Below are 115,343 nucleotides of genomic sequence, written 5' to 3'. Positions count from 1 at the left end.
AGGACCAGATCGACCTTGTAGGCTGCTTGTTCGAGTGGAGTGGTTGTGTAGTCAATGAAGTGATCGACACCGATGTCGCACAGAAACGTCTCATGGCGTCCCGAGGCCACTCCGATGACCCGCGCCCCCCCTGGCCTTTGCCAATTGCACTGCCAGATGACCGACCCCACCAGCAGCACCGTTAATCAGAACGCTCTGTCCAGCTTCCAGCTTCCCATATTCAAAGAGCGCTTGCCAGGCCGTGAGCGCTGCCGTTGGGACGGCTGCCGCATGGAGATGATCGATGGTTGCTGGTTTGGGGGCCAGATTCGTGGCAAAAGTCGTGGTATATTCTGCATATGCCCCAATGTAAGCGCCGGTCCCTCCCGCAAGAGCTTCTCCAAGGCGCGTTTGACCATACACGGCATCGCCTGGCTGGAACAATGGTGACACCTGGTCCCACGGCCTCGACGATCCCTGAGACGTCATGGCCCAGAATGAGCGGGAGGGGTGGGCGAGGAGGCCGACGACTCTCCGGGAAGTCTGCAAAGCCGCGGCGGGTTTTCCAATCACTGGGGTTGACCCCGGCAGCGGCAACACGAAGCAGCACCTCGCCCGATCCTGCTATGGGGCGCGGCACCTCCTCGTATATCAAGACCTCTGGGCCTCCATAGGCATGGATCTGTATCGCTTTCATCGTCGCATTGTTCATGATGCTGTCCATTCTTTTTTCCTGAGCGTCAACTGGCTTCTACGGCTGACACGAGCCTTTTTCTCAATCGTCTTTATCCGCTTGTCATTGTAGGATAAGCAGGATAAAATGTGAAGTAGGCACTCTTTTTTTACCTTGTTTCAAAAAAGAAACTTGCTCTCTCTTAAAGGGGGAAATGGGATGGAGACTCCATTGGAAGAAAAAACATGCGTGTTGCTGGCTCGCGAAGCGCTAGACATCCTGGGGGGAAATGGTCGTTTCTCGTTCTTGCAAAACTGTCTCTGGGTCCACGACGCTTCAATGCCTTGCGAAAAGCGTTAGAGCCCATCAGCACAAAAGCGTTAACGGATACCCTGCGTCACTTAGAGCACAGCCAGGTCATCCAGCGCCGGGCGTTCCCGACGGTGCCTGTCACCGTCGAGTACTCCTTAACCGAAAAGGGGAAAGATTTTCAAACCGTCCTCTTTGAGATGTACTCCTGGGCCCAGAAATGGGGAAGCTCTCATCCTGAGAGCCATCGAAGCAGTGAAGCTTCTCAAGAAGCCAACAGGATTTCGCTCCAGGAGCGGTCTCTCGAGTAAGACACGGGAAATTTCATGCCGCCAATCCCTCTCTTATTGTTCAGCTATGAACTCTCGTTGCGCATCTCGTAGGTCAAACTTATAGAAGAGTCTACCATTGTTCGTCGGATGGTAGACTCTTCTATAAGTTTGAGGCAACATCCGCTTGAAAGCTGATCAATATGTGAAGAGAGGTGGACGTGAGCCCTTCTTGGTTCTCAAACTCAATACTTGTACGCTATTCAATAAGAGCAGATCGATGGTACAGAAGCTTCTTATGGAAGAGCCTACCATCCGCTGAAAGGTCTACCAATTTCACAAAAGCCTCCCAATTGGAGAGAGGAAAAGTCTACCATCTGCCGAAACGATCTATCTCAGCAGCTTGAAAGCTGATCAAGGCACGATAGAGTTCGTGTTCTTGGCTCTTGAGTACCTCAAACTCAAATCCCGCGATGCTAATTTGGAGGAATGCTCTGCTCAAAGTGGAAGACATTCTCTGGGTCGTACATGCGCTTGACCTCCTGGAGCCTGGCAAGGTTGTTGCCGTAGTAGGTTCTGAGGTCGTTGATGCTGCGGTCGGGAACGTTAATGTAGGATCCATTGACATAAGGCTGCAGCGCTTCACGGAATTGCTCAACCCATGCGATAGCCTGTCCCTCCTCCGTATCATTCGTCCATGGGGAGTCCCACTCCATGTAGAACTGTGCCTTTCTATGGAAGAACGCCGTGGCTTCGGTCGGTATCCTGCCCACCGCGCCGCCCCAGCTCAAGCACCAGATATTGGCCTGCGGGGTGGGGGCATTCGCCAGGAAACTGTGTACCGTTTCAATTGCCTTAGGCGGCAAGGCACTATAGACCCAGACTGAGGAAAACTTGTCATTGTGCGGCGGATCGGGAGGGGCGGCGAAGTGAAGCCAGGCATCGAGATAGGACATGGTCTGGATCGTCACTTTGGGCGTGCCAATCCCAAGCAGAGGTTGGAGCAGCTGGCGCAACTGTGCCTCCTGTGATCCGATGAAGATACCATTGGATGCAATGCTGCCATTTTTCTTGGAATTCGAGTTGAAGGTCGAGCCCAGTCGATCGTCCGCAGAGGGGGTCAAGGACTGCCATACGCTCAAAAGCTCGCTCACATGCTGCCAATCGGCGGAACCCCATGTTGCGTCATAGATCGTAACAGTGGAGATGGGGCGAATTTTGAAGGTGAAGGAGGTAGCGATGCCGAAGTTGCCTCCTCCACCCCCACGGCAAGCCCACAGCAGGTCAGCATGGTTATGCTCGTCGACCTGGATTACCTCGGCGCCCTGCTTGCCGCTCGGGACCACCATTTCGAGGCCAATCAGGTGATCACAGGCCAGACCCATGGAGCGGGCGAGTGTGCCGATGCCTCCACCTAGCGTGACGCCACCTATACCGGGGGTCTTCTCTCCTCCGCTGGGAATAGCGTAACCTATCTTCCCCAGCGCGGTTACCACCGCCCCTTGCGTGGCCCCTGTCTGGACTGTAGCTACCTCCGCGCTTGTATCAACGTGAATCTGGTTCATATTACTCACGTCAATGACCACCCCACCATCTAGAGCTGACCAGCCTTCCAGGCAGTGCCGACCGCTTCGTGCCCGAAATGCGACATTGTGTTCTCGGCACCAACTGAGAGCATTCACGACATCCTGCGCGTTTTGACAAAAAACGATGACGAGGGGGAACTGAGAGAACTGTCGGGCCCAGCCCAAACGAGCGCTGTTATAATTCGGGCTATTGGGAAATACGAGACGCCCTGTCAACTTGGTCCCCCCGGTAGCCCACTCACCAGGTTCTCCATCGCGAAGAACAGCCAGGGCACTATCATCGAGACCAGCTATCTGCAGTCCTTCCAAACAGCTGGTTCCTGCGAGGACTGCCAGGGTCTGAAGAACCTTTCGCCGCGAGGTTGGGGCATTGGCTAATGCATCAAATCGAGTCGGTTTCATCTTCGTTTGCACCTTTTGGGGAGGTGAGCACGATGTTCTCACATCCGTAAGTTTACTAGAACAGTCATGCAGATAAGCGACTATTTACAGGTAACAACTAAGTAGAAGCCCTGCTTTCCTTTCTTAGTTGCCCAAGAGAATATCCACTGTCAGTCTAGCCTATGTGCAAAAAAGAGAGATCTACCTACACTTATTATATAGGAAGTTCCATGAAGAAGGTAAATTTACTGTCTTGCGAACAAGATTGCTCTATGGGCAGCACTTGCTCCGTCAGGTGACGACTCCCCACAGCTAAAGCCCTGTCTTTTACCCACATTTTACAATTGGGTTTTGTGGAACAGTACAGGAGGCCAACTCCCCCTGTTGAGTGTTTCACAAACACATATATAGTGATTGGCTTGTGAAGCCCCTCCAAAAAGATGTGGGTAAAAGACAGGCGGAAAAAAGCAAGGGCTTTTCTCCCAGTATGGATGGGCGAAAAAATCTTCCGGCACAAAGCAGCCAATTGTATGCCATATGTGTCAATTCCAATATCGAACAGCTTATACGCAGTTCGGTGATTAGCACATCAATAGAACAAAAGACGAGCACTGAGACACCGACTCAAGAACAGACTTGAAATTATGAGTCATCCCTGATTTTTCTGGTTCCTCATGAGAAGCAAGGAGCAGGAAAAAGAGGGCAGGCGAAACGGATCTCGTCGTTTAGACTGTTGAGTATGAAAGCAAGCAACATCTGAACGAGGAGATCCGTCAGCATTATGCCAGAACCTACAGAAACCTTCAAACACCTGAAAGAAGATCCCCAAGGAGGATCGCAGCATGTGCTCTCCCTTCTTGAAACATTTCTGCAGCCGTTGCTGTAGAGATTGGATGAAGTGCTGGATGAACAGTATGACGTCGTGTATCATGCTACTCATGGACAGTCTCTTCTGAAGCCCTTCCAATATGAGGAGAGAAATCGAGACAAAGCATCCCTGAAAAGCCAACCCTGGCTTCCTGTGAAATCGCCCATAATCTTACCCTGGTTTTTGTGGTGTGTGCGACAAGAAGCCTCCCATCATTTCTTCCCATAGAATTGAATAAAACAAAAAATCCTCTCCATCATGCTTGATGTGATGCGCAAGGGCATGCCTATCTGAGGACAATGGCGAACATAGGATTAGCCACCAGGAGCATCAGAATCACAAAGGAACACCATCGCCCTCTCTCTGTTTACAAGGTAATCGAGAGGTGATGACGTTCCTTTGTGTGCGCGAACATCCTACGCCCTTGGAAAGGTGCTGCTCGCGCTTCCTCTCTTATGCCTTTCACCTCTTTGAAGAACCCACAAAGTGCATTGCTTCAATATGATGGTTTGAAAAAAGGTTGAATGGCAACCTTTTTTAGTTCTCAATGTGTCTAAGTTTCGGCTTCTTCCCTTAGGAACACTAAAAAAGAGGTCCTGTACATACAGTTTTCTTGTGCATTTGATGGACCTAGAGAAGCTGGAGCGCGGAAAGACAGCAAGGCCTTACATAAGATTAGAGGAATATTCTTAGTATAAGACGCCCTGCATGGCAATAAAATAGAATGCCTCTTTCACAATTTCCAAGCACCGGCAAGACTTTTTCATGCGCAAAAACACTCACTAAGGGTATCGTTAAAGTAAAAAATGCAATGAACTCTAAATGAATCAGTATATTTATACTTATAACTATATGATTTGCCAGTGGTTCTGCCTTTATAGGGCGCTTTATGATTCGCAAGGATGCTTGGGCAATTTATGCGTCATCCCATAGGGCAGTAACTACGGTAAATCACAAACGAATAGCGGTGAATAAAATGGCACCCAACTTAATTGCCCCTAAAAAAGAGGAGGAGCCCGGTAATGAAGCGATCCCACTTTATCTTTGTAATCACGTTGGCCTTAGTAATCGCAGTAGTGACCAGCCTCACTAGTTCTCTCAGTCCTGCTCGTGCAAGCTCAGCCGATGTCCTTCACTCCCCCCACAGCATGCAGGTAAAAGGTGGCTGTCACACGAATTGTGCTGAGCCCAACGCTCAGACTGCTACCTCTAACCTTAGCTACCATGGTGGCACAGGTGGTGTGGGCGTCGAAACCGGAGCGGACAAGGTGTATCTGATCTACTGGGGATCACAGTGGAACAGCAACGATCCCTCCGGCGAAGCAGCCATTCAGCAGAATTTCTTCAAGGGTGTAGGTGGCTCAAAATGGAATAACTCGGTGACGCAATACTGTGAAGGCGTTCCCTCCGGAACTATTTCCTGTGGTTCCTCTGGCACTCATGCTACAAACCCCACTGGTGTACTCGCTGGCATCTGGTATGACAATGCATCCTCGGCTCCTTCCAAACCCAGTCAGTCACAACTCGCCAGCGAAGCTGTCAAGGCGGCGGCACACTTCGGCAACACGACTGCATCTTCGAATACAACGGTTCAGTATGTGATCAATACCGCGACGCACAATAACGCGAGTGGTTTCGGGACCCAATACTGCGCCTGGCACAGTTCGACAAGTTCGAGCTATGGCCACATTGCCTATACCAACATGCCCTACATTACTGATGCAGGCGCGAGTTGCGGCGCCAACTTCGTGAACTCGGGAAGCACGGGCTTGACCGACGGTATCACCATTGTCGGTGGTCATGAGTTCGCCGAGACTGAAACCGATATCTACCCCAGTTCTGGCTGGATCGACAGTAGCGGGAGTGAGAACGGGGATAAATGTGCCTGGATCAGTTCTGGGCAGGGCGCATCGGCCAACATCACACTGAGCACTGGCACTTTCCCTGTCCAATCTCTCTGGAGCAACGCGTTCAATAGTGGTGCCGGCGGGTGCGTCCTTTCCTACTAAAACTACCTTGAATTGTTCGAGGGGATCGCCAGGATTGGCGATCCCCTTTTCTTTACGCAATCCTAAAAGCTGCCCCATCAGCCACGGGCCTACATAGGCACAATTACATCTCCCTCATCGCCACACCCCGAAACGTGAAGCCCATCTGACTTGGGCGCTACTCCTGTACATAGATAGGTCTTGGCTGCTGAAAGCTTCGCTGGCACAATAGCATGCAGCATAACATCGGTAACAGAACAGGTCTGACCGTTGGTACGAATACTGAATGTATGAAGGGCCGCCATATCGACAGAGGTGCTAGCGAATCCAAGCGTTGCCAGTTGACACTTCTGATAGGCCTGCCAGAAACACGCTTCAGCCTGTTTAGCCATGGCCGCATTCAGAGGAAGACCCCGTGGGCTCGTTTGTACGCTGCCACACTTGCGCACTTGTAGGGCTGATGTTGATGTTGGATTCGGAGCCCCCTTGGTCGTAGGACCACACGCTGCTAAAGCGGAGCAGCCTGGAAAATTGTACGCTATGCTTGCCGAGCGTGTGGACTCTTCACGTTCTGATCCCAGACATAATCCCCAGTCAGATTGATATGCTCCCAATCCATCGGCGAGAGATGAGCCAGTTGCTCTGGGATGATGGTCATGCCTTCTTGCCGCAGTTCTTCCACCGCACGAGCCAGTTCCAATGTGTTCCAGAGAATAATAGCCGCGACCACCAGATTCAGTCCTTGCGCGCGTCGTTGTTGTTGCGCAAGCGCGCGGTCCTCCACTCGTCCGTACCGATAGAAGAACACCGCACGGGCAGGGCATTGCGTGCCTCCCCTTTATTCAGGCCGATTTGGACGCGCCAGCACAGTTCAACACTCTGCAACCATTCCAGGGTGAACAGGGTCTTCTCTAGCCGACCCATCTCCCGCAACCCCCAGGCCAGACTGTTCTGGCGAGGATAGGACGCGAGCTTGCGCAACAGCAGCGGCGAGAATGCCAGGATCACTTCCTGATCTTGCATGAGAAGCAACTCTCTCGGCTTCTCAATTTGAAAACACAGAGCGAGAGACAACTGTCAGAGGAGTCATCCCTCGTTCTGGAAATATATTCGTCGCACTCAGGGGTATTAGCCGCGACTGAGTATGCCACCAATAATGGCACACCAGGCATTCAGATCAACCTTGCCAGTTGGGGGAAGCAGGTGCAGCGACTGCACTTGCTTGACCGCCTTCATGGTCGCATGGTCGTACTGGCCATTGACGGTGACATCGTAGCCGTTGCGCTTAAGAATGACCTGCACGGCATTGACGTAGTCACCCTGGCTCTGGTTATCGAGGCGAATAGTACCCACCAGCGCCTCCCAGGTGTCATTGCGCGTGTACCCATCAGGCGTAATGCCCTTGGCACTCTGAAAGGCCGTCACAAGCTGATAGGTTGGATCATCATAGGTCCCGCTAATCACGACATCGCTGCCCTGGGCACGCAAGACATATTGCAACGCTCGAACGGTATCACCACGAACTCCCCAACGCAGATCGACCCAGGTGCGCTCGGGCATACTCTGCCCCAGTTTTGCCTCTACCTCACGACGCAACTGAGGGAATTTGCTATAGAACATGATACCTGGGCAATCAGTCTCCTGAAAGTTCCAATGTCCAAAGATGACGTTCGCACCAAACCCATACTGCTGACAGGTATACACACACAGATCGACGAGGGAGTTCCACAGCGCTTCGGGAGGCAGAACATCGATATAGGTGCCCTCGTTCTCAATACCGATGGCCTCCTGGTTGAGGTACGGACAGTGCGCACTTTGCACAAAGCGGTCCGCCGTCTGGAGTACTTCCAGGCTGCGATGGCGCCCCTCAGTGATATACCCACCGCGGCTCACAGTGAAGTGTTGGCCTGTATCAACCCAGCCATTCGTATCCATATGCAAATTCTGGATATCATGTGCCAACTTGATCGCCTGGTCGCGCGAGTAATCAGTCACATTCGGGAAAGCAGTATGATGCACCAGGATCTTCGTCGCCTTCTTATTCAGCACTGTTATGGATGACGAGGGTGGACGTGCCCCCCACTCGTCACAACTGATGATCTCGGGCGCGGCACCATCCAGGGTGTGAGCCAAGGCATGGGGAGCCAACGTCAAGCATTGCAGGCCTCCCAGTCCCACAGCAGTCACAACACCCAGACCCGTCTTCAAAATGGTTCGACGTCGTATTTCCTGCGGTAGAGGCTGTGTCCCTTCATCCTCACAATTGATACACATCGAGCATTCCTTTCTTCATGCAAATATATTGAGAAAAACCAATCTAGTGGGCATCAAATATACGCAGGATGTTCAAGTAATGTGACTTCTACTGAGCGCCATGCACTTCTCCCTCAATACTTCTTGCAAATAGGCCTTTTTGTTTGCTGGCTAGACAAAAATACGACAAGACAAGTAGTTGTCAAGACCAGCAAGGAGATCAAGACCAGCAAGGGCCTGAGAGTCAGCGAAAGCATGCATTGTATAGACAGTGGATGAGAGAGGGCATGTAAAACTACTCACTCGTACCCGGGAGGATCACTCGATACATGCATCCTTGCACTCTATCTCTGCAATGACGCGACACTGCGTCTGCACACTATTCATGCCAACGGGCAGAAACATGCGTTTGTATACTTTTTGCCTCAGCAACAGTATATCATATTTTGCTTGCTCAATTTATAGAGCAAGGAGCAAGCTATTCGCGCTGATAGTATACTGCGCCGGGGTTGAATCTGATGCACTCTGATGCAGCGCAGCGGCCTGGCGTGCAGCTTGACTGGCTCAAATCATAGACCAACCTCACGAACATACTCTACATCCTGGTTGGGAATTTTTCCCCGTACGATTTTTGTCACCTGAATGGGCAAGCCGCGAGACGTATGCGTGATGAGCATTTTACCCGCTATCATTTTACCCAGAAGGAAGAGTGCGAAAACTTTATTGGTGCATTAAAGGTGCTTCTCTTGCAGGTTCCTCTCCAGGTGGATATTCCTAAGATGCTCACACATTGGCGATGGTTTGGGGAATGGAGTATTGGCTGTGTTGGTATTTTGAGCGACTGGGTCGTTGAGACGGTGAGCAGCGTCATGCGTATAGGAAAAACTACTTTGACCATCGATGATCTCAAAAAGCATGCGCTCAAACCTGATCAGCATTTTCGCCTTGAGACGGAGGCTCGCACCGGAGAATTCAAAATTGAGCAAGCGAAAGCAAAAAGTGAGCAGGAGCGGCAAGAGTTAGTTGAGAAACCCCAGGCTTTACCGAACGGTTTATCTAACCATCTGCGAGAGACAAGTACCCCGCAACCACAGCCAGCCGCGCCACTCTCACGCTCAGGACAGCGCGTCGAACGAGCTGCCCATCGTGACCCTGTAGGAGATGGAGCCACGACGGCAATTCCAGCCGCTTCAGGCAAGTGCTCTTTTCTCAGTCCTATCGGCGTCACCAATCAGCAATTTCAGGAAAGCGGTGTCTGGCATGTCGAATGCCAAACTTGTGGAGCGCGACGCAGCATGAAAGAAGTCAAGGATCGGCGAAAGTTTCCCTCACATCCTTCACGAAAAACGCCTCCGCCAAAGGGGAACTCCGCTGGATCTTCCAGGGGTCCGAGTGGATTCTGGTCAAAAACTAATACAAGACGGCTGTATTTGTGTGATTTGCCATTGTCCCTGCCTCATTGGACAAGATAAGATTCAAAAAGTGTGTGGACTACGATACATTCTACTCAGGCTCTCATCTGAGCACTCCAAATGCTCAGGCATATTCATCGGGCAACGATGGCCAGCGCGAGGCCGCCCAGGCAGGCCAGGACGCATATCCTTGAGGGGCGTCTTCCAGGACGATGCCATGTAGCTCAGCTTCATCCGGCTCATGAAAGAACGCACGCCATTTCGTCAGTTCCTCTTCGCTCATTGGCCATGTCTGGTCCGGTGTCTCTGCAAAGCGGTTTTGGACGCGCTTTCGCTGCGTTTCTGGGTCAATGGGCAAGTAGATGACCTGGCTTTTCGCTCCTATCTGCCTGGCGAACCATTTCAGAGAGGACCGTTCGTCTTTGCTCCAAAATCCGAAATCTAGGATGACATTGGTATGAAGCTGAAGAGCGCGCAAAGCTATCCAGATCAGACGACCTTCCAGGGCATCTCGTTCTGCCTGATCGTTTCTTCCTGGCATAAAAGTGCCGGAGAGGTTGACTCCGAAGAGGTCGGCACCGCACTACAACCGCACTTCTTTTTGACGGGGATTACATCGGCTCATTGACACGTATTGAACGCATCCGTTAGAAAAAAATTGCCTCGCTTGTAATCTCTGAAGTGAACCCTTAAGGCCGGTTCATGCCCACTCTGCACATGGCTCGAAGCCGGGAAAGAGCAAGATAGGAGAAGTTTTTTTGCTTTGCAAGGCGGTAGAATGTCTTGCATGTAATGGGACCGGCAAAAACGTTCGGCTCTTTATGGATTGGAAAGGAAACCATCATGAAATTGCTTCTCACCTCGTCTGGCATCAGCAACGACAGCATTCGTAACGCCCTGGTTGATCTGCTGGGCAAACCGATCGCCGAGTCCAGCGCCCTCTACATTCCCACCGCGATCTACCCCTTCCCTGGCGGTGCTGCCATGGCCTGGCGGCTGATCCACGGAGTGGCCAAGAGTCCCTTGTGCGAATTGGGGTGGAAGTCGTTGGGCGTGCTGGAGCTCACCGCTCTGCCCAGTATCCAAGAAGACTGCTGGGTCCCAATGCTTAAGGAGACGGACACCCTGCTGGTTGGCGGCGGCGATCCCCTGTATCTGTGCCACTGGATGCGCCAGTCGGGACTGACAGACCTGTTGCCCTCTCTGCTGCGCGAGACGGTCTACGTGGGGGTGAGCGCCGGGAGCATGGCGGCGGCCGCCACCTTCGGCGAGACCTACCGTGATCCGCGCAGGGGCAGCGGTGAAGCACTCACGTCGGAAGACATCGTGTTCGCCACACCCCAGGGAGAAATCAGCAGGATCTTGGTCACGGCTCAGGGAGTGGGACTGGTTGACTTTGCGTTGATTCCGCACCTGGATCACGAGGATCACCCGGACGCTTCCCTGGCCAACGCAGAAAAGTGGGCCGCGAGGCTACCCATGCCAACGTACGCGATCGACGATCAGACCGCTATCAAAGTGATCGATGGCGTCGTCGAAGTGGTCTCCGAGGGCCATTGGAAACGGTTTACCCCCTAAGGAAATACTCGACAGTAGGATGGTGCGCCCAAGAGACGCCTTTCGATGCTTGTTTGTTGCGTCTTTCCCATGTGTCAGGTATGCTTTTCTTACATCGAGCTTTTTGTAGCGCCTTTACTCGCATACGAATGGCAAGGTGGCATGTGCAGGGAACAACATCTCGGTTTGGGGAAGCTCCAACAACCTTTCTTGATATCTGGCGGTGGGGGCAGGAACTCGAACGCCTGCATGCTCGTATCGCTCCTCATTTTGTTCGTCCCGAACCCCGTCGTCGGGCACTCGCCTACCTCAAGGGGATCGTCTGCCTCAAATTTCTGTTCTAGCAGATTAGGAGCTACTGGATCGCTGTGCTGACTATCTGTTGTTGCCATTCTTCGGCGGGGTCTTTTGACACACAACCCCTGTTCACGCATCAGACGCGCAACCCGCTTGCGAGAGCAGCCTAGCCCCCGGTCTCGGAGCTCAAACATGAATGCGTGGGCTTCCATACACCTGCCAGTTGTCGTGATAGATCTCCTGAATCTGCTCGACGAGGACGCGCATCCTGAAGCTGGTGTCTTGAAGGCAGGCGTTTGCGCCATTTGTAATACGAGCTTTCATCCACGCCAAACACCTGGCACATTCGGTTTACCGGATACTCTCTCGCGTTTTCTTGAATAAAACAAAATTTCATGGCTGATGTCGCGAAAACACAATGATGGCTTTTTTAAAAAATATCTCGTTCCTGCTTCACGACTTCCAGCTCGCGTTTCAAACGACGCAGCTCTTCCTCCTGGACTGTTTGATGTCCACTGCCTGGAAACGCTTGCTCGCCATGTTCCCCTAGTTGCTTACACCAATTATGGATCGTGCTATCTGATACTCTCAGCTCGCGGGCCAACTCGGTGATCGGCTTGCCGCTTGTCTCGGCTAACCGCACGGCTTCCATCTTAAATTCTTTCGTATTATTACTGATCACAATACCCCGTGTGGGATTCTCCCTTGCCATCTGGGCATCAAGCAGCACAGAGGTAAGAAACCGGCGCCTCCAGGGAGCAGATTCCTCAAGGAGAGTTTTTTTAAGCATAGCATCCTCCTCTAGATATCAAAGATAAAACGAGAGAAAAGATATGGAGCGAACCCATGCTGCCAGACAGCTGAGGAAGTCAACTCCTGAGGAGAGAGTGACCCACTCACTCTCTCCTTTCAATTTCGGACCCGCTTTTATCGGCCAGCCTCCTGCTCGACATAGTGGGCCAGTTTCTCCAGACTCGACTGAGTGCCAGCTTCGTTGTCCTCGGGTCGAACGCCCGACGGAATCCCTTTGAAGAAGAGCGTGACGATTGTTCCGCCATTTTCAGCCTCAAATGTGGCCTCCATGATCATCTCCCCTTTGAATGCTGGATTGACCGTATCAAAGGTGATCGCTTCAACAATTTTTCTCGGAGGCGTCAGCTCCACAAATCGCGCCGTATAGCGATCTTCCCGATCTTCCGTCTTGCCTGGAGAGGTCGTTTCGGTTGAAGGGTAGTACAGCGACATCTGATACCCTCCGCCCACTCGGTCGTCGAAACGATGGACCTTGCCAGTCATGTCTCCTGGTGCTTGCCAGACAGCCAGGGCTGCGGGATCAGTAAAGGCTCGATAGAGCACTTCAGGCGATGCTTTGATCCATTTGGAGTTGCACGTGCTGGCTCGCGAGGATGCATCAGTCATAGGTCTCTCCTTTCGCCACTTCGTTGGTAATGGTCTTCACCCAACATCTGGACACTTCCAGACCTTACCTGGCTACACGCCGGGCAAGCCATCTGGCTCACACCTCCCGACGAAGCATAGCTTGCCTCAAACTCAACAGGTGGAAGATATCCCTAGCTAGAGTACAATCGCTTGGTATTGTACTCCTGTTCGATGAAGACCTGCAAATTGGCCTCGGCGTCGGCAAAAGACTCGTATTCTTTACGATACTGTACTGACCGCTGCACTCATAGGTGAAGTACCCCACGCCTACAGGCGGGGCTTCGACAGCAGCCCGGTTGCTCAGAAGAGCCAACTGGGTGCTGTGGGGCGCTTCCCGCCCCGGCCACCCTGCGGGTGGACTTGCCTTTCTTGCTTGGGAGAAGCAGCCCCTGCTCTTCATAGCGACGTAGCAGGTTGTAGAGTAGACGGCCAGCGAGGTTCTGTTTCCAGACCTTTTCTGTCCGTCCCTCTCCGAACCTGGGCTTGCACCCTTTCGATGCACCCGGCTCTCCAGTTTCTTGTCGCTTCGTGGAGGTAGGCGTTGCGCATCTCGCGCACCGCTCCGTTCACGACAATACTCCCTGCTTCCCTTCCCCTTGTATCAAGCATTACCTTGATCATTTGAGTACTATGAAAGCTCCGTCGTCATAGGCTCGCACCCGTAGACGATCCCGCATTTGCGCATATCAAACGTTGAGTACGTGTAGGTGCCCCGTTCGTTTCCTTGAACCAGCTCATTGCTGGTCGTTCATCGGAGAGAGTCTTCCGCACTCGCCATCAATAAGTGCGTATTCCGATGACATCGCCACAGGTATGTTGCGATGAGCCAACGCTTAGACCACTGGAGACTAGGGTTCAGCCAATTCAGGTTTCACCATGCGTACAGGACTTGCGGTGCATCACAGTACATACCTTCCTGTTTAACCGCGTTCCCGACATGCTAATTTTCCCTTTGTGTTTCCACGCCAGGTAAGTTGGGCGCCCTTGAGGTTCTTACTCTCAACCTCATCTCCCTCTGGGAGAAATTTGATATGTACCGAAGCGGCGCACGCGGGCCGCGTTCTCGTCGCGGTCAAGCTCAGCCCCACATGGGGGACAAGAATGCCAGCGCACCGAGAGGTCTTTAGGCACGAACTCCCCACAGCCACTACAGGCCTGACTCGTCTGCTGGGGCGCCACCTTCACCAGCATGCCGCCAGCCTCTTCCGCTTTACAGGCACACAGCGTGATGAAACGGCCCCAGGCCGCGTCTAAGATACTTTTATTGAGCTCACTCTTGGCAGCCGCTCCATTGGGAAGGTACTGCGCAGCATCTCCTGCCGTGCTCCCCTGGGGTGTGCTCTCTTGGGCCTGATTGACAACAGGAGACGCCTGCGCCTTCTTGGGCTTGGGTCTTGCCGTCATGTTGAGGATCTGTAACTGCTCAAAGACCAGAATCACAAACTGGTTCACCAGCCAACGTGAGGTCTGATGCAAGAAGTCCTGCCGCCGATGGCGCACCTTGCGGTAGAGGCGGGTGAGCTCACGCTTGGCCCGACTGCGTCGATGACTGCCTCGCTTGCGTCGAGCAAGCGTGCGATGGGCCTCCTTGATCTGCGCTTAGGTTGAGCGATAGATGCGAGGAAAGGAACGCCTCTCTCATCAAACAAGTGCTGAGACCACAGCACTCAACTAGACATTACCACCTATTTCTGCTACCATACAATTGTAGAAGTAATAGTGAACTCTGGCGTTTAAAGGGAGATTCTTGAGATGGATGAACGAAGTTATATTATCAACTTTGAAAATGCTTCACCTACAGATGCTAGCCGATACGCAGAGGAGCTCAGAAACGTTCTTCTTGATCAGGTTGATGATATTAAGGTTCAGCGAAAACGCAGTAATACTCAAGCACAAGATTTTGGTACAACGTTAGTCCTTATCTTAGGAACTCCAGCGGTCGTAACAGCGGCAACAACTATTGGCAGTTGGCTTCAGCGTCGTAATGCTGCTACCTTAACATTGGAAACACCGAACAAAAAGATCATTGTTCAGAATGTAACAGGGAAAGATGCCGCTAGATTAGCTGAGCTTATGTTGGCTTCTCAGCCAGAAGATGAAAAGTAGCATGACTACAGATGGCCCACTACCAAGTCCCCAGACAACCCTGGCGGTCATTTTAGGCGCAAGCGAATGGCCTTTCGCACCAGATTTTCCCGCATCTGCAGCCTTCGAGAATGCCGCTAAGTCATGGAGGAAATATCTTCTCGATCTGTTGGGATTTGGCTTGCCACCTGAGAATCTCTTAGATCTCTTCAATTCAAACGCAAGTCCTCTCGAGATTGATGAAGAAATTAGCGCATTTATTGAGAAATGCAGCACTGCTATGAAAGCAGTAGGAAGCACTCCAAGGGACATCTTGCTTTATTTTGTGGGCCATGGAGGCTTTGTTGGAAGAGACTCGGACTTCTACCTCGCTTTACGTTGTACTCGTATAGAGAGACCTAGAACGTCTGGGGTTCAAATTGAAGCATTAGCAGACACGCTTTCGGAGAAAGGGAGACATCTCCGTCGCTTCATCATCCTGGATTGTTGTTTTGCAGCTGCAGCGTTCCGAGCATTTGAAGCGAGAACCTCCACAGTAGCTATTTCAAAGACGGTACATGCGTTTGAAGCGAAAGAAGATGTGAATCACATCCCGAGTAAAGGCGTTGCACTCCTTTGCTCCTCAGATCAAAAAACCACTTCTCTCCTATTGCCTGACGGCAGTTCTACGATGTTTTCCAAGTCGCTAATGCACGCTCTTTCTGTAGGGAACCCACATCAAAAAAATCTCCTCTCATTGTATGACATTAAAGACCTGGCTCAAGGTTTCCTTGATCGTACCTCAATAAAGAATACTCCTCAACCCGTGGTTTTTTCCCCTGACCGAAGTAGGGGTGATATAGCAACTGTGCCCCTTTTTCCCAATCCTGCTACGAACTTTATTGGCAACGAAGAGGTTGAAATGACACACGCATTTCAAAAACAATGGCAAAGCCAATCCCCACTTCATGCATTGCAAGTAAAAGAGTTTTTTACACAAAAAGATATTACTTCAAGTTTGAGCAATATCAAAGAGAAATATGTGTCCCTCCTCTCTACTGGAACAGATTTAGGAGAAGCAAAAAGCGACCCAATTATAATTAGTCCAGGCAATATCATTTACGTTCGATATGAGTTCGGTGTCATTGTAGACCATAGACAAAAGAGCACTTACGTAACACGAGGGCCAATTTATCAGAAATGGCTCCAGTTAGGATGGGATTCAAAAGAGATCTTTCCCGTCGATGATGACCATATAAATTCCGATGGGATAGGCGTATTTAACCACTTCAGAGGAATAGGGGCCAATGCACATTTCCAAGGTTCTATCTATTGGCACCCCACAGTGGGAGCTTATTCGATTCAGGGCGCGATACGTGAAAAGTGGCTTCTATTAGATTGGGAAGGTTATTACCCAACAACTGACGAAAAAATATGCTTTGATGGATTTGGACGATATAATGATTTTAGGAATATAGATCTAGATCCTACTTTCTATGAGCACAACGATCTTTCGCTCTATCACCATCCTATGACCGGCGTATGTGAAATACATGGAGCTATTCGTGCTTTTTGGAAAACACTAGGTGCAGAGCAATATGGTTATCCTATTACAGATGAAATGGTTTATTCGGATGGTATAGGCCATTTCAGCAAATTTTATAGGCACACCGATAATTTAGAGACGATTCTCTCCTGGTATCCATCCACAGGCGTAAAAGAGGAGATAGCTGAGTAAAGCTTTCTTGCGCTAAAAAAGAAGATACCCCCCGTTTTTATTCCAGAGTCCTTTTACGGTTATATTATTTGATATAACCCTATCAGTCCTATGAGCAACATAGCGCTTGTGCTCACAGGACCTTTCTACCACAAAGGAGAAAGGCATGTACTCAACTATCCTTTTAGCCAGTTGGAATCCTGGTCCTGCTCTCACCCCACTGCAACCGCCGCGCCCCATTCCTACAGTTCCGCCGCCACCGCGCCCTGCTCCTACAATTCCGCCGCCACCGCCGCCTCGGCCCAGGTAATGTAGCAACTGTTAGCGGAGGTATTAAGCTCTCTAATAAGACTTAACACCTCCGTAACTAGCGGAGGGAAAATGCTTTATGATGGGTCGGTCTATTTCTGGCTCAAAATTCTTTCCTAATGTCGTTCTCAATTAACGATCTCCCTGTCGGCTTCGGTCAGTTGATGCACTTCTAACGCTTGGCAATAAGCGCTATTATTAGGAACGACTCAGGACTCAAAAAACTTTTATGGGCACATTTCCAAACGATATTCCGTTATCCATAAGCAGAACTGAGCATTTAGAAGGAGCTAAATATGTCTGAATACGACCAGAATATCCCAACTGATCCTATCGAAGACGACAGCGCGCAATCCACCAAAGTAGGCGACGAAACTACACTCATAGCTTTCTGCTTACAAGACCTCCCTCCAATGGACCTGGTTCCTGCTCCTTCCAAACGCTCCTGGATGACTTCAACAGATAAAAACTTTGCAAGCAGATGTTTACCACTTCTAATTGCAAATCAAGCAGGGTGGTTTATTTTAAATAACCAAACGTTTTGTGCGACGTGGAATGGAAATGATGATGCCTCTGCTATTCACATTGAATACTTGAATACACCAGAAGCATACGTAGTGCAGAGCCATTTTGGATATGGAATTCTTACCTGGAATGTCCCTTACCTATTTCGTACATCACCTGGTTACAATCTTCTTGTTCGTGGTCCCGCAAACTGGCCGAAAGATGGAGTCTATCCTCTAGAAGGGATTGTAGAGACTGATTGGGCTAATGCTACATTTACGGTGAACTGGAAGATAACGAGACCTAATGCACCTATCATATTTGAAGCCAAAGAACCACTTTGCATGCTTGTGCCACAAAAGCGAGGAGAGTTAGAAAATTTTCAAACAGAAATGTCTGATATCACATCCAACTCTCCAGTAGAACAAGGTTACCTTCAATGGTATCAGAGCCGTGATGATTTCCTTAAAGATCTAACGAATGCTCCATCGGATACATTGAAGAGTGAATGGCAGAAAGACTATTTCAGAGGAATTGCTCCCGGTGGAGTTCGCGCCTTACAGCACCAACAAAAGTTGATATTACACGAATTCAAATCTCCTGATAGCAAAAGTTAAATTCTCCATGCCGTCCCCACATGCATTACAAAAAAGGCAAGCACGGCCATTGCAGATCATACCAAGCCATACCCACAACATAAGTCAACGTGACGACTCCCCACGGCTGATTCTCATGGGATGTCAAAATGATTTGGAAGCTGAATAATGCTCCTCGGCCGTGTATCAGGCTTTCCTGTCCGATACTTGCCCTGTCGATGTGCCCGATGGATCTCAGGATCGTACAAGGTCGGTGGCGGAGGTTCTTGCCCATATGGAACTTTTCGCAACAGCTCAGCATCTTTCTTGAGCAGGGCATAGATCATTTCGGTGATCTGGCCAGCCAGGCGACCCATCACGACAAGCTTTCCTTTGTAGGACCGGGTCCTTTCGTCCCAGCGGCACTTGACTGGAACCAAGCGCTCGTAGAGCTTGGCCCATTCGCAGTCCTTCTTCTGGATGGCATTAGCAACAATGAGGAAGAGCATTTGTTTCATGGTTCGCGTTCCCGCTCGTGTCAGCGTCGTGCTGTCAAGCGAGCTCCCCGATTGGGCGACGGTTGGAGCCCAGCCAAAGTAGGATTTGAGGCGTGCAGCACTCTCGAAGTTGCCAATATGTCCTATGCTGGCAATGATCGCGGCGGCCTGAATCGGGCCTATCGGTGGAATGGAGGTAAGAATTTGTCCTTCGCGTGAGTTCTCGACTGCCTGCATGATCTCATTATCTAGCTGATCCAGGTGCTCTTGCAATACCTTCAGTTCCCGAATGATTTGGGTCTGTTCGATCACCAGTCCTCGTAATCGTCCAACGTCGTTCGTGCCAATGCTTTGAGCAGCCAAACGTTGCAGCTCCACCAGCTTCTCATCAGGAGGATAACGACCCACTCGCGCCTTTTGAAGTTCGGTCATTCCTGCAATGGCAAGCTGTTGCGGGGTAGGAAAGTGCTCACGGAAGGAAAGTGCCGAAGGCAAGCAGGGGTCCTTACAGATACGGGTAAATTCTGGGAAGATCTCATCGCAGATGGCAATCAGCTTGTTCTTGCGTTGGGTCGCTTCCTGGCTCAGTTCGTAGCGATGGCGCATCAATCCACGTAACAGCGATGCCGCCTCTGTCGGAGAAACAGCACGCCGAATCAGTTGGGTCTTGTCTGCCACCTGCACCCCCAATTCAAGCTGATTGTACAAGGTGTTAGCCAAGCCGAGTGCATCGCGCGCTTATCAGTTTTCAGCATTCCTTTAGGCCGTTCCTGAACATGGATCACCTAGACAGAGACATCCAACTCTTGAAGATATTGGACCAGAGCCTTGTGGTAATGGCCAGTTTTTTCGACCATGACGTAGGCTTGAGCAAGGGGCACGTAAGTTTGGATACGGTCCACGAGGCAACGAAAGCCTTCCCGCGATTGGTCAAAAGCAAAAACGGGGCACCCCTCGAACCGTTCGTGTCGCTGGAGCAGCGTCTTAGAAACAAAGCCTGCGATATGCGAACGCTTCCCAATATCAACCCCGACGTACAGCGATTCGTTGGCAAGAGGGAACACGACACTCACCTGAGTGCGTTTCAATGCTCCTGTAGGCATTTTGCTGGACCTCCTCGCTTAAAAGAATATGGCTGGAGGCTTGGACCTTCAATACCTGTTTAGTGTGGCTCTCTTAGATTCTGGTTACACACATGTTTGAGAGAAGAAGTGATTATGTATCGCGAGCCAGAGACGCGGGCGATGCCGCCCTTGACGAGGCTGGGAAGCACGCTGTGCCGAGAGCGACTGGGGGTCCTGCATTGATGAGCGTGCCTGCGCCCGGTCGCGCTCGTTCCCCAGTTTGCCCGCCTCGTCAAGGGTCAGGCCTGGCGGCATCGCTTGACCCGCGTCCCTGGCATGGGCTACATGAGTACTATCTTGACGAAGCCTCAAGCTCTCAAGGGATGCTTGATGAGCCTGCGGCTCGCTTGTATTCTGCCTTCGAAGAAAGGCAATATATCTCTTCTCACTATCAAGTATGCGATCATCGCGTATCTCACCTCTTGGGTGAGAGAGGTCAAGACCCGTCGATACGTCACTCCCATTCACGGACAAGAAGTAGCACAAGCTCTTCATATTCTCATGAGGGTTCCAGACCGTATCGCCCAATCAGCCGTAAGGGGTCAAGCTCCACAAGCCGGGAAGGGGTCTCCGGGTCCTTGTCTCAAAGTAGCTAGCCTTGAGCAACCTCTCCCCGTTACTGACACGAAGGAAGATGACAGCAAGATAACATGAAATTTTGGACTCAAGATTCCGTCCGTCAAGCCGGGGGCTTCTCAGGAGGCTTGCGCGCCCTGAAGGCTCCGTCCGACATACGGAAACAAACCACTTGGCAATGCTTGATAGAGTAGGAAGTGGAGAAGCACTCGAAGAGTCGCTCTCTTTGAGAAGAGGTCGCAGACCCCTTTCCGTCCGATGGGAACAGATCCTTTTAGGCTCATTGGGGGATGTGGACAGACCCCTCATGAGTATGTGAGGACCCATTGCAGTGCCAACCTCTGGTATGTTGGTGGGTGAACCACATCCACGGCCCCTGGCTTTTCCGCTGGGTCTGCTTCGCTTCTCTCAAAAAACGAAGCGGACCCTGGCAAAACCTCGTGGTGCAAGCTTGGACGTTTACTCCTACCAGATCAGAGGAGGCTCTATCATGGGTTCCAATAAAAAGCCACGCCCTGATCTCATCCCTGGGCCCATGCTGTTGCATGAATCCATCTACGTGGGCATTGATGTTGGGAAGGCCAAGCACGTGGCTGGTTTTGTCTCGACCACTCTTTTAGAACGCTATCAACGCTTCGAGGCGTGTCCAGTGCTCGTCTTGGAAAACTCTCGTGAGGGATTTCGCTCGCTCATTGAACGCATGGGCTCCTACGTGCCGCTTGAGCAGGTCTATGTCTTGCTTGAGCACACTGGTCACTACCACCGAGTTTTGGTGGAATACCTGCAAGAATTTGAGATCTCGGTGTATGTCATGCCTGTGCAAAAACGGCCAGCCGGGATGCTCAAAACGGATAAGCGCGATGCCCTCGGCCTGGCCAACCACTTGTTCAATCAGCTTGAAAAAGGCATCCAATTATCTGACAAAACGCATCTCGTTCGGCACCTGCTTCCTCCAACAGAAGCAGCCCGGCCACTCAAAGGGTGGATGCGCCATCGCTACGAATTAAGTCAGGAGGGTACGCGGCGGAAAAACAAGCTGATCTCCATTTGCGACGAACTCTTCCCGGAGATGACCCTGGTGCTCAAGGACCCCACGCTGCAAACAGCACTCGCCATTCGTGAGCGGTTTCCGACACCTCATGCTATCGCTACCACAACACTCTCCTCTCTTGCCGAACTGAGGATCAAACCCAGTTATCCTTCCAATGCCCAACTGGCGCAGCTTCAGCAACTGGCAGCCCAGAGTATTGGCACGAAGGATCTCGTCCGACAGCGGGGCCTTGTCTTCGAACAAGGGCAATTAATTCGAGAACTGCGGCTCCTCCAGGAACATATCCAGCAATTGGATACTGAGATTAGTCAGATTGTGGCGCAATCCCGCGAGGGGCAAATTCTCACCTCCATTCCTGGAATCGGACCCATTCAAGCGGCAGCGATCCTGGCAGCAATCGGAAATATCCTGAACTTTGAGCGAGCTTGCGATCTCAAGTCCTACTTTGGGTGGGCACCGGTGAGCGAGTTCTCTGGGAAGACACTCGACCGAGTGCAATTGACCCCTGGTGGCACCAGGCCCATGAAGCAGATGCTCTTTCTCTGCGTTAGTCATGCTATTCAGATGGATTGTGAATGGGCCAGACTCTACGAGCGTTTAGTTCCGAAGAAATGCAGTTATGATGAAAGAAGACAAGCGTATCGCGGAAAACTCAAGGTTCTGGGGCGCATCGCTGGTCAGATGATTGAAATGATCTACGCCTTCCTCAAGCAAAACGCAGAGCTTCTGAGCCAGATCCCGCCAGGGCAAACTCCCCCACCTGCGACGCTCTACGATCCTGAGATCCACAAACGTCACCGCAATGGCGAGTACTGTCCAATGAAAAACGTGCCACGCCAACAGAAGGTGATTCATCTCCCAGAAAGGCTTCCTTGAGGGGAAACAAGTGAACAGATTTGGAAGGGGAGAAGGAGGAGAGCCGTCAGGCTCATCAAGCATCTCCGGGGAAGCTTGAGGCTTTGTCAAAGAGCTGAAGCGTTCGCTCTAGCCAGGAGCGTGGAGCAAGCGATGCCGCCCGGCCTGACCCTTGCGCTGGAGTGGAGAGAATCGAAGCGCGAAAGCGACCGGGATGGTGGAACGCTCGTCAACGCAGAGCCCCGGTCGCTTTCGGCATGGAGAGCTTCCCACTCCAGCGCAAGGGCGGCATCGCCTACGCGACTGGCGTACGACCATGTTGAATTATCTCTCCTGCTCTTCGATAGGGCAGAGTTTTTCTCAAGTTCCATGAGTATGAAGGGTGGAACTTGACGCTTTGATGCCTGAAAAAACCGCTCTATTTCTAGGGCAATATCAGAGAAAGTTGTAAATAACTCGGAGCTTCTGGCAGCTACCTGTAACTTTGGGGATTCCGTCATGAGCATCCCTTTCTTTTCGAGAGATCTCATCTCTGAGTCACTTGATCCTGCCTCTGGATCTTTTCCCATGGTGTGCCTCTCACTCAGCTAAATAGAGGATTTTTCAAGAAACACGTAAAGTGCCAGCCAGATGCTTGAAAACGAGCACGTCTGGTTCTGAGGGCGGGTGACGGGCGATCCCCACAAGGGACGACCGCTCCCGACCCTACTTGATGAACCGCTTCAGCTAGGCCCAGTCACTCTCGCACTGCGCGTCTACCCAACCTCGTCAAGGGTCGGACCTGGCGGCATCGCTTGCTCCGCGTCCCCTGGCATGAGCAAGCGTACTAGCAACCCGACCAAGCCTCAAGCTCCCAGGATGCTTGATGAGCCTAACGGCTCTCTTTTCCACGTCAGTATTGTTGTCATATCACTAAAGATTCCGCCTGTCATTTACCAGAAGCGGCCCCACGCAACGAAGGCGGCCAGGGCGAGATAGGTCAGGTTCAACAGCATGTGCTTGAACTCTTGACGGCGGAACGTCACGATCGCCGCACCGACCATGACCAACGCCAGACCGACAGCCGCCAGCGGCACCAGGATCGGTGCGATGTTGAGCAGGGCAGGCAGGATCAAGCCGACGGCACCCAGGATCTCGGCTGTTCCGAGGGCCTTGACGAAGCCGGCGCTGAAATCCAAGACCCATCCCCCGCCAGGAGCCTTGGCCAGTTTCTCCTGAGAGATGAACAGCTTGTTAGCGCCCGCAAGTAGGAAGACAGCGGCCAGCAGGCCAGCGATGATCCACAGAGTGAGGTTCATGAGTTCTCTCCTTGACGGTTACCTCGGTCCTTCCGGACCTGTCATTGTAAATTTTGGAATTCTGTGAGCGGAATTTTTGACAATCCACCCATTTAATTATCAACTTTACATGATGAGCTTATCTGGGGGCGCTTCTTTTTCTCCGCAGAGAATGAAGCGCCTTGCTTTTCTTGCTGATATGCTTTCACCAATACTGCCGCCAGTTTCCTATGGCTTGAGGTCAAGCACCGCTTTGCCATGCTGCAGATCGACAGGCACCGAGTTCTGATGATGCACGATCAGCCACATGCCCTTGATCTTCCGGAAGCACGCGGTCCAACGCAGCCAGAGATCGGTCTTCAGCTCATTGTTCATGGTTCCGCTTATGTGGTTGAGGCTGTGGGCGAATGCCACGTCATCGCCCACAGTAATGGTGAGGTCGTGCATTTCATAGCCGATCGGACCCTGGAACGACGAGAAGACTTCTTCCCAAACGTTTCGGAATGCATCTGCTCCCACGTAGCGCAATGGGGGCACGATGTCGAACGACACGACCTCCGGCGCGTAGAGAGACATGACGCCTTCGATATTCTTGGTACGAACCGCCTCGACCCCATCCTCTATGGCCCTTTTCATTGCGGCTTCATCGTTTTGCTTGTATTCTTCGACTGCCATCGCTTCCTCCTACTTGTTCTGCGCCTGTGCCATCAGATCCCAACCTATACGCGCATTGGGGACGGTGGGTTGCCAGCTACTGACTGCTTTGAACAACCGATTGGAGATGCGTAGACTGCGGCTGGTATCGGCATACTTGGCCCCCGTCACCAGACGCATTAGCAGATCTGGCAGGACCAGCAGACGTTTGCGACCGACAGCGTGAGCAAGGATAGTGTACATCTCAGCGCGCGTCACAGGCTCATCATCGACAATGTCATAGACGCCGGAAGGCACCGGTTCCGTCAACGCGAGCAGCAGAGCACTGATGGCATCCTGCAACCAGATTTGTGGGAGATAGCCAGCACGTGCACCAGGAAAAGCACCAATCCCTTTGCGCGCGTAGTCCAGCATTACCCAGCTTGAAGGCGCTTCCGGCCCGTAAAAACTGCCCAACCGCAGCGAGATCCCTCGGCGCTGCCTGGTCGGATCGCTTTCTGCGAAGCGTGTCACGGCCTCCTCCGCCTCGACGGTTGAGAGAAGGGTCGCCGTCTTGACAGGGGTCGTTTGGGCATCCAACCAGGTATCGCCACTGCTTGGGTAAAGAAAATCGAAGCTGGGATACATGATCGTCTGGACTGTGCCCACGGCCAGCGCGGCCTCGACAAGATTGCGTGCTCCGTCACGGCGCAGGCGATCATTCTCTAGCCAGGCCGAACTCCGCCCCATCTGCGCCGCGGAGGATGGGATTTTTGTCGCCAGATGGTAGATGGCTTCGTGACCAGCCAGCGCCTGCTTGAGTGCCTCAACATCAAAGAGGTCCACTCGCACCGGATGTGCCCCTGCACGTCGCAAGCGATCATCGTTCTCAACAGTGCGGCTCATCGCCGAAACCGTATGCCCTGCGGCGACTAATTTGGGGACAAGGGTTTTGCCTAACACACCAGTTGCTCCTGTTATAAAAATATTCATGTTTCGCTCCTCTTTATTATTTCTTTCGTTTTTTGCGTGATTGCTTTTTAAGTGCTTTCTGGAATGGAGACAAGTGAGTCCACAAAAACGTGACAACAAAGCGGCGCCTTTTTTCGTCACGGCAAAAATTGCGGAAGACGCTTGCGCTAACGTATGATAAAAGAGAAAAATCGACTATCTTAAGGAGCGCTTGCGGAAAAACTCTATGGATCAAATCCAAACCTATCAACCCCTCCTCTTCTCCATTGCCTATCGTATGACTGGCTATGCTAGCCAAGCTGAAGATATTGTTCAGGATGCCTACCTGCGCTACCAACAGACAGATCGGGCCGCCATTCAATCGCCCAAAGCGTATCTCACCACGATTGTCACTAATCTCAGCCTCAACTATCTGAAATCCGCCCACGCGCAGCGTGAAGAATATATTGGGGTTTGGCTCCCTGAGCCTATCCTCACTGATCTTCCTGAGGGTGAGTCGTTAGAGGAAAACTATGAGCAGCAAGAGACCATTTCACTGGCCTTTCTCGTGCTCCTAGAGGCGTTAACGCCCCCAGAACGCGCCGTCTTCCTTCTCCATGAGGTGTTTGATTACTCCTTCGCGGAAATCGCCGAGATCATTGAGAAAACTCCGGAAAATTGTCGTCAGCTCTTTCATCGCGCCAAAAGCCACGTCGCGGAGAAACACCACCGTGTCTCTGTCGATTCCGCCAATCAGCGCCAACTCACCGAGTCCTTTGTTGCGGCCTGCAAATCTGGCGACCTTGCGATCCTGACGAAACTGTTGGCCAGCGATGTCACGGCTTGGGCTGATGGTGGTGGCAAGGTTCGCGCGAGGCTGTACCCCATTTCTGGCCAGGAGTTGGTTGCCAAGCGCTTTATTTTCGCCTTGATGCACCGAGTGCCCGCAGACAACGTGCTTTTTATAGAAGAGATCAATGGCGCACCCGCGATTTTATCCTGGAGCGACGGGCATCTCAACTGGGTACAGACGCTCGATATCCGCGACCATGTCATCGTTGGACTACATACCCTGTTGAATCCCGACAAGCTGGCTTTTCTCCAACGCCAGTTGGAGAGCCGCCCGGAGCCGTTCCTTTCATCCTCACATGTACTTCCATAGGTGAGAGATGAGTCTGGCCCAATTGAGGTGAGAAGATCTTCAATAGACTCGACAATAGCGTAGGGATTGCTCATGAGATAAGACCTCACCGCATACGCGACCACAGGTCCTACATCCGAAAAATCATACAACGGTTAACACTATTTCCATATATCCTTTGTATGCAAAGAAGAGGAAAGTAAGCAAATCCATACAACGGAAAACGTTCTTTTTGATGTTCGTTGTATAGTCTTCGTACGAGATGAAGGGGGCAAAAAATACAATGAGCAGGCAGCAAAAGCCAACAATGGGGGCGAGGCTGGCCTCCCGTATCCAACAAAAGAAGGCGGCATTAGACAGATACCGGCCCCTTCCAGCGGGAACCGTGAAACGATTGAATGAAGACCTCAAAGTCATGCTGACCCTTCAATTGTAGGGCAAGAGCAGAAGTACCAAGTGCCCTCGTGCCCCTGTCGCAGTCTTCTTCGAGAGAGTCGCACAGAGGAGTATCCACTGGTTCTGTCAGAACTCAAACACAATCTTGGCACAGGGGTTCTCTTTCTGGTATGCTGATCTCAGCACTCTGACGGAACGAGGAACGTCACTCATGAACTGCCCTCATTGTACTGCCACGAGCACCAAGGAGCGAGCAAAGAAAACGAAACTTGGGTATACAACCTTCTTCTTTCTCAAATGCCAACCTGTTTCCAACAAGTGCATGGGAAGTGGTGCTATCTGTATCGGGCGATCGACCATGAGGAGAATCTCGTTGATTCCATGTTGAGCGGGAAGCGGAACATGGAGGCGGCGAAGCGGTTTTTCAAGCAGGCAGTTGCTGTGGTTGGTCATGCTCCCGACCACGTGACGACTGATGGGCAACCATGTCCAGCATCGAACGAATAAGGATCTTAATAACCGGTTGGAACAAGATCATCGTGATATCAAGCAACGATACTATCCCATGCGTGGCTTTGGAACATTTGAAGCGGCAGCACGTTTCGGTTATGCCTTTGGCGAATTACCACATTCTCTCCGTCCGCACCGCTTCATGGGAGAAACGATCTCACTTTCCGAACAGCGACGGGTTTTTCTCAATCGGTTTGTCGCCTTGCACGTTCTGCGACAAGCTGCCTCGTAGCAAGAGACAAGCAGGAGCCAGCATTTCATAGAACTTTGATACGTTTCTGTGTACTCAGTTCTGACAGAACCGGTGTTGTGCTCCAAAAAAAGTTCAGGATGCATATACTTCAGCTGAGTACGAAAGTTGCGGAAGACCCATTTTTTCGGGTCAATTCTACAGACAGAAAGGTAACAGACCAAAATGCCAAAGACTACTCTTCCCCCACGTAGCGCGCAACGCCAGGAGGATACCTGGGACGTTGCCAGTGTATTTCCCAATATCGCAGCCTGGGAAACTGAATATCAGCTGGTGCAAGCGGAATTGCCGGCCTTTGAAAAGTATCATGGTAAGCTGAATGGTCCCGCGATCTTGGCCGAGGCGCTCGATGCATTCTTTCAGGTCATCGTGCGTGTCCAGAAGTTATCTATGTATGCCGAGCTTTTGACGAGCGTCGATACCAGCAATGAAGAGGCGGCAGCTCTGATCAGCAGGGCAGCGACGCTCAATGGGCAGGTGAGCGCGGCACTGGCCTTTATCAAACCAGAGCTTCTGGCGAATGGCGCAGAAAAGCTCTCGCAGTGGGCCAGCTCAGACTCACGCCTGGCTGCGTATACTCATTATTTAGAGGATCTTTTGCGCTTGCAGGCCCATGTGCGCTCACCTGAAGTTGAAGAGCTATTGGGCGCGCTCAACGATCCCTTTGCGACGACACAGAGCGTTATGAGATCTCTGACCAGCGCCGAGATGCGCTTTCAGCCCGCAAAATCGAGTACTGGCGAGGAGTACCCGGTCGCTCAGGGCACAACTGTCGCACTTTGGTCCAGCGCTGACCGCGAGACGCGCCGCACCGCCTGGGAAAATTACCATGATGGCTATCTCGCTTTCAAAAAGACACTGGCCAGCAACCTGGAGGGCGGGATTAAGCAGTATCTCTTTTTCGCGCGCGCGCATGGCTATCGCTCCGCCCTGGAAGCGCGGCTCGCGATTGACAATATCCCCGTTGAGGTCTATGACAACGTCATCCAGGCCTTTCGTCGGAACCTCCCCACCTGGCATCGCTACTGGGCACTGCGGCGACGCGTGTTGGGATATAAAACTCTGCATACCTACGATCTCTATTCGCCGTTGACCACGGAACTGCCTGCTCTGCCCTATACACAGGCGGTCGATTGGATTGCTGAAGGACTTCAGCCGCTCGGTGATGAGTATGTGCAGATTCTGCGCCGGGGCTGTCTGCAAGAACGCTGGGTGGATATCTATCCCAATCAGGGTAAACGCCTTGGGGCATTCTCCTCTGGCTGTCCGGGGACACATCCTTTTATCTTCATGAGCTATGATGACTCTCTGAAAGGCATGAGCACCCTGGCGCACGAACTTGGGCACTCGATGCATTCCTATCTGACCTGGCAGACGCAGCCGCTTGTATACAGCGATTATTCGATGTTTGTGGCTGAGACTGCTTCAAACTTTCACCAGGCAATGGTACGGGCGCATCTGTTGCGCACGCGCCCTGAGCGCGATTTCCAGATTGGGCTGCTGGATGAGGCCATGAACAATTTCCACCGTTATTACTTTATCATGCCCCTGCTGGCCCGCCTTGAGTTGGAAATGTATGAGCGTGTGGAGCGCGGCAAGGCCCTGACCGCCGATGTTCTCAATGGCCTTTTTGCTGACTTCCTGGCGGAGGGCTACGGCAGTGAGGTTGAAGTGGATGCCGCGCGTGATGGCATTACCTGGGCTACCTTTGGCCATTTGTATGCGAACTTCTACGTCTTCCAGTACACAACAGGTATCGCTGCTGCGAACGCCCTGGCGCGTTCAATTCTCGCCTCCCAGCCTCAAGCGGTTGAACGCTACCTTGCATTTTTGCGCACTGGCAACGCTCGTTATCCGCTGGATGTCCTTCAGCAGGCAGGCGTCGATCTGCGCACACCTGAGCCAATCGAGGCCACCTTTGCTGTACTGGCCGACTATGTTGAGCGACTCGAACAACTGACGAGTTCTACGGAGTAAAATGTACAAATAGAGAGGAAGAACAAAATGTTATTTGAGCCTTAATGCATCCGTTCCTTCTGGATTTGCGTCACTGGCTTCTGCGCCAGTGGTGCCATCGCACAGGAGCGCGGTACTGCCAGACGGCAGTACCGCTTTATTCCAGGAACAACTAGAGAGTATGTACCACATGTTAGAAAGCCTTGGAGGCTTTCTCAAGGACAGGATCACGGCCTGTAGCCAGATCTGTCTGTGTGGGGCGCACTTCATCGTCAGGTGGTACGCCAATGCCATCGATGATCTCACCAGCCGGCCCTTGCATGAATGAAACAGGCACGACCACGAGGCTCCCATCATCAAGAAAGAAACCGCTAGAGGGTCCAGAGACCACTCCCGCCGTTCTTTCTCCCACCAGACGTCCTAGGTGAAGATCACGAATATCCATAGCGGTCGCATCACAGGCAGAAGCGCAGCCTCGATCAATGAGTGCAGCGAGCTGAACGTGGAGCAGGGGTATACTCTCATCTGTCCTCTGATCTGTACGTTGCCCTTGTTTGTCAACAAAGGAAGCAATGATCTGATTGTGGGCAAATAGACTGATCACACGCCTCTGTTCCTCTACATCTCCCCCACCATTCCCCCGCAGATCGAGAACCAGGCCCTTGAGTTGTGCTCCCGCCTCTTGCACGGCGCTGTGGATCTGCTCATAGACACCTCTCTCAAACTCGGTGAAATGCACATAGAGGATGTTCCCAGGCAGCATCCGTTTAGAGACGAGAGGAGCCACTGGGAATGCGGCAGGAGCCAGATGCACGCTTTTGATCTCATCAGATCCAGGATGCCGCACCTGAAGTTGTACGGGCGCCAAAGCAAAGAGCTGGAGTATTGCCTGCTGCACTGGTTGTTGACCGATAAAGAGAGGGAGCCCATTGACAGTGACGATGGTATCACCAGGACGCACCCCAGCCTTCTCTGCAGGGCTGCCCGGATCAACCTGTAGAATATAGAGTGGAGGCAAGGCATGCACAAGCTGGTCGGGCTCGAAGCTAAGGTGAATGCCCAGCCCGATTCGGGTGCCGGGTTGCACATTACCAGTGGGGTTCCCGCCTGCCAAGGCTGGCTGGTAGTAGGCATGGTTGTCATGCAAACCGTTCACCATCTCTGTAATCGCCGCAGCAACACATTCACGCTGGTTGAACGAACGATGCGCGGTCATCGCCTTGTACGCCTGCTCAAACGCCTGCCAGTCCTTCTGACGATCGCCAGTCAGCGCGGGCAAGACAGCATTGCGTTGATCCTGGTGCTTTTGCACAAGGTAGTTGACCATACCGATCATCGCATACTGGAGAAGCCTCTGGGAATCGAGGGCTCCTGGATATCTATCGAGAATACAGTTGTATGCCTGTTTTATGGTGTGTACACTGCTGGCAGCCGGGGTTATATTTGGCGCGAATGGTGCAGGTCCAGCATCGCACGATGCGAGGCCAAACACGGTGGGAGGTGCCGCTCGCCATGTGAGATACCAGAAGCCTGCTACGATCAACACTACCGCTATCAGCAGGCGCACCAGTGTGACACTGTCGCGCCGCCACCATTGCCTGCCGGGGAGAGACACTCCTGTCTCTCTCCCTTCACGCTCCGGCTTTTCATTTCTTTTGACCATTAGAATCATCTCCTCCAGAAAATGCTTCCACCATATGAAAGTTCAAGTCATCCTGATTCATCATGCGCATATTCTCGTCTGCCTGCTGCTGCGTCAAAATATGCCGATTTACCAGGACTTTGTGAGCCTCTCGAATCGCAGTAATCTTTATCGTATGGAGCTGCGTCTGTGAAATGCCATGTGCGCTGGCAAGATCGTTCATCCATTTCGCAGCATTGGCTGAACTAATGCCATTCTTTTTACCATCGGCAGTGACATTTGCAAGAAGCGTTGCGTGCAAATTGTCCTGTATTTGCTGCTCGCTCATATGCAATCTCTGAGCAACCTGCGCTCTCAGTGTCTGCCAGTACACATCAGGATACTCATCCCAGGGGTTCTGGGTAGGGCTATCATCTTGTGCTGATCTCTGGCCTGTGTTTGAATTAGTGCTCGAAGAGGCATTGTTCGTGGTATATACCTGCCAGCCGAGCAGGAGTAGCGCGCTCAGAATAACCATCCCTCCCAGCAGGAGCAGAAAGGGCGCGAGGCGCAATTTCTGTTGTCGCAGCGGCTTGTGCTGGAGCAGGCTCGTGTGATGCTCATCCTTGTTCAGCATCCGTTCCTCCTTCTCTTGCTCTATCACATGTTTCTTTAGTCTTCATAGCGCAACGCTTCGGCGGGGATGATGCCAGAAGCTTGTTGAGCAGGAACAACGGTGCAAACGAAAGACACCAGGTAGCATCCCAACAAGAGGTCAAGCGTTGGAAGCAGCGGGACTGAGAAATCTTTCGAGGTGGCGTAAGCAATCTGCGAGACCAGCCACCAGGTCAGGGTCGTGCCAATGAGCAGGCTCAATGTCACGATAAAACTCGTCTCCAGCAAGAATGAGCGCCGCACCAATATTCGTGAGAAGCCAAGCGCACGTAGCATACCGATCTGCTGCCGCCGCTCTGCTACGGCACGAATAGCGATGACGCCAATCGAAACCGCGCCAAACAAGATCCCGATGACCAGGTACGATATGAGAAACCGTGTAATGCTCATCGTGTAGGCATTTTGTGCGGCGATAAACAGTGCATCGGATGAGCTGGAGGACGTGTCCACCAGCTGCTGCCCAATACCAAAATTGTTGGTCATGATGAGCATGACCAGGAACAGCACCAGGCTGAGCAGGGAGACAGCGACACCAGTACGGAAGCGAAATGTCAGTGGATAGGAGAGGCTTGTACGGCTTATCGGTGCCAGGGCAGGCACTTGCCGAAGGAGCATATGCAACGCGTTTGCCAGGCCGTCGCTGTTGCTAAGTACCAGCACAACCAGGCCAATCAGCGGCATAAGTAGACTGAATAGGAGACCAAGTAAAAGCTCCTCATTGTTGAGCTGGCCACTAGGCGGCAATGTGGTGCTAAAAACGAAGAGCAGCGTCCCGGCCCCGGTCTGAAGGCCATACAGTAGCCAGCCCAGGCCAACAAGCATTCGGCCAAGCCAGCGGGCAAGTGCTACTGGAAAGCGGAAGACAGTACTTAACCAGGTGAGAAACAGCCCCCCGCCACCAATCAGCACACCCACACCTAGTTGTTCCAGCCAGCCTACAACCAGGATTTGCCCCAATCGCAGCACCAGGTAACCCACCAGGAGACAGAGCGGACCGCGCATGAAGAACGCTCGGAGCAACCGCAGGAGAATGACACCACGCCGTGTCAGGGCTGGCGCGGTTTTTAGTTCGCTCAGAAGATCCTTGAGGCTCACCTGGCGATGAGGGTCATCCAAATTACGGATCGTGGTGACAATATTGCCATGGCTGATCCAGATGCCAGTTAACCAGGTCATGATGAGCGTCGTCAGCACACCGACACACAGTACCATCAGTACGCTCTGCCAGTTTATCCAGAGCTGAAGTGGAAATCCCGCACTAGAGGTGAAACTTAAAGAGGGGAGCGTAGAGAGCGTTAATAATTCAAGTTTCAGGGCACCCAGGCCAAGCAGCACACCTGGGACGACAGCCAGCAAGCTATAGCCACAACATTCAATCAGCAGGGCCTGGACCAGGTGGTGCCTCTGCAAACCGATGGCTCGCGCCATACCTAGCTCCATCCGTCGATCCGCCGCCAGGAACAGGCACAACAAGACCAGAAGCAAGAGGCCCATACTGATTAACAGACCCGTACAGACAGGCAGGAACAGATCAACCTGTCGGCCAGCCGACGTTGTCAAGAAATCGCCTTTGTTCGCGACCGGGTTCCCGCCAGTGTACTCTACAAACTTTGGGTTGAGAGGGTGAATGATTGTACTATTAAAAGTGACAGGAAGCCGCCCGTGTGTATCCGTTGGTGTGTGAAAGTACCGTTCTAAGAAGGTGAGAACGGCCTGGCTGCTCCCCGGACCACCAACATTCTTGATACAGATGAGATTGGGGGGCAGAGATTGATGGGTAGAGTGCAGACTAAATTGCTGGAGCATCTCCAGAGGAAGGAGTATTTCTGGATAGGACCCATTAGCAGCAAGTTCGCCCCCCGTCATGACTGGGTCGTTCGAGAGAATGTCTCGCACGAGAGCATTTAACGTCCCATTCTGCCCATGCATGGTTAGCTGTATGTGATCGCCCGGCTTGATATCCAATGACCTTGCGACTGAACGACTGAGCAATACTTCGCCAGAGCGTAAGCTCGCGCTAGACACCGTCTGCCCCTGGCTATTGTGTAAAGAACCATAGGTGTGTTCAAAGTCAGGCGGGACCCCCAGAATATACTGATTGGTCTGGAGAGTGCCCGTTCGCTGTACACGAAAATCCACTCCCAGGGGCCTCAGGTAGACCGCTGTAGCTGCCTGCACCCCCGCTTGCTGTCTAATCTGGGTGAGGGCGCTATCAATCTGAGCTTGCGTAAAGTGGCTGCTGACAGACTCGTCAACATCACCAACTTTTAGCAGGCGGTCAGCCACCAATGAGTGAGAGAGACTATCTGGTAAGCCAAAGAGATGGTGAGAAACATGGAAGAGAGTAGCAAGCCAGAGAGCATGGTGAGCGTCTGAGCACGGTGACGCACAATATTACGCACGCCCATCCGCCACAGCAACGGGTTGTTCACACTCACCCCTGCAAGCATTAGTAAACATCCCCCTACTAAGACAGCAAGTAGCAGGGCCTGTGTTGTCGCGGAGAGGCCAAAAAGACTCATGGAGAAATCCATCACTGTGCCCCTTTCCCCTCGAACATGCCAGCGCATGGCACGCGAACTGCATGATACCCTGGCCCAGGGGCTCGTTGGCCTGACGATGCAGTTAGAAACCATCGATTCACTTCTCATCGAGCAAGGGTATGAGCAGGCACTGACCATTGTGCGACAGGCAATGACGCGGTCGCGAGCCACCATTACCAGCGCGCGTGCCATCATCACAGATCTACGCACAGAGCCCGCCTCCACCAACGATATTCTCACAGCCATCGAGGCCGAGGCGCAGCATTTCGCACATTCGACCGGTATCGCCTGCACCTGCTGCCTACAAGCGGTGTTGCCAGGCGACTATCATAAACATTTTTTGCGTATGGCCAGCGAGGGGTTGACCAATATCGCGCGTCACTCCCAGGCGAGCCAAGCCTGGATACGATCAAGCGTTGAGAATGGGGGGATCACCTTTGATATAGAAGATAATGGGATTGGCTTTGACCCCGAACAGGTCAAAACCGGGCATTATGGCCTGCTGGGGCTACGGGAACGAGCGCGCCTGATGAACGGGCATCTCCTGATCAATAGTGAACCGGGTCAGGGTACAACCGTGCGCCTCTACCTTCCTTATCAGACACATCCCGTAAAACCCATGTCCTTCAGGCATGGGGAGTAAGTCAAAGCGAGAACGTGTGCTTGTCAATGACTCCTGACTGAGGGAGGAGGCTTGCAAGAGCCTTGAATGTCCAGCCAGAAATCCCTGGCTGGACATATGAGATACATATCCATGCCAGCGCCAGTTCCAAGTTGTTAAAAAGAATCCAGAGGGCTTTGTTTGTTGCATCGAAAGGAGGAATGGTAGAATACCCGCCCCTTCAGGCCGTTTTTTCTTCACAAATTTCAAAGTGATTTGGCAAGGTGGCTAAAGAAGCTATCGGAAAAAGAAGAGTTGACAACTATATGCTTGAAGGCTCAGGCCTGACAAGCCGCTTCCGCTGCAACCTCTCTTTCATCGCTTTTCCATGTGGAGCAAAGACAGCCCTGAAAAGAGAGGTATCCTGCCGCTCAAGTCATGAACGAAATACAGGATACCATTCGCATTGTGGTCGTTGACGATCACCTCGTCGTGCGCGAAGGGCTACGCATGATGCTGGAAATCGCAGGCAAAGGCTTTACCATGCTCGGCGACGCAGAGGATGGAGCCACAGCTGTGCGTGTGGTTGAAGAGCTTCAGCCAGATGTCGTGCTGATGGATCTGCGTATGCCCGGTATGGACGGTCTGGAAGCAATTACCCGGATACGAGAACGCTGGCCGCATATTGCTGTCGTGATCCTGACCACCTATAACGAAGACGATTTGCTGCTGCGCGGGCTGCGGGCAGGCGCATGCGGCTATTTGCTCAAGGATACCAACCGCGAGACATTGTTTCACGCTATTCGCGCGGCGGCTCGCGGTGATATGCTCCTTCAGCCAGAAATCATGGCCCGCATTCTGGCTCACACCACTGATACGCCTAACCCGCCATTGTCAGGCGCTGAGGGGGATAAAGAGGGCATATTGACCGAACGGGAGTGCGAGGTGTTACAAGCAGTAGCACGCGGCGAACGCAGCAAGGAGATCGCCGCACGGCTTGGTATCAGTATCCGTACTGTCAGTTCCCATCTCACGAGCATCTATACAAAACTTGGCGTGGATTCGCGCGTCTCAGCGGTGACCGTCGGTATTGAGCGCGGGCTAGTTTCACCAAACTTAGACAAATGAGCATTGACAAATATGTGCAGTACCGATTGCAAAAACCTTGCGCGCTGCCCTCAAATTGGGTAGGATTACTGGCAGGAGAGATGATTCGCGTCCCACGGTGTTTTTCCCCGAAGGAGTCTCTATGCTCAGGCAAAGAAACGAGCGCCGGGAACCAACGCATGACTGGCAGCAAATTCAGCCGTGCTCAAAGACAGCGCGCAGATCCACTATGAAATTTTGCGCCCCGTGCTCCTTTGGGGGCAGACGCCCAGAGAGCGCGCCGCCGAAACGAGTATGTCGCAGCGCACAATCTATTACAAAGCCAATCTCTTCGACCAGGCTGGGATGGCAAGTCTTTTGCCCCCAGAACCACCGCCACCGGTGCCGAAACAGGATAAACGGTCGCTTCCGCCTCCCGTCCGTCAGGCCATCGTGGATGCCCACGCTGACTATCCAGATCTCTCCTTGCACGAGATTGCTTCCATTTGCTACACTCAGTTTGGACGGAAACCCTCGCCACATACCCTCAAGCTGATCCTGGCAACTGGCCCCAAGCCACAGCGAATGACGCGCCGATTCCCTCATTTTACCGAGATCGACGATCCTGTTCACCCCCGGAGGGTCATCGTCCAGCTCCATGCAGAGGGATGGACCATCGCTTCGATTGCAGGCTACCTGGAGACCTCGCGGCAGACCGTGCATGCGACTCTGAAACGCTGGATCGAAGAGCAATTTGCTGGCCTAGAAGACAAATCTCACACGCGCCATCGACGCGCCCTCAAGACGGATCTCAAGGCCATGAACGAGGTCAAAAAGCTGGCAGAAAATCCAGAACTGGGAGCCTACCGCTACTTGACGTTGATGACCGAAGATGCGCCCCAACGGGAGCACGACCTGCGTGAGGTCTTCAACGGCTTGCGCTGGATCGTGCGCACCGGAGCCCAATGGCGTATGATGCCTCACGACTTGCCGCCCTGGGCAGCCGTCTATCAGCAAACGCAGCGCTGGCGAGAGATTTGGCGTCTTTGAGGCCTTTGTCCACGACCTGCCCGCCCTCTTGCGCTTGGCCGAGGGACGTCAGGAGCAGCCCTCGGCGGCCATCTTTGACAGCCCAACGCTGCAATCGAGTCCTGAAAGCGGGCATCGAGCTGGCTACGATGGGGTCAAGCGACGCAAAGGCAGTAAAATTCACCTGGCCGTCGATACCCTGGGTCATCTGCTGACGCAGTTGGTCACTCCTGCTGACGAGCAGGATCGAGCCCAGGTTGATAAACTGGCAGCAGGTGTTCAAGAAGTGACAGACCAGCATGTTGAGGTCGCCTTTGTTGGCCAGGGAGGGCTACACCAGTGAGCAGGCAGAGCAGCCCACGTGATGCGCAACGAAGTCATAGAAAGAGAGGGAAAGGGGCAAAAATGTGTATCGTCTCGCCGCTCAACATGCGCGAAGAGGCAACGATGTTTGCTCTTGTGCCCAGGCCAATGCCGTTTGGACAAACAACGTTGCTCCTCTGGAGGCCATTTCCTGCGACCTGACAGCAAGTCCGATTTGTAATGGTTGAGGGGGATCAAGTGGCAGAGCGACTACTCCCTCAAGCTTTTTCGGGAGCATCATACGTGGAATGAGTGTGATGCCGAGTCCCTCACGAACCATTGCCAGGATCGTGGTGCTATCGCTGGCCTGATAGCGCAGAGGTGGCCTGCTACGGCGACACTCCAGACCAGCCCTTTCCATCATCTGAAATGAGCACTCGCTCTTTGCCATGATCAATCCTTCGTCACGCAGCTCACCAGGAGACACGACAGTCTTCGCGTGCAGACGATGCCCAGTCGGAACGAGCACACACAGTTCGTCTGTTGTAATCAGCGTACTCTCGATCCCAGATGCTGGCAGGAGCACAAATCCGACATCAATGATGTCGCTCTCAATCCACTTGTAGACTTCTTGCAACATCCCTTCAAAGAGCACCACTTCCATGTGAGGATACGAGGCGCGAAAACGAGTTAGAACGCTGGCGAGCACGTCTGGGCAGAGGGAGAGCGTCGTGCCCAGTCGCAGTTTTCCCGACGTTTCACCGTGTGCAGCCTTTGCTTCTTGTTCGATGGCTTCGGCTTGTGCCAGGAGTGCACGTGTATGGAGAAGGATCTTTTGTCCGGGGTTGGTTAGTGCCACCACGCCTTTGCGGTTGCGCTCAAGGAGGGTCACGCCTAATTCATGTTCAAGGGCCGAGAGGGCATGACTGACCGTCGATTGGGTCAGGCCAAGCGTGTAGGCCGCTTCGGTAAAACTTCCGGTTTCGACGAGCGTGACAAAACACTGGAGTTGCGAGAAATTCATATGGTTATCTTTCATAAGGATATGGTCAATATGATTTGCATTCATTGTAGCAAATCAAGTATACTCCCGACAAGCGAGAGAACTGGTAAACCGCAACGTTATCAAGGTAGCTCTCATACCACATGAAAGTCAACACAACAAGAAAAAGAGGAAAAACGATGGCTCCTTTGCAAAAAACGGTGTTCGTCCTGGGGGCAACTGGTCAGCAGGGTGGCGCAACCACCCGTCATCTGCTGGCAAAAGGCTGGCGCGTCAGGGCATTCTCCCGTGACCCCAACCAGCTTGCCGTGCAGGTGTTGCGTCGGGCAGGCGCAGAAGTCATCCAGGGGGATGCTGATGACCGCGCTTTGTTGGAGGAAGCTATGCAGGACGTCTACGGAGTCTTCTGTGTCCTGCCCATCGGCGACGACGAGGCCCGCCAGGGCAAGAATGTTGTCGACGCAGCGCAGGCTGTCGGCGTCCAGCACTTCGTCTATTCGTCAGTAATCGGAGCAGAACGTCTTTTCCACCATGGCACCAATGTCAACAAATGGCAGCTTGAACAGTATCTCCAGAAACACAACCTGCCAGCGACCATTCTGCGTCCCGCCATGTTCATGGACCTGTTTGTTGGCCCACCTTTCGGTGTCTCGCAGGGCAGACTCGCCAGCGCGATCAAATCGGATGTGGCCTTGCCACTGATCGCTGTAGATGATATCGGCGCCTTCGCCGCACTCGCGTTCGATCATCCGAACACCTACATCGGGAAAACAATCGAGATCGCAGGAGATGTGCTGACGCTGTCACGGATCGCTGCCGAAATCTCCCGTGCTACTGGACGATCCATTCCCTACGTCCAGCTTCCCATCGAAACCATTCGCCAGCAAAACGCAGACTTCGCGCGAGCCCTCGATCGTATCAACGAGGGAGGGGGTGACCTGCCAGATATTCCAGCGCTATGCAAACTGCACCCTGATCTGATGCCTTTCGATGTCTGGCTCGTGAAGGAAGGCAAGGAGAGATTCGAGTCCTTTAAATGGAGCAAGCACGCGTGAGCCGATGAGATGCCGGGGCATCTCTGATCTTCACTAGCTGCTTTTTTTGTGTCTATTTGCGCGTCCGTGAGAAGGAGGACTCATGACCAGTATCACCTCTTTTCCCCTTACTATCCAAACCACCTCCCTGTCGGTGCCTTCGACCCCATCATGGTTCGGGGAAGTGACCGTGATTGCGCAGCACCTTCGGCACCTGAGCGTACTCTCAGCTATTGAAGAGCGCGTGCGCCTCGCCCGGCGTCGGTTCGGCCATTACGACTTGATTGACTTCGCGGTCGTACTACTGGGTTATGCCATCAGTGGCGAACGCACGTTGGAAGCGTTCTACGAGCGGTTGCAGCCTTTTGCTCAGCCGTTCATGGCTCTGTTCGGGCGGGAACGCCTCCCTCATCGCTCAACGCTCAGTCGCTTTCTCGCCGCGCTAGATCAAGCATCCGTTGAGGCGTTGCGCATGCTGTTCCTGGAAGACCTGTTCGCTCGACCTCTGGAGAAGGAAGAAAAAACGGGGGGGCTGTGGGATCGGCAAGGAAGGCATTGGCTAATCTTTGATGTGGATGGCACACGACAAGCTGCGCGTCAGCGTGCCTTACCATCCACCCCCGATCTCCCACCAGCACAGCGCCGATTGGATGAGGTCTGTGCGCCAGGCTACCTCGGGCGCAAGCGGGGAGAGATGGTGAGGACCCGGACGACTGTGCTGCAAGCCCATACACATCAATGGGTCGGCACGTTTTCGGGTGCATCAGGCGCAGGCAACGGGGATTACCGAGGTGAGTTGCGGCAGGCGGTGAAAGCGATCAGTGCGTATCTGCAAGCCCAGTCTCTCCAGCCTGGTCAGGCCGTGGTCCGCCTGGATGGGCAATATGGCAATGGGGCCATTGTCGCCGATCTGGCTGGACTCGCCTACGTCATGCGGGGCAAGGATTACGATCTACTCAATCTTCCTCAGGTGCAAGCTCGCCTAGCTCAACTACCAAATCAGCAGACCACCCATCCCGAGACAGGAACCTGCAGGTCCCTCTTTGACTTCCCTGATCTCACTCTTTCTCCAGCCGGACCGCGCACGCGGGTCATCATCGCTACGCGTCCGGCGACAAATTCGCCAGTAAAAATCGGCACCGCGCGTGATGAGCAGGTCTACGAGCTGTTCTACACGGTTTTGCCGAGAGGCTCGTTCACGCCTGCTGATGTGGTCGCTTTGTATTTGCATCGTGGCGCGTTTGAAACCGTGCTCTCAGATGAAGACAAGGAGCAAGAGCCAGACCGCTGGTGCTCGCATACCGCCTGGGGCCAGGAGTTCTGGCTCATCCTTGCCCAATGGGTCTGGAATATCCGACTCGAATTGGGGCATGCGCTGCACCCCACGGCTATGCGCACGACGGAATTTGCTCCGGCATCAGCGCAGGAAGAGGCGTCGGTCTCACCTGCTCTGGTCCCTCAGCCTTCTGAAGCAGCTCCCGTCATCTATGGGCCACCACAGTGGGCCCGCCAATCGTACACGAAAGGATTTGCCGGAGCCGACTTCTCTTTACAGCCCGATGGGACCCTGCGCTGTCCCGCTGGGCAGCCCCTGTATGCACAAGAGCGCAGACTAGAGCGCAATGGCTCGTTACGGATCCTCTATGCCGCACGGATCGGCCATTGTCGAGCGTGTTCGCTGAGCGAGCAGTGTCAAGAATCAGCGACCACCATCAAAGCGCGACGGGTCAGTGCCGTCTATTGGCCTCTCCCTTCACGTTCCTCGGGCTCAAGTGAGTCCTCTCCTGCACCAGAAGAAGCATCCCCTCCATCGGCTTCTCATCCGATCCTTTGGGGAGACTGGCAGCGATGCTTTCATCGGCGAGAGGTAGTGAAGCTCCTGCGCCACCAACGCGTCGATGTAGAACTCACTGAAACGGCTCCAACGACTCAATCTCCGTCAGTTCTACTGCTTTCCCGTGCCGAGCGAGCTCACTATCGTCTCTCCTGGGAGCAACGTTTGGCACGCAACGCTCGTAGATCAGCCGCTCCAGATGTCTCGATCAAGCTCTTCGGGATACCAGACGCCTTTGCCGTTGCTCTCGGTCTCCGCATCGCTTGAGTGTAGCTCAATCTCGCTTTTGTGAAACAAAGCTCTCGTCCTCGATTGCTCTCACCTATCTCTCACGCTATGACCTCTTTGCTGCTCTGTGCATCCTCTCCTGACGATTTCTGGTGAGCGAACGTAAAGCTTCTTCAAACTGCATGACAGGCTGTCTTTTTTGCCTTCCTTAGCTCGTTGCACATCACGTGGGAGTAGGCAGCCCAAGAGCAGGGAATACGCTTGGAGGTGGCCAAGCTGCCTGAGGCCATGCGCGGTTTTGTGCTCTTGCCACGTCGATGGGTCGTGGAACGCAGCTTTGCCTGGATGACACATTTTCGTCGCCTGGCTCGCGATTATGAACGCTTGCCTGAGACGCTGGTTGGTCTTCACTTGCTGGCGTTTGCTGTCATCATGCTTCATCACTTTATTCTCTTGATGAGTCACTGCGCTTTCTGTTCATAACAGACTCTAGTACTACAGCACCACTTAAAACGTGGGGTGGCTCCACAGGCTCACTGCCACATTATAAGTCTTCTACAAAGAAGGAGCCTAAGAAGTCACTTCATAACATATATACCTCGCTAAGTGGTGCTGTAGTACTAGATGATCGGTGACACGCGCCGAGCCGGCCGCAGGTCGCCAGGCCAATGATCTGCACGATCTGAAACAGCCGTTTGGTCACACACAGGTCTGATAGGTAACGCTCTTTGATCCGCGAACCAGAGGAGGTCGCCTCCTGGCCCCTGTGTCAGCGCTATCTCGAGCAAGTGCAGGCTTGCGACTTGCTGATCAAGCAGCATCAGCTGTTACTGCCTGAGACGGCCAAAATCCTCGACTGGGCCGGCACCTACCTGCGCGAATGTGCGCTGTACCCGCTCACTGAGCCATTGTATCAGCAAGCAGTCCACATAGGAGATTTATCCCCAGATATTATTGACAAATTTGATCAATTTAGTTAACATTAATGCATTAACGAGTACGGATTCCATGAACATTATGCCATATTGCAGCCTGGCTTTTGTCGCTGAACTGTGTCTTCGACATAGATGGCCGAGCCTGTGGCGCATAGGATTATGATGGACAATAAGTATCCGTACTGTGGGTTGTTGCTGGTCTATATAAGATCACCGACCTTACGTGCACATTCAAGCTTACTGAATGCGTCAAGAAAAATCGAGAAACGGTACGAAAGGAGTTAGAGGCAAGTATAACAACTACATAGAGTACATCGAGTACATCTGACGACCAACCTGAGAGGGGTTGGAGTGGGTAGGAATGGATTCATGCGGCAGATGGTGAACTACTGGCCGCAGGTCGTCTTTAGTGTGTGTGTTGCAGCATACGTCCTGATCACCGTTTCCTTGTTCATGCAGGGAAATGAGTGGGCGAGGATGCTGGTATTTTCTGCCCCGGTGATTGTGCAGGCCGCCAATTATGCTGGTGGTGCCATCGTCGTCGCAGGAATCAGTCCGCGACGGATTTATGGCTACTGGCCCTGGTCGAAGCTGGCCAGCCTGTCTATTAGGCAGAACTGGCGAACGAGAGCTGGGCTTATGATGGGATGGCCTATTCCACTCGCTGTAGCGGCAAGTGGAATAGGCCTGTGGTGCGCAAACGCGTACCGAGCGTGGGTGCCGGGTGCAGGCGCAGCAGGATACGAGACTGCGCAGAATCTGGTGCAGGCTGTTTTGGGAGGCGTTGCGTCTTTCGCAGAAGTCTGGCACGCTCACCCGCCGCACAAGGGCGCAAACGCTCCAACACACGAGGGGAGCGCGGACGGAAGAGTCGGCAAGGCGACACTGCAGATGAAGCTGCGCAAGCGGGTCATCTATAGCGTCGCTATTCTGAGTGGGCTGTTGCTCCTCAGCGTTACCGTCGCGCTCCTGGCCAGGGGGGTTGCCAGGTGGTTTGCCTTGTCGTGGATTCTATCGGTAGGTCCCATTCTCATCATGGTTGGCAGTTACTCGCTGAGCGCGATTCTGGGATCTGCCGTCCCTGAAAGGAGGACCACTGGCAAGTGGCCGTGGGTGTCTATGCAATCGCCCGCGGTTACAAATACCTGGAGCGATAAGGTGTACAAGATGCTGCTTGTAGAGGTCCTTACCTCGCTCAGTGGGAGCGCGGTAGGCAGCCTCGTGGCGAAGCTTGCCACTTCGCCAGAGGACAGCCTGGCGGTGCTGTCCATGGCGCAGAGCGCTATCTTCACCGCCGGATTCCTGTCCACTCAGTGGATCTCCTCCCGGAGATCGGACTGATTAAGTGGGCATGAGCAGGGGCAGCAGCCTGGACGAGAGAGAATGATCTTCCTTGTCCTGCGCTGCTGCCCCTGCGGCGTTATTCCCTCCACGTTGCTTCACCAGTTCCCGACAGATACAATTGCAGGTGCTTTCCTGTGATAAGATTGCGCGCAACCTGATAGATCCTGCTTTCAAGCTTGTTATGCTCGTGCAGGATATCTCTCTGAGCATGAAGCGTGAGAAAGACCTTCTGGAGCAGGTTCGCAGCCTGCTCCAGAAGGTGGCTCCTTGCATGAATGTGTTTGTCCTCTCTCGCTCTTTGTTTGCTCGCTCAGTGCAATCTCTTAGGCACAACAGAGGTCTACACAGATGAAGCTCTCAAAGGGAGAGAATCCCTCTTCACAATGAAGAGAGAAGCAATGACTATTTCAAGAAAGGAACACTGTAGTATGGCACATTCATCAGGGGCAACCCCAAAAGGGGGTTTTTTTCAAGGACTTCCAGACGTCTCAGCCCGCGTAGCGCTCCCGGTACAGCAAAGCGGCTGTTGTGACACCACTGATCAGGCAACAAGTGGGCTGTTGCGGCGAACCTGCAACGCAAGGCATAGCTGCCTCTACGGCAACGGGAGGCTGCTGTGGTGAGCCAGCCAGTGCATCCGTGTCGAGCAAAGCAACAGGTGGATGCTGTAGTGAACCAGCCGCGACTCCTGTGTCGAGCGAAGTGGCCGGTGGGTGTTGCGGCGAATCTGTTCAAGCGTCAGCAATCACGTCCTCTGTTGGACAGTCCCAATGTTACTAAGGCCACCCATTGACCTAAAGGAGAAGCAGCATGCCTGCCGTTGACACCATTCCATCGGAACTCATGGCGGCCCTGGCGCTTCTTGATCCAACACATATGATGGAGCACACACGTCGTTTGTGTGCTCCCGCCTTTGTGGGCAGACGTGTGGGAACAGAAGGGCATGCCCAGGCGACGCGCTACCTGGTTGAAACCCTGCAAGCGTTTGGGAGGAAGGTGCGTACCCAGGAGTTCGCTCTCACCTCCCCGGCTCTCGAACTTGAAGCACCACTCCTGCTGGAACAGATGACTCCTGACGGCTCAGTGGCACGTGTCTTTGCCCATCGCACGGAGTTTGGTGAGCATCCCCGTTCCGCCTCCCATCCCAGCTTATTTGAAGGCTCGGTCACCGTGTTGCCTGAAGATGGCTTGCTGGATGCGTGCCAGGGGAAGTGGGTGCTCCTTGACGCGGTTCCGCAGGGAGAGGCGTTGACGACGCTGGCTGCGCAGTTGGCAGAGCATGGTGCCATTGGTCTGCTCACTCCCTTATATGCGACGGCTGATGGCTATCTCGTCAAACGGATCTTGGCAGGCTCTGCGGTGGCTCTTCCCGTGCTCTCGGTGCGGGCGGATCTGCTGCCCACGCTGGCAGGCACGCGGGTGCGCGCACGTGTGCCTCTCGTTGCCCGTCAGGCGCAGGGATGCAATGTTCTCGCCGAACGTGGTGGCACAGAGGGCAAATTTGCTGATGCGCCTCTGGTCATCGGAGCGCATTATGATGCTCTTGGCGATGACCTGGGTGGCCTTCACTTTCCAGGAGCAACGGATAACGCGGCAGCGGTCGCGGTCCTGCTGGAACTGGCGCGCGTCCTCGCACAGCTAGATACGCCACTACGACGACCGCTGGTGGTGGTCGCATTTGATGCCGAGGAAGTAGGCATCCAAGGCTCACGCGCGCTGGTGTCTGAGCTCAAAGCCCAGGGGAAAGCGCCACTGATGCTCAATCTCGATGGTGCTGCGTGCCTCACTGATGCGGTCTGGGTCGAGCCTGGAGCACAGACCGAGTCTCTGTTGCAAGCGCTTGACCAGGCGGGACGCTGGCTCGACATTCCTCTGGTGGTGGGCAATATCGCCTCCGATCAGCGCGCCTTCCTCCAGGCGGGGTTCCCTGCCGTTGGGCTGAGCGTTGGATGCGCAAAAATCCATACCCCGGCTGATGCGCTCGATCTAGTGGAACCTGAGGCGTTGCGCATTGCAGCAACGCTGCTCCTTGGAACCATCTGGCAAGTGCTCTGGTGATGGAGACACGCCTCATCAGGAGAGATGGGGGTGAAAGGAAAGGAGGTCTTCATGATCCTGTGCAAAAAGATCAAACTGGATCTCAGCGAGCAAGATGCGGCGACCCTTGAGTTCATGCAAGCAAAATGCAGAGGCCTCTACAATTGGTGGGTGATGAAACTGCGAGACGGAGAGACGTGGCGCTTCAACGCCTGCAAGAAAACCCTGGCTGAGAGCCGTGCCTATGATCCTGAACTCAATCAGGTCTATGGCAAGCTACTTGCCGAAGTCTACTATCGCCTGGATGGGGCTATGCAAGCCTTCTTTCGTCGCCTCGCCAATGGCGAAACGCCAGGCTTTCCCCGCGTGCGACCTCGCCATGGCTTCTTTACCCTCTGTTATCCGGTGATATATCTCACGCTCGAGGGAGAGACGCTCATCTTGCCCACAGGGGGCAAGGGCAAGCACAAACGCATTCCTGCCATCCGTGCCACCCTCACCGAAGAGCCTCCCGAAGGCTTTCGAGAGGTGGCCATCAGTCGCGATGGCCGAGGCAACTACTACGCCTCCTTCAGTTACCGACAGCCCGAGGAAGCCAAACACGACGGTGATACTGTGGCCTTCGATCTGGGCATCAAGACGCTGGCAACTGGGGTCACGGAAGGGGGCCGCTTCTATCACATTGGTGGGTTCAAAGGCTCGCGTTGGTACAACAACCAGTTGGATCGGCTTCGCTCGAAACGCAGCAGGTGCAAGAAGAAATCGCGTCGGTATCTTCATCTGAGCAAGGTGTACAAGCGTGTGTCGCAGAAGAAGCGCAACAAACAGCGCGATAGCCTGCACAAGGCGTCGCATCTCATTGCACGATGAGTGGTTGAGAGAACTGTCGTCGTGGGTGATCTTTCTCAACGGCAGATGGTCATGAAAGAGCATCAGGAGCGCAACAGGACGCTCAATCGGGCCGTCTATAACGACTGGGGCTTGTATGCCTTTGTCCAGATGCTCAGCTATAAATGCCAGTTGTATGGGAAAGAGCTTCAGTTTCTAGATGAGCGCAACACGTCCAAGCAGTGTCGTGGCTGTGGCAATCTGCAAGACATGCCACTGCGCAAGAGGATGTATCAGTGCGCGGAATGTGGACTCGACATGGATCGAGATGAGAACAGTGCTCACAACATCTTGATGAGGTTCCTTGCCCGGCGAGGGCCACACACTCAGACTCGTCCTGAGTGCGATGTGCTGCAGGCGACCCAAAGCAGCGTAGAAGTCATGGGGACTTCCTGTGAGGGCCAAGTGCAGCAATTGAAGCTATTCGAGTGTGGATAAGCACATTTGAGTAGATTTAGAATGGCAGTTAATACATTCAAATATATAATGCAGGAGGGCGAGGCAAGTTTTTTTTGCGTGAGGCAGCGTCAAGCAACAACCCGCTGCCACAAGCGGCGTCAACGCGCTGAGAGCTTCATTGAGGGGGAGAATCGCGCGAAGCGGGTAAATCCAGGAGGTTCACACACAAAATCGCGTCCTAGTGCAGGTTCCAGAGACCTGTTGTGCAATAGGGCCAGCGTTCCTGTGTTCAACGAAGATGAGGAACGCTCTCTTACACACTAGGTCTCCTGAGATTGCACTAGCGCGATTGGCCTCTCGATGTGAAATCGCCGAGGAGAGGATCCGCCCTCCCTCCTGTGCCTGGATGAGCACGATGCAAAAAAATGTGTCGCACCCCTCCGGAACGGGTGCGGCAAGGTTTTTTGCGTCGTGCTCATCCAGATCAAAAGACACGTGACACTAGCTTCTAGGGTTCCTGCGTGCTCTCAATTTTGCACTTGAGGGCGTGCAAATGAGAAGCTAAATTCCTATACTGCCTTTGGAGGCATGCGACAAGTGATTATAGGGTCTACGCTTGCATGAACGCTCTCTGTTGGGGATTATGCAAACACAGACTCTATAGTTTGCCGTATGAATCTTGACGCGCGCTCTAAACTTATGAGATAGAGGTCTATAATGCAGCTATTATCGACTCTTGATACTACATTCAAACGCTCTTTCTCCTCGTTTGCCCTGAAGCGCTTAGAGGCAGAGAAGGATCAATGGCAAGTCCCTCGCCATCTGGGACTGATCATGGATGGTAATCGACGATATGCGAGGAAGCATCACATTTGGGATACGAAGCAGAAGCAATTTGGACATGCTCAGGGGGCAGAGAAACTTGAGGAAGTGCTTCATTGGTGTCATGAACTAGGAATCAAAATTGTCTCTGCCTGGGGGCTTTCCTTAGACAATTTTCGGCGTGATCGAGTAGAAGTAGACACGATTCTTGAACTGGTGAAAAAGAAATCGGATAAGTTTACCCATCATCCAGATGCGCATGCAAAGCAAACTCGTGTACGCTTTCTGGGGGAATTGCAGCACCTTCCACTTGATGTTCAAGATGCTATCCATTTCACTGAAGAAGCGACAAAAGAGCATGATCAGTGTCTCTTGAATATCTGTCTGGGATATGACGGGCGAGAGGAGATCCTCACAGCTTTTCGCAGACATCTTATGGTGCAACTCGAACAAGGAAAAAATCTGGCGCAAGCTACAAATGCTCTCTCCCTGGAGGCGATTAGTAGCCATATATACACATCTGGATTGCCTGACCCGGATCTGATTATTCGTACCAGCGGTGAGAAACGCCTGAATGGTTTTCTCCTCTGGCAGAGCGTTTATACTGAATATGCTTTCTGCCCAACTTACTGGCCAGAGCTAAGCCGACAAGACTTTCTCCAGGTGCTCAAGGATTACAATCAGCGCGAACGACGTTTTGGTAAATAAGCCTGCTAATGCAAACGTCACTCGCGCTACTAAAGGGGTGCGGCAAGTTTTTTTTGCAAATAGTGAGCGCACGAGCATGACAGGAAAATAGTCAGCCAATCTTTTCCTCTTGTCTCTCAGAGCTCGACTTTGAGCTTTTTTCATCCGCGTGCCTGCTATTCTCCGTGTGCGATTGTGTGTTGTCTTTCGCGTATTGTATGTACGACGAAATGAGAAATGTCTGTAAAGGAGTTCCCTATGCCACACTGGTTTTCCTTCCGTCTTGTGAATTGGATTGGCCTGCTGGGGTCAGTGCTCCTGATCATTGGCTTCTTCTTGCCAGTTCGCTTTGTCGCAATCACCTTTCTCCACCAGCCTCCATCCTATTCTACTGATTCATTTGGGAGTATGCTCGGTAGTACCATCATCGGTAGCACCCTACTTTTGCTTGCGATCCTCATTCCGCTGTTATCCTTTCTCGCCGGGCTTCTCGGTACAGTGAAGCGAGTCATGCTCATCCTCAGCCTCTTGTTTGCCATTCTTGGTTTCCTCGGATTCCTGATTGTTTCCATGTTTCTCCTGTCCTTCTCCACATGGGGTGGTCGTGTCACCGAGACGCACACGTTCGGTCCAGGTTTCTGGCTGATGCTCATTGGGTTTCCTCTCTGCATCGGCAGTAGCATCATCGCTCAATACCTGTTGCCCAAGCCTCGTATCACTGTCATTAAATCATCGGAGAGTCTGTGAGAAATCGCGAGAGGAAACGAATTCCGCCGACTTCCATAGGGCTTCGTTCGAGAAGAAACTTTAAAAATGTACAAAGTCAAGCTGAGGTTGTGCAAAAAACTTGCCGCTCCCCTACTAAAGAAGGGGTGCGGCAAGTTTTTTTGCGTGAGGCAGAGTAGGCCCTTGAGTATGAACGGATACTGTTGCTCAATTGTTGCTCGGTGCTCAACGTGAACAGGCCCAGAGCTACGTCAGCTGACAGCTGACGTAGCTCTGGGCCCACATCGTTTTCTTTCTCTACATATCGCGCGAGAGCGGGCACCTTCTGTCAAAGCCTGTCAGATAGGGGCAATGCCTCTCATTGAGTCGGATGCTTTGCTCTGACCGCAGACTCATCCTAGCTGGCAGTCATGGTGAGGTCGTTAGTATGCCACACCCCCGCTTGCCACCACAGCTCAATGACGTGGAGACTCGTGCTGCCCTGGCCGATGTAGAACACGTGTTGCGTGTTCGTGTTCTCGAAGGCATAGTTGCTCAGCGCGTTCGTTAAAGCGGGGAGCGCACCACCAATGGCTGCCGTGGTGAGGTCGGTCCACGTCCGCCCGGAGCCTGAGGTCCCCCGCAGCTCTATGACGTGAGGAGCCCCGCCGACCGTGGCGAGGTAGAACACGCGTTGCGTGGTATTGCGCTCGAAGACAGTGCTGCTCAGTGGACTCACGGCAATAGGGGTGGGCGAACCAACCACGATCGAGTTGAGGTCCTCCCCCAAGAACCACCCGCTGCCGCTGTTCCACACGAGCATCATGACGTGATTCCCCCCATTGCCGAGGTAGAACACGTGCTCCTCATTCTGGTTCTCGAAGGCGTAACTGCTCAGCGGAGTCCCTGCGGCAGGGGGGAACCCCGATCCAACACCTGACGCGGTGAGGTCGGTGGCCTACCACCCGGTGGTGGCGTTCCACTGGCGCGCAATGAGGTGCTGCGTCGCGCCGACCGTGGCGAGGGAGAACACGTGTTGGATGTTGGTGTTCTCGAAGACATTGGCGGTGGCCTGGATGGTGTTGACCTGGACGATGGCCTGGCCAGTCCTCTGACCCATGTTCGCTCCCTCGGTAGCGGTGACGGTGAGGAGAAAGGTCCCTGGCTGCATGTAGGTATGGGAGCCACTCACGGTGAGAGTGCCATCGGGGTTCGTCGTGAGGGTTCCCGGTGATGTGAAGCCATCTCCCCAATTGATGGTGGCGATGGTGTCGTTGACGCTGCTCGCTCCACTGATGGTGGCGACCGGTCCCGTGAAAGGAGTATTGACTGCGGCGTGGATGGTGTTTACCTGCACCACCAGCGGGCTTTGCAGCAGCACTGTGGCGTTGTTGCTGTTGCTGTTGGTAGCGACGATATCGAGCTTGCCATCGCCAGTGAAATCGCCTACCGCTACTCCAACGGGAGCTGAGCCAACGGCGAACTCCTGGTGAGGAGCGAAGGTGCCATCGCCATTGTTCACCAGCACCGAGACGTTGTTGTTGTGAGCGTTAGCGATGACGATGTCGAGCAAGCCATCGCCAGTGAAATCGCCCACCGCTACTCCTTCGGGAAATGAGCCAACGGTATACGTTGCCGAGCTAAAAGACAGGGGATCGGTTGCCGCCGCCAGGGCCAGATATCTTTGGTAGCCCTGTGGCCAAAGGGGAGCCAAGGAGAGACGGGTGACTCTCCTTGCAGCATGCTCATCATCTCTTGTTGCTTCTTGCTCTCAGCATCTTGCGACATATCCACCTCATTCCTTTCTGCTACGTACGCTCCCTCAAGGGAGGGGAACTGAAGGGGTTCAGTTTGCCCCCCTGAGCATGACTCGTTTCATCTCCGTGAATGCGTGGCTTCCGTCATGGTGCGCCTCTCCTCATCTCTGGATCGTTCCCCCTGGGCATACACTCCAGGCAGACCTTCTCGATGAACAGCATATGGGCTCTCTGCCCTTGTTCTCCGTGAACTTGCCGCTTCGGTTGAGCGCACCGTGAGTACCATCTCTGCTTGGAGGCCCTCTCTCCTCCTTTCTCGTGATTGTGTTGTTGTGTCATGTATTATTATGTACTGCTTTTACTATTAAAGCAATGCATTATTGGTAAATCGATTGTATTATATTTATCATTGATAGCGCATACACGTTGCCAGAAGCTGGCTCATGCATGAGGATCTCTGGTGTTCCTGGGTTCCGGCAGTCAGGCACCTGATCAGAAGAAGCGCAAAGCTAAAAGCAACCAGCCTGCGCAAAAAACGTTCGTTTTCGTTGTGTTTTTTGGCTATTTTTCGCGCATATGGGAGCTCTCGTCACCCCTTGGTGGACCAGTCCGAGGGGGCGGCAAGTTTTTTGCGCTGAGTCTCTCCAAATCACGAGGACACGATTGATCCCCATTGCTCCCAGTGCTTCATCGCTTGCCGCTGACGGTACGCCCGTTGCTTTCCACCATGCCTGAGCCGATGGGCCAACCATGTGCGCGAAAAGCGGGATACTGCATCAACGCCTCGCGCTTGCGCAAGTAGTCCAGATGTTCCCCAATTCCCTTCTGCTGCGTGAGATCGTTCCCCAATCGGTCTGCCAAGCGCAGCAACGCACGAGGTCCTCGGTGCTTGAGCACATGCAAACAGCGTTCCAGCATGCGATCAGGAAAACGCAAGCCAGCATGTTCCAAGGTTTCGAGCAATTGGCGGAACATGCCGGAGAAGCCCATCCACACGACAGCCGCACTTGTTCATTATGGTTTTGAGGGCAATGGCATCCTGAAGCAACAGAAGATGCTCGTGTTCTTTTGCTACGGCAGGTTTTCTTCAGGCTGATCCCATTGAGCATCGATGCAATCCGTCTCAGGTTGTGCAAAACGATCGCGGTCGGCGTTTTCTGACCGGTCTTGAAGGCTTCCTGCTTGCGACGAAAGCCATAATTGTAGGCCCAGCGAGAGGCTCCGGCATGCTTGCGGCACAGCGTCTGTTGCACGTTATTGAAATCAAGTTCTACCCGGTAGCCACGTACCATCTTCTGCACTTCTTCCTCTGTGATGAATGGAGAACAAATATGCCACAAAGCCGCTGCTGTGGCAAGGGAAGGTCTGTCCATGGTTGCCCTTTGTTGCCCATACTCTTGAAAACAAATTATAGCCCTGCCATAAGAGGATTCTTTTCCAATGAAGAGTTGATGCTCAAAACCATTATATTGTCCATTGTTACCACTAGATCGTCAATTGTAGGCAGATACTTTCAACGATACACTAGCAACAAATCGAAAATCGTGCCTGTCAATATTTAGGAATAGGATGAACACTTATAGCTGCTTCCTAATGGTGCATCCAGCACAAAGGGGAGGTACAGGAGGAAGCCCTCTGCCGAGGCGTGGGGTGTTTCCCCCACAAATTCATCTTCTCACTTGCGGATGCACCACTAACAACCATAAGGAATTCTTCATTGTGAAAGGAGCTATCTTCTCCGAGAACGTAACTACTGTTTTCATCATGCAGACAACACAAGCGGACGACAATTCATCATTTGGTACGTGAAGCTTGTTGTTGAAAGAGTGGCGCACTTCTTCTTTCTCTATGAAAGAAGAAGTGCCTAATGGAATCATTGATCATGGATGATCAGTGCACCACGTACCTTGAAGGAAAGAGAACGTGAATATTGTACCTAAACTATCGAGCAGTGCCCGCACGCTGTGTTTTAGACCACGCGCTGTAGTGGGCAGCCATGTAGTTCGTGCCGCTATTTCAGTGAGCTTGGCCCTAGCAATCGCAGTACAATTTATGCTCTTTGGATCGACACAGTCTGTACAAGCTCAGATCAAACTGGACAACGGTCTTGCCATCACCCCTTATATGGGATGGAATACCTACTATGGACTCGGCAGTAATTTTAATGAGCAGACAATTGTCAGTATAGCCGACACGATGGTAAGTCGTGGATTAGAGGCTGTCGGTTATCAATACGTCTGGATCGACGGTGGTTGGTGGTCTGGTACGCGTGATAACAACAACAATATCACTGTTGACGCGACGCAATGGCCTCATGGCATGCAGTGGATTGCGGACTATATCCACTCTAAGGGGCTAAAGGCTGGCATCTATACCGATGCAGGAAGCAATGGCTGTGGCGGCGCCAATCAAGGCAGTTACGGCCACTATCAGCAGGATGTAGATCAGTTTGCTGCCTGGAGATTTGATGCGGTGAAGGTAGACTTCTGTGGCGGTCATGAATTGGACCTAGATCCAGCTACAGCATATGGTCAGTTTCGTGATGCACTCCTGAATAACAACAGCCATAGGCCTATGTTGTTCAATATCTGCAATCCATTTCCGCCAAATGTCTTCGGTCAGAATAACCCACCTCTACAAAAATCCGCATATTACTCCTACTCATTTGGTCCAAACACTGGTAATTCGTGGCGCACAGACACTGATGTCGGTTTTCCCAATAGCGTGCTCTGGCCCGATGTGCTGAGAAACCTGGACCACGATGCGGCCCATCCCGAAGCTGCCGGCCCTGGACACTGGAACGATCCCGACTACCTTGGACCAGGACTTGGCATGAGCGATGCGGAGGCGCAGGCTCAGTTCACTATGTGGTCTATGGTTGCCGCCCCCTTAATTGTTGGGAGTGATATTCGCAGCATGTCCGCGACAACCCAGGGGATGTTGACCAATCGCGATGTCATAGCTGTGGACCAGGATGCGCTTGGCGCGCAGGGAACTCGGATTAAGCAAGATGGCAATGGTGATGTCTGGGTCAAACCTCTTGCCAACGGTGATCGTGCTGTTACCCTCCTCAATCGAGGAACAAGTCCCTTGACAATCACAACCAGCACAGATGCTCTTGGTCTCACTCACGCCTCCACTTACACACTGAACAATTTGTGGACACACCAGAGTACAGAGACGGCGGGGCAAATTAGCACAACCGTTGCGCCGCAGAGTGCCGTTCTTTACCGCGTTTCCCCAAAAGCCGGAAATGATATTCCTCCTTCAACTAGCCTATCGGCTCCAAGCACGCCTGCGGCCTATCCTGGATCAAGTCTTTACCTGGCTCTCCCTGGAACGGGTATGACTATTTCCTCGACGTTTGAGAACTATGGACGTAAAACTGTTAATGATGTGCGCCTCGATTTCTCAGCCCCGCAGGGATGGCAAGTGAAACAGCAACCTGCCGGTACCCACACTATTGGAACTGGGGGGCAAGTCAAAGGGACCTGGCTCGTAACGCCACCAGCTGGTACCCTTCCTGGCAGTTACACGCTCTCGGTGACTGCGACATACCAATGGGGTAATTACCATAAGGAGAGCACAAGCACCCAATTAGTAGTAACCGTACCATCAGCGCCACCATCTGGTACCGGTTACCTCAGCGATCATTACTGGCTCGATGCCAACAGTAGCTATAGCGTCCCATTCCCCAATGCAAGCGTGGAAGGATACCCAATTACTTTACAAGGACATACCTATTCTAAGGGCATTGGTGTTGTTCCACAATCCGATGTTAAGTACTACCTGGGAAATAATTGCACACACTTGTCCGCGACGGTTGGGATCAACGACATTGTGAATCAGATTAACCAACAAGGCGGCACAGCAATATTCCAGATATTCGCTGATGGGACGAAGATCTACGACAGTGGACTCGTCACCCGGGCCGCAACCAAATCTGTTGATGTCAACCTGACTGGAGCAAAGGTGCTCACTCTACACGTCGATGATGCAGGTGACGGTAACTACAATGATCGCACTGACTGGGCAGATTTACAGCTGATCTGCGGTGCGCCAGTCAATACTGTTCCCAATGGTCCCTGGCCGCATTTTGTGCCGCAGTCAACTCTGAGTGCGTCCGCCACGAGTGCCCATGATGGTTACCCAGCCAGCGCAGCCGTCGATGGTAATCTGAATACGATCTGGCATGACGAATTTACTCCTCAAGCTCCGCTGCCTCAAGCAATTACCGTTGACCTTGGGAGCGTTCAGAGCATGCTGGGCTGACCTACCAACCACGCCTCGACACATCTACGACAGGAAGCATTACTGCCTATAATGTCTATGTCAGCACTGATGGGACGACGTTCACAAAGGTCGCGAGCGGCTCCTGGTCGTCCGACCGGTCTCTCAAATCCGTTAGCTTTAACACCCAGCAGGCACGCTATGTCAGGCTCGAAGCCACAAGTGGTGTCGGTGGCTACGCATCTGCCGCCGAGATCGATGTGGCTAATATACCTGCCGCTTAATGCCAGAGCAACATAAAAGTCAGCGCCCCACCCCAAACTCCTTCGCGCCGTAGGCGCGAAGGAGTTTGGGTATTGAGTAAACCAATTGGAGAGATCCTATGTCAGGCAAAATTCATGTGGAGGAAACCGAGGTACAAGGTTTCCGCGCACTGCACATAACTAACCAGGTGCTATCTCTAACGATCATCCCAAATCTTGGTGGAAAGATCAGCAGTATCCGCGATTTGCGCAATGGACGGGAATGGCTCTGGACGAACACTCAAATTCCATATCAGCGGCATAATTATGGAACCTCGTACCAGGAGGCCGATACAGGCGGGTGGGACGAATGTTTCCCGACTGTGAGCGCGTGCTCCTATCCCCTTCCCCCCTGGAAGGGCCGAAGCATACCAGATCATGGGGAGATCTGGCCACTGCAATGGTCAATAAGGTGTGATGGTGATACTGAGGCCACTTTGATAATCGACATGCAGGCCCAAAGCATTGGTCTCCCATATGTATTCCAACGCATCATCCGCATCACCGTTGACTCACCTAGCCTGCGATTTGACTATCGCGTCGTGAACCAGTCTGATAACGACATTGCATTTATCTGGAGTAGCCATCCGCTTTTCGCTGTCGAGCCCGGAATGCGCATACAGTTGCCAGACAACACACGTATGAATACATGGGTGAGCATGCCTACCCAACTTGATCCTCAATCTGGTGAGCAGGCGTGGCCCATCCATGCCAGGCTAGGTGAGCATGAATGGGATTTGAGCTACATGCCTGACGAGGCTGCGGGTATCGGGATCAAGCTGTGGAGCCAACCTCTTGCACAAGGCTTTGCTGCACTGATAGCAAGCGACGGGGAATTTCGCTTCACCTTTGATACTGCCCAGCTTCCGCAGCTTGGAATATGGATGAATGCCCGGGGCTACTCGGGCACGGGTAGCACTCCCTACTACAACCTTGGTCTAGAGCCATGTATTGGAGCACAGGACTCGCTGGAAGATGCGATCGAGAAATATCAGCGATATGAGATATTGCCAGCCAATGGTATGAAAGAGTGGTGGCTTGAGACTCATCTCAGCACAAGCTAAAAGATGTAAGCTCAGGAGTAGGGGATAGTGGTGTGGAGGCTGGCGGATGCCAGCCTCCACACCACTATCCCCTACTCAAAGGCGATGGGGAAAACTGTATCAGGTCTCCTTCGAGGAGATAAAAAGTAGCGCGGGGTCGCTACATACCGCAAGGTGAACCTTCGCGCCTTGATGATAGCTTTCTAAGCGCAAGATATGCTCGAAATGCGTTCTGGCTTGCTCGTACTCCTGAAGGCCAAGATGCCCAAGCCCCAGCATGTAGTGACAGTGAACCTCATTTTGCTTATCCTGATCACTCTCAAAGACCAGGAAATCGGGCAACGAGACGGCGAAGTAATCAATCTTGACCGCATCGAAGAGATGTTGCTCGCCATAATTGATCAGTTTATGGAAGCGACTCCTGGCTTTCTGTTGATCCTGGAGCTGGAGTTGCGCAAGTCCTTGATAGAAGATCATATCTGGTGGCTGATCGTTGTAGAACATCGCGCTAGTGGGTTCTTCGAGTCCATGGGCTGCGCGTTGGAAGCACTCTCTCGCATTGTCTACTAGTCCCTGTTTGGCGTAAGCACAACCCAGGTAGTAGTAAATATTATTCTCCAGTGTGCCCGTCAATTTCCCTTCTGCGAGGTTCTCGGGATAGATAAGTGCCTGCTGAAGCGTGTCGATGGCTTGCTGGCTATCTCGCGTCAGGAGCGCACGCTTCCCTAACTCGACATGCGCGAAGATATATTGCCGGGCGACCTGCCCTTCTCCGCCTTCCCAGGGATGGAAGATGTGCTCAGTAAGTAGCGCCAGGGCCTCTTCATAGCGTTGTAGGGTATTCAGCAAGGTGACGTATTCCAGGTAGAGATCATCACGCTCGATGACGAGCCCCCGATGCTTTTCCAGGCTTGCGAGCCTCTCTTCAGAGGCAACCCCTATTTTTTTGCGGAGCTGGTCTAACTCGTAAAGCACGCGGGCATCGGTCGGATCACACGCAAAGGCCGTTTCGAGTGAGCGCAATGCCTGCTCTGGTTGGTGCAGCGCATTGTAGTAAGCCAGGGCCAAATTACGATGGACCGTCGCGAAGCCAGCGTCCAGCGCTCTTGAGGTCTCCCAATGATGGATCGCATCTGCATGCCGTTTCTTGTCATAGAGCAAATTGCCAAGGTAATATTGGGCCCGGGCATCACTCGTATCGGCATTCGTGGCATGTTCAAGGACGATCAGATCATCGAGGCTGTTGGGGAAACAATAGTCTGTAGGCGCATTCCGGCCTGCATGGCGATAGATCTGTGCCTGCTCCTGTTGCCCTGCCTGCTCATGAATATAGGCGAGGTAATAGTAGACCATGGGAGAGAGATTTTCACGGCTCTCGCGTGTCAGGTGGGACAGCAGCGCGATACTTTCCTCATATAGTCCACTGTGTGCGTAATCGGTTGCCAGGGCAATATAGTTATGCGCATCTCTGCGCATCAAAGCGGTCAATTGTTCTTCGTTCTCCCGTGCCAGCGCCTCTTCACCTTTTGCCGTATGAAGCAGAATACGCTCATACTGCGCGCCAAAATCGGCAACATCGAGCCGCATCGTTTCAATGGCGAAATGCATGGCCTCATCCACATGCCCCTGCTTACGCAACAGCACCGTTTTGAGATGGCGAGCCTTGTAGTTATAGATATGGTGTTGCAGTGAGAGCTCAACCAATTTCAGAGCCTCGGTATATTGCTGATACATACAGACGATCTGGGCGAGGGTGAAGTAGCCCGCGCTCTGCCAGGCCTCGGACCAGATAGATTTATAGAGTGCTGCGAAAGCTTCATCGAGTCGTCCCTGGAACTTTAAGGCCTGGCCAAGCTGATAGTAGGCTTCGCTATCGTAGGGATTGGGATGATAGCGAGTAAGGGTTGCAATGGCAGTGCGGAAATAGCTTTCACTTGTCCGAAATAGTCCTCTTTGGAGGAGGAGCTTGCCGTACGCGACGTTAATACGGCTATCACCGGGATCGCGTTTAAGCCCCTCCAGGTAGTAAGGGTCGGGCTCAAACGTCGCGTGGCGATACTGTTCCAGGTGCTGTCCAGCCAGGTAGAGGGCCTCATTATTGCTCAGTGTTTCAGGTGTTCCAAGTGGAGAGGCGGGCTCCGGTAATTTCGCAATCTCCGATTTGACTGGCGTATAGGCTACCAGGAGACACCCTTGCGCGTCTCTGACCGTAATGGTGACGTCATTCGCCTGTTCTTCATGGTTAAGTGGTACCATGGTGGTAAAGGTCTGAATAGGCGAGAGCGTCGTGACTTCGTGCAGATAGTGCTGATGCTTGCCTCTCAGGTCGATCACGGCACCAGAGAAGAGAGCTGTGGCGTAGACCTGAATGCTAGCAAGATGGTTCGCATCGTCAATTTCCAGGTTGACTGCGGCATCAATCGAGGCATTTTTGACGAGCCCAATGTTTTTATAGGGCATAAAATACTGATTGAAGGATTTGGTTTCGTAGGGCTGGAGCCAGGAGAAATCGGGTTGGTTATCGGTGAAGACGCCAACCATGAGTTCTATATACGGTCCATCTTCATCGGTCAAATTACGATCCCAGGCCTTACCAAACTCGCCATTGCCCCATGTCCATTGTTTTTTCCCCGGTGAAATATGATGGTTCGCGACATGAAGGAGTCCGGCTTGTAGAGCATGATCATATCCACCAATAAAGTCATAGCGTGACTGGTACGCCATATAAGAGGTCGGGACAGGAATGTTTTTATACCATGAAATGTCCACCCCTGCGGAATAGTCCATTTTGTAATAGGTACCAGTGGCGATGGGGAAGCGGGAGACATCCCGTCTCCCATGATCGAAGACGGCATGGACATCGGGAGGGAAGACAGATTGGGTATGCTCGTTGACGGCGAACGCGGGATTGGCCCACCACAGAAAGGTCTGCGGTTGGGGTGTGCGATTATAGAGCTGCACCTGGATTTCCAGATAAGCTTTGCCTGGATAAAGTGTAAAACCAGCCGTCATCTTCGTGCCATACATACGATCTATTTCGCTTACCCAGATGGTTTTACTCTCGTCCTGGTTATGCGTAATACGATATTCGACCGGCCCATACGTATTTGGTCGATGGTGTTGTGGCCAGTTAAACTCGATGCCACCAGAGATCCAAGGCCCGGTCAGCCCGACGAGAGCGGGCTTGATGACACGATTATAGTAAACAAAATCGTAGTTGTTGGTTTTGTCGAGTGCGCGATAGATACGCCCCCCCAGTTCGGGCAGAAGTTCAATATGCAGGTATTCATTCTCAAGGCATAAGAGGTGATAGGACTGGAGCGTCTTCTCATTCTCAATCTTGCTGATGACTGGGTAGGGATAAACCTTGCCCGAGCTACCCTGGTACACCCGTTTTTCTAAGAACATTGGATTTTTATCCGGTTTTCCAGTGGCATAGGTGGGAATGACAACATCTTCTTCCCACACACGTACCTGTGAACTGGATTGTTCTTCCATATGTATCATCCATCCTGGTACTACTAACTATAGTTTTGCTGTTAGTGTACTGCCAGGCAATTATATTGACAATTGACGATATCGTGATTATGATGGACTATATAATGGTCTCTCCTAACGCTTGCCCGAAGGTAGGGCAGGTCCCTCTGATTGTTTTGTGTGGACCAAGGAGCCGAGGCACGATGAAGATAATACAAAAGGCGGATGGCTTTGAGGCGCAGAAGCTCATTGTTCTTCCAGAGGCTTTCCTGGAAGATGCCTCGCCCCATTCACTCTTGAAGCCCCTGTATGTCACTGATATTGGCTTCTTTCCCCATGCGCGCTACCATTACCGCGAGCGATCAAATGGCTGTGATGAGCATATTTTTATCTATTGTGCAGAAGGTGAGGGATGGGTCATCCTGGAAAGGGGCAAGAAACAGCGTATACCCAAGGGCAGACTTCTGGTGATTCCGGCCAAGACGCCGCATATTTATGGCGCAAGCGAAGACGATCCCTGGAGTATTTACTGGTTTCACTTGAAGGGCGAGGCGGTAGTGAATTTTGTTCAACAATTTGATATGCTTAACGCAACGCTCCATGTCCCCTCCACTCAGGCCACAAAAATTATCAACCTCTTTGAAGAGTGCTACAGTATTCTACAGTATAAAGGCTATTCTTTGCGGCACTATCTCTATGTGTCGCAGGCGCTGCACTACCTGCTAGGAATGTGTATACTTTTGCATGGGGAAGCGCAGGAGGACGATAACAAGAAAGAGGTCATCGAACGCTCCATCCAATATATGCTTGAACAGATACAGTCCTCCCTCACGCTCGACGACCTGGCCCACCATGTCAACCTCTCCAAACCTCACTTTATTCACATGTTCAAACAGGTGACTGGCTATTCCCCGATTGATTACTACCTGCGTCTCAAGATGCAACGCTCCTGCCTCTACCTTGACATGACGAATGCGAGTATCAAAGAGGTAAGCAAGAGCGTTGGCATCCATGATCCCTATTATTTTTCGCGCGTCTTTCGCAAGGTAATAGGTCAATCCCCTAGTGACTATCGCCGGTCCCGGCAGGGCTAGCAGGGTTCGACTGGCCTTGTCGAGAATTTCCGTTAACCTTTGACCGCGCCAGCGGTGAGACCACTTACCAGTTGCTTTTGGAAGAGGGTGAAAAGGATCACAATCGGGAGCGAGACCACGACGCTGGCCGCCATCATATCGGGCCAGCGGTCCTGGAACTCACCCACGTAGGTGCCGATAAAGCCAGCTGGAATGGTGCGCATATCTGGGCTGGTCGTCAGCGTGACTGCGTAGAGCAGTTCATTCCAGGAATTGAGGAAGGCAAAGAAGCCAACCGCGACCACGCCAGGAACGATTAAAGGGAAGACAATACGCACCAGGACGCCCACACGGCTCAATCCATCAATGCGCCCCGCCTCTTCAAGGTCGGTAGGCAGCGTATCGCAGAAACCCTTAACCATCCAGATACTAAAGGGCAAGGAAAAGGTGGTAAAGGCCAGCACCAGGGCGGGATAGGTGTTTAACATGTGCAACTGGCGAAACAGGGTGTAGAGTGAGATCAAGATTACCGCATATGGAAACATCTGTGTCGCCAGGATCACCAGTAGCACCGCTCGAACGCCGCGAAAGTGGAAACGCGAGAGGACGTAACCACCAGGCACAGCTGCTAGCAGTGTTAGCAGGCATGTGCAGACGCTGACGATCAAGCTGTTGGCGAAGTAGCGTACAAAGCCTTGTTGGTCCGCTGGGAGAATCTGGTAGCTATGTAGCGTGAATTGATGTGGCCAGAAGGTTGGCGGATAGAAGAAGGCTTCCCCCTGAGACTTAAAGGACGTGGAGAGGAGCCAGAAAATGGGAAAGAAGGCGTACAGTAGCAGCGCGACAAGGAGCGCGTAGGTCACAATGCGTATGAAGACATACCTTGTGCGGTGGCGCTGCGCATCGGCGTGGCGCGAATGTTGCTGTTCCGCGCTCATTACGCTCTGTGCGCGCGCCTGCCCTTCATTCGCCTCTTCCAGAGTAGTGATCAGCGGTTGGCGGTTAGAGATGTCTTTACTCATTGGGACCCGGCCTTCCCTTCCATGACACGGATATAGAAATTGGTAAGGAGGAGGAGCATGATCAGCCAGATCGTGCCCATGGTAGCTGCAATGCTGATATTCTGGTTCATGAAACCCGTGCGATAAATATTGACAATGATGTTATTGGTGGCATTGCCAGGACCGCCCTGGGTCATTGAGTAGATGATGGTGAATTCGTTAAGGCTCCAAATGAATTGAAGCGTCGTGACAACGACAATAATGCCACGAAGCTGTGGCACGATAACATGCCAGAAGCGCCCCCACATCCCAGCGCCATCCACCGTCGCCGCATCCAGTAAGTCCTGCTGGACTGTTTGCAGACCCGCGAGCAACATCAGCGTAAAGAACGGGAACTTGTTCCAGATGCTTGCGAAGATCACGGCGACGACAGCCAGTTTCCCATCGCCGCCAAACCAGGCTAGTGGCTGAGGGAAAGGGTGCCATCCCAGGATATTGATCGAGGTCAGAAGCTGATTGATGATCCCGTACTGAGAGTTATACATGTAGAAGAAGAGATAGGCGACCACGACATATGGAATGACCCAGGGAATGAGGGCCAGACCGCGCCAGAGCGTCTGAAAGCGCAGGCGCTGGTTAAGGATGATCGCGAAGAGAAAACCAATGACAAACGAGACGCAGGTAGTGACGACACTGAAAAGGAGGCTAAATCCAGCGGAACTCCAGAAATTATAGGTTGGCCGTGTTAGCACATCGACATAATTTTTCAAGCCCACCCAGTTGTTATCAAGAGGATCGGCCAGGTTCAGCGACTGGAATGAGAGCAGAATCGTGTTAAAAAGGGGGTAGAAGATGATGCCAATGAACAGGATCAGCGATGGTGTGAGCAGAACCCAGAAAAGCAATGGGCCGTTAAGACCACGTCCATAGTATGGCCGATTCCTGAAAGCATGTGACTTCTGCACCCGAGTGTTGATGAGAGACACGTGGGCACCTTTCTTCTCGTAATGCTAGAAACAAACAAGCGAGAATGCAGGCTGTTTATCGAGATTGTTCTCGATAAACAGCTTGTATTCTCTCTCCACAATGATATATGCGTACGTTACATATCCATTTCGTGGTGATAGAGCGCCTACTGCCCAAAGACGGTTTTCACATCTGTGTTCAATTGCGCAAGACGTTTGGGAACATTCGCGCCACCCGCAATATCCTGTAACGCTGTCACGACATAGGTCGCGGCCTGACTATACTTAGGATGATAGGCTGGCGGACGCATGGTTGGGAAAACTTTGTTGATAAAAGCCTGGCTGATGTCGTCTGAGAAGAGGTTGGCATACGGGCCGCCGCTTGCAACCTGACTCTTATGAGGGAAGACACCCTCTGTAACCAGGTAGTTAGTCAGTACCTGCTTGTTGGAAGTCAGATAGTCAATAAGCTTCCAGGCCAGATCTTTATTGTTGGAGTTGGCCGACATGCCCAGGTTGTGAATATCGGCGCAAGTTACAGGAGCGCTTTGTCCCGGTCCAACTGGCGTGGTGGTCACGCCCCAATGTGTATTGACATCAGCGACAGACTTATAGACGGATGGATTATCGCTCTGGAGGATACCAGTCAGGTAAGGACCATCGAGCTTGAAGACCATCTGGTCGGTCGACATCAACTGGCGCTCAGCTTTAATGGCTTGATCGGGTGGAGTCCAGTTTTTCTTTACCGCATCTTGCAACCACTGGAAGGCCTTCACCGTTCCATCATCTGCCCAGTTGATGGTGACGTTACCCTGGTTGTCTTCGTGCATAGGATCGCCTCCAAAGGTCCAGATCCAGGGCCAGAAGCCAACGAGTGCATACTCGGTTTTGGATATATCAATACCGATCGGATGAGCATTGGCAGGCAGCTTGGCCCGTAGCTCTTCCATTACACTGTTGAGTTCATCTATGGTAGTGGGGGCTTATCGGGGCTGAGGCCATGCTTCTGCAAGATGGTTTTGTTATACCAGAAACCATGTGGCGAAATACTGAAAGGAACTGCGTAGACCTGACCTTTGTAGGAGCCTACCTCAAAGGTGTTGGTAAAGGCATCGTTACGCCAACTCCCAGCGTAGGAATTGAGTGACTGGAGCGCTCCACCGCCGCCAAGGGCATAGGGCCAGTTTCCGCTAAGCTCCATGACATCTGGAGGATTACCACCAGTGGTCATAGTCTGCAACTGCGTAAGCATGTTATCGAAAGGAATGGCAATATTCTCGACCTTGGCTTTAAACTGCGTCTCAAAACCTTGCAACGCCTGGTCGATCTGCGTCTTCGTCGCTGATTCAGCTGACGCCCAGTTCGCGTACTTTACAGTTGTGGAGCCACTACCACCACTACCTCCCTGGTCTCCTCCACAGGCCGCCAGTAAGGCCTCAAGACTGCCCGCAGTCATACCGACCATCAGTGCCCGTGTCAGGAGATCTCGGCGCCCGATTTTGCCTTGAATGATGTCCTGGAAAATATTACTCTTTTCCGTATAGGCCATATGGACGACACCTTTCTCTCGTCGTTGTGTAGAAGCAACACTGCCTCCATGCTATGGGTTTAAATTGAAACAACCTTCAGTGAAAATACCTGCTGTTAGTATAAAATTGACACACCTTAGGAACAATTGACGATATGGTGATTAGAATGGACAATATAATGGTTTCTCTTCTCAGAGAGCCTTCGCGCCTGAGGCCTCTGAGCTTCCCCAGTTTAGTGGTTCTCCGTCACCTTCCGTGCAAGAAGGTGTTATTTATGCACATGGTCTTCGCCTGGTAATCTTACTTGCTCAACGAATCTAACGCATCCTCAAAGCTGATCTCACCCTTAGAAAGCTGCTCAAGAACATTTGAACGCTCAGAAGCACCCTCATATCCGATTATCTTCCTGCCCTTTATCAGCTCGGCGTTTGTGCCAACCAGGTCGATGCCGTTTGTGGTCAGGGTCTTTGCCGAAAACCAGCCCGTGACGGCGATCGTGAATACTATCCGTGCGTTGCTGTATGGACAGCCCGTATCCCAGGAGATCTGGGTGGCGCTGGCTTGGTGCGTTGGCATTCTGGTTGTGGCCTACCTCTTTGCGATGAGGGCCTATAACAAGCGCGTGTCATGAACCCAGTTTTCCAAACCGGGGCGTGGCCGCGAGGCAACCCGTCTCAAGCCCCGATGGACCCGCCGCGTCATCGCCAGTTGCGCCAGCTCGTGTCGCAAGCCTTCACGCCGCGCATGGTGGCTCACATAGAGTCGCGCATCACGGAGATCACCAATGGATTGCTCGACCAGGTGCAGCATTTGGGTGAGATGGATGTGATCAGAGATCTGGCTTATCCTCTGCCTATCATGGTCATTGCGGAGTTGTTGGGCATCCCTGCGGAGCGGCGTGAGGAGTTCAAGCAGTGGTCTGATGCTTTCGTCTCGGGAGACGCGGAAGCGACGGAAGAGGCCAGGCAGGCGGTCATGCTGCCTGTGGCCTGCATGACCGCCTACTTCACCCAGATCCTTGAGGAGCGGCCCCACAACGACCTGGTGAGCGCACTGCTGCTGGCGGAAGTGGATGGGGAGCGCCTCTCGAACGAGGAATTGATAGGGTTCTGTGTGCTGCTCCTGGTCGCCGGCAACGAGACCACGACCAATCTGATTGGCAATGCCATCCTATGCCTGGATGAGCATCCTGAAGCGGTGGAACTCCTGCGTGCCAATCGGGACTTGGTGCCGAGCGCTCTTGAAGAGGCACTGCGCTACTACTCGCCGCTCAAACTCACGATACGCGGGACCACGACCGAGACGACGATTGGCGATCAGCACATAGAAGCTGGTCAGTTACTCTTTGCCTGGATCGCCTCGGCGAATCGTGATGAGGCCCAGTTCCCCAATGCCAATCAGTTCATGATTGAGCGCGAGCCGAATCGGCACCTGGGCTTCGGGCGTGGCATCCATTTCTGTCTGGGCGCCCCCCTGGCGCGTTTGGAGGCGAAGATTGCGCTGAACGCGATGCTCGACCGCCAGCCTGGCTCCTGGCACGTGTCCGATGCGCCGCGGTCTCTGATCAGTAGCATGTCCGTTTTGGGGGTGAAGACGTTGTCCTTGACATGGGAGAAGTAACAGAACGTGAGTTCTGGCGAGCAGACCACTCTCTGCTGACTGATAGGAGCCCTCACAAACGCTTCTCCCAGTCATCGGAGGGATCAGCCAATCATCACCGCTCTCTCGCAAAACCCCATGCACGAATCGGAGGCCAGTTCTGGTTATGAAACGTCTTTTTCACGTGGGTCAGGTCGTGTCTCATCCCTCGACACTGGCTGTTTTCTCTGGTTTGTTTGCTGCGATCATCGCCTTTCTCATCAATCTTCTCAGCGGAGGAAATACTTCAGGTCAAATTATCACCGCGCTGGTCTTCGCACTATTGCTCAGTCTGTGTCTCGCGGCCTGGCAAATGTACACGCAGGATCAGAGCGGGAAGCAATGGATGGCGATGATGCAGGAGATGGTCTTCCAGACCTACTTCCTCACGCTGCTTACCGACAATCCAGAGATCTCACAGATCGCACAACAACGGCTGGGCCAGGTGTTGAAAACCTTAAATGGCGATCAGCAGGTTAGCATGGTGAAGTTTTTCAGTCACAACGGTATGCCTACTACGTTTATCGGCGATGCCTTGCAAGGAAGCACGAGCCTGGTCGGGGCAAACCTCCAGCAGATTGAACTCCCTCAGATCCACTTGGCACATGCGAATCGAAGTCGCGTGAACTTCGGGGAAGCCAACCTGAGGGAAGCGAATTTTAGCGATGCGACGTTGTATCGTGCCGACCTCTCTGGTGCCAATCTGTCCCAAGCGAGCCTCACAAAAACTGACCTGAGAGGGGTCAATTTGCAGGGAGTTGATCTCACCAAGGCCAATCTCTATTATGCGAATTTGCAGGGAGCTGATCTGGACGGGGCGACGCTCACCTCGACGAGGCTGATTTGCATGCGGCAAAAGTGACTGAAGAGCAATTGCAGACGGTAGTCTCTAAGAAGAACGTGAAGCGAGAGCCTTGAACTTGGACAAGTTTCTCTGCATCTCTTAAGTGACTGTCAGGAAGGTTTTAATTCCATGGGGAAAGATTTCTCAATAGAATAATATGTGCTTCTTGAGATATATGGTAGAGATACATTAGTAGTGAAGGCCTTATTGAACGCTTAAGAATATGGAAACGGGATAGATAAAGTGTTCTCAAATTTGCAAAGAGCAAGACATTGCCACATCAAGAGAAAGCCGAAGTCGCTCAAGAAGCGCATACCGCTCTGGTTCGTGACGTGTAGTATTATTGCCATTCTCCTGGTTGTCTTTGTGTCGCAAGGAATAGGAGTTGCTGAACCGGCGTGGTCACGTTCATCCGCACAACACTCAATACCATTGAGACCTTTGATACCACCAGTTAGTGTAGTGTCGAAGTCGCTCAAGAAGCGCGTACCGCTCTGGTTCGCGACGTGTAGCATTATTGCCATTCTCCTGGTTGTCTTTGTGTCGCAAGGAAATGGGGCAGGTGGGGCATGGCTGGCGGATGTGTTACGGGGGACAGTAGGGCCTACGATCACGGCGCAAGTCGAATCATGGTATCTCAACTTTATGAATACAACGTCGCAGGTACAGTATCAAATGGGGGATAAAAAAGTGAGCGCACCGTGGAATGGGGTACAAGCAACCCCATCACCCTCGCCTATGCGGCCCGCATTGTCAACCTTATCGCCCATGACACTCACACCAATGACTCCATTGGTCAGTCCTGCGCTCTCTGGTGAGGGGGTCTGGACGACGTTGGATCAAGCCCCTCAGCCGTATAACGACTTACCACTGGATGCCAAAGCCTATATACGCCCTGATCCATCGCATCCGTATGCTATCGTGACCATGCTGCAATTTGATTCGCGTTTCACATCACTACATATCGTAGGTGGTACCGCCGAACCAGGAGGATCACGAGGCGTGCATGGCCCCGGAGTTATTCCCGCTGCTGATCAGCAAGGCAACGGGTTGTTGGCGGCCTTCAATGGCGGCTTCAAATACCCAGATGGTCACTATGGGTTAATGTCGGGTGGTACGGTGTATGTTCCTCCTGTCTCTGGCGTTGCCACCATCGCCATTACGAAAAAAGGCAAACTGATTCTTGGTGCTTGGGGTGTTGATCCACAGCTTAACAGCCAGAATACGAATCTGGTGGCCTGGCGGCAAAACGCGGCTTTGCTGATTAATAAGGGCGTAATCAATCCGTTGACGCGGGATGGAGCGGCCTGGGGTGGTACTGTCTTAAATAGCGCCTATGCCTGGCGCTCGGCGATTGGCATTACGGCGAAGGGAACGTTCATTTATGCAGCAGGTAATGCGCTGACCGCCGAAACGCTCGGTATGGCCATGAAATCTGCCGGTGTAGTGATGGGGATGCAAACGGACATCAATCCATTCTGGGTGCGTGCTTTTCTCTACAACCGTGATCGGAACGGGCAATTACAAGTCAACAAATTGCACCCCGAGATGCAGGGGACTGGATACGAATACCTGAACGGCACGGCGCGTGATTTCTTTTACCTGACCCGCTTTGCTCCCACGATTCCACCCACCTGGTAAGAGCCATGCACCGAAGGTGCACCACCCTGGATGAAAGTCATCTATTCTGAGACTTTCAGAGGAAATGCCTATCAAGTGAGCAAGTCTGGCCCTCAAACGTGAGAAATTGCCCTCAATCTTGAGCACTAGAGCGCCAGTCAAGAAATAGGAAGGATAAGGTTGACAGGCCAGGTCAGAGATGGTTAGCTCAAGAAAAACGCATGTGAAAGGCGGGAAGAAGATGCAACCATTCCTTTGGCAGCCAACAGTTGAGTTAAGCAAACAAGAAGAGCTGATTGTGAAAAAGATTCGGAAAGCGAAGCTGTTTTTGTTTTTGCGCCAGCACCGACACGAACTACTCGATGAAGCATTTCAACAAGAGTTGGCGGTGCTGTATCGCCCGGCAGAACGAGGACAACCGCCTGTAGCTCCTGCCATGTTGGCGCTGGCGCTCATCCTGGAAGCATACACTGGGGTTTCGGACGACGAAGTGATTGAGGCAACGGTGATGGATCGACGGTGGCAGTTGGTCCTGGATTGTGTGGACGCGGATGAGGCTCCGTTTAGCAAAGGAACACTGGTAGCCTTTCGCCATCGGCTGATTGAAGGACAAATGGATCGGCGGCTGATTGAACGAACGATCGAGATTGCCAGTCAAAGCCAGGCATTTGGGCCACGAGCCTTACGCGCGGCTCTGGATAGCAGCCCGTTGTGGGGAGCCGGACGAGTTGAAGATACGTACAACTTGGTGGGTCACGCGCTCAAAAAGGTCATGCGTGTGGTGGCTGATCAGCAGGGGAGGGAGCTGGTCGAGGTAGCGACGGAGGCGGGAGCGGGCCTGGTCTGTGAAAGCAGCCTGAAAGCAGCGTTGGATCGCAACTGGGACCAACAAAGGGAGAAAGACGAGGCACTCACCCTCGTCCTGAACGTGTTACGAGCAGTGGAAACCTGGGTGCAAACCTTGCAGCCGGAAGACGCACTCCTGGCTCAGCCCTCTCTCGCGATTGCGCAACAGGTAAAGGCGCAAGACGTGCAAGTAGATGAAAAAGAAAAAGAGCGTCTGATCAAAGGGGTAGCCAAAGACCGACGAATTAGCGTGGAAGATGGACAAATGCGTCATGGACGTAAAAGTCGGAGCGTGCTGGTCGATGGGTACAAACGCCATGTCCTGCATGATTTGGATACGGGCCTCATCCGTGCGGTGGGAATCACGCCAGCCAATATCCCTGAAGCCAGTGTCACTGAAGCCATCAGCGAAGACCTGGAGCGACAAGAGGTCTGTTTAAAGGAGCTACACATTGATCGGGCCTATTTAAGCAGCCATTTGGTGCCGGAACGCAGCGAAGACCTGGAAGTGTATTGCAAAGTCTGGCCAGTGCGCGAGAGCAAACGCTTTGCCAAGCAAACCTTTACCTTAGATTGGGAGCGGCAGATCATCCGTTGTCCAGCTGAGCAGGAGATGCCTTTTGTGCTCGGTGGGGTTGTCCACTTTCCCAAAGCAACCTGCGCTCAGTGCCCATTGAAAGAGCAATGCACGACCAGTGGAAAAGGACGCAGTGTAAGTATCCATCCCGATGAAGCCTTGCTCACCGCGTTACGCGAGCGTCAACAGACCGCGCAAGGACGGAGCACATTACGCGAACGAGTGGCGGTCGAGCATACGCTGGCTCATGTGGGCTGATGGCAGGGACGACGTGCCCGTTATCGCGGACTGAGAAAGAACCTCTTCGATCTTCGTCGTTGTGCCGTTGTTCATAATTTGCATGTCTTAGCTCGTTCCCAGCAATGTATGGATCCAAGCCAGGACGCTGCTTGACTCTTGAGAGAGGCTCTCGAAAAAATGGTTCGTGTTATCAATCTTCTTGCAGAAACGCGAACGGTTCAAGATGATTCTTTTGCAGGAAAGGAACGGTCTCATACACATTTAAATGAGCTGCGTGCTCAATATCTTCTCCAAAGCCTCCTTCACGTAGAGCGCGGCCCGTTGCACAATCCCAGAGCAGCGTTTCCAGATCACCAACTGCCTGTGCAAAGCCTCCCTGGCACACTCGTGCTTCCGGGGATTTGGAATAGTCCAGATACGACAAAATCGCTCCTGCTCCCAGATAATCTTCTACTGCAACGCGCAAAGGCCCGTCTTCTGAAGGGACACCCCAACGTTCTCCACAAGCAATCACGGTCACACTGAGGTTCGGGTCCCGATCAAGGAGCTCGGAAAGAGCCGCAGCCACGGCTCTCGCGTTGACAAGAGATCCAACAAGAAGACAAGGATCTTGCTTGCCATAGCCACAGCATGTGGCTCCATTCGGAGACGCTAAGACGATCTTGCTTCCTGGTTCCAGTGCGAGAAAGCTTCCAGGAGAGAGTGAGAAGCGTCCTTTGGCCGGAACCTCCTCTCGCAGAACAGCCGGTTCACCTCCCACCTCTTGAGCCAGGACGACGGCATCCTCCTGAGAGGTGCAGGGATAGATGATTCCTCCCTGATGGACGGCGGTTACGGCAGTCGTAGAGAACGTCAAGGTATCGACAATAACCACGACATTCTTTCGATCGGTTGCTTGATGAACGCCCCGCCAGCCCCAATCGAGCCGACAGCGATAGGGATGTTGCGAATGACGATGGGATTGGGTGGTTGCCAACGTATCTTCTCCTTTATCTCTCCGCTCTCAGAAATGACCTCTTCATTGTAGCAGAAAGCATGGGTCTTCTTCCAACCAGCCCGAGCTTTTTCTGTCAATTTCATCATTCCCATTTCTCGACCGACTCTCTAGTACATACGTTTTCTGGAAAACCGCTCCGCATCAGGCTTCTTCCATCGATGGCTTGTAAATGAGAGGGAGAGAAAGAGCGGTTCGCATGAGCTCGAAAGAAAGGCAAGTGTCTGATCAGGTCAAGGAAGGTGTCCATCCCGTGCGTCACGCGTCTCCGGTGCGCAAGATCCGAGAAGTTTTGCCCTTTCTTCTCTGTTAGACTGTTTTCAATAAATATGGTCCACACAATATTGTCTATAAGAAATTTCGTCTTTAGCAAACATCTCCATCCAGAGATGCTTTCTTTCCATTTCTGCTCCGAGGAGGAGGAAGAGGAGAGTAGTTGGGGTTTCTTCAGAAGTTATCTGGTTATTTGGAAAACTCAACATACCTACTGGAAAGCGAAAAAAAAGCATGCCCCCATACGATTTTGATGCCTTGTGGGACTATCAGCATCCCAGCCAGACGGAAGCAACATTTCGTCAGTTGCGTGCCCAAGCAGAGCACAGTCGTGACCTCTCCTATCATCTGCAATTGCTCACGCAGATTGCACGCACGCAAGGACTTCAGAGAAAATTTGCAGAGGCACACACCACCCTGGACAGCGTGAAGGACCAATTGCGTCCCGAACTGGTGATGCCAACCATTCGCTATCTTCTGGAGCGAGGGCGAGCCTTCAACTCTTCAGGTCATCCCGGCGAGGCACAGAGCTGGTTTCAGCAAGCCTGGGAACTTGCTCGAGTCCACGAACAAGCTGCTTTTTTTGCAGTGGATGCCGCCCACATGTTAGCCATCACGGCCAGTTCCTTCGAGGACAAAACCACCTGGAACCAAGCCGCCCTCTACTATGCTCTCGCCTCGTCCGACGAGCAAGCACGTGGGTGGTGCGGTTCCTTATATAACAATCTGGGGTGGACCTACCACGACCAGGGAGCATATCAACGCGCTCTGGAATACTTTCAGCAGGCTCTGGCCTGGCAGCAGGAGCATGGGACGGCACACGAGGTACGGATTGCCTGGTGGTGTGTGGGCCGAGCGCTGCGTTCTTTGCAGCGCACAGCAGAAGCACTTGCTTTGCAACAGGAACTGCTTGCCGAATGGGAAAAGAGCGAAGAAGAACAGGATGGATATGTCTCTGAGGAGATCGGGGAATGCCTGCTCATCTTAGGCCGGGCAGCAGAGAGCCGAGCGTACTTCGCCCGGGCCTATACGTTGCTGAGTCAGGATATCTGGTTGGTAGCCCAGGAGAACGAACGATTACAACGGTTAAAGCAATTGAGTCAGGCATCAGAAGAAGTAAGTAGTTCCCAATAACCAGAGTCTTCCATCATTGACACACAAGGCCACGCAAAAGCTCTGATACGCTTTCTTGAAGCAAGGCGTGCGTGGCCTTGTTTCCCATTTCCCGGTGAGAACTGCTCATGGCCAACCCTTTGGTAGGAAGCGGCCAAACTTTTCAGTAATTCGCAATGCACTTACGCTCACGATCCTGGTGGATGTAACCCACCATTAGGAGAAAGAATACGATTGCATGGTTTCGCGCACTCGATCCAGCCACTCGCCTATCAAGGCATTGAAGAGCTGAGGCTGCTCAATTGGTAAATTATGACCGGCTCGGTCCAAGACCGCGAATGTTGCGTGAGGATAGTTTTCCAGAATGCGCCAGGCATCGCGGTACCCTGCAACATGATCTTGTCTCCCTGTAAGAAACACGACTGGTCTAGGAAAAGGGTGAGGAAGCTTCCCAACATCAAATGAGCAGCTATACCGCTGACTGATTTCCTGAAGGAACGCTTCATCGGCAATTTTCGCCCCCTTGAGAATCTCATCTCGAAAACGTTCCCAATGGTATTGATCCTGCACCACAGCCATCGAAGTAAATTCTTCTGCATCGGCAGGATCGAGCTGAGCCAACAGAACTGGGTCTTCAAGCATCACCGTGCGCGGTGGAAGATCGCGTCGGGATCGTTCCATAATAACGCCAGAGCAAATGAGCGCCATCCCTGCAACCTGCTCAAACTTGTGGTGAACTACTCCCTGGCTCAGATATCCCCCATAGGATTCGCCCACGAGAAGAAACGGTTGCCCAGGAATGACAACGTCGATAAAATTGACGACAACATCGAGCATGTCATCCGTACTCTTGAGAGACTCCTTGCCGGGCGTTTGCCCCATACCGGGCAGATCCAGATAGAGGCGTTGCCATCCTTGCAGCTGGGCAAAAAGCGGTTCCAGACAGCCCTTCATCTGTCGGTGATCACAAGAGAATCCGTGAAGCAAAATGATAGGAGTACCTGTTCCATAGACTTCATAAAAGAGAGGAACACCTCGAACGATGCATTCCATAAGCGAACATTTCCTTTTTCTTGTTGCTGAAGACGAATATCTTGCGGCTGAAGTTAGCCTCGCTTGAAGAGAAGCTCCTCTCAGTATATATTGCCGGGAGCATCAATACCAGGAGAAAAATATGCGCACAGCATTGTTCGCCAGCATTTTCTTACCTATTTCCTCTCATAAAACAAGGCCTTTTTCACATATATAATGCATGGTGAGCTTGCTCCACTTTTGTAGAGTAGTGGAATATTTGGATATACTATTCTCGAAGGAGGAATGAGATCATGCAGGAAAAACAGAAAATCTATCCGCCGGAATTTAAGTGAGAAGCCGTGAGACTGGCGCAAACGAGCGGCAAGCCGATTACGCAGATTGCTCGTGAGCTCGGCATTTCTGATACCTCTATTCACCAATGGCGCAAGGAGTTGACTGAGCATGGCCCCGAAGCGTTCCCTGGGAGCGGCCATCAAACCGCTTTGGAAGAGGAAAACCGCCGACTCAAACGCGAGCTAGAACGTACACGTCACTCAAGCGCATCCCATGGTTCTCAAAAGCAAGTGCAAAGCTAAAACCAAGGGCTAATCTTGCTACCAGAGTCATTAATATGAGCATTTTTCCTTTTTGGCAGAACGTGCGACGCACGTTCTCACAGGTCCTATTTATCTAAACACCAATGTATAAGCGTCAGGGATAAATCACGGGGACTTTCTAGCTCTCTCTCTGTAAAAAAGACAGAGGGGAAGTTCTCGATTATGGCTTCTTGACAGCTTCTATGCAGAGCTCAATGCGCGTGTCGTAGCCAACAAGGGAGATGCCCATATCCAAGACTTGGTTGAAGTGCATACCAAACATGCGCCGGTCGATGGTACCAATTGAAAGGAGGCCAAGTCGCCAACCATCGCTAAAGGGATCGCGTGCGTAGCCATTGAAATCTGTTTGAAAACTAACAGTATGCGTAATGCCACACATGGTCAGATTCCCAGTGATAACACAGCTTTTGGAGGCAGTACGCCTGACACGCGTGCTCTCAAAGGTAATGGTAGGATATCGTTCCACATCAAAGAAATCAGCAGAGCGCAGGTGTAAATCTCTCTGCTCAATACCCGTTGAGAGACTGGCCGTGTTGACCGATGCCTTGACCCAAGAATTTTCCGGTTGTTGGGTATCCAGATAAATACTTCCTTGTACCTCGTTAAAGCGTCCTTTGACGACATTAATCATCAGGTGTTTCACGGAAAATTCAACGAGCGTATTATACGGATCAATGTCCCAGTACATAGAGATACTCCTACAAAGGTGGCCAAACTCCACAAAGCGTAGATACGTGCGTGAGAGAGGAGAGATCGCACCCCTTCTTCTTACTTCGTCTCTTCAGCCTGGGTATGTCACATGTTTAGCGGTTGTGTCGCTTTAAAAGCAGCGCCGTTTGATGATAGCCCACGCCTACCGCCGCGAACACCAGGTAATCGGTCGCGATATTCAAATAATGGTAGGCAAGGGTGACAGGATAGGAGGCCAACGTCAGGTTCCCAAACGGTGCCAGGGTGTCCAGATATTGTTTGGGCTGAAGACGCTCTGCCCAGTGATCCATCAAAACTCGCGATGCTTGATGGGTAATGAGGGCGATGTTCGCCCCCGTCAACCCATGTTTGTTGAGTAAGCTCTGAACCATCGTGGGTATCCCTTCCATTGCAGATACCTGGAAGGAGTAAATCCCTGTATCCTCCGTGATCTTGTACGTCGCACGTTGGGTATCACGCGATTGCATCGTCATCGCACCATATTGAACACTCAACGTTTGTGTTGCGTAGTCGATCAGCTCAAAATCTGCCTCTGGCCCAACAACTGCAGCACCCGCACCATCGCCAATACTGAGCGCGTGCCCTTGCGTATAATCCATATAGTGTGTCCAGTTGGTTCCGCAGGCGATCAATGCGTACTTGCTCCGTCCTGCTGTGATGGCAGTGCATGCTTCAAGCACGCCAAGCAAAAAGGTGCTAAATTCGTTATTCATTGGTACAACTAGAGTGTGCTCGGGAAGTTGGACACCTTTATGCACTAGATAGAGGCTATTGGGCGTATAAAACTCTGGTACGGACGCATATCCATAGAGCCGATCAATCTCTTCTGGAATCACTTGCGCTCGCTGGAGCGCTAACTGAGACGCTTCGACCATCAGTGGTTCAATCCGCTCACCTTGAGCCAGGTATCGCCTTTCTTTCATGCCAGTGAAAAGGTCCTTTTCAGCGATCCCCTGGGCGTTTGCAACTGTGATAACCTGATGAAAAATAGGATCGTCATTGCCGCGAATATTCGGCGGAACGCTAAAGCCACACCCTTTGATTCCTATACGATTCAAGTTTTTCTTTGGCTGACTAACCAGATGTTTCAGTAGCTGCTGCATGCTTGTTCTTCATTCTCTTAATTTGTTTATCTAAATATTGGATGCTATTGATGTAAATAATGAACAAGAGCCTCAAAAATCGTGCAGATTTCACCTTATTTACTACACAGACCGCGAACCTGATTAATCGGGTTCGCGGCTACAGGTACCTTCTATCCGCGAAGGGAGTTGTCACTCTGCTGTGCCTACGCTTGTTTGCCAAAGAAGGCGGTCAGTGTATCCGCACGTTGTTGCAACGAACGCGGGACTTCTTCAAGATCAACCATGGCTTCAATGACACAAGGCACCTGTGCCTCAAGCGCGTGGCGCAGGGCACCTTCAAACTCGGCGAGATTCATAGCTTTGAAAGCATCTATACCCAAACCCCAGGCGATGGCACTCACATCCAATGGGTTGCCAAACGTCGTCAGATACGATTGCCCATTGAGCAATTTCTCGCCGTTATACACCATCCCATGCCCCCCATTGTTGAGTATCACCCAGATGATTGGCAATTGATATTCCGCAGCCGTATGGATCTCCATACCGTGCATGCCAAAGGCCCCATCACCAAGCAGGGCAACGACCGGGCGCCTGGGAGCCGCGACCTTGCCACCAATGGCTGCGGCTACAGAGTAGCCCATCGATGCCGTATTGGTCGCGAAAAACACCGTTCCAGGTTGGCGTGCTTCATAAAATTGACCCGCCCACGAGAGGCAGTTGCCATTGTCAACAAAAAGCAACGTCTCGTCGGGCAGCACCTCATTCATTTTCGAGACTACCGCTTGAGGCTTGAGAATAGGAGCCCCTTTCTGGAGCATTTCGGCATTGTAGTAACGAGGGGTCTCTGTCCGCATGCGTTCCAATATGTTCTCTGTCGGGTGCGGCCTTTCCTGGGGGAGCGGAGCCAGCACACCAAGTGCCTTCGCAAGCGCTTTGAGGATTGCCTTCGCATCACCAATCACGCTCTGATCAACAGGATAAATATTGCCGATCGTCAATGGGTCAAGGTCAATCTGGATAATGGTACGGTGAGGGGGCGCTAACCTTTTATCCCACCCGTTGGTTTGAAATTCCCCCAGGCTCGTGCCAATGATCACCAGAACATCGACCTCTTCAGAGCACAAATATGCTTCCGCCAGGGGATGACCGCCGAAACCAAAAACTCCGAGCGAGAGCGCATGCCGCTCCGGGAAGGCACTTTTCCCTTTCAAGGTCGTGGCAACAGGAATCTGTAGCATTTCTGCCACGAGCTGGAGAGGAGACCATGCGCCTGAAAGATTAATGCCATGCCCAACGAACAAGGCGGGCCTTTTGGCCGCATACAAGGTAGCGGCTACATCCTGGATCGCCGCTGGATCGCCCGAGGGGAGTGTATGAGAGAAAAATTTTGTTACAGGGAGTCCATCATCGGGGGCGGATTGTTTGACCACATCGGCAGGAAGATTGAGATGCACCGCGCCAGGCCGCCCGGTCAAAGCAGCACGAACCATACGGCGGATCATATGCTGCATCTGTTGGCTATTCTGGAGCATGAGCGATAATTTGCTAGCTGTGCGATAGGCATCAACGATATCGATGGTCCGGTTCCCGCTGCTACTGTCTTGCAGCCCGCCTTTGCCAAAGGCACTTGTCGCGACCTGACCGGTGAGCGCCAGCACGGGAATAGAATCACTCGTTGCGCTGGTGATGCCCGTCAGCAAATTCGTCGCACCAGGGCCACTGGTCCCGCAACAGACACCCAATCCACGGCGCACACGTGCATATCCCTCGGCCATAAATGCAGCCCCTTCCTCATGTTTGGCTAAAATGGGTTGGATACGCTGCCGTTGGGCCAGGGCCTCAAAGAGAGGCACAAGGGGGCCACCAGGAACCCCAAAGATATGGGTAACGCCGATTTCCTCTAACGCCTGTAGCAAGACGTGGATGGCAGGGGATTCCAGCATGGCAGATGTGGTTAGTGGCTCTGTCACGGTAGATGCTTCCTGCATTTCCTGCATTTCCTGCATTATTAAAAATACTCCTTTCACATGCTATGTCTAAAAGCAGTGGGGCACGAGGAGAAGATCTCTCAGGCGAATCTCAGCCAAGGGCCTGGGATGTTGTTGCAATGCACAGGGAAGAACACGGCAATCCATGCCTTTCTGCCTGGAGAAGAGATCATATTTAGAAAAAATATTCCTTTCGCGATAAAAGTGGAAGTGGCTACACCTTATTTGTATATATCACTTCATTCATATATTGTCTAGTTACCTTCCCATGATAGCGCAAAAATGCTATAAAGCGGTTGCAATTGTGGATCAGTAATACTAAAAACTCAACCATTTATATGAGAGTATTTTGCTATGACTCCAAACAGTCAGCATTATCTCGATTAGCGTTCAACTCTGCGCAAAGGTACAAATTATATCAAGAGCAAATTCCAGCTCAAGTGGCTTATGGAGCCAAACAAGCTGGAATCATTTTTGCGTCTTGCGAAACAAATGAAGTCTAGTGATGAGACGCATCCATCTTCAATTTAATAGATTTCTATGTTTGAATGTGTTACATTTAACCTGAGTCGCATGGGATAGAGCTTCTCTCGGCTCTGGCAGACCCTTGTCGTCCTCACTCGCTGTGAAGAGTGAAGGTCTCCGTTTCACTGAGACCAAACGCGCCATACGCGCTCTATGAAAAATCGTGGAGAGAAGGGAATGTCAGTATTTTCAGCAATGGGTAAGAGGCGCGGCATGAGTAAAGATTATTTCGATGCGAGCCTTGGCTTGGCCTTTAGTCTCAAAGTATTTGAGCGATACCGGAAAAATGGCCTGTTGCAGGCCAAGATTTATCATATACCTGGCATTCGTGGTCGCTGTATGGGATATATACAGCTCGTTGAAGGGAAGGTCACCTCTTGTTACGTTGAGGCGAGGAGCGGGGAACGCCAACCGATGGAACTCAATACCCTAATCACAGTCGATGCTGAGAAGGGGCCATTTGAGTGGAAGCTGATACCTCTTCCAGCACCACCTTCACCAACACCACCAACATCACGATTAGACTCTTCTCCTCGTCTGGGGCATAGCACTCCTGTCCCCAGAATCGTTGCGCCGCTCGATGTGACAACATTACATGGCTGGACAGACCAGCACAAGCTGATGTTAACGACAGTGTATAGAGCAATCGATGGGCAACGAAGCATTGAGGAGATAAAGAGAGAAATGCCACTGCGGCCAGAGGTCACTGAGGAAGCGCTTCGTGTACTTTTAGCCCTCAACGTCATCACTACAACCTAAGCTTTATCAAGGAAGGATAGGCACAATGAATAAGGGTATACCCAATCAAGGATGGTCTCCCAATGAATTAGTGGAACAGAAAAGCGAGCGACATGGTTTGGTACAATGGTGGTACAACACGACCTCCATTCCAGACCCTCCCGCAAATGCTTCCTTCGCGCAACGAGAAGCCGCCAGAAAATCACATTTGCTCTCCACAATTGTCTTCTGGCTTCTTGTGACCTTTATTTTATTTATTCCAGGCTGTTTGGCGCTCCCCAATCCCTATGTCCTTTATGCGGACCTGGGCATGCTAGCCCTCTGCATTCCCGCCCTCACTTTTAATCGGGCTAAAAAACCGCAGACCGCAGGCATTCTGCTCACATTCGCATTCGAGGCGGCTTTGACCATGGTCATTTTTACGACGTGGCCCCTCGACGAACCGAGCATCCAACAATACGAATTATTTGTCTTTGGTGAGCTACTCTGTGTTTCGCTTCTCGCTCCAGGTACCGTCTTTATTGTCATGTTCTATAACATAGCCGTGATCGTTGTAAGTTTGCTTTGGCAGCCGCATGACCTGGTTCTCACGCATGACCTAGCATCTCAGTTCATCCCCATGCTGATTCGACCCGTGGGTGTTCAGTTGATGGTCGCAGGAGTCTCCTTTTTGTGGGTACTAGGAACCAATCAAGCAGCTAAACGTGCTGATAAAGCGGAGATGATCGCGAAATTGGAACACGAACTGGCGGACCAGAAGCAAGAACTTGAAGAAGGCATGCAGCAACTTCTGGATGTCCATGTTGCGGTCGCAAATGGAGATCTCAGCGCACGAGTCCCATTCTCGCAGGGGAAAGTGCTCTGGCAGATCGCGAGCGCGCTGAATACCTTGCTCGTGCGTTTCCAGCGAGCATCGCTCGCAGAGAGAGAGGCACACCGTGTGGAAGAGGCTGTCAAATACCAGGTGCAAGGTATCCAACGGGCGAAGACCTACAGGCAACCTATCGTTCTCCCCATGACGAGAACGCTCATCGATCCAATGATTGCGGAGCTTCAAGGCCAGACAATCGCCAATGCTCCAGTACCCACCCCAGACACCAACTCCTTCGATCAGAGAACAAGGTGATAAACCAAGCGAAGGCAAGTGATCTTTTCTAATTGCTTGCCTTCTCCAAAGAAATGCAACCTTAACCCTCATGGCGCCCCTATCCTCTCTTGCCATGACGATTGCAGGTTTCTCCATTACGTTGCTCCTGTCATTGTCGATGAAATCAGCACTATGCAGGGGGAACGCTTCGCTGTCCTCATTGACGAGGCATATTCCTCGCAGAGTGGTGAGAGTGGCAGCCTGATGAAAAAGGCACTCACCGCGCTAAGCCTGAAGGAGGCGGAAGAGAGTGAGCGTGAGAAACCAGAAGACCTGGAGGACCGCATCGTACAGGATATGCAGAAACGTGGGCACATCCCCAACGCCAGTTTCTTCGCTTTTACCGCTACACCGAAGCTTGACATCCTCCCCACGGCTCAAGCTGGGGGATTCCTCGAGTCACCTCGAGGGTCTGAGTCTTGCCTGAACGAGACAAAACCCGTCCAGGTCTTACAGACTCTCCACAGGCGTTAAGGACCGTGAGCCCCACGGCCACAATGTTGTAGAGTAGACGGCCAGCGAGGTTCTGTCTCCAGGCCTTTTCTGCCCGTCCCTCTCCGAACCAGGGCTTGCATCTTTCGATGCACCCGGCTCTCCAGTCACACCCACTTCATGTCTGAAGCATCGTCACAGAGCGCCCGGCATGGATATTTCTGTGACACGACCAACATACGACAAGAGTTTTCCGTTTGCGGGCCGACATCACTTTTGCCCACAAAGGTTTTTCTCGTCTTCCTTTCTGTTCGAGGTCTTTCAGGGCTCGAATATGATGCACTTCCACTCGATCTGTTGAGCCACATAACTCACAGGCATCAGCTAGGAGGCGCTTTTCTAGTTCTGACCGGTTCGGCCAGAAAGGTTGGGGGTGGTCATTGAGGATTGCGTGTAGTTTCTCATGGTATGGCTCACCCGTTTTGACCATGTGATAGAAAATCACCAGAATGCTGTGCCCAACAGCCATTGCGGCTTTCTTGCTTCCTCGTCGCGCACTAATCCGACGGTACTGTTCGCCGAGATACGTCTGAGTATGGCCTGCGGCGTGAGCCGCCTGAATAAGCACCGTTTTGGCCCAGCGATTGCCTTGACGTGTGCGGCCACTCTGTTGCTTGCCTCCTGTGCGCATGTTGGCCTGGGCAGATGCCGACCCAGGAAGCTGCGTGAGCGGCGTCAGGAAAGTGGTTCATGTCCCAGCCGAGTTCGCCAAGCAAGACCTCGATGCTCCGTCGCGCAAGTCCCGTCACTGCATCGACCCGTTCAATGAGGGCATCAAACCTCCGTAAGCGTTCAGCCACCTCCCGGTCGAAGTGGGCAATGGAGCGATCTAATGTGGCAATCAACGGGAGCAATTCTTCGAGCTGCATCCGGTGATGTGGGGTCAGCTTACCTTGCAAAGCTGCTTGTAACTGGTCCTGTTTCCTGACCAGGCTCCCTCGCGCCAGATGCGCCAGGTGCTCAGGATCTTCTAGCCCCGCTACCAGCGCGCTCAGAATCGCTTGTCCCGTTACTCCCATAATATCGCTGACCACCGATGCGAGCTTGATATTGGCATCTTCGAGCACCTTCTGGATGCGATTGATCAGGCGGGTGCGTTCCTGGAGCAAGCGCATGCGTGTTCGGGTGAGGTCACGAACGGCTTGTTGCTCGCTGCTTGGAATGAAGGAGGCTTTCAATAACCCATGTTGCAGCAAATCGGCAAGCCATTCTGCGTCTTTCACATCCGTTTTTCTCCCAGGGACGGCTTTCATGTGTTGGGCATTGACCAGCACAATTTCAAAGGAGTCTTCGAGCACGTGAAAAATGGGTTTCCAATAGACCCGGTGGACTCCATGGCAATCTGGCGACAGCCAGAAGCTAAAAGCCATGCCTTCAATGCCAGGATGTCGCTGGTCATGGTACTGACCTGTCGCAATTCTTTGTGGCGCTGCCCATGCTCGACAATACTTAGGCATGCCACGACAAAGCGCTTATGGACATCCAGACCACTGCATCGCGGATACACGACTTCCATTGCTGTTCCTCCTGAAAACTGATCAGACAGACGCACTGAAAGATCACCAAGAGGGCGTCTTTCCACAATGAGAGTTTCCTCTACGTGCTTCCAGGAATGGAGCGACAATGAGCGGTTCTTCCAGACGCCCAAGACAGCTTCTCTTTCAAGCTCTCTGGCCTTAGTAAGGACATCGTTTTCATTCTTGGCATCTTTCCTCCACAGTATAGTCCTTCGAGTCCTTTTTCATTCAGAACGGGGCGCCTGCGGCGCATGACGCTTCTCTTGAGAGAAATGCCTCCCCACTTGGCGGTTAATGGTTTCTTTCCTTCGCGTGGGACAATGACTTGAAGCCCTCTGTAGAGTTTTCCGTCTCCTGTCCAGGTGGCTCCGTACTTCTTGTGGACCTTTTTCACGGTCGTTTTCAGTTTCGTTGCCAACGTTTTTGCTAGGGATTGTTCCATTATCCATTTCAGGCTGTTAAGCCTGTGAAGGTCATTTGCTAGTTGGTAATATTCCGCGAAACCCCGAAATTCCGATTGGTACTGAGCAACAATGGAGTATTCCGTGTTGTTGCTCAATTCTTTTCGGTGGACGGGCTTGTTGTTTCGCTGATATTTTTGGCATTTCTTTTGCAAGAGATCTGGTGGGACTCGTAGCCGAATATGGCCGTTGCTACTCCGTTTTTTCTTGGTTTGACGGGTGTCATCCTGTGAAGCTGAAATGTGGTAGCTGAGAAATCGAGCAGCCTTGGTCCTTGCGTGAGTGATGAGAGTTTTCTCGTCCGATAATTCGAGCTTGAGTTCTTCACGGAGAAAGGTCTTCATCTGCTCTTTGATGTCTTCAGCTTCTTTCTTTGTACCAGTGAGTCCCAGAAGCCAGTCGTCTGCGTACCGTACAAATTTGAGCCTTCGATAGTCAGGGTCATAGAGGTCTACTGAGGGGAGTCTCTGTGCGGCTTTGCGCGCTTTGATCGCCTGAGTATATTGTCCTCGTTTTCGTAATCGGTAGCCTTGACACAGAAGGTTATCGTACTCATGGTTTTTCTTTCGTCTGGCTCCTTTGGTATACATTGGAATGAGTGTATTTTCAACGTAGTCGTCGAATTTGCTGAGGTAAATATTGGAAAGGATGGGGCTAACAATCCCGCCCTGGGGTGCGCCACTGACTGCGGCGTTGTATCTCCATTCCTCTAAGTACCCCGCTCGTAGGAGTTCTCGGATGAGTCGAAGGAATCGCCCATCGTGAATGTGTTCAGCCAACGCTTGCATGAGGAATTCATGTGAGAGGCTGTCAAAGCACGCTTGTATGTCTCCCTCAATGAACCAATTGACTCCGTGCCAGTTGTCGTCTATCTGCCTGAGCGCTGTATGGCATCCTCTGCCAGGGCGGAAGCCATGAGAGAAGTTGCTGAAGGTCGGCTCAAAGTAGCTCTCCAGGATCAATCGAATGACTTCCTGAAAGAGTTTGTCCGACCAAGTGGGCATCGAGAGCGGACGTTTCTTCGTCGAGTTCTTTTTCTCAATGTAGACACGTCGCGTTGGTGCCCATCGGTACCGTTCGGAGCGTAAAGCTTCGATAATGGTATCAATTTTTTGCAAGGACATCTCATCCACTGTTTCAGGGGTGCTCCCTGGCGTTGTGGCTCCGTTATTTCTGTAGATTTTGCCGTAGGCCATCAGATACAGATCGCGATTGAACAGGAGCCTAGACACTCGTTCCAATGGCAATCTCTGTTTGCCTCGTTCATGAATGATCCCTAAGATAGTTGTGGCAGAGCGCATCTCGCGCACCTCCCTATGTTAGTTCTCGGTGTTCCCTGTTTTCCTTCCCCTTGTCTCAGATATTATTCTGAGCATTTGAGTACTATGAAAACTCCGTCGCCATGAGCCTTTCGGCTTGTAGGCGATCCCGTATTTGCGCGTGAAAGACGTAGTAGTATGGGGAGGTGCCCTTTGATTTCCTTGAACCAGTTCCTTACTGGTCGTTCACCGGAGAGAACATTTCCTATCCGCCAAGAAAAGGTAGGTATTCCGGTGTCGTCACTTTAGATATGGTGTGACGGGCCAATGCTTAGACCACTGGAAACTTGGGTTCAGCAATTCAGCTTCACCATGCATACAGGACTTGCGGAGCCATGATGTACATATCTTCCCTCATACCCGCTTTACCAACATGCTGCTTTCCTCTTTGGGTTTCCCCTCTAAGTAGGTTGGTTGTCCTAAAGGTCTTGTTCTCAACCTTTCTCTCTTCAAGAGAGGATCTTTACACGCGCCGAAACGGCGCACCTTGGCAGCATTGATATCGCGGTCATGGTGGACACCACATCCTGGGCAGTCCCATTGACGAACATCAAGCGCTAAGGAGGTGAGAATATGCCCACACGCGAAACACCGTTTACTGGAGGGATACCATTTGTCGATCTTGACCACGTTGCGACCGTACCAGTCGGCTTTGTATTCCAGTTGGAACACAAACTCGGACCACCCCACATCACTGATGGCTTTGCTGAGTGTCGGGTGCTTGAGCATGTCCTTGACCTGCAAGCTCTCCACGCAGATCGTTTGGTTCTCACGAATCAGGCGAGTCGAGAGCTTGTGCAGAAAGTCACGGCGACGATCAGCGATACGGGCGTGAAGACGTGCGACCTTGAGACGTGCTTTGTCTCGATTCTTGGACCCTTTTTTCTTCCTGGCATGGCGGCGTTGGGCTTTCGCCAACTTCTTCTCATCCTTGTGAAAGAATCTGGGATTGCCCACGACTTCGCCCGTGGAGAGGACGACAAAGGACGTCAAGCCAAGGTCAGCACCAATTGCCTGCCAATGAGCAGGCAATTGGGCAATCTCGTCTTCCACCAGGATGCTGATGAAGTAGCGGCCAGCACAGTCTTTGGAGATGGTCACACTCGAAGGGGGGGCGTCTTTTGGCAGAGGGCGCGACCAGCGTATATCAAGGGGCTCACTCATCTTGGCAAGGGTGAGACAGCCCTTGCGCCAGGTGAAGGCATTGGCGGTATAGGTCGCGGATTGGGTGTTCCGTTTCTTGTGGAAGGCAGGATATTTGGCACGCCCTTCAAAGAAATTGAGAAACGCTTTGTCCAGGTGGCGAAGAGCTTGCTGCAAGGGCACACTGGAAACCTCATTCAACCAGTGGGTCTCTTCTTGCTGTTTCAGTTCAGTCAGCAAGAGGCTCAGATCTTTGTAATAGAGGCGTCGCTGCTCGTTGTAATAGACATCGGTTTTCTTGCACAATGCCCAGTTATAGATGAAGCGACAGCACCCAAAGGTCTGAGCAAGGATCTGCTATTGTTGTACTGTGGGGTACACCCGGTACTTGAACGCGCGTTTCTGTTTCATGCATTACATTATAGCATATAAGATGTAAAGATGTAACAATGCACACCACCCTATCCACCTCATAAAAGGAACGCGCCATTCATCCCCATGTTTCAAAAACATGGGGGATCGATGGCGCGGTTTGATAAGGAACCCATTTAATCTGGGTGCTCATAAGGCCGCCAATCTCTGTGTAGGAGTTCTCTACCGATAGAAAGTAGAGCGCATCTGGCTTGTTGAAGTAGGCACCCATGCTGGAATGGTCTCCTACGTGGCGGATACGTGCAAAGGAAGCGAAACTGAGAAGATTGATCCTTTCCCCTCCTCACTGCTCACCGTGATTTCTCCTCCATGATGCTTGATGATCTCATGTGCAATGTATAAGCCCAGACCGAGTCCGGGAACATAGTTCTGCTTGGAGGTATCAACACGATAGAAACGCTCAAAGAGTCGGTCCTGGCGCTCCTTGGGAATACCAATCCCAACATCTTGGATGCGCACAAAAGCTCCATCTTGCACAGTCTCCAGGGAGATATCCACATAGTCTGCCTGAGGGGAATATTTGATGGCGTTGCTCAACAGGTTGGTAAAGGCCTGTCCAAGTTTGTCCCGGTCCCCACTAATTGTCGCATGCGAGGCTCCATGAATCGTTAACCTATGACCTGGGCTCGTCAGTTGTGCCGTTTCAACAATCTCGTTGATCAACGCATCCAGATCAAGAGGTTCTTTGACATAGTCCAATCTCCCTGCCTGCATTTTTGCCACATCGAATAACTCAGTGACAAGCTTTGTCAATTGATCAATATGTCTCTCCATCTTTGCCAGAAAACGGAGAGACTCGCTTAAACCGCGCTTTTCACTTTTCTTTTTCTCAAGTTGCGTTAAACCTTTCAAGGCAGTCAATGGCGCTCGCAACTCATGACTTGCCATACTGATGAAGATATCTTTTTGCTGCTCGAGCTGTTTGCGCTCGGTAATATCGATATGGGCAACCACCGCCCCTGCATTTCCTGGAAGAGGGGTGGCGCTCATCAGATACCAACTCTGCCGCGCTGGCGAAAAACAGGGATATTCTAAAGTAAATGAGGATTGTCTTCCTCCCAGGACCGCCTCAATACCTGCGAAAGCTTCTGGAGCCTCTTCAGCAGATGCTCCCTGTGCGTGTTTACACACGTCCAGGTAATTCATCCCTATCCCGGTACGTGCCAATTGGTCAGGTGAACAGGATTCTCGCGCCTGGCGTCTCCATGCTTCATTGACAATGTGAACTCTTCCGTTGGTATCCAGAACTGCCATCATGACCGTCACTGAGTCTAAAATAGCCTGGGCAAGAAAGTCACGAGCTTCCGGGTTCTTGGCAAAAAGACCATTAAGGCGTCCGAAAGGTTGCTGGCTTTCCCCATATGGTTCATGCTGCATGCAACTACCTTCCTGGATAAAAAGGGAAGCGCTTCTGTCTCCATCAATCTCTTCCCCATTGTAAGATGCATCTCTTTCCTTAGTACTATAGGAGTTCCATCCAAGCTGAACAGACGCTCCAAAAAGGAGACCATTCCAGCATGGATGCCTGGCTTCAACGAGAGCGAACATTATGGTTGGTGCACACTTACTGATGCGTTGGGTTTCGCTTTTGCCTCTTACAGATGTTTTTTGCTACAAAGTCATCTTATGCCTGGCTCAAAAGAAACTCTCTGGCATTAGTTCGATAGTTCGTGCAACTGTCTTTGTATGAACTGTCGAACATTTCCTCTCCTCACGCTCGTTTGCGTTCGAGGGGTGGTACAAAATACCAGACAGCACCTTTTCGATCTGCCTTTGTTTCCACAATCAACGTATGAGGGAGAGAGGATGACCATGTTGCTGAAAGACTCACCTCTCTGGCAACAGACGGAGAGGAACAACACACACCAGGATCCATCCTCTCGGCTCCCCCTCCTCAATGACAACAACACACGCCATGGACCTTCCCACGCGCGTTCTGGCGAGTGGTCTCTCTACTCGTGTTTTCTTTCCTGTCCTGGTCTTCTACATCGATCTTTTCCAATGTGGAAAACCTGTGGAAAACCTGGACAGCAGAGACACACAAACGCTTTTCGCTGCTCATCCATCTGAGACTGGCGATGACAAAAGATAGCCAGCAGACTCTGAGATCTGGCATACAGACGCTTTTTCTCCTGAAGGCTCCAGAGAGGTGAGCAGCCAGGTAAGTGGGCCCGCCAGAGGTACCCACAAACAGGTCAGCAGGACATTAAATCCGAGATGCGCCATGGCAACTTGCGTGAGAGGGCTCGGCCAGCACATAGCGAGCAAGGCAACAAGGGGCTGTAACAACAAGAAGAGCAGGCATACACCCAGACACTTCGTTCCTGTATGGACGAGCGCCAGGCGCTGCCCCAAAGCCATATTGCGCGATACCGCCGCGAGCAGCGCAGGGAGTGTCGTCCCGATATTTGCCCCCAGCATGGCTGCCATTGCTGGGACCAGGGGCAACGTGTGACGTGATGCCAGGACGAGCAAGAGCCCGATGGTCGCCGTACTCGAATTGAGAAGCATAGCCAATGCTGCTCCCAGAAGGAGAAGCAAGAGAGGTGAACTAGCACCTGTCTGGAGGATCTCTCCTGCCCATGCGCTGTTTGCCAGAAGCTCGCTTGCCTGAGAGAGGATGAAGAGTCCAAGCAGCATCAGACCACAAGGAAACATGATTTGTCCAACACGTCGCCAGCGGGTGCGTGCCGTCATGAGCGCAAGCAAGGCAAAGAGGCCAACGATAGTGAGCGCATAATCCGTCACGTGAAAGGACAGCAGCTGCACCGCAAGAGTCGAGCCAACATTGGCTCCGAGCAACATCACAATCGCCGTTGAGAACGGCATAAGATCCGTGCTGACCAGTTCAATCAGCAGAGAAGGCATCGCGCTGGAACTTTGCAAGCAGGCCGTCATGATAAGGCTAACGAGATAGGCAATCACAGGAAAACGTGCCGCGTGGAGAAACAGGCGGCGAACATGACCACTCGGAATATGCTCAACCATTTCGGTTAACGAGCGGATGCCGTACAGCAAGAGAGCCATGTCCGTGAGAAGTGCAAAGAAGAGTCGTATCAAGAGCGTGTAATCAAACATCAGTTTTTAACCTCCCTCTCTTGCACAGGTGCGTGAGAAAGAACGCATGACTCGCCCGTTCTGTGTTTCAGCAGGCGCCTTCGGAGCACGTAATGTGAAACTATATGAGCAGACATACGGGAAGAAGGTATGAGTCCAGATGACCCATCAAGAACGCGTGCGAAAACGAGCACGAAACTGCGTCAGGTAAGCAGATGCGGAGGTCTGCATCCCCAGATAAGGAGCCGTTCCCCAGAATCCTGCTCGTCTGAGCACAAAGTAGTGACCTTGTGCCGTCCTGGTGTCGACCTGTCCAAGCGTTGGGGGACCTCAAGTGTTGCGACCGCAAGTCCTGCAAGCGGGCTACTATGTATCTGGTACGGCGTGAGCACGCCGCACCCTTCCCCCGTTTGTAGAAGCAGGTCAAGCATAGACCCTTTCTCAAAGGCACGGAGTTCTTGCATCGGCATCGGAGAGGTCAGCTCATCCGCCTGGGGAGCAAGGATGTCTTCCTGTGTGCACATCCGTGCCAGAAATGGCACTGACACCAGCGGCGAGAGACCTGCAAGCATGAACAGAAGTGTCCCGGCCACGAAGGCGCGTCATATCGAGTCCTTCAAGCAAACTGGGTGTCCCAAAGAACAGGGTTGCCTCATACATCACATCTGGGACCCCCTCGCCTCCTCCTTGCATCTCACAGAGCACCATCTCCCCCTGAAAACCAAAAGCCTGGAGTGCTGCCACCAGTTCCTCAACAGAAGTGTCCTGATCTGGAAACACACAGATGGTGAGAGATGCAGGATGTGGCAATGTTGCGAGCAGGAGACGAAGACAGGTGCTGGCAAGAGGATCAGGTCCGACCATCACCGCCACACGTTCACGGCAAAGATCACGGGCAACGCGAGCCAGGACCCACTCCAGGTTGAGCAAGGCCGCAGCACTGGTGGTTGCGTCTGTGGTCGTGAGACGTGGACGGTGACCAGCACGCACGTACTGGCTCTCTTGAATCAACTGTCCTTCATTGGTCTGTGCCGCAAGACGCGCGGAGAGGGCCACACTTCGCGCACCACAGGCTCGGGCAAGGGCGACCGCCTGGCAGGCCTGCTGGACTATCTTATCCTGCTGTTGTTCTTCTCCAAGGGGAAGCAGGATCGTCCCCACTCGTCCAAGTTGCGTTGTCACAATGGTGGTCAGCGCTGGACGTCCCTGGTGCCAGGCCCGTATGAGCGGCTTCTTGGGCTGGCAAGAAAGGGCTGCTTGTTGATTGGTTAGTCAGTGAGCTGAATGAGAAGTATCAAGTCCCGTTGCGACTGGCGCGGTCGTGGATTGAGCAGGACTGTATATTGCCGTTGCTTGATGGTTTAGACGAAGTTGATCCGCAAGATCGTCCTGCCTGTGTTGCTGCTATTAATAAGTATCGGCAGGAGCATGGATTACTCCCAATTGTCGTGTGTTGCCGAACAGGCGACTACAACGAGATGGCCGTGAAACTTGTTCTTGGCGATGCAGTTCTTCTGGAAGCGCTCTCTTCAGAGCAGATTGATACGTATCTTGAGCGTCAAGGGGAGGCAGCAGCTTCCTTACGTGCTGCTCTGCAACGTGATCAGGGGCTTGCAGAGATGGTAGCGACGCCACTGATGTTGAGTGTCATCATCCAGGCGTATACTGGTCTTTCGCTTGATGATGTGCTTGCGGCTTCTACACTAGAACGCCGGTCAAGAAATCACACAGCGTTCTGAAGATCAGCTTGAAGCAGATGGGAACGAGCCAGAACATGCAGATTGTGGACGACGGCGCAGCGGCGGATATCGAAGAGATTCTTACGTATGCCACGATAACGCGCCCGCCGTCCTTGCCACCAGCCAATATGGGCCAGGGTATGCTCAACCGCCACCCGTTCTCGAAGTTGAGCGCGTCCTTGTGAGGTCTGCTGACGCTCTCGCAATTCAATGAGCAAGGCTTCGTCTGGGTGAATACGCACGCTGCGCCCTTTTGTGCTGGTTGTGCATTGAGCTTTTAACGGGCACTGAGCGCAGGTATCTTTGGGAAAGTGGACGGTCCCACTAGGTGCAAAGGGCATTTCTTGCCCAGCCGGACAACGAATGATCTGCCGGTCCCAATCGAGGGTAAATACCTGCTTGTGAAAGTGCTTGCCTGAGCGTACGGGCCAAGCTTTACAATACACCTGCAGATCATTACCGCGCTCGCGTACCAGATGGCTACTCAAATATGCCCGATCAATGTGCAATTCTTTTAAACAGACTTCTTGCTGCTCCAGATCTTCACTGATCGCTTCGGTCACACTGGCTTCGGGCGTATTGGCAGGAGTGATCCCGACTGCGCGGATAAGGCCGCTATCCAGGTCGTGGAGTACGTGCCGCTTGTATCCATCTACACGCACACTGCGACTTTTGCGACCATGACGCATCTCGGAGTCTTCGACGCTGATGCACCGATCTTTTGCCACGCCTTTGATCAGACTTGCCTTCCCCTTCTCATCGACTTCTACATCTTGCGCTTTGACTTGCTGTGCAACTGAAAGAGACAACTGAGCCAGTTGCGCTTCTTCCTGTTGCAGGGTCTGCACCCAGGTTTCTACGGCTTGTAACACGTTCAAAACCAGCGCCAACGCCTCATCTTTCTGGATTTGTTGATCCCAATCGTGGTCCAACGCCGCCTTTAAGCTACTCCCACAGATTAGCTCTGCTCCTGCCTCCTTCGCTATTTCGACCAGATCTCGCTCCTGCTGGTCAGCCACCACGTGCAGAACCTTTTTGAGCGCGTGCCCTACCAGATTGAATGTGTCTTCGACTCGGCCCGCTCCCCATAATGGGCTGCTGTCCAATGCTGCGCGTAAGGCTCGTGATCCAAACTCCTGGTTGTGGCCAGCAATCTCGATCGCCCGTTCGATGAGCCGTCGATCCATCTGGGCGTCGATGAGACGCCCTCGAAAGGCGGCGAACGTGCCTTTGCTGAATGGAGCCTGCTCGGTATCCAGACAGTCGAGCACTAACTGCCAGCGACGGTCCATGAGGGTCGCTTCAATCACTTCATCATCCGAAACACCTGTGTACGCCTGGAGAATGGTAGCGAGGGCTAATTGTGCTGGCGGAATGGGAGGGTGCCCACGGCGACCTGGTGCATAGAGTGCCGCAAGTTCTTCTTGAAAAGCGTCATCAAAGAGTTTATGGCGGTGCTCACGGAGAAAAGCAAACAATTTCGCTCGCTTGATGTGCGTGATGATCGTTTGTTCTGCGAATGAGCATGCCATGGGTGGGTGCCAAAGGGGAGGTCGCATGGTTCTGCTCTCCTTGCTTCTGTCTTCTCGGCAGTCGGATCTCCTGCCCCTGGCTCCTGCTCGCTCTCGAACGCTGTTGGGCATGGGGAGAGCGCGCAGGCGCCGAGCTTGAGGCAGAGAAACTGGTCCCAATCGTGCCTGGATGTTAGGGAGTCGTCAGTATCTCACAGCTGACAGGTTCATTTAAATCGATCTGATAGTCGTAGAGCCAGCTCTCTTTTTCCGGGTGAAGAAAGAGCTTGAGGGCAAGCGGCATGACCAGATCTTGAAAACGACGCAGCAGTGGCCCTGCGACCTTGGCTTGCGTCCCTCTTCTGCCCATGCTGGCGACCCGCTCGACGCGGGGACGGCGGAGTTGTTCATATACACTAAAGGCTTGCTGCACATCAGATGTATCGCGCAGGCATCTGGCCAGCTCCAGACTATCTTCCAGTGCAAGGGAGGCACCCTGACCCGAACTGGTCGTGGTCCCGTGCACCGCGTCGCCAACTAACACCATGGTGTGGCGATGCCAGACCGGGACGTGTCGCAGAATGTGCAGGATAGTTGGCTGGAAGCCGTCCGAAGCTGCTGTCTGGCGGATCAGATCACAGGCCGGGAAGGTATCATCAGCGAAAAGGGAGAGCAACTGCTGTCTCCGATCCTCCCGTGAGATGGCGGCCAGTTCCTGCCGCTTGGGTTCCCTGGCCTGGGGCATATTGGTGAACCAGTAGATCTCTCCTGAAGGAGCAGGAATCCAGCCGAAGAAAGCGCGCCTGCCAAAAGCGAACAGGAAGGTCTCTGGAGGGGGCGGAATTGGCAGGGGCTGGGCTAGCCGGGCGAGCCCCCCCGTGCCAACCAGGCCGGTAAACTGGGGAGCCGGTGCCTGCGGGTCAATGAGGGTACGCACGCGGGAGTGAATGCCGTCAGCGCCGATGAGCAGGTCGGAGCGTTCTGTTGTTCCATCGGCAAACTGCACCGTGACTCCCTGTGGGGTGCTCTGAGCGTCCAGGAGCCGCTTACCGGTCTGAAAGGTGATCCCGCGCCGAATGGCTTCGTTACGCAGGGTAGCGGCCAGCTCTCCCCGTTCAATGGCCAGCCCGCCAGAATTGGCGCCCAACTCACCCAGACGCCTGCCCGATCCGCTGCGTAGCTCCATGTGCGCCACCCAAAAGCCACGCGCCAGAGCTGGCTCAAAGGCATCGAGGGTGCGCAACGCATTGACGCCGTTCCTGGCTACCACGAGAAATGAGCCGCGATAGCGAGTGAACTGATCCTCTGCTTCACAAACCGTCGCCTCAATCCCGACACGCTGGAGGGCCAGGGCTGTTGCTGGACCAGCCACGCCGCCTCCGACGATGAGCGCTTTCTTCTTCTTCTTGGATGTCATCATGTTCTTTCTCCTGGGTAGACTTTCAGGCAAGGATCTGGTACGCGAACTCGCCAGGTCATCCTGCCTTGTGATAGAATAGATTAGGTGAAACTAATATTTAGTTTTAGCTAGATATTAGCTTCACCTAAATATAACCGAGGAGAGTACCTATGTCAAGTCACCCGGAACATCGGGAGCGTCTAATTGAAGCAGTGACGCAGGCCAGCCGTGAAAGCAGTACGCTGGCGGTCTTTTTCCACACCAAGATGGCTGAGCAAGTTGGGCTCGGAGCCACCGAAGAAAAGACGCTTTCTCTGCTCGGAAAGCGTGGTCCCCTGACAGCCGGGGAAATTGCGGCCCACACCGGCCTGACCACCCCTTCCGTCACCGGCCTACTGGACCGGCTGGAGAGCAAAGGGATGGTGCGCCGGGTGCGAGATCCCCATGACCGGCGCCGGGTCATTGTAGAGCCCAACCAGGAACGGCTCGCCGAGCTGGATCGAATGTTTTATTCCGTGCAGGAGGCGTTTCACGAGATGCTGGACATCTACAGCGACGAGCAACTGGCGACCATCGCGAATTTTCTGACCCGATCGGCTCAGCGCACCCAGGAGTTCATGGCTTCGCAGTTGGGGAAACAAGAGGAGAGCTAAATGCGACTCCATTTTTTTGGCGCTGTTGGAAGACCATGCGGAACTCATTGGAGTGCTTTCACGATTACTCGACCGATGCTCTAGAGGAGCGCCGTCATATTGTGTTTGATCGCTATGTTGAACGCGTTCTTGCAAGGGGTTCGAGGAAGTATTCGGTAAAGCGAGTAATTGCTGGGTTATCATGGTTGGCGCGTCAGATGTGTGAGAAGAACCAGGCTGAGTTTTATGTTGAGCAGATCCAGCCCGATTGGATTGCAGAGGAGTATCGTATTCGGTATCGCAGTGCTGTTTCGCGCTGTGTCTTTGGCTTGCAGATCATAATATCCTATTTTTTTACTGCTTGTTTACGAGGTCCCAATGTGAGGACTCAGGGGTTCCCGTTTGTTGTCAGTAGTCGTGATATTCTGGGATGGATGTCGCTGGGTCTAGGTGGTATTTTTCAGGGAACAGCAAGCCTGGAGGCGATGTGGGCTGTTATCTCGGTACCTGTGGTTTTCCTGGTTTATCGGCAAAAATTGCCCCCGCAGCGGTTGTTTCGAGGTATTTGGCAAGCGTGCCGCTATGGGTTGGTGGCCTTTGTCCTCGTAGGTAGTGTTTCGGGGTTTCTCTTTCGCTTTGCTGCTCCAGCAGGTGGTGATGGTAACGGTGGCATCATTCAAGGGTTGGGCTTAGCGTTGCTAACCTCTTTTATTGTGTTTTTCTTGGTTCAGTTCTTTACTTTCATCCGTGGAGAAGGAGAAAGAGATGTGGTTCATGGAGAAGGGAAAGGGAGGAAGAGAGTTCGTCGTCCTTTTTTCCAGTCTTCGATGGTGAATAGATTTGTTGTTGGTGTACTCGCTGCCAGCGCTTTTGTGATCATGTACACGGCTCAGGGTGAGCATTTGGGGCAAGCTGTTGAGTATGGTATTGTTATGCTGTTGGCATCATGGTTAATGAGTTTTTGGGTCGTGCGAGTTCATGATGGCTTTGAGTTCTTTCATGGACCTGGAGGAGAAGAGGTTATTACACCCGTCGAGGTTGTGTCGTGGTCCTGGCCCGCTTTGCGATCAGGGGCATGGGAAAATGGGCGAAATGCGTTGGCTGTCGGCTCTTTTTATGCTCTTTGGGGGGTTATTTTCTTGGGGAGCATGAGTGCTCTTTTTCACGGATGGATGTACGGTCTGCGGTATGGTCTGGCATATGGGATCATCATTGGCGTGGTTAGTGGATTGGCAATTTTATTGACGGCAATGATCAAAGACCTCTGGTCAAGTGATGTTATGCCAGTGCATCAACATAACTATCCAAATGTTGGAATTGTGCTTTCAGCTCGCCATGGCTTACGAGCAGCTCTGCTTTTTGGACCTTGCGCTGGGATAGGCAGTGGAATTGCCTGCGCGCTTGCTTTTGGTTTAATCGGCCAACTTGCGTCGTGGCCCGTACTGAGTGCTGCGTTTACTGTTGTATTCACGCTCTACTTTGCATATGCTTTTTTCTTTGGCTTTGGTGGGAATGTTGTGGTGGAGCATTATATTCTCCGTTGGTATCTTTGGCGTTCCGGTGTTGTACCTCTCGCTATTGTCCAGTTCTTGGACTATACCACACATCTTATTTTATTACGTAAAATTGGTGGGGGATATATGTTTTATGTAGACACTTCCTAGTGTCGAAAGGTGCAGTCCTGATCAAAGGGAAGACCATTTTTTCAGGATTTCGGGAGCGCTGTTTTTTTCAGGCCAGATAACGACATAGTACTGATCCTCTCCCTCTAGTCCGTCCTCGCTCAACGTGTCTAATCCGCCATAGTAGACACGAACGCGGTAACTTCCAGGTGCCACTGAAAGCCGCTTGGCATCAGGAATGTAGTCCATACTCCCTGCAATCACGATCTGGCCAGAAGGAACGTCCAGGCTCGCCTCTGTAACATGATCCCATAAGTCGATATCACCATTTGGTCGAACATCGAAGAGATCGACTCGGAGAGGAACCCTCATGTTTCGTGCTGTCGCAATCCCAATGATTCCAGGATCTACTGCAATCATCTGAGTGGCTAATTGCTCTCCCCAATCATCAGGGGTATCCGTTTCTGTCTGCTCATCTTGTAGATAAAACTGGTGGTATTCGGCGAGCACGTTAAGTGTGAATGAGATGCGTGACTTCACGTTGAATTGAAACATGAGCAAGTCCTCTCATGGAGCAGTTTCTTTATCTTGTCTGTCATTGTAGTCAGTTGCCGCAGGTCCGTCAAGCGGTTCACCGAGATCAGTAAGCAACGGCTCTAGACGTTGAATCGCACATTGATGGCGCTCGATCTCGCGTTGCCACCCGTGCTGGATAGCATCCTCGACGAGCTCCTGTTCCATTCGACGACGTTGGCGTAGCCGGGGCGCATATTCTGGCGATGTCACGAATTTTGCGCAGGTGAGATACAGATCGCACTCGCAGGGACCTTCTTGGGGAAGACGCAGGCAGTGGCCCAGTTCCAACTCCGTTTTGAAAAAGTTGCTTGTCAACCAGCTTACTTCTTCTGCAGCCAGTTCACCCGATTTGACCCGTTGCGCACCAGGGCCTGCAATGATAGCACCTGGACCAAGGACGGCCTGATAGTCTTGCCGAACATCCTCATCCGTAATGCCAATGTACACTATCGACATGGTTGCACTCTCATGGCCCAAGATCTTCTGGATCGTGCGTAGCCGTGCGCCTTTCTTGGCGAGTTGTGTCCCCACCGTATGGCGGAAGCGGTGAGGGGTTACTGTTGCCTTGTTATCCCCAGTCAGCAGTCTGGCCTGGGTGCATACTGCTTGCAGAGGCGACTCAAACAGGTAGTGCAGAGAAATCAGCTTACCAAAGCGCATGAAAAGATAGCGTGTCTCAACTCCTGTTAGACGATCACGCAGCCCTCGTTCCTTCGGGCGAAGTGTCTGCACGAGACGAATGGCAGCAGCCGCTTCCTGATTGAGGGGGACCAAACGTTCTTGCCGGGTTTTGCCGGCAGGGATATGTAAACGGGGAGTGCCGTCAGGGTAACTCATATACTAATTGTTAGGAGAGAAGAGAGTAGGCAAACGCTCATCTCTTCTCGATGATGGAACCAACAGGAGAGCCTGAGTGGTAACATGCGGCCTGTTGATCCCAACGGTGACCGCCGTGAATAGACGGCTCCCTGTCCATCAGGATGGCAAACGACCATTGGGCTTGTTGCAGCGTCTCTTGCAGATGAGATGACTACCGATCCAGTGTGAGTTCTCGCTTCTCCTGAAAGGACAGGCTTCCTGTTGTGACCATGTGAGGAGAATCGGTTTGTATGCGAGAACCAACGCCATGAGAAAGGGGAAGGGCGATCATGTCCAAGAGCAACGTTACCCCGACGCCAGAACCAGCATCGCTTCGCTACGTGGTTGGCATCGACATTGGGAACCAAAGCTGCGCCATGTGCTGTTTGACCCCTGAGAAACGGCAGGTCTTCAAACCAACCACTTTTGCCAATACGCGAGCAGGCTTTGACGGGCTCTTTGAGAAACTTGCGAGCCTCAAGAGTGATCCCACCTCGATTCTCGTGGGATTGGAAGCGACCTCGCGATATGGAGAAAACCTTTCGCAGGCCCTGCTCAAGGCTGGATACCGGCTTTGTCTGTTGCATCCCGCTCAAGTCCATGCCTTTGCCCAGCAACGCGGCCTGCGTGCCAAAACGGATCAACTGGATGCAGGCACCATCGCACGCGTCTTGCTCAGTGGAGAAGCCCGCTTTGGCTACTTGCCCGATGACCAGGTTGGGACCTACCGCGAACTGCTTCGCTTGCAGCAACAACTGAGTGAGGATGGGGTCCGCTACAAAAACGAACTGCATGCGCTTCTGGTCGTGTTGTTCCCGGAATTTGTGCAGGTGTTTGCTGACCCAACACGTCACACTGCTCTGGCGGTCCTCAAGCGCTATCCCAGTGCTCAGGCCATTGTGGAAGCTGGAGTCGATGCGCTGGCTCGCCTTTTGCACGAGTTGGCTCCCCATCACTATGGCCGTTCGACTGCTCAAGCCCTTTTTGCCTTGGCTCAAACGTCGATTGCCAGCGGGGTGGCGATGATGGCGCGCTCGAAAAGTCTCTCGATTGTGTGTGATCAGCTGGAGCATACGCTCATCAATCTGGCTCAGCTGGAGCAGGAAATTGATCAGTTGCTGAGCAACGATCCCCAGGCAAAACGCTTGCTGGCTGTTGCCGAGTTTGGACCACTGACCGTTGCGGTGTTGCGAGCCGAATTGGGGGATGTGCAGCGCTTCAGCCGTATGGATCAAGTGGTAGCCTATGTCGGGTTGGATATCCAGGTCAAGCAGAGCGGGAAATGGAAAGGACAAAGCAAGCTCTCCAAACGAGGAAGTGGAAGAGTTCGTCGCTTGCTCTACCTGGCGGCCTTGCGCTCGCTGCATGAAAAATGCTCTCCCTTCAGGGACTACTATCAACGTCTGATAGGTCGTGGCGTGAGAAAAGGCACAGCTTTGGTTGCCGTGATGCGCAAAATGATCATCGTCGCTGTTCACCTGCTCAAAACTCAGGACTGTTACGATGCCAGTAAGGTTGGCCTTCAATGGGTGAGGTAGCCGCGCGGCTACCTCACCCATTGAAGGCACCCCCCGCCCTTCCCTCTGGGAATATGGGAGGAGAACCTGGAAGTTCTCCAGGTGCGAGGGGGAAGCTTTGTGTTTTTTCTCAAAACAGATCTTTTTGTGTCGGATGAGAAGAATGCCCCTCCCCAAAAAGGGGGCTTGACAAATGTTATGGCTTCTATCCAAACAATCGAAGGAGAGTCGTTGAATTTCTTCTCGCCTGGCCCCGCTCCAACGCGCAATGAGTAGTGCAGCCCGCTGATAGGGGCACTCCAGAGCTCGAATCGCGGACATGAGTCGGTCCAATTGGTCATCTGGAATATATCGCGGCACCCGCTGCGGGAGTCTGGGCAAATCTCCCTGATGCAACAGAGGAATCGCGGGAACATCTTTCCATCCCCAGGCAGCCATATCATGGAAGAATTGAGAGAGGTAGGAAAGCATCCCATACTTTGTCGTTGTCGCAAAAGGCTGCTTCGTTCTCTCGCCGATCATGTGGTTGAGGGCATCTGCATACTCTAGCACGCGCTCTCGTGTCACGTCTGCAAACGCTTCGAGTATTGGATGCGCTTGTCCAAGCCAGTGAGCGAAGTGGCGTAAGGTTCGGCGAACCTTTCTGATGGTATCAGGATGGCTCGCCTGACGCGTCACCAGGTAACGGTCAATCACAGTTTCCATACGTGGTTTCACGATCGTATGGGCAGAATATCCCTGGCCGCGACGGCGAGGCATGACGTGAATTTGTCCTCGATGATACAGCACATTCTGCAACATCTGCAATGAAAGGTAGTTTGTCCTTTTTCGCTTCTGGTAGCGTTCCTCTGAGCAAAAAAAGCGAGCGACATCTCGTCTGGTTCCGAAGTGATCCAGCGCTTGAACACACTCCGTCAGATCAGCCATGGTAATCTGCTCAACCTGGGTAATACCTTTGTGCAAAAAAATGCGGAAAATACTCCACAGGAGGGTTTGATGAGCCACTGCTGGTTCATATCCCAGAGCGACTGCTTCTTCAATCAGTGTTGAAGCATTTGAAGCGAAGAGAGGATGTTCAAGTATCTTGCCCAGATAGAGAGGCGAGATGGCAATGAGCCAATCCCAATCCAGTGGAGCATAGCCCCGCAAAGCCAGAAACTTTAGGTAGTGATGCACATGGACGAAGACGCTTGATGAGTGATGATTTCCCGTTTCTGCGTTGGCATGCCCAAGACTTTCAAATCGCTCAGCAAGCGGCATGAAAAACCAGGTACGCAGATCCGGAAAGCGTGCCACAAAGTGCTTTCGATGTTGACGGAGCTCATTTCTGTAGGTGGGACCAGTCGCGCCACTGTCCAAAAATTGTGTGTACTCCTCATCACTGGCATGATGGCATGAAGGAATGGGAGTTGTCCCGAGAACTGTTGGTTTGGTCATTGGTGCTCCTCCCCAAGGGCTCGGCGGTACTCCTCCACCATCTGAGGGTCGGACACAGCCGTGTAGAGACGTGTTGACTCAGGAGACGCGTGCCCGAGACGTTTCTGCAGCGTCAGTTCTCGCATACCCTGCTCCCACATACGCGTTGCGTGCGTATGGCGTAGCGCGTGCGGGGTGACCTAGGGCGTGCGGATACCAAGACGCTCGCAATGACGCTCGAAGAGCTTCACCAAAGCATGGTACCCCAAGGGTTCTGTGCGTCGTTTTCCCCGACTACCCACAAGAAAAACGTAGGGGCTCTCCGTATCTATCGGACGTTCGAACATGACGTAATCGCTCACGGCCTGGAGCGTCTCGGGCTGGAGAAGATCGACCACGCGCTCCATGCGGGATTTCGTCCTGGCGCGCTTGGGATGGTCGGTGCGATAGCGAATGATCACGCGCCTCCTTCCACACTGGAGATCCTCCAAGTGCAGCGAGAGGACTTCACCCGGTCGCAAGCCTCCATGGAGCATTAAGAGCAACATCGCCTTGTCGCGTCGGAGCTTGAGCGAATCCAGCAACTGGTCGATGGGATTGTCATCCATCGGGCGCGGCACCCGCCGCACGGTTTTAACCCGAACGGCTCGTCGGATAGGGCGTTGACGACTGGCATGCCCCATGAAAGGGCGATGCCGTTCAGAAACCCTGGCCAGAACTGGGTCAGCAACCTGTTGAATGGGGTTCTCTCGTTCGGAGAACTGGCCTGAAAGGATCAAATATTCGTAAAAGGAGGAAACGGTCGCGATGGCCCGGTTCACCGTTGCAGGCGATAGGCGAGTGGAGGAAAAGCCCTCGCTTGTTGTGGTCGAGAGTACCAGGCCCAGGCGTCGCACTTGGGTGCGGCTCGGGAGCGTACGTAGATATTCCAGGAATGCGATGGCGTGTGGTGGGTTGAACTCCTCGTAAGTCAGGTGTCGCTCCTTGAGAAAGGTCATGAAATGCAGCAAATCGTATGCGTAGGCCGAAAGCGTATTGGGTGAGAAGCCGCGGGCGCCCAGATGCCGCAGGAAGTCAGAAACCACGGGGACGGGGTGATCGTTCTCGTCGAGAAGTGTGTAGGAAATGTCGTTTTCGCTGCTCAGCTGGTTCCGTTGTACTCGCATAGATCACTTGCTCCTTCTAAGTGACACATCTGCTCTTTATATTGCACGAACAAATGCTCTGCTTGGCTACAAGTGTCTACATATTATGTTTTTTCATCGGTTGCTTCTCGACTATTTTGCAAGTGCTCATACCGATACACCTCTCTCTGAACATCTCTTATAAGCATTTTAAAGGCGGAATATAGAAAGCATGAAGCAGAAGACACACGCTATCGTCATCGGTGGTGGTATTGCAGGCCTTGTTGCTGCCCGCGTACTGACCAACCATTTCGATCACGTTACGATTCTGGAACGAGATCACTACCCGGAAACACCAGTGTTTCGTCCAGGCGTTCCCCAGGGCCGCCAGGTACATACGATGCTGCTCAAAGGGCAGCAACTCCTTGAGTCACTATTCCCTGGTATCCCAGCAAAACTCTATGCTCAAGGAGCAGTGGAACAACTGTATGGGCACAAAAGCCTGTACATTTACAAAGGGCGCCGGTGTCTACAAATTCCACCTCTGTTGCGGGGATGGAACTGTTCTCGCATACTACTGGAATGGCAGATCCGACACTATGTGCAAGCGCTCAGCCAGGTACATATTCTCGAGGGTGTAGAGGTTATACATCTTCTTCCTGGCCAGCAGCCCAACACCATACGTGGTGTTCAATTTCGCAAAAGAGGGCCTACCAAAGGCGATATTCACGAGCTTGAAGGCGCTTTGGTAGTGGATGCAAGCGGTGCTGCTTCGCGTGCAGTCCAATGGTTGGAAGAACTTGGATATGAGCCTCCACAAGAAACTATAGTAGATGCGCACATCGGCTATGCAACCCAGGTCTACGAGCCCCCGATAAACTTTCAAGCAGAGTGGACAGGCATTATTGCTATCCAGGCGAGAGACAATACACGCCGGGGCGGTATTCTGATGCGAGTGGAAGGCGAACGCTGGATGGTCGGGTTCTCAGGAACCCGAGAGGAGTATCCCTCAACCAACGAGGAGGAGTATCGCGCATTTGCCCAAAAGCTTCCAGATCCCATAATCTATGAGGCGATCAAAGATGCGAAGCCCCTCTCACCGATTTATGGTTATCGTCGGACAGAGAACCGTCTCCGCCATTTTGAGCGCCTGAAGCGTTTCCCTGGCAACCTCGTCATTATGGGAGATGCGGCGTGCACACTCAATCCTGTCTATGGGCAAGGCATGACGATCGCTGTACTCGAAGCACTCATCCTTGATACTTACCTCAAGCAATACAGGACAAAGAAGCGGCAGGAAGGCTTCTCCCGCGCCTTCCAGCGCCAGGTGGCTCGCACCATTCGGACACCATGGATATTGGCTTCATCCGGTGACGCACCAGCAAAGGCGAAACAAGGGCTTGCAGACCAGTATGTAGACCGCATTTTTGACTTGCTGACGAAAGACCAAAAGGATCTTTTGGTCTTTCTGGAGGTGCTGCACATGCTTCGCTCTCCATTTGCTCTTCTCCATCCAGGGATTGTTGCAAAAGTCTTGGCTGCACGAAAGTAGCGAGCGGATAATCCCAACTACTAATCGATATGATACTCGCCCACAGTAGTTGATGTCCTACACAAATGACGTCTACATGTTTCGGATACAGGTGGGTCTTCTAGTAGTTAGTCCAAATTGGAATTGACAGGGATGAGATACTGATGGAAAAATCAGGAGTTTGCGATGAAACATCCCATCCCTGTCGTGTTGACGGACTCAGATCGCGCTTCACTGCAAACGTTCATCCATGCAGGCAAAGCCAATGCAAGAACATTTACTCGAGCGCACGCCTTGCTCAAAGCGGCCGATGGCTGGACGGACCAGCAGATTTGCGAGACCTTCGGCATCAGCCGCAATACTTCCATAGTTTCACTCCACACCCAAACATGCAAGTTGGCTTCATATGGCGGAAATTGAGATTGGTATTTTTGCTCGTGTCTGTCTCTCGCATCGTGTGCAAACTATGCAGGAGTTACGTCAGCGCATCGCAGCCGTGCAGGTAGAGCGCAATGCTCAGCGTTGTACCATTTCCTGGCGGTTTACCTGCAATGATGCTCGTGACACGCTCCATGATCTCTATCCTGCCATCAATAACAAACTGGACTGACTACTAGTATAGCAGAACGAGAGTGCAAGCACATCGTTCGGAAGGACGGTACGCTTGCGCTCTCGTTCTGCTATACTCAGCGCTTGTTGAGATGCGACGAGATCATGCTGTTTCCTCTTGAGAGGTATCCACCTGACTGCCTCCAAACTGATCATGTAGATCAGCAGATGCTCTCATCTCAGTTCAGACTGATTGGTGAATCTACTCAAGTAGCACGAAACGCTCTATCTACGGAGTAAAGACATGCACAACATTGCACAAGATTTGTTGAATGCTCTACGAGCAACACATGAGATATTGGAGGCACTGCTGGATGGCTGCACGCAAGAGCAAGCTACTACGGCACGGGGTGGTGACGAGGGATGGTCGATCGTTGAGGTCATCTGTCACCTGCGAGACGCTGAAGAGCAAGCGCTCTCCCGTATGCGCCTCATGCGGGACAACGCTCACCGGGTGAGCGTTGCCTACGACCAGGACCTGTGGGCGAGAGAACGCAACTACGCTGAGGCTTCCTTGCGTGAGGCCCTGGCTGCCTTCAATCGCTTCCGCGCACAACATGTGACTGAACTGGCGCAGTTCTCACCACAGGAGTGGGAGCGCACTGGGCAGCACGAAGAACAGGGCACTATTACCATCAGCAGCCATACCCTGCATATGGTTTCTCATGACGCTCTTCACGCCGCACAGATTGCAAGACAACTAAAGAGTGCGATCCTGCCTTGACAGAAGGGAGAGCTTCATTTCAACTCAAACGAACTGCCGATTATATAGGATGATTTTCAGTTGTCAACTGCAATCTGATACGTGTTTTACAGGTGTAAATCCCAACAGTATTCTGGCGAAAATCCCATAATTATCCTGGTGAACAAGTTGTTCAGGGGAGCTTACCCAACCTGGGACAATTATTGGAAAAGCGGCCAGAATAGTGTTGGGATTTACACGAGTGCATTGCGTCACCGAAGTTCGCAGATGTAGGACATGGCTGGCTTGCCGTTGAGCGTTAGCTCATCGACGGCGACGAATCCGTTGTGTTCAAGCACCTTGCGCGAGGCCGGATTGTCCAGCGTGACTCTCGCGCGCAACCTAGTGAGTCCGTACTTTGTGACGGCGAGCTCACGCACCTTGCGCACCGCCGCTGTGGCCAGTCCCAACCCCGCGGCCTTCCGCGCGATCCGGTACCCCAGTTCCGCCGACCCATCTGCCACTTCAACCAGGTTCACCCGCCCCACCACCTCGCCGCGCTCGGTCACCAGCAAGTGGAGGTAATCCGCCCCAGCGGCCTGCCACTCGAGCAGTTGCGCAAGCCGCGTGTCGAACTCGGCGAAGAACTCGTCCCCCCGATCCGGTATCGACGCCGCGAAGTAGGCCCGATTCTCCCGCTCGAACGCAAGCAGGGCTGGCGCGTGATCGAGGCGGAGCAACTGAAGGTCTGGCATGAGGAGTTGGAGGCGTGGTGTCGATTCCAACCCGGTTCCCTTGTCTTCCTTCGATTCCGTGTGGGCGGGTTTCCCGCCCACGGCCTGCCTACCGATAAAGGAACATTCACCGACCTTTGGCGCGTCTCGTTCTTCCATGTGTTCCTCCCTTTGCCCAATGATGAATTGATATAATTGCCCGTTGAGTACTAGACATACTCTATCACCCTGTTGCAACTCTCTATGTAAATCCCAACAGTATTCGGCTCATAGCCAGATTTGAAACGCCATGCGTTGTTGGCGCACCACTCCTGATGAGGTTTTCATGTGTAAATACCAACATAACATACAACTGGCCTCCTTTTCCAGTAATTATCCTGGTGGGCAAGCTCCCCTGAACAACTTGTTCATCAGGACAATTATGGGATTTTCGCCAGAATAATCTTGGGATTTACAATCAACCGCAGAGACAAACCGAGTCTGGCGGCATTTTTCCTCAATTGCTTTCCTGCTTTTGCTGGCATTGCCCACTCTTAGTGATCAATTCTTGGATAAACGCAATTCGTTTTTTCTGCGCATTTACAAGAGCATTACGACCGGTTTTGTGCTGCTGCTGCATGTCTGCTAATTTCTTCTCATGAGTATCAAGTGCCTGGTGTAACTTTTCTAATGCTGAAGGTGTGGCCAGTCCTGCCAGTTTGTCTAACTCGGCGTTGCTTAATCCTTCAGGGTTGAAGATGAGCTTGATATCCGGCGTTTCAGGTGCAGGCACATGTTGCAAAACCATCTGACACTCTTTTGCTCCTTTCGCATCGCCTTTCACGATGCATGTTTCGAGTGGTGTCATTGGAACTTTCGACGAAACTGGCAGGGTATTTTGCCCTTCATGTAAGAGTTTGGCTTTCGTTCCTCCAATAAACATCCCGCAACGCTCACAACTCAGTCGGTGAGGACAAGTCACATAGACCTGGTTTCCACAGTACATCGGCTCACCATCGACATCATAGCCAATGAACCAGCGGAGCGCGGGTAATCCTTGGGCGGCTGCATCCAACTCAACCACCCTTCGACGATCCGGCTCACGTCGTCTGCGTCGCGAACAACACGATGGAGCAATATCGGGTCCTGTCGGGCATAACGTCTAATGGTCCTGGAATCTGCGTGCCCTGCATACTCGGCCAAATCATCAAGGCTGACACCCTTGTTGCGTAACAGGGTCAAACACGAGCTCCTGCCACGATGCCCTGTGATACGCCCTTTGGCATCTTCAGTGTCTACTCCGGCTTTAGCACATAAAATAGGGATGAGCGATTGATTCAGAAATGACCTCCCTACTCGTGCGTTTTTGTAACAGAAGAGGTAGTCTACTTTCTCACGATCCTTCACATCGAGGACTTGTTTCTGGTGGCAAGGGCATTCCTGTTTCCAGGCGTTGATGGCATCAGCTACATAGCCGGGAACCCAGATCCAGTATGGACCTCGATTTTTCCCTGCAGGGATATGGAGATAATGAATTTTGGGAATCTCTGCTGCCTGCTGCTCTTGTGATGCGGGTTTGCCTGAAAGAGAGGAAGGTAATCGTGGGACAGGCTGATCGTCATCATCTCGCATGTCTGGGTCCCAGTCGCTCCGAAGACAATCGAGACGAAGACGAATAATCTCATTGGTACGACATGCTGAAGCAGCCCATATCAGCCCTAAAGCTCGATAGAAACTGAGGGGATACGCTGCTCGCTGAGGGAGATCACTTTGGGTGAGGGTCGCTGCTGCCATGGCCAGTTTTGCCCACACCTGTAAATCAATATCTCGTGGATTGACCGCATCGAGCGCTCGTCTGATCGGGTCGGGGGGAACCAGAACCTCCTTCGGGGTAAAGTCGAGCCTGATTTTGCCTGCTGGCACTCCGCTGACGGTATATGATCGCCGACTCAGATCGGTGAAGTAACGCCGCAACGCCGTCAGATACTGATAAATCGCCTGTGGTCCCAATGGTTTGTTCAGGAGCCCCTGGCTTGCAAGCTTGTGCCGCGCGCTATCACTTGCGTATTGCCCATTTGTCCACGAACAGATATCAGCTCTGAAACGAAGCGCCAGGTCTTCAGTCCATTGCGCTGGTATGTGGATGTGGGGAGCATGTTCAGAAAGCCATCGGCCCGTGACCAGAATATGGAAAAGAAACGCTTTTTTTGTGCCCAGGCTCAGATCAACGGTCTGGTCAAACCAGGCCATGGCCCACTCATACCAATCTTGTGCCATCCCGCTCGAATTAAAGCGATGGGACGAGATTGGTATTTCTCTCTGAGAGAGGATATTGAGATCCTGGAGTACGCTGTGAACTCTCCCAATGACCATTCGCTTATGATCGCTCTCCAGGGCGATAGAGTCGAGTAATTCTTCAGAAATATCCTCTAGATAGGGAGTACGCTTGAGCAGAAAGAGCATACTGAGAACGTACCGCACATCCTGAAAAGTCGTTTTGCTGTCGATGTAGCCCTTCCCTGCAAGCATGCCGATGATTCTGTGGCATTGGGCTGTCAAAAGTTTGTGCCCGAAGCAGACTTTCGCCGTTGTTGAAGCCTCCTGGCTAATCCCTGCTAATCGGAGGTCAGCCACGCCTCCAAGGAGATAGGCCGTGTCTATCACGGTGGTGCGAATTTGGCCGGCGCGTTGTCCATACTTTGCGCAAAACAAGGCTGAAGTTGGGCAGAGAAGGTCAATCCATTCCTTTTGCTCCCAATCCCAAAACATCTTTCCCATGCGATGCATTTGACGACGCATAAAGAGCAGGGCAAGGAGGCGATCATCTGGGAGCTTTGCATGGCGTCGGAGATAAAACACATCAATAATCGGCTGATCGAAGCGCGCCAGAACCTTTTTTGTTGTCGTCGCTGTTGCGCTTTGCCAGTGGAAGTTGGGAATTGCTGACTGGGCCAGCGCCCATCGTTCGTCCTCGGTAAGCGCACTTCTGTCATAGTTGTCTGGGACAACAGGCATTGTCCAATCTCTGGTAGCGTGTTGGGCAGGAAGAGCATTACTCATCATGAGGTATCTCCTGGCTTCTCACCTGTTCAATCAGTGCTTTGATAGGTGCATCAAACGGTTCTACCTTTTCTCGGATACGTTTACTGAGTTCGCTAGGAGCTAAATGAATATACAGGCGCTTTGATTCTGTGCTCCTGTGGCCGGCAAAGAGGGCAATATCATCCAAACTCACCCCTGCTCTTTTGAGGAGAGTGCAGCGTTGATGACGTAAGGTGTGGGGGGTGAGTGCTGGTAAGCCCACTTTCTCACGAACCCGTTCGACGATTTCGTCAAAAGCCCCTACAGCGAGAGGGCGGCTAGGATTTCGCGTGGACTCAGACAAAAAAATCAGGCCAGCGTCGTCGCCGTCGTAAGCGGCGATGAGCGCCCGACGATTTCCTTCAAGGTAGTCACGGACCAGGTGCAGAACACAGGCTGAGACTGGGACATAGCGCATCCGCCCGCCTTTGGTGATCTCTGGTCTGATGGTGACCAGGCCGCGTGCCCAATCAATGTCATCCACCTGCAAGGACATGAGTTCCTCTCGCCGTAGTGCGGCATCGTAGGCAAGTAAAATCATGGCTTTGGTGCGGGCATCCTCCTGCAAAAGAACATGCTGGACAAAACGCTCCCACACCTCATCTGATGGCACCCAGGGGAGCCGCTTCCTCGGGGTTGCTGGCCCCCGCTCCGGGCGGCGACCATCACGGCCATCATTGCCTCGTGCTATCGGATTGACTGGATCAGAACGCCGCCGTTTCTGCAACAGATAATCGTAGAAACGGCGGCAGGCCACGACGCGCAAGGCAATGGTATTATCCGAAAGTTTGCGTCCAGTAAGATAACGAATCTTGGTTTCATCGTCGATCATCCCTCCTCGTCCTCGTTTCTTTGGCCCGCGCTGTTTGAGGCTGGTGATGTAGTTGTCTAAATCAGCTTCATCAGCTTCCAGGAAACGTTCAGGGTTAGTGGTGGTAAAATACGCGAGGAGATCTTCGATAGCGCGCGCGTAGGCATCAACGGTTTTCGGGCGTTTGCCCTTGAGGACTAAGCGCTCGACAAAGGCACGAGTAACGGCATGGTTGGCCACGCGTGGGTAATATTCCCAGCGTACTACTTGCTCATCCATATTCTGCTCCTAGATGGTGCTGGCTGTCAGCTCCTCTGGTTAAGGAACTGTTCCGAGGGCATCCGAAAAAATTGGAATCTTATCTCGGCGATCATCCAAGCTAACATCTAATGTGTTCAACACGGAAAATGGATAGTAAATCCCGCCAGTAGCCGCGTACGCCAGTAGCACACGGCTTATACCTCCCACTCCGCCAGCCAGCTTTGCGCCTGATGGTCGCGTGCGCGGATGCGGATCTTGTGAGAATAGATCTGGATGGAGAAGGTTGCCTGCACATCGGGGGTATCTCTAAGGAACTCCAATTCCTGGTGTTCCTGGTTGTACTTCGGTCCTGTAAAGCCCGTATACCAGGGCGACATGACGTTTAAATGCGTGATTGCATGAGCGCCCAGGCTCTCTGTAAAGACAAGCCGTGGCGAACCCCAGCCCGAATGGGTGTGACCAGTGATATAGAGGGCCGCCTTGTGATGACGGGCCAGAATTGTACGCACCTCCTCTGAATTGCTCACGAAGAAATTGGGAGCCAGCGAATCATCATCGAGATTCCGTTCTGGATCACGATCCAGGACGGTATTGTACAGCGGGCAGTGGGCAAAAATGATAGCCGTGCGATTGGCATGCTCGATCAACGTCGTATCTAGGAATGCCAATGCCTCCGGTGAAAGCAGTATCAGCGGCATTCCATCCACTGTCCACTGCTCCTGTGGCTGCTCAAGCATAATACAGGCCACGTCACCGACCGTCCAGGCATAGCAGAGCGGCCTCCCCCAGGCTGCGCTATACTCCTCTGCCGTATGCCACGCCCCGCCTTGTTCCGTCGGAAAATACTCATGATTACCTATGCCTGGATAAAACGGCACCGGGTCCAGGTTGGAAAGGATTTCCCGCTTTGCCAGCGCGTAGTTAGCAGGGGCGCCATTCTCAATCAAATCCCCGGGCGAGACGCAAAAGGCTGGATAGCCCTCTTCACGCCAGATGCTCTGAAGGTCATGAAACATTTGCTCCATACGAGGGAGATGCAGCTTCTTCCATGGTTCGTTTTCGTAATAGTGCATGTCGCCAATCACCCAAAACGAAAGCAGTGGCGTAGCAGACCTTGCTTGCGATATACTCTCCATCAAACGTTTCTTTCCTCTCGTTAACATTCACAGAACATGTTTTCTATCGTTACTAATAATAAAAAGATACACGCTTTTAATAGGTATCGTTTGGAGTAATAACATTTGCACGCGGACCTGGTGGGTGTACTCTGATCAGGAGAATACTCTTCCCCCGACAAGATTGGGGGGAAGACGGGGCAGTTGTGTGCGCCCAGCGAGGTCTAAAGTCCCCTGCCATCACTGGATGGCGCCACTGAAGGAATGTGGCTAAAGCAGCATCTTACCTCAAACCGAAAGGAATGAGTGGACAGTAGCATGATGCGAAAAGGCCGATGAAGCTTGAGTACTACAAGCCAAAGGTCGGCCAGCTAGGTCGTATATGGTCAAGACCGGATTGTTTAAACTCAAGTCAGGGCGATGCCACCCCCATCGGTAGGCCGAAACAGTACCGATGCCTACCCTTCGATGCCGCGAAACTGGACAACTGTTCTCGCGGACCTTCCGTCGAAGCCAGCCTCTAAGGAAGAGGAACTGACGAAATGACCTTTGCTCCCCATTTTCCTGGCCCGACAGGGAGGAGAGTGGGTTCCGAACGAGGATAGTTGTCTTCAAGGCGTGAATATCTCTGTTTCATATGTGCCTTCAACGAAAAACGGCTGTCTCCTCGTGGATGCAGGTGCATGCCATCCAACTGCCGTCGTGTCAGACCAGTCAGGAGGAGGCGACCCTGTGTACACGCGGTCTAGCAGAGAACAGCAGGGAAGGGAAGCAAAAATGTGCAGAAATAGGAGAGAAAGGCCTTTCAAAAAGGCAGAAGCGCCCCCTGCATGGAACAATGGATGGTAATTTAGACCAATTCAGGCTCTTTCTACTCCTTATTCCATTGTCTAGTAAAGCGGATACCAGACACATGTAAATAAGCTCAAATCCGCAACATTTTTAAGGTGAACGTGAAATAATCAGCGCGAATTGTAGGAATTCGCCACCCTAGATCTGGAGAAACCGCTTCTCATCAGGTATTGAAACCGATCTTTGAAAGTATAGCGAATTCTTGACAATCATTGAGTAGCATAGTATGATTTGAGCATGAAACTCAGTGATTACGCGAAACAACAAGGGGTCCGCTATGAGACAGCCTGGCGTTGGTTCCGGGACGGGAAAATCCAGGGGCGGCGCGTAGGGGCTCACACGATTCTCATCGACGAGCCAATCAGGGTGTCAGTCCCCTCATCGAAGCCTCAAACCGTGGTCTACACGCGGGTGTCTTCCGCAGAAAACAAGACCAACCTGGACAGTCAAGCTGAGCGGTTGGTTGCCTACTGCGCTGCCCGTGGCTATCAAGTGGGCAAAGTTGTCAAGGAAATTAGCTCTGGCGTCAATGACAATCGGCCGAAGTTTCTGGCTCTCTTGGCCGATCCAAGTGTGGGCCGTATCGTCATTGAACACAAGGACCGGGGTACCCGCTTCGGGTTCCGTTACATCGAGACCCTGCTTCAAACCTATGGGCGTGAGATCGAGGTCGTCAATCAGGCCGACAATGGCACAGAAGACCTGCTCTCAGACCTCACCAGCATCGTGTACTCGTTCTGCGCCCGGCTCTATGGGCAACGGCGTGCCAAACGCAAAACAGAGCGTCTTGTGCAGGAATTGGAGGCCGACCGTGCACCTGGTTGAAAAGCACATCATTCTTCGGAGTGATCCACGCTATGCCACGCTTGACGCGGCCTGTTTTGCTTCCAAAAATCTCTACAATACGGCGCTGTATGAGATCCGTCAGGCCTTCATCTTTGAGGGAAAACACCTCAACTACAATGAAATGGATCGGCGGATGCAGTCGCATGAAGCGTACAAAGCACTGCCTGCGAAAGTGGCCCAACAGGTATTGCTGCTGCTCGAACGCAACTGGAAATCCTTCTTTGAAGCGCTCGATGCCTACAAGCGCGATCCCTCAAAATTTCGCCGACGCCCCCAATTCCCCAAATACAAGCACAAAACGACAGGCCGCAACGTACTCATCTACACGATGCAGGCCGTAAGCCGCAGCAAACGGACCCTTGGACGACACCTCATTCAGCCTTCGGGACTGGGCATCCAGATCAAAACCCAACAAGATCCCAAGGCGATCACTCAGGTCCGTGTGGTTCCCAAACACGGTTTTGTCGTCGTTGAGATCATTTATGAACAGGAGCCGAGCCGCTCCGCCGTCGATCCCGCGCTCATCGCTGGCATCGATCCTGGTCTGGAAAATCTGATCGCACTAACTTCAAATAAACCGGGTTTTGTCCCGGTCGTCGTTAACGGGCGCGGTCTGAAAAGTACGAATCAGTTCTACAACAAGCGGCGAGCAGAACTCCAACAAGCTCTTGGTCGTCCTGGAAACACGCGGCGCATGGAGCGCTTGACTCTCTGGCGCAATCGGCGGATTGAGCATGATCTGCACACCATCTCGCGTTTTGTGATTGATGTGCTGGTGGCTGAGGGGATCGGAACGCTCGTGATTGGTCGCAACGTGGGCTGGAAACAGGAGATCAACCTGGGGAAACGGACAAATCAGAACTTTGTTCAGGTGCCTCATACCCAGTTCATCCAGATGCTCACCTACAAAGCTGAGCAAAAAGGCATCCAGGTGATCCTCACCGAAGAAAGCTACACCAGCAAGGCCAGTTTCCTGGATCGCGATCCTTTGCCGATCTACCAGCAAAGCCAGGAGCATGCGCCTGTTTTCAGCGGCAAACGGATCACACGGAGGCTCTATCGGGCATCCAATGGCCAACTCATTCACGCCGATTGCAACGGGTCCTATAACATCATCAGAAAAGCAGCTCCTGATGCCTTCGGGTCGGAGGGAGTAGAGGATGGGGAGCGCAGGGTTCATCTGCCGGTAGTCCATCCCGTGAGGCTGTCATTCCCTCACAAACCCGCTCGCGAGAAAATCCTGGCCTCTGTCAGGATTCGCTAGTCACGACGGAACTATACTTCTTCTAGAAAGCGTGAATAACGCTAGCGTATAGCGAAACACATTGCCTTTTTGAGGAAGAGAACAGTTCATGAGCAAGTAGCGTTCATCGGAAGAGAAGCAAAGACGAAAAAGCCTTCTTGAGTGGACTGCACCCATTTTCCCGGACAGTGATCGAAGTCAACTTCGCGAAAATATCGTACACTGAGAAAGACGCGAAGGAGAAGAAACGATGCACAAGCGACAACACAGCCGAGAATTTAAACTGGATGTCGTCCGTCAGGTGAGTACCGGCCAGAAGCGACCAGCCCAAGTCTGCCGCGAATATGGACTGGCTGCAAGTGTTCTCTCGCGGTGGCGCAAGGAGTATCAGGAGCGCGGAGAGTTGGCCTTTTTGTCCACCGAGTCAGGACCGGCCACTGAAGCCTCACGGGTAGCCGAATTAGAGCGTTTTTGTGGACAATTGGCGTTGGAGAATCAGGTGTTAAAAAAAGCCTTGCAGAGCAGAGGGTTGGGGAGCGTCACGCCATGATCCAACAGGCTCATCAAGACCACCCGGAACTCTCGGTGCTACGGCTGTGTGAATGGTTCTCCGTGAGTCGCAGTTGGTACTATGAAGCCAAGCTCGAACAGGGAGATGAGAGAGAAACGGAGCTGCGCGATCACATTGAGCGAATCATTTTGGAGTTTCCCGGCTATGGCTATCGTCGCGTCACTTGTGCTCTGGCACGAGCAGGTTGGAAGGTCAATCATAAACGCGTCTTGCGGATCATGCGGGAAGAATCCTTGTTGTGTCATCTGAAAAAACGATTTGTGGTTGCGACGACCGACTCGCGGCATAGGTTCCCGGTCTATCCCAATGTGTTAGCCGATCGGGTACTGACGGCACCCGATCAGGCGTGGGTGGCTGATCTCACGTACATCCGCCTGCGGGGAGCTTTTGTGTACCTGGCTTGTATCCTGGATGCGTTCTCACGCCGGTGCGTGGGGTGGTTCCTCTCACGGGAGATGACGACTCAGTTGACCCTGGCCGCCTTGAACCAGGCCATTGCCGAACGCCACCCAGCTCCCGGCTTGATCCATCACAGCGATCGTGGCGTCCAATATGCGAGTCACGACTATGTGGAGCAGTTACAGGCGATTGGCGCGCACATCAGTATGTCGGCCGTGGGGAATCCGTACGACAATGCCAAAGCCGAAAGTTTCTTTAAGACGTTAAAAATGGAGGAAGTGTATCTCAAAGAGTACGAGTCATTTGCCGATGCAGAAGCCAATTTACAGGAATTCATCGAGCAGGTGTACAATACCAAGCGCTTGCATTCTAGCTTGGGGTATCTTCCGCCTGCTGAGTTTGAGGAAGCCTATGCCTCTGTGGCCAGAAGTTGACTTCCTCGTGTGTCCGGCAAAAGGGGTTCACTCCAGAGGTCTCCTTTCGCCTGTTCCTTGACGCTACCTGACGTTCCCATCTTTTCCTGACACTTCACCTTCATCATTGCATTGAGATGCTCTGTTTCAGCATTGCGTCCCCCTTCTTCTCTCCGATACACACTCTACGTTTTTTGAAGGTATTTCACTAAGGAGAGAATGATCGTGCCTACTCTGATTCATCGCTTATCTGTCCTGCGCTCACTTCAGAATCGGTCCTTCGCTCTGCTCTGGTTGGGGCAGACCTGCTCTTCACTTGGAGATGGCGCTTTCACCATTGCTTTAGCATGGGAAGTGTTGCTCTTAACAGGTTCCGCCACAGCTATGGGGCTGGTGGTCATGGCGGAAATGCTGCCTCGACTCATTTTCTTGCTTCTGGGTGGAGTCGCTGCCGACCGACTCCCACGCCTGCGTATCCTGCTTTTCTCCGATGTTGGACGCGGGGCAATTGTTCTGCTTATCACCTTGCTTGGTTGGCTCCATGTGCTCCAATTTTGGCACTTGATCGCGCTCTCGCTCCTCTTTGGTGTCGCAGCAGGCTTCTTTCACCCTGCCTATCGCTCTCTGACTCCACAAGTAGTGGAGCACGATCACCTTGCCTCTGCTAATGCACTCACGGCGTTTAGTCGGGATATCAGTACCTTGCTGGGACCAGCTCTTGGCGCTGGCATTGTCGCGTTGGTTGGTCCAATGGGAGCATTCGCCTTTGATGGTCTTTCATTTGTGTTCTCGGCTGGTTGTCTCTTCGCTATGCGCCCGCTGGTTGTCTCTTCGCAGAGAGAGGCAGCAAAGGATTCCCTGGAGAAAACAAGCGCGACCCCT

General features: G+C 52.5%; 94 protein-coding genes and 17 pseudogenes (2 of these 111 running past the window's edge). 54 read left to right on the top strand and 57 right to left on the bottom strand.

Going from position 1 to position 115,343, the window contains the following annotated elements:
* Both JMJ04_RS30725 and JMJ04_RS30720 read right to left on the bottom strand, forming a co-directional pair.
* A protein-coding gene (locus tag JMJ04_RS30725) for a zinc-binding dehydrogenase (protein ID WP_236038538.1) crosses the window boundary here: on the bottom strand, positions 1-110 show its start. Its footprint begins 304 nt before the window's first position; only the first 110 of its 414 coding nucleotides appear in the window; it begins with the start codon at positions 108-110; its stop codon lies beyond the left edge, outside the window.
* Positions 111-220: 110 nt separating this feature from the next.
* Positions 221-676, bottom strand: coding sequence for an alcohol dehydrogenase catalytic domain-containing protein (locus JMJ04_RS30720; protein WP_420799533.1), 456 nt, complete (start codon positions 674-676; stop codon positions 221-223).
* Positions 677-897: 221 nt separating this feature from the next.
* Here JMJ04_RS30720 and JMJ04_RS30715 point away from each other — a divergent pair, with 221 nt between their 5' ends.
* Positions 898-1,272: a winged helix-turn-helix transcriptional regulator gene (locus tag JMJ04_RS30715; protein ID WP_201374162.1), complete on the top strand. Its 375-nt coding sequence runs from the start codon at positions 898-900 to the stop codon at positions 1,270-1,272.
* 434 nt (positions 1,273-1,706) lie between these two features.
* On the opposite strand, the gene JMJ04_RS30710 is transcribed toward JMJ04_RS30715, so the two are convergent.
* A complete protein-coding gene (locus JMJ04_RS30710; protein ID WP_201374161.1) occupies positions 1,707-3,218 on the bottom strand; it encodes an FAD-binding oxidoreductase in 1,512 nt (503 codons plus the stop codon).
* Positions 3,219-5,087: 1,869 nt separating this feature from the next.
* Between JMJ04_RS30710 and JMJ04_RS30705 the strand changes: the two genes are divergently transcribed.
* Entirely contained in the window at positions 5,088-6,074 is a 987-nt protein-coding gene (locus tag JMJ04_RS30705) for a hypothetical protein (RefSeq protein ID WP_201374160.1), read from the top strand.
* A gap of 89 nt (positions 6,075-6,163) precedes the next feature.
* Here JMJ04_RS30705 and JMJ04_RS30700 read toward each other — a convergent pair whose 3' ends face one another.
* From JMJ04_RS30700 to JMJ04_RS30685, 3 genes and pseudogenes are all read right to left on the bottom strand, one after another.
* Positions 6,164-6,445 carry a hypothetical protein gene (locus JMJ04_RS30700; RefSeq protein WP_201374159.1) on the bottom strand — a complete coding sequence of 94 codons (282 nt, stop codon included), beginning with the start codon at positions 6,443-6,445 and terminating at the stop codon, positions 6,164-6,166.
* A 146-nt stretch (positions 6,446-6,591) separates the two neighbouring features.
* Positions 6,592-7,040 (bottom strand): annotated as a pseudogene (locus JMJ04_RS47145) (Tn3 family transposase); the annotation flags it as partial.
* A gap of 141 nt (positions 7,041-7,181) precedes the next feature.
* A complete protein-coding gene (locus JMJ04_RS30685; RefSeq protein ID WP_201374156.1) occupies positions 7,182-8,327 on the bottom strand; it encodes a peptidoglycan recognition protein family protein in 1,146 nt (381 codons plus the stop codon).
* Between the two features lie 641 nt (positions 8,328-8,968).
* On the opposite strand from JMJ04_RS30685, the gene JMJ04_RS30680 reads away from it, so the two are divergent.
* Positions 8,969-9,778 (top strand): hypothetical protein, encoded by an 810-nt coding sequence (locus JMJ04_RS30680; protein ID WP_201374155.1) that lies wholly within the window; start codon positions 8,969-8,971, stop codon positions 9,776-9,778.
* Between the two features lie 64 nt (positions 9,779-9,842).
* Here the strand turns inward: JMJ04_RS30680 and JMJ04_RS30675 are convergent, their stop codons facing one another.
* Complete coding sequence (locus JMJ04_RS30675; protein WP_236038644.1) at positions 9,843-10,196, bottom strand: P-loop nucleotide/nucleoside kinase family protein; 354 nt, start codon at positions 10,194-10,196, stop codon at positions 9,843-9,845.
* Between JMJ04_RS30675 and JMJ04_RS30670 the strand changes: the two genes are divergently transcribed.
* Positions 10,176-10,346 carry a hypothetical protein gene (locus JMJ04_RS30670; protein WP_201374545.1) on the top strand — a complete coding sequence of 57 codons (171 nt, stop codon included), beginning with the start codon at positions 10,176-10,178 and terminating at the stop codon, positions 10,344-10,346. The genes JMJ04_RS30675 and JMJ04_RS30670 overlap by 21 nt on opposite strands.
* Positions 10,347-10,510: 164 nt before the next feature.
* Positions 10,511-11,200, top strand: a pseudogene (locus JMJ04_RS30665) (Type 1 glutamine amidotransferase-like domain-containing protein); the annotation flags it as partial.
* On the opposite strand, the pseudogene JMJ04_RS47140 reads toward JMJ04_RS30665, so the two are convergent.
* Positions 11,192-11,296 (bottom strand): annotated as a pseudogene (locus tag JMJ04_RS47140) (IS5/IS1182 family transposase); the annotation flags it as partial. The pseudogenes JMJ04_RS30665 and JMJ04_RS47140 sit on opposite strands and share 9 nt — an antisense overlap.
* A 143-nt stretch (positions 11,297-11,439) precedes the next feature.
* Between JMJ04_RS47140 and JMJ04_RS47135 the strand changes: the two are divergent.
* On the top strand, positions 11,440-11,619 hold the full coding sequence (locus tag JMJ04_RS47135) for a hypothetical protein (protein WP_236038535.1): 180 nt from the start codon (positions 11,440-11,442) through the stop codon (positions 11,617-11,619).
* Positions 11,620-11,679: 60 nt separating this feature from the next.
* Here the strand turns inward: JMJ04_RS47135 and JMJ04_RS49030 are convergent.
* The 5 genes and pseudogenes from JMJ04_RS49030 to JMJ04_RS30640 form a co-directional block, all read right to left on the bottom strand.
* Positions 11,680-11,766 (bottom strand): annotated as a pseudogene (locus tag JMJ04_RS49030) (IS3 family transposase); the annotation flags it as partial.
* Positions 11,759-11,896 (bottom strand): transposase, encoded by a 138-nt coding sequence (locus JMJ04_RS30655; protein WP_201374151.1) that lies wholly within the window; start codon positions 11,894-11,896, stop codon positions 11,759-11,761. The gene JMJ04_RS30655 and the pseudogene JMJ04_RS49030, both read right to left, overlap by 8 nt.
* Before the next feature lie 106 nt (positions 11,897-12,002).
* Positions 12,003-12,362 carry a transposase gene (locus JMJ04_RS30650; protein WP_201374150.1) on the bottom strand — a complete coding sequence of 120 codons (360 nt, stop codon included), beginning with the start codon at positions 12,360-12,362 and terminating at the stop codon, positions 12,003-12,005.
* A gap of 137 nt (positions 12,363-12,499) precedes the next feature.
* Positions 12,500-12,991: an SRPBCC domain-containing protein gene (locus JMJ04_RS30645; RefSeq protein WP_201374149.1), complete on the bottom strand. Its 492-nt coding sequence runs from the start codon at positions 12,989-12,991 to the stop codon at positions 12,500-12,502.
* Between the two features lie 1,074 nt (positions 12,992-14,065).
* Positions 14,066-14,650 (bottom strand): annotated as a pseudogene (locus JMJ04_RS30640) (RNA-guided endonuclease InsQ/TnpB family protein); the annotation flags it as partial.
* A gap of 114 nt (positions 14,651-14,764) precedes the next feature.
* On the opposite strand from JMJ04_RS30640, the gene JMJ04_RS30635 reads away from it, so the two are divergent.
* The 4 genes from JMJ04_RS30635 (at position 14,765) to JMJ04_RS30620 (ending at position 18,223) form a co-directional block, all read left to right on the top strand.
* Entirely contained in the window at positions 14,765-15,118 is a 354-nt protein-coding gene (locus JMJ04_RS30635) for a hypothetical protein (RefSeq protein WP_201374148.1), read from the top strand.
* A gap of 1 nt (position 15,119) precedes the next feature.
* Entirely contained in the window at positions 15,120-16,814 is a 1,695-nt protein-coding gene (locus JMJ04_RS30630) for a caspase family protein (RefSeq protein WP_201374147.1), read from the top strand.
* 145 nt (positions 16,815-16,959) lie between these two features.
* Positions 16,960-17,103 (top strand): hypothetical protein, encoded by a 144-nt coding sequence (locus tag JMJ04_RS30625; RefSeq protein ID WP_201374146.1) that lies wholly within the window; start codon positions 16,960-16,962, stop codon positions 17,101-17,103.
* A 295-nt stretch (positions 17,104-17,398) separates the two neighbouring features.
* Positions 17,399-18,223, top strand: coding sequence for a DUF6065 family protein (locus JMJ04_RS30620; RefSeq protein ID WP_201374145.1), 825 nt, complete (start codon positions 17,399-17,401; stop codon positions 18,221-18,223).
* Positions 18,224-18,336: 113 nt separating this feature from the next.
* Here JMJ04_RS30620 and JMJ04_RS30615 read toward each other — a convergent pair whose 3' ends face one another.
* From JMJ04_RS30615 to JMJ04_RS30605, 3 genes are all read right to left on the bottom strand, one after another.
* Positions 18,337-19,356, bottom strand: a complete 1,020-nt coding sequence (locus JMJ04_RS30615) for a transposase (protein ID WP_201374144.1) — start codon at positions 19,354-19,356, stop codon at positions 18,337-18,339.
* 107 nt (positions 19,357-19,463) lie between these two features.
* A complete protein-coding gene (locus JMJ04_RS30610) occupies positions 19,464-19,781 on the bottom strand; it encodes a hypothetical protein (RefSeq protein WP_201374143.1) in 318 nt (105 codons plus the stop codon).
* 84 nt (positions 19,782-19,865) lie between these two features.
* Positions 19,866-20,114 (bottom strand): hypothetical protein, encoded by a 249-nt coding sequence (locus JMJ04_RS30605; protein WP_201374142.1) that lies wholly within the window; start codon positions 20,112-20,114, stop codon positions 19,866-19,868.
* Between the two features lie 754 nt (positions 20,115-20,868).
* Here JMJ04_RS30605 and JMJ04_RS30600 point away from each other — a divergent pair.
* On the top strand, positions 20,869-22,305 hold the full coding sequence (locus tag JMJ04_RS30600) for an IS110 family RNA-guided transposase (RefSeq protein ID WP_201374141.1): 1,437 nt from the start codon (positions 20,869-20,871) through the stop codon (positions 22,303-22,305).
* Between the two features lie 86 nt (positions 22,306-22,391).
* Here JMJ04_RS30600 and JMJ04_RS30595 read toward each other — a convergent pair whose 3' ends face one another.
* The 4 genes from JMJ04_RS30595 to JMJ04_RS30580 form a co-directional block, all read right to left on the bottom strand.
* Positions 22,392-22,853, bottom strand: coding sequence for a hypothetical protein (locus tag JMJ04_RS30595; protein WP_201374140.1), 462 nt, complete (start codon positions 22,851-22,853; stop codon positions 22,392-22,394).
* Between the two features lie 363 nt (positions 22,854-23,216).
* Entirely contained in the window at positions 23,217-23,582 is a 366-nt protein-coding gene (locus JMJ04_RS30590; protein ID WP_201374139.1) for a DoxX family protein, read from the bottom strand.
* A gap of 207 nt (positions 23,583-23,789) precedes the next feature.
* Positions 23,790-24,236, bottom strand: coding sequence for a YybH family protein (locus JMJ04_RS30585; RefSeq protein WP_201374138.1), 447 nt, complete (start codon positions 24,234-24,236; stop codon positions 23,790-23,792).
* Between the two features lie 9 nt (positions 24,237-24,245).
* The gene (locus JMJ04_RS30580) at positions 24,246-25,187 is read right to left on the bottom strand and encodes an NAD-dependent epimerase/dehydratase family protein (protein ID WP_201374137.1); all 942 of its coding nucleotides are present in this window, start codon (positions 25,185-25,187) and stop codon (positions 24,246-24,248) included.
* Positions 25,188-25,392: 205 nt separating this feature from the next.
* Here JMJ04_RS30580 and JMJ04_RS30575 point away from each other — a divergent pair, with 205 nt between their 5' ends.
* The 4 genes and pseudogenes from JMJ04_RS30575 to pepF all read left to right on the top strand — a co-directional run bounded on the left by JMJ04_RS30575 (position 25,393) and on the right by pepF (position 29,419).
* Positions 25,393-26,307: an RNA polymerase sigma-70 factor gene (locus tag JMJ04_RS30575; protein ID WP_201374136.1), complete on the top strand. Its 915-nt coding sequence runs from the start codon at positions 25,393-25,395 to the stop codon at positions 26,305-26,307.
* Positions 26,308-26,569: 262 nt separating this feature from the next.
* Positions 26,570-26,722 (top strand): hypothetical protein, encoded by a 153-nt coding sequence (locus tag JMJ04_RS30570; RefSeq protein ID WP_201374135.1) that lies wholly within the window; start codon positions 26,570-26,572, stop codon positions 26,720-26,722.
* 275 nt (positions 26,723-26,997) lie between these two features.
* Positions 26,998-27,424, top strand: a pseudogene (locus JMJ04_RS30565) (DDE-type integrase/transposase/recombinase); the annotation flags it as partial.
* A gap of 183 nt (positions 27,425-27,607) precedes the next feature.
* The gene (pepF, locus tag JMJ04_RS30560) at positions 27,608-29,419 is read left to right on the top strand and encodes an oligoendopeptidase F (protein ID WP_201374134.1); all 1,812 of its coding nucleotides are present in this window, start codon (positions 27,608-27,610) and stop codon (positions 29,417-29,419) included.
* A gap of 172 nt (positions 29,420-29,591) precedes the next feature.
* On the opposite strand, the gene JMJ04_RS30555 is transcribed toward pepF, so the two are convergent.
* The 4 genes from JMJ04_RS30555 to JMJ04_RS47130 are packed head-to-tail and all read right to left on the bottom strand — an operon-like array spanning position 29,592 to position 34,216.
* Positions 29,592-31,061 (bottom strand): S41 family peptidase, encoded by a 1,470-nt coding sequence (locus JMJ04_RS30555; RefSeq protein ID WP_201374133.1) that lies wholly within the window; start codon positions 31,059-31,061, stop codon positions 29,592-29,594.
* Positions 31,045-31,656, bottom strand: coding sequence for a hypothetical protein (locus JMJ04_RS30550; protein WP_201374132.1), 612 nt, complete (start codon positions 31,654-31,656; stop codon positions 31,045-31,047). The genes JMJ04_RS30555 and JMJ04_RS30550 overlap by 17 nt, the downstream gene beginning before the upstream one ends.
* A gap of 35 nt (positions 31,657-31,691) precedes the next feature.
* Positions 31,692-33,980: an ABC transporter permease gene (locus JMJ04_RS30545; RefSeq protein ID WP_236038534.1), complete on the bottom strand. Its 2,289-nt coding sequence runs from the start codon at positions 33,978-33,980 to the stop codon at positions 31,692-31,694.
* The gene (locus JMJ04_RS47130; RefSeq protein WP_236038533.1) at positions 33,962-34,216 is read right to left on the bottom strand and encodes a hypothetical protein; all 255 of its coding nucleotides are present in this window, start codon (positions 34,214-34,216) and stop codon (positions 33,962-33,964) included. Before JMJ04_RS47130 ends, JMJ04_RS30545 begins: the two co-directional genes overlap by 19 nt.
* Here JMJ04_RS47130 and JMJ04_RS30540 point away from each other — a divergent pair.
* The 4 genes and pseudogenes from JMJ04_RS30540 to JMJ04_RS47120 form a co-directional block, all read left to right on the top strand.
* Positions 34,215-34,880 (top strand): sensor histidine kinase, encoded by a 666-nt coding sequence (locus JMJ04_RS30540; protein WP_201374131.1) that lies wholly within the window; start codon positions 34,215-34,217, stop codon positions 34,878-34,880. The genes JMJ04_RS47130 and JMJ04_RS30540 overlap by 2 nt on opposite strands.
* A gap of 396 nt (positions 34,881-35,276) precedes the next feature.
* Complete coding sequence (locus tag JMJ04_RS30535) at positions 35,277-35,966, top strand: response regulator transcription factor (protein WP_201374130.1); 690 nt, start codon at positions 35,277-35,279, stop codon at positions 35,964-35,966.
* A gap of 273 nt (positions 35,967-36,239) precedes the next feature.
* A pseudogene (locus JMJ04_RS48445) lies at positions 36,240-36,707 on the top strand (helix-turn-helix domain-containing protein); the annotation flags it as partial.
* Between the two features lie 36 nt (positions 36,708-36,743).
* Positions 36,744-37,281: pseudogene (locus JMJ04_RS47120) on the top strand (IS5 family transposase); the annotation flags it as partial.
* Positions 37,282-37,377: 96 nt separating this feature from the next.
* Here the strand turns inward: JMJ04_RS47120 and JMJ04_RS30520 are convergent.
* Entirely contained in the window at positions 37,378-38,280 is a 903-nt protein-coding gene (locus tag JMJ04_RS30520; protein ID WP_201374127.1) for a LysR family transcriptional regulator, read from the bottom strand.
* Positions 38,281-38,438: 158 nt separating this feature from the next.
* Between JMJ04_RS30520 and JMJ04_RS30515 the strand changes: the two genes are divergently transcribed.
* From JMJ04_RS30515 to JMJ04_RS30475, 9 genes and pseudogenes are all read left to right on the top strand, one after another.
* Complete coding sequence (locus JMJ04_RS30515; protein ID WP_201374126.1) at positions 38,439-39,314, top strand: NmrA/HSCARG family protein; 876 nt, start codon at positions 38,439-38,441, stop codon at positions 39,312-39,314.
* A gap of 82 nt (positions 39,315-39,396) precedes the next feature.
* Positions 39,397-41,394, top strand: a complete 1,998-nt coding sequence (locus tag JMJ04_RS30510; protein ID WP_201374125.1) for a hypothetical protein — start codon at positions 39,397-39,399, stop codon at positions 41,392-41,394.
* 198 nt (positions 41,395-41,592) lie between these two features.
* Positions 41,593-41,838: pseudogene (locus JMJ04_RS30505) on the top strand (transposase); the annotation flags it as partial.
* Positions 41,839-42,083: 245 nt separating this feature from the next.
* Positions 42,084-42,335, top strand: a complete 252-nt coding sequence (locus JMJ04_RS30500) for a hypothetical protein (RefSeq protein ID WP_201374124.1) — start codon at positions 42,084-42,086, stop codon at positions 42,333-42,335.
* Between the two features lie 324 nt (positions 42,336-42,659).
* The gene (locus JMJ04_RS30495) at positions 42,660-43,631 is read left to right on the top strand and encodes a hypothetical protein (protein WP_201374123.1); all 972 of its coding nucleotides are present in this window, start codon (positions 42,660-42,662) and stop codon (positions 43,629-43,631) included.
* Between the two features lie 813 nt (positions 43,632-44,444).
* Positions 44,445-45,692: a M28 family metallopeptidase gene (locus tag JMJ04_RS30490; RefSeq protein WP_201374122.1), complete on the top strand. Its 1,248-nt coding sequence runs from the start codon at positions 44,445-44,447 to the stop codon at positions 45,690-45,692.
* Positions 45,693-45,743: 51 nt separating this feature from the next.
* Positions 45,744-46,997, top strand: a pseudogene (locus JMJ04_RS30485) (RNA-guided endonuclease InsQ/TnpB family protein).
* 678 nt (positions 46,998-47,675) lie between these two features.
* Positions 47,676-48,488, top strand: coding sequence for a polyprenyl diphosphate synthase (gene uppS / locus JMJ04_RS30480; protein ID WP_201374121.1), 813 nt, complete (start codon positions 47,676-47,678; stop codon positions 48,486-48,488).
* Between the two features lie 237 nt (positions 48,489-48,725).
* The gene (locus JMJ04_RS30475; protein ID WP_201374120.1) at positions 48,726-49,214 is read left to right on the top strand and encodes a hypothetical protein; all 489 of its coding nucleotides are present in this window, start codon (positions 48,726-48,728) and stop codon (positions 49,212-49,214) included.
* Positions 49,215-49,590: 376 nt separating this feature from the next.
* On the opposite strand, the gene JMJ04_RS30470 is transcribed toward JMJ04_RS30475, so the two are convergent.
* From JMJ04_RS30470 to JMJ04_RS49025, 4 genes and pseudogenes are all read right to left on the bottom strand, one after another.
* Positions 49,591-49,998, bottom strand: coding sequence for a hypothetical protein (locus JMJ04_RS30470; RefSeq protein WP_201374119.1), 408 nt, complete (start codon positions 49,996-49,998; stop codon positions 49,591-49,593).
* A gap of 132 nt (positions 49,999-50,130) precedes the next feature.
* Entirely contained in the window at positions 50,131-50,886 is a 756-nt protein-coding gene (locus JMJ04_RS30465) for an FG-GAP repeat domain-containing protein (protein ID WP_201374118.1), read from the bottom strand.
* A gap of 730 nt (positions 50,887-51,616) precedes the next feature.
* The gene (locus JMJ04_RS47115; protein WP_236038531.1) at positions 51,617-51,904 is read right to left on the bottom strand and encodes a hypothetical protein; all 288 of its coding nucleotides are present in this window, start codon (positions 51,902-51,904) and stop codon (positions 51,617-51,619) included.
* 191 nt (positions 51,905-52,095) lie between these two features.
* A pseudogene (locus JMJ04_RS49025) lies at positions 52,096-52,221 on the bottom strand (helix-turn-helix domain-containing protein); the annotation flags it as partial.
* A gap of 631 nt (positions 52,222-52,852) precedes the next feature.
* On the opposite strand from JMJ04_RS49025, the gene JMJ04_RS30455 reads away from it, so the two are divergent.
* The 3 genes from JMJ04_RS30455 to JMJ04_RS30445 all read left to right on the top strand — a co-directional run bounded on the left by JMJ04_RS30455 (position 52,853) and on the right by JMJ04_RS30445 (position 56,525).
* On the top strand, positions 52,853-55,201 hold the full coding sequence (locus tag JMJ04_RS30455; protein ID WP_201374116.1) for an NPCBM/NEW2 domain-containing protein: 2,349 nt from the start codon (positions 52,853-52,855) through the stop codon (positions 55,199-55,201).
* Complete coding sequence (locus JMJ04_RS30450; RefSeq protein ID WP_201374521.1) at positions 55,198-55,443, top strand: discoidin domain-containing protein; 246 nt, start codon at positions 55,198-55,200, stop codon at positions 55,441-55,443. Before JMJ04_RS30455 ends, JMJ04_RS30450 begins: the two co-directional genes overlap by 4 nt.
* 98 nt (positions 55,444-55,541) lie before the next feature.
* Complete coding sequence (locus JMJ04_RS30445) at positions 55,542-56,525, top strand: aldose epimerase family protein (protein WP_201374115.1); 984 nt, start codon at positions 55,542-55,544, stop codon at positions 56,523-56,525.
* 99 nt (positions 56,526-56,624) lie between these two features.
* On the opposite strand, the gene JMJ04_RS30440 is transcribed toward JMJ04_RS30445, so the two are convergent.
* Positions 56,625-60,002, bottom strand: a complete 3,378-nt coding sequence (locus JMJ04_RS30440) for a DUF5107 domain-containing protein (RefSeq protein WP_201374114.1) — start codon at positions 60,000-60,002, stop codon at positions 56,625-56,627.
* A 182-nt stretch (positions 60,003-60,184) separates the two neighbouring features.
* On the opposite strand from JMJ04_RS30440, the gene JMJ04_RS30435 reads away from it, so the two are divergent.
* Entirely contained in the window at positions 60,185-61,075 is an 891-nt protein-coding gene (locus JMJ04_RS30435; RefSeq protein WP_201374113.1) for an AraC family transcriptional regulator, read from the top strand.
* A gap of 32 nt (positions 61,076-61,107) precedes the next feature.
* On the opposite strand, the gene JMJ04_RS30430 is transcribed toward JMJ04_RS30435, so the two are convergent.
* From JMJ04_RS30430 to JMJ04_RS48195, 4 genes are all read right to left on the bottom strand, one after another.
* Positions 61,108-62,076 (bottom strand): carbohydrate ABC transporter permease, encoded by a 969-nt coding sequence (locus JMJ04_RS30430; RefSeq protein WP_201374112.1) that lies wholly within the window; start codon positions 62,074-62,076, stop codon positions 61,108-61,110.
* Positions 62,073-63,041 (bottom strand): carbohydrate ABC transporter permease, encoded by a 969-nt coding sequence (locus tag JMJ04_RS30425; protein WP_201374111.1) that lies wholly within the window; start codon positions 63,039-63,041, stop codon positions 62,073-62,075. The genes JMJ04_RS30430 and JMJ04_RS30425 overlap by 4 nt, the downstream gene beginning before the upstream one ends.
* A 146-nt stretch (positions 63,042-63,187) precedes the next feature.
* Positions 63,188-63,970: an extracellular solute-binding protein gene (locus JMJ04_RS30420; protein ID WP_201374110.1), complete on the bottom strand. Its 783-nt coding sequence runs from the start codon at positions 63,968-63,970 to the stop codon at positions 63,188-63,190.
* Between the two features lie 17 nt (positions 63,971-63,987).
* A complete protein-coding gene (locus tag JMJ04_RS48195; RefSeq protein ID WP_201374109.1) occupies positions 63,988-64,569 on the bottom strand; it encodes an ABC transporter substrate-binding protein in 582 nt (193 codons plus the stop codon).
* A 362-nt stretch (positions 64,570-64,931) separates the two neighbouring features.
* On the opposite strand from JMJ04_RS48195, the pseudogene JMJ04_RS49020 reads away from it, so the two are divergent.
* The 5 genes and pseudogenes from JMJ04_RS49020 to JMJ04_RS30390 form a co-directional block, all read left to right on the top strand.
* Positions 64,932-65,180, top strand: a pseudogene (locus tag JMJ04_RS49020) (ABC transporter permease); the annotation flags it as partial.
* On the top strand, positions 65,177-66,169 hold the full coding sequence (locus JMJ04_RS30405) for a cytochrome P450 (RefSeq protein WP_236038529.1): 993 nt from the start codon (positions 65,177-65,179) through the stop codon (positions 66,167-66,169). The pseudogene JMJ04_RS49020 and the gene JMJ04_RS30405, both read left to right, overlap by 4 nt.
* A gap of 145 nt (positions 66,170-66,314) precedes the next feature.
* Positions 66,315-67,049, top strand: a complete 735-nt coding sequence (locus JMJ04_RS30400; RefSeq protein ID WP_201374107.1) for a pentapeptide repeat-containing protein — start codon at positions 66,315-66,317, stop codon at positions 67,047-67,049.
* A 444-nt stretch (positions 67,050-67,493) separates the two neighbouring features.
* Positions 67,494-68,672 carry a phosphodiester glycosidase family protein gene (locus tag JMJ04_RS30395; protein WP_236038527.1) on the top strand — a complete coding sequence of 393 codons (1,179 nt, stop codon included), beginning with the start codon at positions 67,494-67,496 and terminating at the stop codon, positions 68,670-68,672.
* Between the two features lie 220 nt (positions 68,673-68,892).
* A pseudogene (locus tag JMJ04_RS30390) lies at positions 68,893-70,467 on the top strand (IS1182 family transposase).
* Between the two features lie 37 nt (positions 70,468-70,504).
* On the opposite strand, the gene JMJ04_RS30385 reads toward JMJ04_RS30390, so the two are convergent.
* On the bottom strand, positions 70,505-71,290 hold the full coding sequence (locus tag JMJ04_RS30385; RefSeq protein ID WP_201374106.1) for a 2-phosphosulfolactate phosphatase: 786 nt from the start codon (positions 71,288-71,290) through the stop codon (positions 70,505-70,507).
* Positions 71,291-71,815: 525 nt separating this feature from the next.
* Between JMJ04_RS30385 and JMJ04_RS30380 the strand changes: the two genes are divergently transcribed.
* Positions 71,816-72,715: a tetratricopeptide repeat protein gene (locus tag JMJ04_RS30380; protein WP_201374105.1), complete on the top strand. Its 900-nt coding sequence runs from the start codon at positions 71,816-71,818 to the stop codon at positions 72,713-72,715.
* Positions 72,716-72,910: 195 nt separating this feature from the next.
* On the opposite strand, the gene JMJ04_RS30375 is transcribed toward JMJ04_RS30380, so the two are convergent.
* Positions 72,911-73,747: an alpha/beta fold hydrolase gene (locus tag JMJ04_RS30375; RefSeq protein ID WP_201374104.1), complete on the bottom strand. Its 837-nt coding sequence runs from the start codon at positions 73,745-73,747 to the stop codon at positions 72,911-72,913.
* Between the two features lie 320 nt (positions 73,748-74,067).
* Here JMJ04_RS30375 and JMJ04_RS30370 point away from each other — a divergent pair.
* Positions 74,068-74,259: pseudogene (locus tag JMJ04_RS30370) on the top strand (transposase); the annotation flags it as partial.
* A gap of 226 nt (positions 74,260-74,485) precedes the next feature.
* On the opposite strand, the gene JMJ04_RS30365 reads toward JMJ04_RS30370, so the two are convergent.
* The 3 genes from JMJ04_RS30365 to JMJ04_RS30355 all read right to left on the bottom strand — a co-directional run bounded on the left by JMJ04_RS30365 (position 74,486) and on the right by JMJ04_RS30355 (position 78,127).
* Positions 74,486-75,013 carry a YceI family protein gene (locus tag JMJ04_RS30365; protein ID WP_201374102.1) on the bottom strand — a complete coding sequence of 176 codons (528 nt, stop codon included), beginning with the start codon at positions 75,011-75,013 and terminating at the stop codon, positions 74,486-74,488.
* 115 nt (positions 75,014-75,128) lie between these two features.
* On the bottom strand, positions 75,129-76,139 hold the full coding sequence (locus tag JMJ04_RS30360; protein WP_201374101.1) for a 3-oxoacyl-ACP synthase III family protein: 1,011 nt from the start codon (positions 76,137-76,139) through the stop codon (positions 75,129-75,131).
* A gap of 185 nt (positions 76,140-76,324) precedes the next feature.
* Complete coding sequence (locus JMJ04_RS30355) at positions 76,325-78,127, bottom strand: thiamine pyrophosphate-binding protein (RefSeq protein ID WP_236038525.1); 1,803 nt, start codon at positions 78,125-78,127, stop codon at positions 76,325-76,327.
* A 720-nt stretch (positions 78,128-78,847) separates the two neighbouring features.
* On the opposite strand from JMJ04_RS30355, the gene JMJ04_RS30350 reads away from it, so the two are divergent.
* From JMJ04_RS30350 to JMJ04_RS30340, 3 genes are all read left to right on the top strand, one after another.
* Complete coding sequence (locus tag JMJ04_RS30350) at positions 78,848-79,393, top strand: hypothetical protein (RefSeq protein ID WP_236038523.1); 546 nt, start codon at positions 78,848-78,850, stop codon at positions 79,391-79,393.
* A 25-nt stretch (positions 79,394-79,418) separates the two neighbouring features.
* Positions 79,419-80,498 (top strand): hypothetical protein, encoded by a 1,080-nt coding sequence (locus JMJ04_RS30345; RefSeq protein ID WP_201374099.1) that lies wholly within the window; start codon positions 79,419-79,421, stop codon positions 80,496-80,498.
* Between the two features lie 153 nt (positions 80,499-80,651).
* Positions 80,652-80,993: a hypothetical protein gene (locus JMJ04_RS30340; RefSeq protein WP_201374098.1), complete on the top strand. Its 342-nt coding sequence runs from the start codon at positions 80,652-80,654 to the stop codon at positions 80,991-80,993.
* A 136-nt stretch (positions 80,994-81,129) separates the two neighbouring features.
* Here the strand turns inward: JMJ04_RS30340 and JMJ04_RS48525 are convergent, their stop codons facing one another.
* The 8 genes and pseudogenes from JMJ04_RS48525 to JMJ04_RS30310 form a co-directional block, all read right to left on the bottom strand.
* A complete protein-coding gene (locus tag JMJ04_RS48525; RefSeq protein ID WP_338001076.1) occupies positions 81,130-81,441 on the bottom strand; it encodes an HNH endonuclease in 312 nt (103 codons plus the stop codon).
* Between the two features lie 67 nt (positions 81,442-81,508).
* Entirely contained in the window at positions 81,509-82,285 is a 777-nt protein-coding gene (locus JMJ04_RS30335; RefSeq protein ID WP_236038638.1) for an IS110 family RNA-guided transposase, read from the bottom strand.
* A complete protein-coding gene (locus tag JMJ04_RS47105) occupies positions 82,261-82,527 on the bottom strand; it encodes an IS110 family transposase (protein WP_236038667.1) in 267 nt (88 codons plus the stop codon). Before JMJ04_RS47105 ends, JMJ04_RS30335 begins: the two co-directional genes overlap by 25 nt.
* Positions 82,528-82,607: 80 nt before the next feature.
* On the bottom strand, positions 82,608-84,290 hold the full coding sequence (locus JMJ04_RS30330; RefSeq protein WP_201374096.1) for a reverse transcriptase/maturase family protein: 1,683 nt from the start codon (positions 84,288-84,290) through the stop codon (positions 82,608-82,610).
* A gap of 372 nt (positions 84,291-84,662) precedes the next feature.
* Positions 84,663-85,862, bottom strand: a pseudogene (locus JMJ04_RS30325) (RNA-guided endonuclease TnpB family protein).
* 246 nt (positions 85,863-86,108) lie between these two features.
* Positions 86,109-87,260 carry an ATP-binding protein gene (locus tag JMJ04_RS30320; RefSeq protein WP_201374095.1) on the bottom strand — a complete coding sequence of 384 codons (1,152 nt, stop codon included), beginning with the start codon at positions 87,258-87,260 and terminating at the stop codon, positions 86,109-86,111.
* Positions 87,261-87,941: 681 nt separating this feature from the next.
* Complete coding sequence (locus JMJ04_RS30315) at positions 87,942-88,961, bottom strand: Na/Pi cotransporter family protein (RefSeq protein WP_201374094.1); 1,020 nt, start codon at positions 88,959-88,961, stop codon at positions 87,942-87,944.
* Between the two features lie 462 nt (positions 88,962-89,423).
* The gene (locus JMJ04_RS30310; RefSeq protein ID WP_201374093.1) at positions 89,424-90,122 is read right to left on the bottom strand and encodes a hypothetical protein; all 699 of its coding nucleotides are present in this window, start codon (positions 90,120-90,122) and stop codon (positions 89,424-89,426) included.
* A 122-nt stretch (positions 90,123-90,244) separates the two neighbouring features.
* On the opposite strand from JMJ04_RS30310, the gene JMJ04_RS30305 reads away from it, so the two are divergent.
* Complete coding sequence (locus tag JMJ04_RS30305; RefSeq protein ID WP_201374092.1) at positions 90,245-90,679, top strand: hypothetical protein; 435 nt, start codon at positions 90,245-90,247, stop codon at positions 90,677-90,679.
* Here JMJ04_RS30305 and JMJ04_RS30300 read toward each other — a convergent pair.
* Positions 90,664-92,238 (bottom strand): IS1182 family transposase, encoded by a 1,575-nt coding sequence (locus JMJ04_RS30300; RefSeq protein WP_201374091.1) that lies wholly within the window; start codon positions 92,236-92,238, stop codon positions 90,664-90,666. The two genes, JMJ04_RS30305 and JMJ04_RS30300, sit on opposite strands and share 16 nt — an antisense overlap.
* Positions 92,239-92,383: 145 nt before the next feature.
* Positions 92,384-93,610 (bottom strand): FAD-dependent monooxygenase, encoded by a 1,227-nt coding sequence (locus JMJ04_RS30295; protein ID WP_201374090.1) that lies wholly within the window; start codon positions 93,608-93,610, stop codon positions 92,384-92,386.
* Between the two features lie 149 nt (positions 93,611-93,759).
* Here JMJ04_RS30295 and JMJ04_RS30290 point away from each other — a divergent pair, with 149 nt between their 5' ends.
* Both JMJ04_RS30290 and JMJ04_RS30285 read left to right on the top strand, forming a co-directional pair.
* Complete coding sequence (locus JMJ04_RS30290) at positions 93,760-94,242, top strand: MarR family winged helix-turn-helix transcriptional regulator (RefSeq protein WP_201374089.1); 483 nt, start codon at positions 93,760-93,762, stop codon at positions 94,240-94,242.
* Between the two features lie 101 nt (positions 94,243-94,343).
* On the top strand, positions 94,344-95,885 hold the full coding sequence (locus tag JMJ04_RS30285; protein WP_201374088.1) for a hypothetical protein: 1,542 nt from the start codon (positions 94,344-94,346) through the stop codon (positions 95,883-95,885).
* 21 nt (positions 95,886-95,906) lie between these two features.
* Here JMJ04_RS30285 and JMJ04_RS30280 read toward each other — a convergent pair whose 3' ends face one another.
* Positions 95,907-96,398, bottom strand: coding sequence for a hypothetical protein (locus JMJ04_RS30280; protein ID WP_201374087.1), 492 nt, complete (start codon positions 96,396-96,398; stop codon positions 95,907-95,909).
* 12 nt (positions 96,399-96,410) lie between these two features.
* Complete coding sequence (locus tag JMJ04_RS30275; protein WP_201374086.1) at positions 96,411-97,256, bottom strand: tyrosine-type recombinase/integrase; 846 nt, start codon at positions 97,254-97,256, stop codon at positions 96,411-96,413.
* Positions 97,257-97,567: 311 nt separating this feature from the next.
* Here JMJ04_RS30275 and JMJ04_RS30270 point away from each other — a divergent pair, with 311 nt between their 5' ends.
* Complete coding sequence (locus JMJ04_RS30270; RefSeq protein ID WP_201374085.1) at positions 97,568-98,815, top strand: IS110 family RNA-guided transposase; 1,248 nt, start codon at positions 97,568-97,570, stop codon at positions 98,813-98,815.
* A 1,412-nt stretch (positions 98,816-100,227) separates the two neighbouring features.
* Here the strand turns inward: JMJ04_RS30270 and JMJ04_RS30260 are convergent.
* Positions 100,228-101,376, bottom strand: a pseudogene (locus JMJ04_RS30260) (tyrosine-type recombinase/integrase).
* A gap of 190 nt (positions 101,377-101,566) precedes the next feature.
* Here JMJ04_RS30260 and JMJ04_RS30255 point away from each other — a divergent pair.
* From JMJ04_RS30255 to JMJ04_RS30240, 4 genes are all read left to right on the top strand, one after another.
* Positions 101,567-102,886: an FAD-dependent oxidoreductase gene (locus tag JMJ04_RS30255; protein WP_201374082.1), complete on the top strand. Its 1,320-nt coding sequence runs from the start codon at positions 101,567-101,569 to the stop codon at positions 102,884-102,886.
* A gap of 165 nt (positions 102,887-103,051) precedes the next feature.
* Positions 103,052-103,285 (top strand): helix-turn-helix domain-containing protein, encoded by a 234-nt coding sequence (locus JMJ04_RS30250; protein WP_201374081.1) that lies wholly within the window; start codon positions 103,052-103,054, stop codon positions 103,283-103,285.
* Positions 103,272-103,475 carry a hypothetical protein gene (locus JMJ04_RS30245; RefSeq protein WP_201374080.1) on the top strand — a complete coding sequence of 68 codons (204 nt, stop codon included), beginning with the start codon at positions 103,272-103,274 and terminating at the stop codon, positions 103,473-103,475. Before JMJ04_RS30250 ends, JMJ04_RS30245 begins: the two co-directional genes overlap by 14 nt.
* A gap of 243 nt (positions 103,476-103,718) precedes the next feature.
* Positions 103,719-104,198 carry a DinB family protein gene (locus JMJ04_RS30240; protein WP_201374079.1) on the top strand — a complete coding sequence of 160 codons (480 nt, stop codon included), beginning with the start codon at positions 103,719-103,721 and terminating at the stop codon, positions 104,196-104,198.
* Positions 104,199-104,428: 230 nt separating this feature from the next.
* On the opposite strand, the gene JMJ04_RS30235 is transcribed toward JMJ04_RS30240, so the two are convergent.
* From JMJ04_RS30235 to JMJ04_RS30215, 5 genes are all read right to left on the bottom strand, one after another.
* Positions 104,429-105,049, bottom strand: a complete 621-nt coding sequence (locus JMJ04_RS30235) for a GNAT family N-acetyltransferase (protein ID WP_236038521.1) — start codon at positions 105,047-105,049, stop codon at positions 104,429-104,431.
* Between the two features lie 337 nt (positions 105,050-105,386).
* Positions 105,387-105,812: a hypothetical protein gene (locus JMJ04_RS30230; RefSeq protein ID WP_201374078.1), complete on the bottom strand. Its 426-nt coding sequence runs from the start codon at positions 105,810-105,812 to the stop codon at positions 105,387-105,389.
* 35 nt (positions 105,813-105,847) lie between these two features.
* Positions 105,848-107,932: a tyrosine-type recombinase/integrase gene (locus JMJ04_RS30225; protein ID WP_201374077.1), complete on the bottom strand. Its 2,085-nt coding sequence runs from the start codon at positions 107,930-107,932 to the stop codon at positions 105,848-105,850.
* A complete protein-coding gene (locus JMJ04_RS30220; RefSeq protein WP_201374076.1) occupies positions 107,922-109,040 on the bottom strand; it encodes a tyrosine-type recombinase/integrase in 1,119 nt (372 codons plus the stop codon). Before JMJ04_RS30220 ends, JMJ04_RS30225 begins: the two co-directional genes overlap by 11 nt.
* 176 nt (positions 109,041-109,216) lie before the next feature.
* Positions 109,217-110,158: a metallophosphoesterase family protein gene (locus tag JMJ04_RS30215; RefSeq protein ID WP_268887388.1), complete on the bottom strand. Its 942-nt coding sequence runs from the start codon at positions 110,156-110,158 to the stop codon at positions 109,217-109,219.
* 1,068 nt (positions 110,159-111,226) lie between these two features.
* On the opposite strand from JMJ04_RS30215, the gene JMJ04_RS30210 reads away from it, so the two are divergent.
* The 4 genes and pseudogenes from JMJ04_RS30210 to JMJ04_RS30195 all read left to right on the top strand — a co-directional run.
* The gene (locus tag JMJ04_RS30210; RefSeq protein ID WP_201373111.1) at positions 111,227-111,814 is read left to right on the top strand and encodes an IS607 family transposase; all 588 of its coding nucleotides are present in this window, start codon (positions 111,227-111,229) and stop codon (positions 111,812-111,814) included.
* Positions 111,801-113,099, top strand: a complete 1,299-nt coding sequence (locus JMJ04_RS30205) for an RNA-guided endonuclease InsQ/TnpB family protein (protein ID WP_201373110.1) — start codon at positions 111,801-111,803, stop codon at positions 113,097-113,099. The genes JMJ04_RS30210 and JMJ04_RS30205 overlap by 14 nt, the downstream gene beginning before the upstream one ends.
* A 229-nt stretch (positions 113,100-113,328) precedes the next feature.
* Positions 113,329-114,482: pseudogene (locus tag JMJ04_RS30200) on the top strand (IS3 family transposase).
* A 204-nt stretch (positions 114,483-114,686) separates the two neighbouring features.
* A protein-coding gene (locus tag JMJ04_RS30195) for an MFS transporter (protein WP_201374074.1) crosses the window boundary here: on the top strand, positions 114,687-115,343 show its 5' portion. Its footprint extends 624 nt past the window's final position; only the first 657 of its 1,281 coding nucleotides appear in the window; the start codon lies at positions 114,687-114,689; its stop codon lies off the right edge, out of view.

The organism is Ktedonobacter robiniae (assembly GCF_016587375.1).
Classification (GTDB): Bacteria; Chloroflexota; Ktedonobacteria; order Ktedonobacterales; family Ktedonobacteraceae; genus Ktedonobacter; species Ktedonobacter robiniae.
Note: the sequence above shows the minus strand (reverse complement) of the source record. Positions and strands in the feature narration are given on the sequence as shown.

What these genes read in the sequence shown, in the direction of transcription:
- JMJ04_RS30720 (WP_420799533.1), bottom strand. Translation starts at nt 676, where the DNA reads ATGAAAGCGATACAGATCCATGCCTATGGAGGCCCAGAGGTCTTGATA.
- JMJ04_RS30715 (WP_201374162.1), top strand. Translation starts at nt 898, where the DNA reads ATGCGTGTTGCTGGCTCGCGAAGCGCTAGACATCCTGGGGGGAAATGG.
- JMJ04_RS30710 (WP_201374161.1), bottom strand. Translation starts at nt 3,218, where the DNA reads ATGAAACCGACTCGATTTGATGCATTAGCCAATGCCCCAACCTCGCGG.
- JMJ04_RS30705 (WP_201374160.1), top strand. Translation starts at nt 5,088, where the DNA reads ATGAAGCGATCCCACTTTATCTTTGTAATCACGTTGGCCTTAGTAATC.
- JMJ04_RS30700 (WP_201374159.1), bottom strand. Translation starts at nt 6,445, where the DNA reads ATGGCTAAACAGGCTGAAGCGTGTTTCTGGCAGGCCTATCAGAAGTGT.
- JMJ04_RS30685 (WP_201374156.1), bottom strand. Translation starts at nt 8,327, where the DNA reads ATGTGTATCAATTGTGAGGATGAAGGGACACAGCCTCTACCGCAGGAA.
- JMJ04_RS30680 (WP_201374155.1), top strand. Translation starts at nt 8,969, where the DNA reads ATGCGTGATGAGCATTTTACCCGCTATCATTTTACCCAGAAGGAAGAG.
- JMJ04_RS30670 (WP_201374545.1), top strand. Translation starts at nt 10,176, where the DNA reads ATGAAGCTGAAGAGCGCGCAAAGCTATCCAGATCAGACGACCTTCCAG.
- JMJ04_RS30655 (WP_201374151.1), bottom strand. Translation starts at nt 11,896, where the DNA reads ATGAAAGCTCGTATTACAAATGGCGCAAACGCCTGCCTTCAAGACACC.
- JMJ04_RS30650 (WP_201374150.1), bottom strand. Translation starts at nt 12,362, where the DNA reads ATGCTTAAAAAAACTCTCCTTGAGGAATCTGCTCCCTGGAGGCGCCGG.
- JMJ04_RS30645 (WP_201374149.1), bottom strand. Translation starts at nt 12,991, where the DNA reads ATGACTGATGCATCCTCGCGAGCCAGCACGTGCAACTCCAAATGGATC.
- JMJ04_RS30635 (WP_201374148.1), top strand. Translation starts at nt 14,765, where the DNA reads ATGGATGAACGAAGTTATATTATCAACTTTGAAAATGCTTCACCTACA.
- JMJ04_RS30630 (WP_201374147.1), top strand. Translation starts at nt 15,120, where the DNA reads ATGACTACAGATGGCCCACTACCAAGTCCCCAGACAACCCTGGCGGTC.
- JMJ04_RS30625 (WP_201374146.1), top strand. Translation starts at nt 16,960, where the DNA reads ATGTACTCAACTATCCTTTTAGCCAGTTGGAATCCTGGTCCTGCTCTC.
- JMJ04_RS30620 (WP_201374145.1), top strand. Translation starts at nt 17,399, where the DNA reads ATGTCTGAATACGACCAGAATATCCCAACTGATCCTATCGAAGACGAC.
- JMJ04_RS30610 (WP_201374143.1), bottom strand. Translation starts at nt 19,781, where the DNA reads ATGCCTACAGGAGCATTGAAACGCACTCAGGTGAGTGTCGTGTTCCCT.
- JMJ04_RS30600 (WP_201374141.1), top strand. Translation starts at nt 20,869, where the DNA reads ATGGGTTCCAATAAAAAGCCACGCCCTGATCTCATCCCTGGGCCCATG.
- JMJ04_RS30595 (WP_201374140.1), bottom strand. Translation starts at nt 22,853, where the DNA reads ATGGGAAAAGATCCAGAGGCAGGATCAAGTGACTCAGAGATGAGATCT.
- JMJ04_RS30590 (WP_201374139.1), bottom strand. Translation starts at nt 23,582, where the DNA reads ATGAACCTCACTCTGTGGATCATCGCTGGCCTGCTGGCCGCTGTCTTC.
- JMJ04_RS30585 (WP_201374138.1), bottom strand. Translation starts at nt 24,236, where the DNA reads ATGGCAGTCGAAGAATACAAGCAAAACGATGAAGCCGCAATGAAAAGG.
- JMJ04_RS30580 (WP_201374137.1), bottom strand. Translation starts at nt 25,187, where the DNA reads ATGAATATTTTTATAACAGGAGCAACTGGTGTGTTAGGCAAAACCCTT.
- JMJ04_RS30575 (WP_201374136.1), top strand. Translation starts at nt 25,393, where the DNA reads ATGGATCAAATCCAAACCTATCAACCCCTCCTCTTCTCCATTGCCTAT.
- JMJ04_RS30570 (WP_201374135.1), top strand. Translation starts at nt 26,570, where the DNA reads ATGAGCAGGCAGCAAAAGCCAACAATGGGGGCGAGGCTGGCCTCCCGT.
- pepF (WP_201374134.1), top strand. Translation starts at nt 27,608, where the DNA reads ATGCCAAAGACTACTCTTCCCCCACGTAGCGCGCAACGCCAGGAGGAT.
- JMJ04_RS30555 (WP_201374133.1), bottom strand. Translation starts at nt 31,061, where the DNA reads ATGGTCAAAAGAAATGAAAAGCCGGAGCGTGAAGGGAGAGAGACAGGA.
- JMJ04_RS30550 (WP_201374132.1), bottom strand. Translation starts at nt 31,656, where the DNA reads ATGCTGAACAAGGATGAGCATCACACGAGCCTGCTCCAGCACAAGCCG.
- JMJ04_RS30540 (WP_201374131.1), top strand. Translation starts at nt 34,215, where the DNA reads ATGGAGAAATCCATCACTGTGCCCCTTTCCCCTCGAACATGCCAGCGC.
- JMJ04_RS47130 (WP_236038533.1), bottom strand. Translation starts at nt 34,216, where the DNA reads ATGAGTCTTTTTGGCCTCTCCGCGACAACACAGGCCCTGCTACTTGCT.
- JMJ04_RS30535 (WP_201374130.1), top strand. Translation starts at nt 35,277, where the DNA reads ATGAACGAAATACAGGATACCATTCGCATTGTGGTCGTTGACGATCAC.
- JMJ04_RS30520 (WP_201374127.1), bottom strand. Translation starts at nt 38,280, where the DNA reads ATGAATTTCTCGCAACTCCAGTGTTTTGTCACGCTCGTCGAAACCGGA.
- JMJ04_RS30515 (WP_201374126.1), top strand. Translation starts at nt 38,439, where the DNA reads ATGGCTCCTTTGCAAAAAACGGTGTTCGTCCTGGGGGCAACTGGTCAG.
- JMJ04_RS30510 (WP_201374125.1), top strand. Translation starts at nt 39,397, where the DNA reads ATGACCAGTATCACCTCTTTTCCCCTTACTATCCAAACCACCTCCCTG.
- JMJ04_RS30495 (WP_201374123.1), top strand. Translation starts at nt 42,660, where the DNA reads ATGCGGCAGATGGTGAACTACTGGCCGCAGGTCGTCTTTAGTGTGTGT.
- JMJ04_RS30490 (WP_201374122.1), top strand. Translation starts at nt 44,445, where the DNA reads ATGCCTGCCGTTGACACCATTCCATCGGAACTCATGGCGGCCCTGGCG.
- uppS (WP_201374121.1), top strand. Translation starts at nt 47,676, where the DNA reads ATGCAGCTATTATCGACTCTTGATACTACATTCAAACGCTCTTTCTCC.
- JMJ04_RS30475 (WP_201374120.1), top strand. Translation starts at nt 48,726, where the DNA reads ATGCCACACTGGTTTTCCTTCCGTCTTGTGAATTGGATTGGCCTGCTG.
- JMJ04_RS30470 (WP_201374119.1), bottom strand. Translation starts at nt 49,998, where the DNA reads ATGATGCTCGTGTGGAACAGCGGCAGCGGGTGGTTCTTGGGGGAGGAC.
- JMJ04_RS47115 (WP_236038531.1), bottom strand. Translation starts at nt 51,904, where the DNA reads ATGTTCCGCCAATTGCTCGAAACCTTGGAACATGCTGGCTTGCGTTTT.
- JMJ04_RS30445 (WP_201374115.1), top strand. Translation starts at nt 55,542, where the DNA reads ATGTCAGGCAAAATTCATGTGGAGGAAACCGAGGTACAAGGTTTCCGC.
- JMJ04_RS30440 (WP_201374114.1), bottom strand. Translation starts at nt 60,002, where the DNA reads ATGGAAGAACAATCCAGTTCACAGGTACGTGTGTGGGAAGAAGATGTT.
- JMJ04_RS30435 (WP_201374113.1), top strand. Translation starts at nt 60,185, where the DNA reads ATGAAGATAATACAAAAGGCGGATGGCTTTGAGGCGCAGAAGCTCATT.
- JMJ04_RS30430 (WP_201374112.1), bottom strand. Translation starts at nt 62,076, where the DNA reads ATGAGTAAAGACATCTCTAACCGCCAACCGCTGATCACTACTCTGGAA.
- JMJ04_RS30420 (WP_201374110.1), bottom strand. Translation starts at nt 63,970, where the DNA reads ATGGAAGAGCTACGGGCCAAGCTGCCTGCCAATGCTCATCCGATCGGT.
- JMJ04_RS48195 (WP_201374109.1), bottom strand. Translation starts at nt 64,569, where the DNA reads ATGGCCTATACGGAAAAGAGTAATATTTTCCAGGACATCATTCAAGGC.
- JMJ04_RS30405 (WP_236038529.1), top strand. Translation starts at nt 65,177, where the DNA reads ATGAACCCAGTTTTCCAAACCGGGGCGTGGCCGCGAGGCAACCCGTCT.
- JMJ04_RS30400 (WP_201374107.1), top strand. Translation starts at nt 66,315, where the DNA reads ATGAAACGTCTTTTTCACGTGGGTCAGGTCGTGTCTCATCCCTCGACA.
- JMJ04_RS30380 (WP_201374105.1), top strand. Translation starts at nt 71,816, where the DNA reads ATGCCCCCATACGATTTTGATGCCTTGTGGGACTATCAGCATCCCAGC.
- JMJ04_RS30375 (WP_201374104.1), bottom strand. Translation starts at nt 73,747, where the DNA reads ATGGAATGCATCGTTCGAGGTGTTCCTCTCTTTTATGAAGTCTATGGA.
- JMJ04_RS30365 (WP_201374102.1), bottom strand. Translation starts at nt 75,013, where the DNA reads ATGTACTGGGACATTGATCCGTATAATACGCTCGTTGAATTTTCCGTG.
- JMJ04_RS30360 (WP_201374101.1), bottom strand. Translation starts at nt 76,139, where the DNA reads ATGCAGCAGCTACTGAAACATCTGGTTAGTCAGCCAAAGAAAAACTTG.
- JMJ04_RS30355 (WP_236038525.1), bottom strand. Translation starts at nt 78,127, where the DNA reads ATGCAGGAAATGCAGGAAATGCAGGAAGCATCTACCGTGACAGAGCCA.
- JMJ04_RS30350 (WP_236038523.1), top strand. Translation starts at nt 78,848, where the DNA reads ATGAGTAAAGATTATTTCGATGCGAGCCTTGGCTTGGCCTTTAGTCTC.
- JMJ04_RS30345 (WP_201374099.1), top strand. Translation starts at nt 79,419, where the DNA reads ATGAATAAGGGTATACCCAATCAAGGATGGTCTCCCAATGAATTAGTG.
- JMJ04_RS30340 (WP_201374098.1), top strand. Translation starts at nt 80,652, where the DNA reads ATGCAGGGGGAACGCTTCGCTGTCCTCATTGACGAGGCATATTCCTCG.
- JMJ04_RS48525 (WP_338001076.1), bottom strand. Translation starts at nt 81,441, where the DNA reads ATGGTCAAAACGGGTGAGCCATACCATGAGAAACTACACGCAATCCTC.
- JMJ04_RS47105 (WP_236038667.1), bottom strand. Translation starts at nt 82,527, where the DNA reads ATGGAAGTCGTGTATCCGCGATGCAGTGGTCTGGATGTCCATAAGCGC.
- JMJ04_RS30330 (WP_201374096.1), bottom strand. Translation starts at nt 84,290, where the DNA reads ATGCGCTCTGCCACAACTATCTTAGGGATCATTCATGAACGAGGCAAA.
- JMJ04_RS30320 (WP_201374095.1), bottom strand. Translation starts at nt 87,260, where the DNA reads ATGCAGCATGAACCATATGGGGAAAGCCAGCAACCTTTCGGACGCCTT.
- JMJ04_RS30315 (WP_201374094.1), bottom strand. Translation starts at nt 88,961, where the DNA reads ATGTTTGATTACACGCTCTTGATACGACTCTTCTTTGCACTTCTCACG.
- JMJ04_RS30300 (WP_201374091.1), bottom strand. Translation starts at nt 92,238, where the DNA reads ATGCGACCTCCCCTTTGGCACCCACCCATGGCATGCTCATTCGCAGAA.
- JMJ04_RS30295 (WP_201374090.1), bottom strand. Translation starts at nt 93,610, where the DNA reads ATGATGACATCCAAGAAGAAGAAGAAAGCGCTCATCGTCGGAGGCGGC.
- JMJ04_RS30290 (WP_201374089.1), top strand. Translation starts at nt 93,760, where the DNA reads ATGTCAAGTCACCCGGAACATCGGGAGCGTCTAATTGAAGCAGTGACG.
- JMJ04_RS30280 (WP_201374087.1), bottom strand. Translation starts at nt 96,398, where the DNA reads ATGTTTCAATTCAACGTGAAGTCACGCATCTCATTCACACTTAACGTG.
- JMJ04_RS30275 (WP_201374086.1), bottom strand. Translation starts at nt 97,256, where the DNA reads ATGAGTTACCCTGACGGCACTCCCCGTTTACATATCCCTGCCGGCAAA.
- JMJ04_RS30270 (WP_201374085.1), top strand. Translation starts at nt 97,568, where the DNA reads ATGTCCAAGAGCAACGTTACCCCGACGCCAGAACCAGCATCGCTTCGC.
- JMJ04_RS30255 (WP_201374082.1), top strand. Translation starts at nt 101,567, where the DNA reads ATGAAGCAGAAGACACACGCTATCGTCATCGGTGGTGGTATTGCAGGC.
- JMJ04_RS30250 (WP_201374081.1), top strand. Translation starts at nt 103,052, where the DNA reads ATGAAACATCCCATCCCTGTCGTGTTGACGGACTCAGATCGCGCTTCA.
- JMJ04_RS30245 (WP_201374080.1), top strand. Translation starts at nt 103,272, where the DNA reads ATGGCGGAAATTGAGATTGGTATTTTTGCTCGTGTCTGTCTCTCGCAT.
- JMJ04_RS30240 (WP_201374079.1), top strand. Translation starts at nt 103,719, where the DNA reads ATGCACAACATTGCACAAGATTTGTTGAATGCTCTACGAGCAACACAT.
- JMJ04_RS30235 (WP_236038521.1), bottom strand. Translation starts at nt 105,049, where the DNA reads ATGGAAGAACGAGACGCGCCAAAGGTCGGTGAATGTTCCTTTATCGGT.
- JMJ04_RS30230 (WP_201374078.1), bottom strand. Translation starts at nt 105,812, where the DNA reads ATGTTTATTGGAGGAACGAAAGCCAAACTCTTACATGAAGGGCAAAAT.
- JMJ04_RS30225 (WP_201374077.1), bottom strand. Translation starts at nt 107,932, where the DNA reads ATGATGAGTAATGCTCTTCCTGCCCAACACGCTACCAGAGATTGGACA.
- JMJ04_RS30220 (WP_201374076.1), bottom strand. Translation starts at nt 109,040, where the DNA reads ATGGATGAGCAAGTAGTACGCTGGGAATATTACCCACGCGTGGCCAAC.
- JMJ04_RS30215 (WP_268887388.1), bottom strand. Translation starts at nt 110,158, where the DNA reads ATGGAGAGTATATCGCAAGCAAGGTCTGCTACGCCACTGCTTTCGTTT.
- JMJ04_RS30210 (WP_201373111.1), top strand. Translation starts at nt 111,227, where the DNA reads ATGAAACTCAGTGATTACGCGAAACAACAAGGGGTCCGCTATGAGACA.